This window comes from Myxococcus virescens, from assembly GCF_900101905.1.
In the GTDB taxonomy this organism is placed as follows: Bacteria; Myxococcota; Myxococcia; order Myxococcales; family Myxococcaceae; genus Myxococcus; species Myxococcus virescens.
This window is the reverse complement of the sequence record NZ_FNAJ01000001.1, coordinates 968,356-1,082,473: the sequence shown is the minus strand read 5'-3', so window position 1 is coordinate 1,082,473 and position 114,118 is coordinate 968,356. Positions and strand designations below refer to the sequence as shown.

The window sequence follows — 114,118 nt, the reverse complement described above, 5'->3', positions numbered from 1 at the left end:
AGGGGCACGTCCGCGGTGAAGCGCGCCAGCAGCTCGCCGGAGTGCCGCCGCTCGAAGAACGCGGGCGGCTGGCCGAGCAGCCGTCCGTAGAGGAACCCGCGCAGGTCCGCCATCACGCGCTGCCCCAGCCGCTGCATCAGCCCGCCCTGGAGGAACTGCGCGGTGGCCTTCACGATGGCCACGGCCACGACGAGCAGGGGCAGCCGCTTGAGCAGGGCGTCTCCCGGCAGGGATACCCCGGCGACGGTGACGGGCTCGTGGGTGAGCAGCGCGCGCAGCAGGGGGCCCACCACCCAGGCATAGGCGGACGTGGCGATGGCCGCGGCCACGGACGCGCCGACACCCGCGGCGAGCAGCAGCCGGTACGGGCGGAGGTAGCCGAGGAGCCGACGATAGACGTGAGGAGAAGGACGGGGAGCCACTGTTCGGCGGCGGACTCTGTCACTGAGTCGCCAGAAGGTCCAAGGCTACCGGGTTTCGGGGGCTGGTGCCCTGTCGGCTGCCCTGCCACCGGGCGCTTGCAGCGCCCGGGCCAGTTCCATTGCCCACCTTCAACCCTGCGGACAGGTTCAGGGGAGCCATGGAAACCAATAACGAAAAAGAGGCCCTGTTCAATCCGGGCTGTGAGCCGGTGGTGGAGGACGAGGAGCGCCGGCGGCTCCTGTGGCTGATGGCCGAGTACTTCCGCACCATCGGTTACACGGACATCAAGGCGCGCCTCCCCGGGTTCATGCCTCCTCCCATCCTGTCGGGGACCATCGAGGACCATCGCCCCGACTTCACCTGTCGGCAGTCGGATTCGGCTCGCACGCCCATCATCCTGGAAATCGTCACCCCGCACATGGTGGACGAGCCCACGGCGGAGAACCGCTGGAGCCTCCTGGCCAGCGCCGCGAAGCTGTACAACGCGGAGCTCCACTTCGTGGTGCCCAAGTGGGCCGCGACGGGCGCGGTGGACCCCGGACTCAAGCGCAGGCTGGCCCGGATGGAGCTGACGGCCAACCGCGTGTGGACCGTCTGACGGCTTCCTCTCTTCCCGCCACGCCACCCGCCCGGATGCCCGCCCGGCACCGGGTGGGCGCGGGCGGCGCGTGTCCCCGCTGGATTGCCGGTGCGTTTCGCTGCGTTATAGTGACTCAAGATTTTACGCAGCGCAAAAAAGCACAGCAAATTCCAGGGGTTGTAATCAATGTCAGCGGCGGCGGGTCAGAAACGCGACTACTACGAGGTCCTGGGCGTCCAGAAATCTGTCTCCGCGCAGGAGCTCAAGAGCGCGTTCCGCAAGGTGGCGCTGCAGTACCACCCGGATCGCAATCCGGGGAACTCGGACGCCGAGGAGAAGTTCAAGGAGGCCTCGGAAGCCTATGAGGTGCTGAGCGACCCTGAACGGCGGGCGAAGTACGACCGCTTCGGGCACGCGGGCAACCCCTTCGAGGGCTTTGGTGGCGCCGGGGGCGGGTTCCAGGGCGTCAACATCAACGACATCTTCGGCGAGATTTTCGGCGACATCTTCGGCGGTGGCCGGGGTGGGCGGCGGACGAGCTCGCGTGGCGCGGACCTGCGCTACAACCTGGAAATCACCTTCGAGGAAGCGGCCTTCGGCTGCCGGCCCAAGGTGACCATTCCCCGGCCGAAGAAGTGCGACACCTGCTCCGGCTCTGGCAGCAAGAGCAACACCGGGCCCCGGCCCTGCTCGGCGTGCGGCGGCAGCGGCGAGCTGCGCTACACCCAGGGCTTCTTCGCGGTGTCCCGGCCCTGCGGTGACTGCGGCGGCACGGGCGCGGTGGTGCCGGACCCGTGCACGCGCTGCAAGGGCTCGGGCAAGGTGCCCTCCGAGGAGGTCATCGAGGTGGCCATCCCGGGCGGCGTGGACAACGGCACGCGCGTGCGGCTGTCCGGCATGGGCGAGCCTGGAGACCGGGGCGGTCCGCCGGGTGACCTCTACGTCACCGTCATCGTGAAGGAGCACCCGCTCTTCCAGCGCGAGGAGTACGAGGTCTTCTGCGAGGTGCCCATCTCCTTCACTCAGGCGGCGCTGGGCGCGAAAATCGACGTCCCCACGCTGGACGGCAAGGTGAAGATGACCGTCCCCAACGGCACCCAGTCCGGTAAGGTGTTCCGGCTCAAGGGCAAGGGCATCCCCCACCTGCACAGCCAGCAGCGGGGAGATCAGCACGTGCGCGTCGTGGTGGAGACGCCCACCGAGCTGTCGTCGAAGCAGCGCGAGCTGCTGGAGAAGTTCGCGGAGGCCTCCGGCGAGGAGTCGCACCCGCAGTCGAAGAGCTTCATCGCCAAGGTGAAGGAGCTGTTCGGCTGACGACGGTTGCGGGCGCGGGGCCGCGAAAGCGCGGCTTCCGTGCCGCGCCTGGTGGGCAGGCGGGCGCCGCGGCGCGGCAGGCCGCCGTGGGCACGGGCACTGCAAAACAGCGGATCCTGGCAGTGGAATCTTCCCCCCGCTCGGGTGTCGACGGGGGCGCACCCCACTGCTATGCACGGCCCTGCCATGGATGTCCTGCCCACCCTGCGCCGCTCGCTCGTCATCGCCCTGGCCCTGCTGCTGACGGCCTGCCCCCGGTCCACCCGCACGCCCTCCGGAGGTGACACCGGCGGGGACCTGCCTTCGGGAGACCCGTTCCCCACGCGTCCTTCGGTGGAGGCGAAGAAGGACCCCACCGCCGACGCGGCGCTGGCGCAGGCGTCCCAGACGGCCAGCGCCACCCCGGACAAGAAGAAGGCCGCGGAGGCCTACCTGTCGGTGCGCAAGGCGTATCCCGCCACCACCGCGGGCCAGGACGCGCTCTATCAGGCCGGTGTCCTCTTCTTCGAGTCCAGGGACTTCGTCAACGCGCGCAAGAGCTTCAACGAGCTGCTCTTCGAGAACCCGCTCCATTCGCGGGCGGATGACGCCAAGCACAAGCTGGCCATCTCCGCGATGGAGGTGGGCGCCTACCGCGACGCGTACCAGACGCTCTCCAGCCTCGCCGAGCGCGCCAGTGGCGCCGAGCGTACCCAGCTGCTCAACGAGGCCGCTCGCGCCGCGGAGGGCGCCGGCCTCTACGGGCAGGCGCTGCAGATGGCGGTGGACGAGGCGGGCCAGGCCCAGGGCGCGCAGGCGCAGGCCGCCGCGGTGGCCAAGGTGGAGGCGCTGGTGGAGGGCCGCGCGGCCTTCGTGGACATCGCCCGCGTGGCGGAGGGCCTGTCGCCGTCCAACCCGGCGTGGCCCGTCATCACCTTCAAGCTGGCGCGCGTCTACTACCACCTGCGGGACTGGACGCGGCTGGAGGAGACGCTGAACCGTTTCCTCGCCCAGGCGCCCGGCCACGCCTTCGCGCCGCAGGCCCGCGAGCTGCTGGCCCGCGCCACGCGCCGGGTGGAGGCCCGCCCCCGCACGGTGGGCGTGCTGCTGCCCATGACGGGCCGCTACCAGCCCATTGGCGAGGCGGTGCTGCGCGGCATCCAACTGGGGCTGGAAGGCAGCGGCGTGGAGCTGGTGGTGAAGGACACGCAGGGCGACGTCAACAAGACGGGTCAGGCCATGGAGCAGCTGGCCTTCGACGACGGCGCCATCGCCGTGCTGGGGCCCCTGCTGGCGGATGACTCGAAGCGCGCGGCGCTGGTGGCCGAGGAGCTTCAGGTGCCGCTGCTGACCATGAGCCGGCAGGACGGCATCACCGAGTTGGGCAGCTACGTCTTCCGCAACATGCTCACCAACGCGGCGCAGGCGGAGGCCATCGCCGACTACGCGATGAACGTGAAGGGCTACAAGCGCTTCGCGCTGCTGTACCCGAACATCCCCTACGGCGTGGAGCTGGCGGATGCCTTCTGGGATCAGGTGGTGGCGCGGGGCGGCGGCGTGCGCGGGGCGGAGCGCTATTCGCACGACCAGACGACCTTCACCACCGAGGCCAAGAAGCTGGTGGGCCGCTACTACCTGGATGACCGCGGCGACTACATCGAGGGCGTGCGCGACGTGCAGGGGGAGAACCTGGACGCCTTCCGCCGCCGCAAGGCGATGGAGAAGGTGAAGAGCGGCGTGGAGCCCATCATCGACTTCGACGCCATCTTCATGCCGGATGACTGGCGCCGCGTCAGCTTGGTGGCGCCCGCGCTGGCGGTGGAAGACATCGTCACCAACGCGTGCGACCCGCGTGATTTGGAGCGCATCCGCAAGACGACGGGCAAGAAGGAGCTGAAGACGGTGACGCTCTTCGGCGCCAACCAGTGGAGCAGCCCCAAGGGCCGCTCGGGGCTGCCGGAGCTGGTGGAGCGCGGCGGCAAGTTCGTCACCTGCTCGGTGTTCGTGGACGGCTTCTTCGTGGACTCGCAGCGCCCGGCCACTCGCCGCTTCGTGGAGCAGTACCGCGAGGCCTACCGGGCGGAGACGGGGCGGGACCCGGGTCTGCTGGAGGCCATTGGCTACGACTCCGGTCGGATGTTGCGGCAGCTCATGGAGCAGAAGGATGCACCGCGCACGCGCGCGCAGATGCGTGACGCGATGGCCAACCTGAAGAACTTCGACGGGGCCACCGGGCGCACGTCCTTCAACGAGAAGCGCGAGGCGGTGAAGCAGCTGTTCCTGTTGTCCATCGACAACAAGGGCGTCACGGAAATCAACGTCGAGAAGGAGCGGCAGAAGGCCGCCTCGGCGTCAGGAGGCTCAGGGACATGAAGTTCGCGAGGGGGGCGTTCGCACTGCTGGCGGGCGGGGTGGTGGCGGTGGGCGGTGGTGGCTGTGCACACGCGCCTCCTCGGGTGTCCCCGGAGCTGAGCGCCCGGCTGGCGTCGGAGCCGGGCACCTGGGTGTCCGGTAGCGCCTCGGGCCTTGGGCGCAAGGCCGTCCTCAACAACAAGGACTTCATCTGGGGCCTGGCCTTCGCGCCCCGAGGCGCCCGGGTGGCGTACTCGCGCCTGGGCAGCAAGTCCTACTTCCTCTCCGTCTGGGAGCTGGGCTCCGCCGAGCCGACGATGCTGGCGGACCCGGCCATCAACCCCTACGAGTTCGACGTGGAGGGCGTGGCCTTCTCCCCGGATGGCACGCGCGTGGCCACCGCGGGCAAGGACAGCGTGGTGCGCCTCTTCGACGCGGCCACCGGCGTGCTCGTGGCGGAGCGCCGCACCGAGGAGCCGCTGTCCGTGGTGGCCTTCCACCCGGAAGGGCAGTGGCTGGTGGTGGGCAGCTACAAGGGCCTGATGACGGTGCTGTCGGCGCCCGCGCTGGAGTACGGCTCCGAGGAGCGCGGACACCTGGGGCCGGTGACGGCGCTGGCCTTCGCGCCGGACGGGACGCTGTATTCGGGCGGCTGGGACAAGCACGTGCGGGCCTGGCGCACCTCCGTGGAGGGGCTGCGGCCGGGACAGGCGCGCATGCGCTTCGAGCGGCGCGCCGGCTCCGTGGTGCTGGGCGGCACGGTGAATGACAAGGCGCCGCTGTCCTTCGCGCTGGATGCGCGCGCGCCCGCGCTGGTGCTCACCAGCGAGGCGGCCGCCGCGGCGGGCATCGACGTGCCCTTCCTGAAGGAGACGGTCAACGTGCCGGGGCCGCTGGGCACCATCGCCGCGCGGCTGGCGCCGGCCCAGTCCCTGCGCTTCAAGTCCATGCGGGTGGAGGGCGTGGACGTCGCCATCTGCGACGCGTGCGTGCCGCAGGGCACCCAGGGCGTGCTGGGCGCGCCCTTCTCCGAACGGGTGGACGTGGCCTTCGACGAAGTCACGCAGGAGGCCGTGCTGTCGCTGAAGGGCGGCCCGCCCGAGGGCGCGGTGACGGTGGACGCGCTGGTGCTCGCGCGTCGCTCGGAGTTTCCCTTCCCGGCCTACGTGAGCGACGTCACCGTGGACGCGCGCGGCCAGCGGCTGGGGGTGGGCCTGTCGGAGCAGAAGCCGGAGCGCGACCGCGGCGTGTACGAGCGCGAGCGCAAGGGCGTGGAGGAGCCGCAGGGCCCCTTCAACGCGGGCGCGCTGGTGGACGCGCAGTCCGGCCAGGTGCTGGCGAAGTGGCCGGTGCACCGGGGCGTGGTGGCCACCGCGGCCATCTCCCCGGACGGGCGCTCGCTGGCCAGCGGCGGCTGGGACAAGCGCGTGTACCTGTTCACCGAAGGTGACGCGGACGCGCGCGGCGAGCACCGCTTCGACTGGTCCGTGCGGCGCGTGCGCTTCAGCCCGGATGGGCGCTGGCTGGGCGTGGCCGCGTGGACGCCCCAGGTGGCCAGCCGCGACGGGGACAGCGACCCGGCGGCGGTGCTGCTGGACGTGGGCTATGAATCGCCCACCGTGCAGGGGCCGGGCACGGCCGGCGCGTCCGTCGCTCCGTAGTTCTCACGCCACCGCTCAGAAGTTGAGGTGGATGTCACCCGCGGGCATGCCGCGGGCCTGGAGCGTCGTCATCACGCCCCGCACCATCTCCTTCTGCCCGCAGAGGAAGGCCACCGCGGCCTGCACGGGCCCTTCGCCCAGGTGGGCCTGCACATAGCCCGTGAGGCCCTGCCAGCCGCTGGCGCCGGGCTGGCTGACGGTGCGCACCACGCGCACCCCGCCGGCTTCCCACTCGTGGAGTTCGTCCGTGTAGGCGAAGGCGCCCGGTGTGCGCGCGCCGAAGTAGAGCGTCACCTGGCGGTAGGCGCCGCGCTCCAACTGGATGCTGGTGATGACGGAGCGGATGGCGGAGATGCCGGAGCCGGTGGCGAACAGGAGCACGTCCTGGCCACGGGCGCGCTCCAGCGGGAAGCCTCGTCCCTCTGGCCGTGACACGTCGACGTGGGCGCCCCGGGGCAGGTGGATGAGGGCGTCGGACAGTGGGCTGCCCACCTTGAGGAGGAACTCCCACTGCGTCCCCGGGCGGCCGGGCGGGGAGGCGATGGCAAAGAGCCCCTGTCCCACACCAGGCAGGCGCAGGTGGACGTATTGGCCGGGCCGCTCATGGGTTCCGGCCAGGGGCGTGCCCTGTACGTCCAGCACGAGGTCGGTGAGGCCATCTGCGGCGGGTGCACTGTCAGTGACGGTGGCCGGGTGCCAGTCGGGCATGTCGGGGTTTTAACCTACGCGCCCGGCGCGTGCCGCCCCCTGGTAGCCTGAGGGGGTGAAGAGTCTGCTCTGGACAATCTTGTTCATGCTGGGCCTGGCCGGCGTGGTGATTCCGCTGACGTACCTCTACACGGCGAGCAAGCTGCCGCCGCTGGAGAGCGAATTCGACGTGGAGAAGCAGCTCAAGCACAGCATCGAAGGCGAGCGGATGAGCCTCCGGGCGGGGCAGTCCCAGCGCAACCCGCGCCCCATCACCTTCGTGCGGCCGGACTTCTCCAAGCTGCCCAAGGACCTGGTGGCCCTGTACATCCGCCACCTGGAGTGCCCCCGGTACTTCCAGACGCCACGCGAGGACGGGCCCGCGTGGGCCTGGCGTCTGTTCCTGGGCGCCACCGTGGGCACGTCGCCGCCGGGAGACGGGGCGTGTGAGCGCGTCCTGGCCATGCGCATCGCCGCCGCGCTGGGCATCGAGGGCACGCGTGAGCGGTCGGTGGCCGCGCACCGCATCCACACCTTCATGCAGAAGGACCAGCTCATCGCGTACGACCTGTCCATCATCTACTTCGAGCGCGGCATCGTCGGCGTGGAGGACGCGGCCCTGGCGCTCTTTGGCCGTGAGCTGAGCGAGTTGAAGCTGGAGGAACTCGCCGAGCTGCAACTCGCGCTGCCCCCGTACTCCGATTACTACGGCATCAAGATTTGCAAGAACCCCACGGTGCTCCGGCAGGACCGCAATCGGTTGCTGGAGGACCTGGCGGCGTGGCGGTTGGTGAGCGAGGACCGCGCGCGCAACGCCATGGCCCAGCCGCTGGCCTGCGCGCGCTGAGTCAGGCGCGGGTCAGCGAATCATCCCCGCCACGCCCGTCACCTTCTTGAGCAGGTCGATGCGGGCGGGGGCGCTGGTGTCGGCCCGCGCGTCGTCGCGGTACTTCGCCAGCAGGTTGCGCGCGGCGTTGGCCTTGGGGGCGTCAATCTTCCCGCTCGTCTCCAGCCGGTCCACCCGGCGCTCCAGCCGGTTGATGCTCTGGAGGATGTCCTCCAGCGTGGGGGCGGAGGCCTTCAGGGGGCGAGGCGGCGCGACGCGGGTGTTCTCGGCGCGCGGGGCCGGCGGCGGACGCTCCACGCCGTCCGGCGGAGCCGGCGCGACGGCGGCGACGACCAGGGGCTGAAGCGGCACTTCCTCCACGGGCGCTTGCGCTGGCTCGGCGGGAGGCGGGGGCGTCGCAGCGGCCTGCTCCGCCGCCGCGGCTTGCTGTGGCGTGACCGCAGCGGCCTGCTCCGGCGCCGCGGCTTGCTGCGGCGTGATGGACGGCGGCACGAGCGCGGGGGCCTTCGCGCCGCGGATGACGACCGCGGCGGCGCCCGCGAGCAGCAGCACGGCGAAGCCCACGGCACCCACCAGCGGCAGGTGCTTGCGCAGCGGACTGCGGACGCCCGCGGCGTGCAGCTCCTGCGAGGTCAGCTCGGTGTTCAGCTCCGGGGGCACCGGCACCGGCGTGGTGGGACGGCGCGAGTCGACTTCCGCCACCGCAGCGGCCTTCTCGAAGCCGGGCGCGAGCGCGCTGGGGTTGGAGCGCGTGGAGGCCCGCAGGGTGCGGCGCAGCTTGTGGAGCTGCTGCCGCAGCGCGTCCGCGGAGTTGGGGCGCGTCTCCGGGTCCTTGGTGAGCATCTGCAAGATGAAGGCGTCCAGCGCGGGCGGCAAATCGGAGACGAACTCCGACGGGCGAGGCGGCCGCGCCTCCACATGCTTCATCAGCAGGTCCACTGGCGAGCTGCCCACGAAGGGCAGGCGGCCGGTGACGATTTCAAAGGTGACGACACCCAGGGCGTAGAGGTCCGTCATCGGACCCACTTCCTGGCCGCGCGCCTGCTCCGGCGCCATGTACTCCGGCGTGCCCACCACCATGTCCGTGCGCGTCTGCGCGGTGCGGCCGGTGGGGCCCTGGCCTCGCTTGGCGAGCCCGAAGTCCAGCACCTTCACGTAGCGCGAGCCGTCCGGCTGCTGCACCAGGAAGATGTTGCTCGGCTTGAGGTCGCGGTGCACCACGCCCGCGCCGTGCGCGGCGGCCAGCGCGGCCAGGACCTCGTCGAGCAGCGCCAGCGCCTCCTGCACCGGAAGCCGGTTCTTCTCCGTCAGCACCGCGTCGAGCGCCTGGCCCTCCAGGTACTCCATGACGATGTACTGCCGGCCGTCCGGCACCTGGCCGAAGCCGAAGATGTCGATGATGCCCCGGTGACGGATGGCGTTGACGGCGCGGGCCTCCGCCAGCAGCCGCTCCACCTGCTCGGTGGAGTGGGCCAGCTCCGGACGCAGCACCTTCACCGCCACGCGCTTGCCGATGAGCGGCTGGATGCCTTCGTACACCAGCCCCATGCCGCCCACGCCGATGCGCGAGCGCAGCTCGTACTCGCCCAGCTTCAAGCCGATGAGCGGGTCCCGCTGCACGGCCGCGGGCGGCTCTGAGGCCTGCACCACCACGTTCGGCTCCTCGCGCGGGGGCACGTCGAACGACGACAGCACCACCGTCCCATCGCGTGGGCACACGGTGGTGTCGGCAGGTACGGCCAGGCCGCAGGTATCGCAGATCAACTCGGAAGCCATCTCAAACCGGGAAGCAGCGTAGCAGGAGGACCCGGGTGGGGCGATGTGCTCCAGCCCGGAGTGCCTGGCCGGCGGTCAGGCGCAGCACGCAAGCGCCCTCCGGGCAGGCACCCCAACGTCGGACAACGGACGCTACGGGTTGGCACTGACGCAGTTGAAGTCCGGCATTCGTTCGCCCGTGCTCCCTTCGAGCCCGGGGCCGGCGCCGCCCGGACCGCCCGGCCCGACCTGGAAGGTGACGCCGCCATCCGTGTAGCGGACCGTCGCGCCCGGGCCACACCACACGCCCACCGAGGGCCCACCGCCACCGCCCCCCCCTCCGCCGCCCGCGCCGCCCGCGCCGCCGGGACCGCCCGCTCCGCCCGCTCCGCCGGTCGTCCGGTGGATGATGACGCCTCCGTCGACGACGCCTCCGTCCCGTACGACCTCGCCGCCGTTGCCGCCGTGCCCGCCTTCACCTCCGGGACCTCCGGTACCGCCTTCGCCCCCCTCGCCACCCGGGCCTCCACCGAGCGTGCGAAGGACGCTGCCTTCCTCCATGGCCGCCTGGGAACCGATGAGCAGCAGGGAGATGGACGCGCCGCCACCGCCACCGCCACCGCCACCCGCACCACCACAGCCGCCCGTTCCGCCCGCGCCGCTGCCGCCGCCGCCAGCGACGCTCACGTTGTCGATTCTGCAGCTTCCACCCGACCCGCCGCCACCACCGCCGGAGCCCGCCGTGCCGCCGCTGCCGGGCTCGCCTTGCTGGTCGGCGATCCATGTCCCGTCGCGCAGCACCCCCATGCCCGTGCCGCCGTCACCCGGTGTACCGGGGCCTCCGTCCGTGCCGCCCTGACCCTTCTCGCCCTCGGAGGGGTTGCAGACGCACTCACGCCCGGAGCACGCGGCGTCTGGCGCATCCCCCCCCGCGCCACCCGCGCCGCCCGTCTCGCCGGGCCCGCCCGTGCCACCATCCCGTCCAGGAGAGCCGTTGCCGCTGCCAATCACACCCACGCCGCCCGTGGGTTCGATGCCATCTGGGCAGGTGATGGCGACAGGCGTCCCACCCATGCCCGTATCGGAGTTGCCGACGCCTCCACTCTGCCCTTCGCCTCCGTCGGGGCCGCCCAGGCCCGTGTCCCCTGCCTCGCCGGGGGCGCCCTGGCCCCCCGCGCCCGCGGCCAGGGTGACGTGACGCAGACGGACCCCGGAGGAGTCCACCATGCGCACGGCGATGGAGGGCTCACCGGGGCCGGTCGCGGTGGCGGCGCTGACCTGCACGTACTCCATCAGCACACCGGCGTCCTGGAGTCCCTGCACCGTCAACCCCAGCGTGCCGGCGTCGAACATGGCCACGCGGTTCGCGGCGCGACGCCAACCGCCACTGCGTCCGGCATAGCCGCCGTGCAGCGAGACGGGGACGTCCAGCACCAGGCCCGCCTCGTCGTAGGCGCCGCCCGCGAGGAACAGGTGGCGCGGGCCGCCATCCAGTTCGCGCAGCATCGCCAGCGCGCGGCCCACGGTGCGCAGCGGTGCCAGCCGGGTGCCCACGCCCGCGTCGTCATCCCCGTCCATGGGGTCGATGAAGAGCCCCGCGTCCGCCTGGCCATCCACGCCGTCACAGTCGGTATCGGCGAAGGCGTCGTCGGGAAGGTCCTCGCCGGGGACGGGCGTACAGGCGGCGACGTTGGGCTCGCAGCGCCCCTCGTCGCTGCAGCGCTGCCGTGCACCATCGAAGTCGTAGCAAGCGCCCGCACCGAGCGCCGCCACGAGCGCCGTGCCCGTGGCGCCGAGCATCCTGGTCTTCCGCATGACTCTCCTCGAATTCAAGGCAACGTCCCGGACAGGCCCACCATGCCCCCACCGGGGACCACGGCGGCGGAGGGCTGTACCTTCGCGGGCAGCTCACCGGGCAGCAGGAACATCACCGCGCCCGTCACGAGCCCCGCCGCGCCCAGCCCAAAGGCCACCCGGCTCAGGGTCTGCGCCCGGCGGCCCGACGACGCGAGTCCATCCGCGTTGTCCAGCGGAGCGTCCGGCGTGCCGTCCTTGTCGAGCCGCGAGTACTTGTCGCCCGCCTGCAGGTAGAAGACGGTGCCCACGCCGGCCAGGGCGACACCGCCCGCGGCGGGCAGCCACGCCCAGCGGCGCAGCGGGCGGATGGGCTCGGGCTCCAGCTCCGGGGCCAGCGGCTTCGCCTCCACCACGGCCACGGGCGGCGGGGGCGGCTCGGCCTGGGGCGGCGCCGGCGGCGGGCCGCGCAAGGCCGTCTGCGCCACGGGCACCACCGCGTCGATCGACTGGGTGAGCGAGTCCAGCAACTGGTCCTCGCTCACGCCGGGGATGAGGTGCTCGGTGACGAGCGCGCCGTCGTTGGCGGTGTAGATGCGCGCGCCCGTGCGATAGCCGCTGAGCAACTGGCCCAGCTCCGTCACCAGGACGAGCTCCGTCTTCCCCGCGGCGCCCAACGCGCGGATGCAGGAGGGCGCCGTGCGGTTGCAGCGCAGCAGCGGGCGGCGCTTGGACGCGGACAGCTTGCGGGTGATGTCCTCGATACGGACCACCACCAGCCCACGGGCCCGGAGCTGCTCGGCCACGTGCTCCTGCGCGAACTCGACGACGTGGGAGGGAGCTCCCGCCGCGTCAGGCGGTGCGACCAGGACGGACAGGGGCGGCGGGGGAGCCGCGGCGGGTGCCTGGGTGGCCAGGGTGAGCGCGGCGAGGAGGGAGATCCACACCCAATCACTTTCCCCCCGACCGGACCTCCTCGCAAGGTCGGGAATCACCGCCCGTGCTTCGGGTGAAACCCGCCGGGGCGGAGCGCGTGTGGTGGGAGGCCGCCCCACCGGCCCGGGGTCGTTTCCGACGCGCCGGGCCGGGTCATGGCTTCAGCGCCGGGGCCGCTCCGACGGGGCCGGGCGAATCTGGGTCTTCTCGGAGCCGCCATTCGAGCCCTGGGTGCTGTCGTCGTCTTCATCGGGCTCTGGCGCGGGGCGGGACGGCGGGGGGCGGCGCGCGCCCAGGGCTGGCCGTGCGCCGGTGGCCAGGTTGGGCGAGGGTGCCCGCGAAGGCGGGGTGAAGGGCGGCGGCCGGCGCGGGGGCACCGTGCTGGGGCCGTCATCGTCCGCGAGCAGGTCCTCGGAGACCTCGACCTTGGCCTCGGTGGGGATGGCGGTGCGCGTCTCCTCGGGGGCCTCCGCGAAGGGGTTGCGCGTGGGCGGCGGCGTCGCGTCGTCGTCCATGGCGGGCGGCGGGCGCGGCGGCGCGGCGGCGGGCCGGGCCACGGGCGTTGCGGGCTTCACGGCCGGCGGAGGCTCCGGCGGCCGGGCGCGCGCCGAGGGCGGCGGGGTGGGGTGACTCGCGGGCACCTGCACCTGCACGGCCGGCGCGGGAGGCGGAGGCGGCGCGGCGGCGGCCTTGCCGGCCTTCGCGTCGCGGGCGTCCTGCTTGAGGCGCTGCTCGAAGGCGGCCCACTCCTGCTTGAAGTGGGCGGGGTCCGGACGTCCCTCCTCGCGGTGCTTGAGCGACGGGGCCCAGCGCACGGTGTACGACTCACCCGCGTGGAAGGTGGGCGGCGGCGGCAGGCCGTAGGTGGCCGGGTCGAAGAAGGACTCGTCCAGGTCGTGGAAGCCGTACGCGCGCGCCTTGCTGACGAAGTTGGGGATGATGCCGGTGGGCGCGTGGTAGCCCAGGATGTGGTCGTCCTCGTCCTTGGTGACGGGCGTGAAGACGAAGATGTCCTGGGTGCGGTAGTCGCCCTTCTCGTTGAGGGGCAGCACCTCCGACAGGGCAATCGTCTTGCGGCTGCCGTCGTGGAGGCGCTCGCAGCAGATGATGAAGTTGATGGCGCTGGCCACCTGGGCGCGCACAGCCACCATGGGCAGGTCCACGCCGGACATGAGGCACAGCGACTCGATGCGGCGCAGCGTGTCCGTGGGCGTGTTGGCGTGCGTGGTGGCCAGCGAGCCGCCGTGGCCGGTGTTCATGGCCTGCATGAGGTGGAAGGCCTCGCCGCCGCGCACCTCACCGACGACGATGCGGTCGGGGCGCAGACGCAGCGCGGAGTGGAGCAAATCGCCCATGTCCACCGCGCCCTTGCCGAACTTGTCGGGCGGCCGGCTTTCGAAGGGCACGACGTGGGACTGGTTGAGCTGGAGCTCGGCCGAGTCCTCGATGGTGAGGATGCGCTCCTCATCCGGGATGAGCGACGACACGATGTTGAGCAGCGTCGTCTTGCCGGAGCCCGTGCCGCCGGCCACCAGCATGTTGAGCTTGGTGGCGATGCCGGCCTCGATGAGGCGTGCCATCTGCGGCGTGAGCGACCCGAACTTCATCAAGGATTGGACCGTCAGCTTCTCCTTGAAGAACTTGCGGATGGAGATGGTGGTGCCCTTGCGCGCGATGGGCGGAATCACCACGTGGATGCGGCTGCCATCCGGAAGGCGCGCGTCCAGACGGGGGCGCTCCTCGTTGAGCATGCGGCCGACGAACTGGGCCATGTTGCGCGCGGCGCCGAGCAGGCCTTCGTCGGTGAACGATGCATCCACTTTCGTGAGCCGGCCCTTGCGCTCAATCCAGATGTCGGTCGGGCCGTTGATCATGATTTCCGACACGGCCTCGTCATCCATGTAGGGCAGGACGGGCTTGAGGAACGCGCGGAGTGACTCGGTGTACATCGTCATGGCGCCACCCAGGCTAGCGCGCTCTGGCCCCAGGGCCCAAGAACCCGCCCCGCCTGCCCGGCTGCTTTTTGGGGCAGGGGCCGCCCACCGCCGGTTTCCCACGCAGGTGGGCGGAAAAGCAGTGGGCGCTCCCGAAGGCCGGTGTTTCAATGCCGCCGCCGCTGGAATGGGAGGCGTGAGTGCTCGCGGAAGGGTTGCCGGAAGACTGGAAGCAGGAGCTGAGCGCGGCGCTGGCGTCGCCGTCGTTCCAGGAACTGGAGCGCTTCGTCGAAGCGGAGCGGCGGGAGGCCACCGTCTTTCCGTCGGAGGAGGACCTCTTCTCCGCCTTCCGGCTCACGCCCTATGAAGACGTGCGGGTGTTGCTGCTGGGCCAGGACCCCTACCACGGGCCGGGACAGGCGCATGGGCTGGCCTTCTCGGTGAAGCCGGGGGTGGCGCCGCCGCCCTCGCTGGTGAACATGTTCAAGGAGCTGGAGAGCGACGTGGGCGTGCCCCGCCCGAAGGACGGCTCTCTGATTCCCTGGGCCCGGCAGGGTGTGCTGCTGCTCAACGCGGTGCTGACGGTGCGGCAGGCGAAGCCCAACAGCCACGCGGGGCACGGCTGGGAGGACTTCACGGACGCCGTCATCCGCGCGGTGAGCGCCAAGGACGACCCGGTGGTGTTCCTGCTGTGGGGCCGCTACGCGCAGAAGAAGAAGAAGCTCATCGACTCGAAGCGGCACGTCGTCATCGAGGGCACACACCCCTCGCCGCTGTCGGCCAGCAATGGCTTCTTCGGCAGCCGTCCCTTCAGCGCCGTGAATGAGGCGCTGGAGTGCCACGGACGTCCGCCCATCGACTGGCGCCTGCCCGCTTGAAGAGGCGGCGAGCCCCGTGAGACTCGGGCCGGACACACCGGGTCCGCGTTGATACGCTGCGGCGCGACATGACCGCTGCCTTCCTCGCCGCCACCACCCCCGAGCCGCTCTCTCCCAACCGCTACGGCATCCGCTTCACCGCGCCCTGGTACCAGGGCAAGGGTGCCTATGGCGGCATCGTGGCGGGGGCGACGCTGCGCGCGTTGGAGCACACCCTGGCGCAGGCCCAGCAGCCGGGCCGTCCCGTGCGCACGCTCACCGTGCACTTCTGCGCGCCCGCGGTGGAGGGGGGGGCGGAAATCCAGACGCGCATCGAAAGGACGGGGAGGCTCGTCACGCACGCGACGGCGCGCATCGAGAGCGCCGCGGGTGTGCTGTGCGTGGCCACCGCCACGTTCGGCACCTCGCGCGGCGGCGCGACGGAGTACTTCGACGTGAAGCGCCCGGTGGTGCCGCCGCCGGAAGACGTCCCCGTGGTGCCGGACGACGTGCCCATGCCCACCTTCTGCAGCTTCTTCGAGTACCGCTTCTGCGTGGGCTCGGCGCCGTACTCCGGCGCGGACGTGGCGGAGACGGGCGGTTGGCTTCGCCCGCGTGAGCCCATGGTGCTGGACGCGCCGCTGTGCGTGGGGTTGATGGACGCCTATCCGCCGTCGGTGCTCTCGCGCGTGGATGGGTTCCACGCGGCGGCCAGCGTGGACTTCACCGTGCACTTCTTCCACGACCTGCCGCGCCCGGGCCTGCGCGAGGACGCCCACTTCCTGCGCACGGGGCGCTCACGGCAGGCGGCGGAGGGGTACTCGGAGGACTTCCAGCAGCTGTGGACCCAGGAGGGCGAGCTGCTGGCTCAGTGCCGCCAGTTGGTGGCGGTGCTGGGGTAGCACTCAGGCCGCGGAGGCGAGCTGCTTCACTAGCAGCCGCACCAACTCCACGGGCTGGATGGGCTTGGGCAGCAGCTCCGCGCCGTAGCGGATGGCCACGGACACGAGGTCATCCAGCTCCTCGTGTCCGGTGAGGAAGATGAACGGCACCCGGCAATCCTTCATCTCACGCATCACCGTGAGCACGTCGGAGCCGTTCATGTCCGGCATGTTGTAGTCGCAGAGGATGGCGGAGACGCTGGACAGGTCCAGGTTGAACGCCTCGGCGGGTGACTGCACCGTCACGACCCCGTAGCCCGCGCTCTGGAGGATGTCCCTCACCACCGAGAGCACGAAGGCGTCGTCGTCAATCACCAGCACGTTCTGCATCGGGCCCTCTCCGCGAGCGGTTCAGCGCATCCTACTCAAGCTTCTCCCACGAGCTTGTCATGTGAGACTTGTCTCACGGCACGGGGCGGGAAGGACCCGGGGAGGGGATGAGCACCAAATCCTCCTGGGGTGGGATGAGGTATTCCGCACCCGTCTCGGTGACGACGGCCATCTCCTCCACGGCGATGATGCGCTGCTCGCCCTCGCCGCCGTCCGGCCACGCGAAGAACCCGTCGAAGGCGAAGACCTGCCCGGGCCGGACGATGCGCGCCGCCTGTCCCGCCGCGGGCTTGCCCTGCTGCGCGCCGGAGAGCGCCGGGCCCACGTCATGCGCCCAGTAGCCCACTGGGTGCCCCGTTCCCCACATGACGGGCGCCGAGCCGGCCTCGCGCATCCAGTCACGCTGGGCCTTGTCCACGTCCCAGCCGCGCACGCCGGGTTTCAGGGTGGCCAATGCAATCCGGCTGCCTTTCTTGCCCTTCTCCCACTTCTCCAGGGCCTCCTTGGGCGGCTGCGTCTCGCCCGGCGCCAGCACGTAGGCGAAGCGCTGGATGTCCGTCACCCACATGCCGCCCACGCGGATGCCGAAGTCCGTCTGGATGAAGTCACCCGGCTGGATGACGCGCTCGGTGGCGTGGGAGTGCCCGCGCGTGGGGCCGCTCTGGACGTTGGGGTTCTGGTCCGGCGCCCAGGCGTCGCCCACGCCCAGCTCCATCATGCGCTGGCGGAGGAAGCGGGCCACATCGACGTCGCGCGTCTTGCCCGGCACCACCGCGCGGTAGGCCTCTATCTCCATCTGGGACGTCAGCGCGGCGGCCTTGCGGAGGATGTCCACCTCCTCGGGCAGCTTCACGGAGAGCCACTCGGAGACGAGGTCCTCGGAGGACACCAGCTTCTTGCGCAGCGCGGGCGTCAGGGCCTTCTCCAGCGCGGCGCGCTGCGTGGCGGACAGGCCATCCGCCACCGCTATCGACGTGGACGAATTGACGGCGATGCGCTTCGGCTTCGCCGCCGCCAGCCGCGAGGCCACCTGCGCGTAGAGATTCGTTCCGCGCGGCAGCGGCACCACCTCATCGAGCGGCCCCACGTCGCGGAGCGCGGTGGCCTCGCCTTCCGGTGACAGGGCCACGCCGCGCACGGCCGCGTCCTGCTTGAGGAACAGGAAGGCAGCGGTGCCTCCGGCGTTCTCACAACCGACGTGGATGGCCAGCGGGTCGTTGTCGTTCTCCCGGCAGATGACCACCCACGCGTCCACATTGGCGCGGGCCATGGCCTGGGGCAGCAACTTCTGGATGCGCTCCTTGCGGATGCGGGGCCAGGCGTCCTGGGACGCGATGGGGTCGGCGGGCGCGGCGCTGGCGATGGGGGCGGCGAGGAGCAGGGCGGAGAGCAGGGCGTGCCGGACGCGAGTCATGCGGGGAGCAGTCCTTTCGGGAAGGAGCGCCATCATCCCCGAGCGCCCGGTGGGAAGGGACGCGCGCGGCGTGAAGTCGTGTGGCGTGCGTGCGAAGAACCGTGCGAAGCCCACCATCGGGCGGCACCATGCAAGCGTTGTCGCCGTGGCTCGTTTAAGGTGTGTCCATGGCCAAGAGCACGTCCCAGAAGCGTCCGTCGAAGGCGAAGAAGCCCGCCGCGTCGAAGGCGAAGGCGAAGAAGGCCGCTGCCCCGAAGAAGGCCGCCTCGAGGACCCGCGCCGCGCCCCGTCGCGCCAGCGCGCCGGTGTCCGAGCCCGCCGTCGAAACCCCTCGGGCCCCCGTACTGGAAGCCGAGCCCGTGCTCGCCGACGAACCCACCCCTGGGCGCCCGGGTCCCAAGGCGCTCCCGTCCGGCGAGACCGCGGGCCGCGTGTTGCCCTTCGAAATCGACCCCAAGCGCATGGAAGAAGGGCTGCGCAAGCTCCAGGGGGAGATGGTCCACTGGGCCAACAAGGGCCGCTACACGCGGGTGCGCTTCAAGTTCCGGGGCAAGCAGCTGCTTCCGGACCTGCCGCTGGCCGCCGTGGTGGCCGCGGAGGGGCTCACGTTCTACTGGGGCGGCATCCTGCGCGTGCTTGTCGCCAACGTGGTGGGCGGCAGCGTGTTCCAGGTGGAGCTCGTGAATGACGCGGAGAAGCGCGTCCAGGCCGGCAAGGAGGCCTTGCTGTCGGGCGACGTGGACCAGGCGCTGGTGCTCTTCCGGGAAGCCGTGGCCATGGACCGTGACTTTCCCTCCGCGCACCTCAACGTGGGCGTGGCCTTGAAGCTGAAGGGCGACCGGGAAGGGGCCCTGGCCGCGTTCGAAAAAGCAAAGGAAAGGGACCCGGAAGGACCGGTGGGAACCGAAGCCGAGCGCCTGGCTGCTCCCCTGCGTCCGCAGGGCTGAAAAAGGCCCGCTCAAGCGTTCAAAAAAGAGTCTCTTTCAGGCATCCCGCCGTTCGAGGCGAGAGCCCCTTGTTTCCCCTGTTGACGCAGGGAAATCCAGGGGTTACGAACGCTCACTCACTGGATGGCGGCCCTGATTCGCGGGCCCCTCCGCAGACTTCCAGAGCTCATGGCTGACGACACGACTGACAAGCCGGCATCGCCCTCCGCGCCTCCTCCCCCGGACAGCGCTGGAGAGCTCATTCCCGTCAACATCGAAGACGAGATGCGCCGTTCGTATCTCGACTACTCCATGTCCGTCATCGTGGGGCGCGCGCTGCCCGACGTACGTGACGGACTCAAGCCCGTGCATCGCCGCGTGCTGTACGCGATGAATGACCTGGGCAACCTCCACAACCGGGCCTACAAGAAGTCCGCCCGCGTGGTGGGTGACGTCATCGGTAAGTACCACCCGCACGGTGACTCGTCGGTGTACGACGCCATGGTGCGCCTGGCGCAGGAGTGGAGTCTTCGCTACCTGCTGGTGGACGGCCAGGGCAACTTCGGCTCGGTGGACGGCGACTCGCCAGCGGCCATGCGTTACACGGAAGTGCGCATGGAGCGGCTGGCGGAGGACCTGCTGGCGGACATCGACAAGGAGACGGTGGACTTCGGTCCCAACTACGACGACTCGCTGGAAGAGCCGCTCGTCCTCCCGTCGAAGTTCCCCAACCTCCTGGTCAACGGCAGCAGCGGCATCGCGGTGGGCATGACCACCAACATCCCGCCGCACAACATGACCGAGGTCATCAGTGGCACGCTGCACCTCATCGACAACCCGGGCTGCACGGTCCGGGACCTGATGGAGTTCATCACCGGTCCGGACTTCCCCACCGGCGCCATCATCACCGGGCGCGAGGGCATCGTCCGCGCCTACGAGACGGGCCGTGGCCAGGTCACCATCCGGGCGCGCTCGGACATCGAGACCTCCAAGCGGGGTGACCGCGAGGCCATCATCTTCTCGGAGATTCCGTACCAGGTGAACAAGGCGCGGCTCATCGAGAAGATCGCCGAGCTGGTGCGCGAGAAGAAGCTGGAGGGCATCAGCGACATCCGCGACGAGAGCGACCGCCAGGGCATGCGCATCGTCATCGAGCTCAAGCGCGATGCGATTGCGCAGGTGGTGCTCAACAACCTGTACGCGATGACGTCGCTGGAGACGACCTTCGGCGCGGTGATGCTGGCCATCGACGGCGGCCAGCCGCGCACGCTCAACCTGAAGGAGATGCTGGACCGGTTCATCGCGCACCGCCGTGACGTGGTGACGCGCCGCACGCGCTACGAGCTGCGCAAGGCGCTGGCGCGCATGCACATCGTCGAAGGTCTGCTCGTCGCGCAGGACCTCATCGACCTGGTGGTCAGCCTCATCCGCGCGTCCAAGGACCCGGACGAGGCGCGCTGGGGCCTGATGAACATCCTGTCGCCCGCGCTGTACGAGCACGAGCGCTTCGCGACCCTCCAGCGCATCGACTACGACAAGGCGAAGGCGCAGATGGAGCTGCTCGTCTCTCGCGCGCGCAACGAGGAGCCCAGCTACGCGGGCCTGGCGCACAAGTACGAGGGCGCGGGCTTCAGCGAGGGCCAGGCGCAGAACATCCTGGAGATGCGCCTGCAGCGGCTCACCGGCCTGCAGCGCGAGGAGCTGTTCCGCGAGCTCATCGGCCTGGTGCGCGACATCGCGCGCCTGCAGGACATCCTGGCCAACGAGCGCAGCCTGCTCAACGTCATCAAGACGGAGCTCGTGGAGATTCGCGAGCGCTACGGCGACAAGCGCCGCACGGAAATCACCGGCGCCGTGGATGAGATGACCAGCGAGGACCTCATCGCCGAAGAGACGATGGTGGTCACGCTGTCGCACACGGGCTACATCAAGCGCTCGCCGCTGACCGAGTACCGGGCGCAGAAGCGCGGTGGGCGCGGGAAGACGGGCGCTGCGACGAAGGAAGACGATTTCGTCAGCAAGCTGTTCGTGGCCAGCACGCACGCGTACCTGATGCCCATCACCACGAAGGGCAAGCTGTACTCGCTGAAGGTGCACCAGGTTCCGCAGGCCAGCCGCACGTCGCGCGGCAAGGCCATGGTGAACCTGGTGCAGTTCGGCGAGGGCGAGCGGCTGGCGCAGGTGCTGGTGACGCGTGACTTCCCGGAGAACCGCTACGTCTTCTTCGTGACGAAGCGGGGCGTGGTGAAGCGCACGGACCTGAGCGCGTTCGAGAACGTTCGCTCCAGCGGCATCATCGCGCTGGGTATCGACGACGGTGACGAGCTGGTGGCGGTGATGATTACCGACGGCAGCAAGGACATCCTGCTGTCGACGGCGTCGGGCATGAGCATCCGCTTCCCGGAGACGGAGGTCCGCTCCATGGGCCGCCAGGCCTACGGCGTGAAGGGAATCACGCTGGAGGACGGCGACGAGGTGGTGGGCGCCGACGTGGTGGAGACGGACGCGGCCATCCTCACGGTGACGGAGAACGGCTACGGCAAGCGGACGCAGGAGGCCGAGTACCGGCAGCAGGGCCGTGGCGGCAAGGGCATCATCGACATCAAGACCACCGAGCGGAACGGCAAGGTGGTGGGTCTGCTCCAGGTGAAGGAGTCGGACGAGGTGATGATTGTCACCAACGGCGGCATGCTCATCCGCATGCGGGTGAAGGAGATCTCCGTCATCGGTCGCAACACGCAGGGCGTGCGGCTGATTGCCCTGGAGAACGAGCAGGAGAAGGTCATGGCCATCTCCAAGCTGCCCGAGAGCGACGAGTCCGAGGAGAACGGCGAGGCGGTGGCGCCGGCCGAGGGCGTGGTGCCCACGGCGGAGGCTAGCGCTCCGGAGGCGACCGACGCCGCTGCGCCTGCGGACGCCACGGCTGAGGCCGCAGCGCCAGCGGAAGCCGCTGTCGAGTCGCCCCCGGCGTCCGAGGAGGGTGGCACCCCGGGTGGCGAGGAGCCCACGCAGGGCTGAGTTGTTCGCAGTGGGGAGCGGGGGCCCACGGGCTCCCGCTCCTGTGTCACCCGTGGGGCACTGTCTCAGGGCCTCACGGGCGTTGAATCGCCAGGATTCGGTGTTTCGCCACCTCGACGGCGTAGGTGGAGCCCATGTCCGCGACGGGGCCGTCCTTGTCACAGGCGCCGTCCTTGACGGTGAACCGGACGAAGACCACGCCCTCCGGCCCTGGGGCCACTGTCACGTCAAACGACTCTCGTTGATAGAGGCACACCTCGTCGGGTGTGGCGCCTCGGTGAGGCTTCACACCCCGCGGGCGGAAGTCGTCCATCGCCAGCGAGATGGCCGCCGCCAGGTCCGCAGGAATCCGCATGCGCCCATCGGCTGGGAGGTCGATGGGGAACGTGAACCGGGCCGCCTCATCCGCGGGCGCACGCTCCGGTTTCAGGGGCCGAACGTACGACTGGCCACCGCATCCAAGTGCCAGGACTAGCAATACGAGTCGACTGTTCCTCATGGTCCCCCCAGAGGCACTTCGTCAGCGTAACGCGGGAGGATGGTAGCTCAGCGCAGCTCCGCCGGAAGCCGGCTGACATCCAGCTTCGGCACACCCACCTGCGTCACCGCCTGCGCCCCGAACCAGTTCGCCAGCGCGGCGCAGCGCTCCAGCGGCAGTCCTCGCAGCAGTCCCAGCGTGAAGCCCGCGAGGAAGCAGTCGCCCGCGCCCGTGGCATCCACTTCCTCCACCGCAACCGTGGGCACGTCGATGCGCGCATCCGCCGTGAACACCGTGCAGCCCCGCGCCCCACGCGTCACCACCAGGCACGTCTGCTGACGCACCCGCTCGATGTCCATTGCCCGGGCCTCCTCCTCGCTGGCCTTCAGCACCCGAAGCCGCTCGAGCAGCCCCGCGAAAGGTGTGTCTTCCAGGCGGAGATTGAGCACCCGTCCGTCATCATCGAATGCCCGAATCAACCCCTGCGCATCCGCCAGCACATGCCGCGCCCGCTCAGAGACATGGAGCAGCGTCTCCGGTAGCACCTCACCCGCCACACCGCACGCCAGCGCCACGCGCGCGTCCACGGTGATGTCCTCCGGCAGGATGGGCTCCGCCTTCGCGCTCACGCGAAGCGTCCGGTCCTCCCCGTCGAAGTCCGCGATGAACTGCGTGGTGCGCGTCCCCGGAACGGTGCGCGGCGGATACCGGACCTGGCCCGCGTAACGGAAGTCCTCGCCGGCCACCGCGGCCACCGCGTACTCCAGCCCCATCGCATCCAGGACGGACGCGATGTACGCCGCCGACCCGCCGAGCGCATGTGTTTCCCGCCCGGGGCCATGCCGGAGCAGGTCGTGGCAGTAGCTCCCCACCACCAGCACATCGCGCAGGGACGCGTCACCCATGACGCGCGTTCTACTTCCGGGTGAAGTCCTTCGGCACGGGAACCCCCGCGGCCTTGTCGTCCGTCCAGGCGATGTTGAGAATCCACCAGCGCCGCCCATCGAAGACGAGCTGCAAGCTGTTGACGCCCGTGGTCATCACCGGCCCGTCCACGGTTTCACGCGTCTCATACGCGCTCAGCACCTGGACCATGTCGCCATAGCCAGACGTCTGTCGGCGCGTCTCCTTCTCGAAGAACCCCCGCTTGTCGAAGGCCACCGAGGCGGAGGTGGCATAGTCATCCGGTGTGAAGGGCGTGGCCGCGGGTCCCTTGCCGTCCTTGGACCGACGGATGGGAATCATCTGCGCGCCCGGGTGGAAGAGGGCGCGGAAGCGCTGCCAGTCGCGCGTCTGGCCCGCCGGGCCGCTGATGACGTCGTACAGCGCGGCGATGAGGGAATCGATGGAGCGCACGTCCTCGGGGCGGGGCGCGGGTGCGAGCTGGAGCGCGCTCCGGGTTCGCTCGGCGGCGTCCTTCATCGGGTTGGGTGTGGAGACGGGTGGTTTCGGGGACGCAGGCGCCTGCGCGAGGGCGGAGGGCGCGGCGAGCAGGGCGGCGGCACAGGCGGCGACGACGAGCGGGCGCGGCATGGTGTCTCCACGGTGGCGGGAGGTTGCGGCCCATGAGGCTACTCCGGGCCGCGAAGGAGCGCGGTCGTCACCTGTTTCGCGCTTCACCGGGCGTCCGCGCGCAATCGGTGGAAGCGGGGGAGGCCGTCCGTTAGGGTGCCGGCCCATGGTACGACTCCTCCTGGCCTCCCTGGTCCTGACCCTGGCCTCCCCCGCGCTCGCGGCGGAGACGCTCACCATCTACTCCGGCCGCAACGAGAAGCTCGTGGGCCCGCTCCTCAAGAAGTTCACCGAGAAGACGGGAGTCGAGGTGAAGGTGCGCTACGGCGAGACGCCGCAGCTCGCCGCCACGTTGCTGGAGGAGGGGGCGAAGACGCCCGCCGACGTGTTCTTCGCGCAGGACGCGGGGGCGCTCGGCGCGCTGGCGAAGGCGGGTCAGCTGCAAGTGCTGCCCAAGGAGACGCTGGACAAGGTGGATGCGCGCTTCCGCTCGCCGCAGGGCGTGTGGGTGGGCACCAGCGGCCGGGCGCGCGTGGTGGCCTACAACACGAAGAAGGTGAAGGCGGACACGCTGCCCAAGAGCATCCTTGGCTTCACGGATGCGAAGTGGAAGGGCCGCCTCGGCTGGGCGCCCACCAACGCCTCGTTCCAGTCCTTCGTCACCGCGCTGCGGCTGCTCAAGGGCGACGAGGCCGCGACGCAGTGGCTCAAGGGCATCCAGGCCAACGCGCCGCGCGTCTACAAGAACAACTCCGCCATCATCGAGGCGCTGGGGCGCGGTGAAATCGACGCGGGCTTCGTGAACCACTACTACCTGTACTCCGCGAAGAAGAACAAAGCGGACCTGCCCGTGGCCAACTACTTCGTCGCGGCGGGTGACCCGGGCGCGCTGGTGAACGTGGCGGGCGTGGCCATCCTCAAGGGCTCGAAGAACACGGACGCGGCGAAGAAGCTGGCCGCGTACCTGCTGGACGCCGAGGCGCAGACGTACTTCGCGCAGGAGACGTCCGAGTTCCCGCTGGTGTCTGGCGTGAAGCTGGCCGAGGGCCTGCCGGCGCTCGACAAGGTGGGCTCGCCCGACCTGGACCTGTCCAAGCTGGATGACCTGCGCGGCACCGTGAAGCTGCTCCAGGATACTGGCGTCCTCTGATGCTTCGTCGTGCCCCGGTGGGATTATGGGTGGCTGGCGTGGCCATGGCCGCGCTGGCGCTGGTGCCCGCGATTTACCTGTGCGTGCGCGCCGCGGAAGCGGATGCGGACGCATGGGGCCTGCTGCTGCGAGACAAGACGTGGGGCCTGCTGGGCCGCACGTTGGGGCTCGCGGCGGCGGTGACCGGCTGCGCGGCGCTGCTGTCGCTGCCGCTGGCCTGGCTCACCGCGCGCACGGACCTGCCGGGGCGCCGTCTGTGGACGGTGTTGTTGTGTGTGCCGTTGGCGGTGCCCACGTTCGTCAGCGGCTACGTGCTGCTGGCGGCGTTCGGCGTGGGCGGCGCGCTGGAGGAGCCCCTGATGCGCTGGGGACTTCCGGTGCCGCCCGTGTATGGCTTCCCCGGAGCGCTGCTGGCGCTGACGGTGTCGACGTATCCGTACTTCTTCCTCGCGCTGCGTGCCGGGCTGCAGTCCCAGGACCCGGCGTGGCTGGAGGGGGCGATGAGCCTGGGACTCACGCCCGCCCGGGCCTTCTTCCGCATCACCGTGCCCCTGCTGCGTCCTGCCTTCGCGTCGGGCGCGCTGCTGGTGGGACTCTACGTCCTCTCCGACTTCGGCGCGGTGGCGCTGGTGCAGTACGACGCCTTCTCGCGCGCCATCTACGTGCAGTACGAGGGCGCGTATGACCGCAGCTACGCGGCGCTGCTCGGGCTGGCGCTGGTGTCCGTGACCGTGGGCGTGCTGGCCTTGGAGCTGTGGCTGCGCGGCCGTGCGGGCTACCACCGCAGCGCGAAGGGCGCCGCCCGGGCGTCCTCGCTCGTACAGTTGGGCCGCTGGCGCGTGCCGGCGCTGCTCTTGTGCGGCGCGGTGGTGGCGGTGGGCGTGGGGTTGCCGGTGGGCGTGCTCGTCTATTGGGGCGTGCAAGGGCTGTCGGTGGATTCGGGGCCGATGATGGGGCCCGCGTGGAACTCGGTGAGTGCCTCCATGCTGGGCGCGGTGGCGGCGGTGGTGGGCGCGCTGCCGCTGGCCTTCCTCGCGGTGCGCTACCCGAGCCGCCTCACGGTGGCGCTGGAGCGCGTGTCCTACGCGGGTTATGCGCTGCCGCCCATCGTGCTGGCGCTGTCGCTCGTCTTCCTGGGCGTGCAGGCGGTGCCCTTCCTCTACGGCACCCTGGTCATGCTGGTGCTGGCCTACGTGGTGCGCTTCCTGCCGCAGGCGGTGGGGGTGGTGCGGGCGTCGTTGCTTCAGCTCAACCCGCACCTGCCGGAGGCCGCGGCGTCGCTGGGCCAGCCTCCGTCCGGCGTGCTGCGCCGGGTGACGGCGCCGCTGCTACGGCCCGGGCTGCTGGCGGGCGCGGCGCTCGTCTTCCTCACGGCGATGAAGGAGCTCCCGGCCACGTTGCTGCTGGCGCCCATCGGCTTCGAGACGCTCGCCACGCGCATCTGGGGCGCCACCGCCGAGGGCCGCTTCGCCGAGGCCGCGCTGCCGGCGCTGGTGCTGATGGCCGTCTCCACGCTGGGTGTGGGACTGTTGGTGTCGCAAGAGGGCGGCTCGACCCCGAGTTAAGCCAATGCGCCCGGGCTCGCGGGAACGCGGTAGGGTGCGCCGCCCGCCATGCCCCTGCTTTCGCTCGACGACGTCACCCTTCGTTATTCCTCCAGCGGTACCGCCGCGGTGGACCGCCTGTCCCTGGCGGTGGAGCCCGGTGAAGTGTTGGCGCTGCTGGGCCCGTCGGGGTGCGGCAAGACGACGACGCTGCGGCTGGTGGCGGGCTTCGAGCGCCCCAACAGCGGCACCGTCACGTTGGAAGGCCGCACCCTGGCCAGCCCAGGCGCCTTCGTGCCCCCCGAGCAGCGCAGCGTGGGCATGGTGTTCCAGGACTACGCGCTCTTTCCGCACCTGTCCGTTGTGGAGAACGTGGCCTTCGGCCTCACCGCGATGCCGCGCCAGGAAGCCCGCGCCCGCGCGAGCAACATGCTGAAGCTCTTCGGCCTGGAGGGCTTCGAGTCGCGCATGCCGCACGCGCTCTCGGGTGGGCAGCAGCAGCGCGTGGCGCTGGCCCGCGCGCTGGCTCCCGGGCCGCGGGTGCTGCTGTTGGATGAGCCCTTCTCCAGCCTGGACAGCGCGCTGCGGGCCTCCACGCGAATGGAGGTGCGGCGGGTGCTGAAGTCGCTGGGGGCCACGGTGATGCTCGTCACGCATGACCAGCAGGAGGCCATGGCCTTCGCGGACCGGCTGGCGGTGATGCGGGCGGGCCAGGTGGAGCAGGTGGGCACGCCGGAGGCCGTCTACGCCACGCCGCGCACGGCCTTCGTGGCGTACTTCCTGGGCGGCACCAACCTGCTGCCGGGCGTGGGCTTCGGCAATGGCGCCCGGACGCTGCTCGGCATCCTTCCGGTGACGGGCGCGCCAGCGAAGGGCAACGTGCTGCTGTCGCTGCGGCCAGAGGCGATGCGACTGGTGCCGGACACGGACGGCGTCGCACTGGGCGGCGGGCTGCGAGCGGAGGTGCTGGCGCGCGAGTTCCAGGGCCCCTCCGCCGAGTTCACCGTGGCGTGCAACGGCCTGGAGCTCACCGTGCGCGGCGCGCCGGACCTGCCGCTGCGCGCGGGTGACCGGGCGAGGCTGGAGGTGGTGGGCCGCGCGATGGTGCTGGAGGACACTCCGGACTGAGCCTGGCTGTCCCCCGGGCGGCCGGACGGCGTACGCTGGGGGTGGGCCGAGGCCGCAATCACCCGGGTCCCTCGTGCGTAGAGGTAGGCATGAACATCGCAGGCCTTCGTGGAATGGGGAGCCGTTTCTTCCGGTACGTGCGCGACCCGCACGTAGCGCTCTGGCGGAAGCTCGCCGGCGTGATGGCGGTGGTCTACTTCCTGTCGCCCGTGGACGCGCTGCCGGACGTCATCCCGGTGCTCGGCTGGCTGGATGACCTGGGCGTGTTGTCCGCCGCCGCCTTCTTCATGGTGCGCGAGGTGCAGCGCCACCAGGTCGTCATCGCGGGGGAGGATGCGCAGCCGGGTGTCACCTCCCCGGCGCGCAGCAAGACGGTCTGAGTCGCCGGGTACCCCGTGACGCGGGGTGAGAGGCTCTTGCCGGGCCCCGGGCCCTCGTGGTTTGTGCGCCAGGAAGACTGTTGCACGGAGCCTGGATGTCCGGTTCACAGGGAAGTGTCGTTCTCATCACCGGTGCGTCGTCCGGCATCGGCAAGGCGTGCGCGGAGCTGCTGAGCGCGCGTGGCTACATCGTCTACGGCACCAGCCGCCGTCCCGCGGAGGCCGCGCCGCCGGGCTACCGGATGCTGGCGCTGGACGTCACCCAGGACGACTCCGTGCAGCGAGCCGTGGAGACGGTGCTGTCGCGTGAGGGCCGCATCGACGTGGTGGTGAACAACGCGGGCTACGCGCTCGCGGGCGCCGCCGAGGACACCTCCATTGAGGAAGCTCGCGCGCAGTTGGACGTCAACCTCCTGGGCGCGCTGCGCGTGTGCAAGGCGGTGCTGCCGTCGATGCGTGAGCGGCGCTCCGGCCGCATCATCCAGGTCAGCTCCCTGGGCGGGCAGGTGGGGTTGCCCTTCCAGTCGCTCTACAGCGCCAGCAAGTTCGCCCTGGAGGGCTTCACCGAGGCGCTGCGCCAGGAGGTGGCGGAGTTCGGCATCGAGGCGACGCTGGTGCAGCCCGGCGACGTGCGGACGCAGCTCACCCAGAACCGCGTGTGTGTCGCGAAGGCGGGCGCGGGCTCCGTGTACCAGGAGCGCTTCGAGGCCGTGCTGAAGGCCATCGAGTCCGGCGAGCGCGGTGGCCTCGTCGCCGAGGACGTGGCGAAGAAGGTGCTGGAGGTGATGGAGCGCGGAGCGCCTCACGTGCGCTACCCGGTGGCCCAACTGGCGCAGCGCGTGGCGGTGGTGGCGAAGACCGTGCTGCCCTCGCGCACCTTCGAGCAGATCCTCATGTCCATCTACGGCCTGCGCCGCCGCTGACGGAGGCTAGAACCGGCCCACCATCGACAGGCCCGTGCCCCCGCGCGGCGTGGTGAGCGGTGCCAGCGTCACCTGGGGCGCGTCCGGCGCGTCGAAGTCCCGGGTGAGGTACGTGGTGAGGGCCAGACCGCCCAGCACGCCGACGCCGCTGCCCACGAGGATGGCGTCTCCCGCGTCATTGCCCGCGGTGAGGTAGACGGCGCTCGCGCCCACCAGTCCGCCGAGGATGCCGCCCGCGTCGATGATGAGCATTCGGCCTCGGGACACCGTCACGTACTTCGACAGGATGGCCATCGACAGGATGCCCGCGGCCGTGGCGCCCAGCTCGGCGGCGAAGAAGCCCTTCGTGTCATAGTTGTCCGAAGTCGCCAGGAACAGCGCAGTCACTGTGCCCGCCCAGAGGCCACCCGAGTTGGCCAGTGACACCTGTCCCGAGGTGGGGTTCACCAGGTGCGCCAGCAGGACGCCCACGCCGGTGAAGCCCGCTCCGCCGAGGATGGCGGCGCCCAAGGCATTGTCACCATCCAGGTCGAAGGCGAGCAGTGTCGCGACGCCGAACCAGAAACCCCACACGGTGCCGGAGTTGATGACGGCAGCTTGTCCGTCCGTCACACCGCCCCGGGTGAGCAGCAGCGAGCTGGCGGCGCCCGCTCCGGCGCCCAGCAGTGACACCGCGGCGTAACCCTGGCCGCTGCAATCTCCGATGGCGCACAGGAGGACGCCTTGTGCGACCCCGTGCAGCGTCTGCACCACGACGAGAGAGGCACGCGCGGCGTTGGAGCGAGGCTCTCGCCCCACCTCGCTCGCTGCGGCAGTGGCCAGCCGCCCCCCGGGCGCGAGCCGTGTCCGGGAGAGCCGGGCCAGCTCGGTGGCATAGGGGTGCTGTGGACAGGCCGCGAGCACTCGCTCGAACAGCTCCAGCGCCTTCGCGTCGTTGCCGCTCACGAGCGCATCGAAGCCCGCCGAGTAATCCGCCTCGGAGCTCGCTGCACAGGCATCGGGCGTGGACACCAGGGGCGGCGCGGTGACGGTCTCCGGTGCCGTGGCCTCGGAAGAGGGCGGAGCCTCCGGGGGCTGAGCGGAGAGCGTGGCAAGCAGGATGAGCGTGGCGAGCGTCATGGCGCCCGTCACTCTATGCGAAGCGCGGCGGCGGCATGTATCAGCCATGCCGCCGCCTTTTCGCGGTGCGTCAGCGCGCGGCCAGCGTGTCGACGTGCTCGCGCAGGGCCACCTCGTTGCCCAGCCGGCCGTTGAGCCCGGCGAGCGGCTTCGCGGCCTGCTCGATGCGGCCCCGGGTGCGCGGTCCCGCCGCGGCCAGCCACGCCACGCCCAGCGCCAGCTCCGCCACCTGTGCATCGCCGCTCAGGCTGGCGGCCAGGGAGAGCAGGGCCTCCACCGCCTTCTTCACCTGCGCACCATGCAGCGGATGGCTGCTGGTGATGCCCTCGCGCAGCAGCGACAGCAGGGCCAGCGCCGTGGCGCGCGCCTGTCGCACGGGATCGGAACCCTCGCCGGTGCCGTCCCAGAGCCCGTTGGCGAGCTGCCGGGACAGCAGGCCCTCCGCGCCCGTGTCGATACCCCCCTCGGCCGCCAGGGACTCACCGAGGGACGCGTCGGATTCCTCGAACTCCTCATCCATCATCGGCTCTGGAGGCTGACCGCCGCCGAAGAAGTTGGAGAGGATTCCTCCCTTCTGGCGCTTCTTCTTCATGGCGTCGGCCTTGCCCTGCTCACGCCGCTCGCTCCTCATGATCATCCAGTCCGTGGTGCCGTCATCGGCATCCATCGGGGGCGCGCTCTGCGCGGGCGCGCGCCCGGGCGGGGTGATGCGCCGCACTTGAATCATCGGACGAGGAGCCCCAGGGGCGGGCGCGGCGGCCGACGGGGGCGGCATGGCGCCACGCGCGGCCATCCGCCCGCGACGGGGAGCGGCGCCACCGAGCGCGGCCTCCTCCTCCTTCTGCGCGCCGAACATGGCCCAGCCCGCGGGGGCGTCCACGGGGATGACGCGCGTCTTCGCCTGTCCTGAGTTCCGCCGGTCGCCCTTGCGCTCCTCCACCACCACGAACGAGGTGTACCGGGTGACAATCTGGTGCGCGACGGCCAGTTCGACGATGCGCTGTTTCATGGACTCCGCGCGGCGTCCGATGAGCTGGGCGGCCTCCCAGCCCCGGATGCGCTCGGCGGCCCACAACTTCTCCACCGCCGGCCGGTCCGACACCGCGGGCAGGTCCACGCTGACGGTGAGCGAGAAGGGCTCCTGTCCCGAGCGCCCCCGCAGCGTCACCGTGCCCGTCCCGGGCGAGGCGTAGCGGCCCAGCAGCGTCCAAGGCACGCCATCCACCAGGGGCGGTAGCTCGGCGGGCGCCAGCTCCACACAGTCCACGCCGTCGAAGCGGACCTCCAGCTCGGTGACACGCGGCGCCAGCGCACGGGAGAACTGCGCCACCACCTTGTCGTCGATTCGCTCGCCCGGGTGGATGAACTCCACGTCACCGCCCGTCTGCTTCGCCATGTCCCGCAGCAGCACGTCGCTGACGTTGGTGCCGATGCCGAACGAGTACACCCGCGCCGTCTTCCGCGTCTCGAGCACGGCGCGCAGAATCTCCGCTTCGTTCCCCACCTGTCCGTCCGTGAGCAACACGATGACGCCGTCGGGCGCCGCCTGCACCGCGGCGCGCATGGGCGCGAGCAGCTCCGTGCCGCCATCCGCGTTCAGCGCGGCCACCCAGCGGTCCGCCTCTTCGAGCGTGCGCTGCGTGAAGGGCACGGACTCCGGCTGAAACGACTGGAAGCGATTCTCGAACGCGATGACATTGAACCGGTCGCCCTCGCGCAGGTGGCGCAGGCACAGCCGGAGCGCGGCCTGGGCCTGGGGCAGGCTCTCACCGGCCATGGAGCCGGAGACGTCCACGACGAACACCACCTCCTGCTTGGGCGGCGCGGAGGCCAGGGCTAGCAGGTCCGGCACCACGGTGAGCGCGAAGGTGCCCGGGCCTCCCTCGCCCTTGCGGTGCGTGACGAGCGGCGTGAACACCGCGCTGCTGTCCGGGCTGCGCAGGCTCAGCACCAGGTCGCGGTCCAGGGACACCTCGCCGCGCGAGAAGCCGACGCGCACGCGGGTGCCTTCCTCCCGGGTGGTGGTGATGGCGTGGGACGGGCTCTCCACCACCACCTCGCGGCCCAGGTCCACGAGCAGGTCCATGCGCAGGCCGTAGTGCACGTTGCCCACGGGCGGGGTGATGCGGTCCGCGTCCGGCACCTGGGCCGTGGGCTCTTCACTGCCGTGGCCGGTGCGGTCGCCCGTGGTCGCGCCGGGGATGTAGCGGGGGGCCACCAGCGTGGGGAGCATCCAGCGCACGCTGCCTTCCTCGGCGGTGACGGCCTGGAGGAACTCCACCTCCACCACGGTCTCCTCATAGGGCAACAGGTTGCCCACCTGGGCGGTGAAGACGTTGCGGCGCTCCTCGTCGAGCAGCGCGGCGCCATGGCCGGCCGTGACGGCGTCGTCGTAGGTGCGGAAGGCCTCTTCACGCTCACGCACCACACCTTCGATGCGCCGCCCGGCGCACGTCATGGAGAAGGCGGACAGCGTGGCATCGGAGGGAAGGGGGAAGGTGTAGATGGTCTCGACCGGCTGGTACTCCTCGTTGCGGTAGCGCTGGCGAACGCGGACGCGCGCGTGGCCGCCGAGGAGCTCGCCCGTGACTTCGACACCTTGCAGGGGGACCTGCGTGCCGTTGCGCGTGTACAGCCCTGCCTTTTCGATGGTCATGGCTTCTCCCTTTCCTGGAACTCCGCGATGAGGGCGCGAACGCGTTCCGCGAGCGCCCGGGTCTTCGTGTCCGCTGCTTCCGAGACGTGCAGCTCCAGCCCCGGGATCAGCTCCCAGCGCTCGTAACGATTCAGGCCCGTGGCCGGTCTTCGAGGCGCGTGCGGTGGCGCCATCGGGGCCGGTCCCGGTAGCGGCTGCGCGTGCACCGGGGGCGTGGGTGTCGCGTCCGAGTCGGCGAGCTGGCGCAGCTCATCGAGGCTCGAGCGCTGCAACTCCGCCTGGATGGCATCCAGGGGAAGGAACCGCGCCTGCAGGACGCGGATGGCCTTGAGCCGCACCAGGTGCTCTTCCCCGTACACGGTGTCGGGGCCCCGGAAGGGGGGCGCGGGAAGCAGGCCGCGTTGGACGTAGTAGCGCACCGTCCGCGGCGAGACGCCCACCGCCTCGGCCAGCTCCGTCAGCTTCCATTCGCTCTGTGTCTTCGGCGTGCTCACGGTTCAGACAGTAGGGCCTGACATTTGTAGTGTCAAGTTGTCACTGTCGAATTGGCGGCGGCAGTGGCCAGAGCGCTAGGGACCTCGGCTCAGCAGTATCTCGACAGTGCTGCTGCCGAGTCCTGACACCCGGCGCGCGGTGCTGCGCCAGGAGGTCGCCATCCTGGACCGGCGGCACGCCACCCTCGCCCGGGCGATTGCCTTCACCTACACGGCGCTGCTGGCCTTCGTGATGACGTCGCTGCTGTACCTGACGAAGCGGCAGACGCAGCGGCCCGAGGCCCTGCCGGTGGTGTCCTTCTCGGTGGGCGTGTTGCTGCTGGGCGCGACGGCGCTGCTCGTGCTGGCGTCGCTGCGGCTGAGCCGGCGGGCCATCAAGCTGGAGCGGCAGGAACTCTTCGACTAGCGGCTGTCAGGACAGGCCGCCCGCGGGAGGGCCCTCTTCCTCATCCTCGGTGTATCGCCGGTCTTCATATCCATCGTCGGCCTGCTCCATGCGGGCCTTCACGCCGCTGAGCGTGCGCAGCAGGTCGAGCGGGATGGGCAGGATGGTGTGATTGCCACCGGTGGTGATTTCCACCAGCGTCTGGAGGTAGCGGAGCTGGAGGGTGGCCGGGTAGCGGCCGAGGACCTTGGCGGCCATGGAGAGCTTCTCGGCGGCCTGGTGTTCGCCCTCGGCGGCGATGATTTTCGCGCGGCGCTCGCGCTCGGCCTCGGCCTGCCGCGCGATGGCCCGCTGCATCTCCGCGGGCAGGTCGATGTGCTTCACCTCCACGTTGGACACCTTGACGCCCCACGGGTCGGTGCGTGCATCGAGCACCTGTTGAATCTCGTGGTTGATGCGCTCCCGCTCGGAGAGGAGCTGGTCCAGCTCCACCTGGCCCAGGATGGAGCGCAGCGTCGTCTGGGCGAGCTGGCTGGTGGCATAGAGGTAGTCCTCCACCTGGAGCACGGCCTTGTCGGCGTGGATGACGCGGAAGTAGACGACGGCGTTGACCTTCACGCTGACATTGTCCCGGGTGATGACGTCCTGTGGCGGCACGTCGCGGGCCACGGTGCGCAGGTCGATGATGACCATGCGCTCGACGAAGGGGATGAGCCAGCGGAAGCCCGCGCGTTTGAGGCCCACGAAGCGCCCGAGCCGGAACACCACGCCGTTCTGGTACTCGTTGACGATGCGCACCCCCGACAGGAAGAGCAGGAACAGGATGGCGACGGGGATGAGCACTCCGAACAGTCCGGTCAGTTGCATCAGGTCGGTACCTCGTCAACGAAGAGGGTGAGTCCTTCCATGCCCCGCACCACGACGTGTGCGCCGGAGCGGATGGGCGCGGTGGACGTGGCGCGCCAGCGCTCTCCATGGACGAACACCTCGCCGCTCTCCGGTGTCACCGGGGCCAGGGCGGTGCCTCGCTCGCCCACGAGCCCCAGGTCGCCACCTCGCTGGGGGAGCCGCCGCGTCTGCGCGCTCCGGTAGACGACGTAGGCCGCCGCACCTCCCAGCGCCACGGTGGTGGGCACCAGCCACGTCCACGACACCTGGAAGGAGCGGTCCACGAACCACTCCGGATTGAAACGGTCCACGAGGAACAGTCCGCCCAGGCCCAGCAGCACCACGCCCACGGCGCCGAGCAGCCCGCTGGTGACGAACAGCTCCGCGACGATGAGGGCCACGCCCGCGAGCATCAGCAGCACCGCGCCCGCGCGAACCGGCAGCGCGGAGGACGCCACCAACGCCAGGACCAGCGCCACCACGCCGATGAGCCCCGGGGCGATGGCGCCTGGATGTGACAGCTCCACCACCAGCCCCAGCGCGGCCACCAGGAACAGCAGGTAGACGATGGCGGGATTGGCGAGTGCGTGCACGGCGCGCTGGGACAGCGTGGGCTCCAGCGTGACGATGTGCGCATCCCGGGTGGAGAGCCGCACGGACTCGCCACCCGCCACCGTCACCTGCCGTCCGTCCGCCTGCGCGAGGAAGTCCGCCTCGGTGGGCGTCACGTATTCCACCACGCGCAGTGCCCGCGCGTCGTCCGCGGACACGCTGACGCTGTCACGCACGGCGGAGGCGGCCCACTGCACATTGCGGCCCCGCTGCTGGGCGATGCTCTCCGCGAAAGCGACGGCGTCGTTCTCCACCTTGCGAGCCATTTGCTCTCCGCCCACGGCTTCCGGGGACTGGCCGGAGGGGCCCACCACCGGATGCGCGGCCCCGATGTTGGTGCCCGGCGCCATGGCCGCGACGTTGGATGCCAGCGCGATGAAGACGCCCGCGCTGCCCGCGTGTGCACCGGAGGGGCCGACCCAGACGAGCACCGGGACAGGTGACGCGAGGAAGGCCCGGACGATGTGGCGCGTGGCCTCCAGCGAGCCGCCGGGGGTGTCCAAGCGCACGAGCAACGCGTCATGTCCCGCGGCCGTGGCGCGTGCCACGCAGTCGGACAGGTAGGCGCCGGTGCCGGCATCGACCACGCCCTCCAGGTCACAGCGAGCCACGGTGGGCTGGCCGTTCCTCGTGGGGGCATCGGCCGCGGACGCGAGCAGCCCCGCCATGAGGACGCACAGGAGTGCGGGGGCCGCGAGTCGCCAGCGTGCCCGTTGGTGCATCTCACACCCCCTGGAGGCTGGCGGGGTTGAAGGAAACGGGGACGATGCCGCGCGGCGGCAGGGGGCGCACGGCCGCCAGGTGCTTGAGCAGCCGCACGTGGTCCATGAGCAGCCGGGGCATGAGGAAGTGCTGGCGCACGTGCTCGTGTCCACGCGCGCCCAACAGGTGGGCCTCGTCGGGGCGGCGCAGCAGGTGGAGCATGGCCTCGGCGCATTCCTCCACGGTGTCCACGAGGGCGCCGCCAGTGCCCTCTGGCAGTTGCATGGGAATGCCGCCCACGCGGCCACCGACGACGGGCGTGCTCTTCCACAGCGTCTCCGCGACGACGAGCCCGAAGCCCTCGCGCAGGGACTTCTGGACGACGACGTCGGAGACGGCCTGAAGCGCGTTGACCTCGATGTTCCCCACGCCCACCAGGTTGGTGAGGATGTGGATGAGGCTGTCGCCCGCGGTGGCGGCGCGGAGCTCCTCATAGACCTCCCAGCCCTCCGGGTCGTCCAGGGCGAGTGAGCCCGCGAGCGCGAGCTGGAGGTCGGGGACGTGGGGACGCACGCGCTGGTAGGCGCGGACGACGCCGAGCGGGTCCTTCCAGCGGTCGAAGCGGCTGACCTGGGTGATGAGCGGCCGGTGGGTGCGGATGCCAATCCACTCCAACACGTCGCGCGCGAGGGCCTCCGGCAGGGGGTGGTTCTTGGGACTGAGCGGGTCGATGGCGGGCGGGTAGATGCGGACGTCGGAGATGGGGAGTTGTGGTGGAATGAACTCCCGCATCGTGAAGATGGCGGCGTCGTAGGCGTGCAGGTAGGGCGACAGGAAGTCCCAGAAGGCCGGGTTGGGGTGCGAGGTGTCGATGTGGCAGCGCCATATCCAGCGCGCATCGAGATGAGGACTCAGCGCCGCGAGCACGGCGGGCTGCGGGTCGTGGACGAAGACGAAGTCGTAGTTCTCCGAATCCGTGACCAGCCGGTGGGCATTGAGCTGGGCGTTGGCCAGGTAGGTGGCCTTCTCGCGCTCTGTGAGCTCGCCGGGAGCGCCTTGCAGGCCGTTGTGGATGCGCTTGGTGACCTGGAAGAAGGTGTCGTCGCCGTGAATGAGCTTCCAGTCCGTGACGATGCCCAGGTCGTTGTAGAGCGGGACCAGGGAGCGGAGGATTTCGGAGACGCCGCCGCCGTAGGGCGTGGCGCTCAGGTGCATGCACCGAGCACCGCGCAAGTCCTCGGAGAGCCAGTGCAGTTCGTCGAGGATTTCGTCGGGCGCAATCCCGCGATAGGTGGCAAGCGAACGCTTGCCGATGTCCACGACGTCCAGCATCGCCTCGGCCTCCCGGGTGAGCGCTCCAGCGCAACGGTGCGCATGGGAAGCGGCGTCATCCGCGCCGCGTGGCTGCCGGGCTGCTCTCCGGCACCGAGAGCAGGCGCCTGAAGGTGTGCCCGGGCATCCGCTGGTGGGCGTTCGCTGTCGTCGACAGATTGTCGGTGGAGGGCACGCTCCCTCGGGGCCGTCCGCAACTCGACAAGGAGGCTACATGCGCCGTGCCGTTCTCATTGCCCTGGGCGTGGCAGTTGCTGCGCCCGCTTGCAAGACCACGCAGCCCGAAGGAACGGAGGACCGTCAGCCCCTGATGGGCCCGGACCAGATTCGCGAGCCCGTGCAGACCGTGCCGGATACTCCCGCGGGCCCCGCGACGCCCCTACCGGAGACCGACGCGGGCACGCCGGAGACGCAGGAGACGCCGGCGGAGTAGCTAGCGACAGGGCCGGGTCGGGCTTATTTCTGTGAATCCTGGTATTTGGCGCTCCGAACGCCCGTGACTTGAGCGGGCGTTTGAGGCGGGGGCGCCATGCCACTTCGTAGGTTGATGGTTTTCGTCGCGCTCCTGGCGTGCGCTTCGGGTGACGAGTACACCCGACGAGGCGCCGACACGCTGTTCGGGCGTCGAGGCGCCCATGTCTGGGTTCGGGGTCCCTGGCTCGAAGTAGAACCTTCTCGCGACGTGGACCAGGTCATCGACCAGTTGTGTCCCGCCATCATGAAGCTCCCGAGGGCGACAGCGGGGCATTATGGCCAGGAGTACTGCGGCGCCATCTACACCTTGGGAGACGGCGTCTACTACGCGAGTCACGGGTCGCCTTTGGGGAAGACAACGGGCGTCATTGGCGCGGAGAAGCGCAAGTCCTGCATCCCGCCGAGCAGTGTCGTTGATTCGCGCGGCCGAACCGTGACCCTGGCGGACTATCACAGTCATCCCTGGTCTCCTTCTCCGATGTCCGTGTTCGACTTCCAGAACCGGACTCAGGTCTGGCTCATCCGCATCCAGTTCGACGTGGCCTGCACCGTCATGAAGTACGTTCCGCACAAGAACACCCCACGGCCGGGAGAGGTCTACGTGCGGCGAGAGCGACATTGGCGATTGGTGGGGTTGCTTGAGAGCGAGCGAGACAAGGAACTGGGAATCGTTACGCCCGTGGAAGGCGGCACTTAGGTGTCGGTGCCTGGAGTCATCATGCGCCGCGTGGTTCTTCTGCTGTCGTGTGTGTCGCTATCGGCGTGCTCGCTGTTTCATCGCCCATTCCGCCCTGAGCACGCACCGCCCGAAGAGTCGGCGAGGTTCGTGTTTCCCTTGGGCTTTCCTCCGGGGGAGCACACCTTCATTCCAGCCACCATTTCCGCCGCGGTCGGGCTGGCGATGGACGACTTCTTGCCCAGGGGCGCGAAGCCGCCCAGGGAAGCGACACCCGATGAGGTGTGCCTCGCGCAGCGCAGTTCCTACGACGTGTTGGCGAAGGCGCTGTCCGACAGCGTTGTGTTGGTCTCGTTTTCGCCCAGGGCGGGGGCCTGTGTTCAGGAAGGGATTGCCCTGGATGTGGGCGCGACGTACGCGGTCGATGTAGACGGCTGGCGCATCCTGGCCGTTCAGCGATGAGGCACGCGGAAGGAGTCACGGTGCAGGCGACAGTCTACCTGGCGGAGCGGGTCTGGACGTTGGATGCGGCGCGGCCACGGGCCCAGGCGCTGGCGGTGCGGGATGGGCGGCTGCTGGCCGTGGGGACTCGCGAAGAAGCGGAGGCTGCCGCGGGCCCGACTGCGCGCCGGGTGGACCTGGGTGCCGCCACCGTGGTGCCGGGCTTGGTGGACGCGCACGCGCACATCCACGGACTGGGCAGGAGCCTGACGACGGTCCGGTTGGAGAAGGCGGGCTCGGTGGATGAGGCCATCCGCCGACTGACCGAGGCGCCCGCCTCCAGCTTCCAGGGAGATTGGTTGCTGGGAAGAGGGTGGGACCAGAACGAGTGGCCCGGTGGCGCCTTCCCGGGCCGCAAGGAGCTGGACGCGCGCTTCCCCTCGACGCCCGTGTTCCTTACCCGGGTGGACCACCACGCGGCCTGGGTGAATGGTGAGGCCCTGCGGCGCGCTGGAATCACCCGCGACACGCCGGACCCGGAGGGAGGCCGCATCCTCAAGGACGCGCACGGCGAGCCCACGGGCGTGCTGGTGGACAACGCCATGGACGTGGTCGCCGCCGCGATGCCTCCGCCTTCCAGGGCGCAGTTGGAGACTCGGCTGCGGGCAGCGCTGACCCGTTGCGCGCAGGTGGGGCTGACTGGCGTGCACGATGCGGGCATGGAGTGGGATGCCTTTCGCGTGCTCCAGGCATGGGACGCCGCGGGCACGTTGCCTCTGCGCGTCTATGCGATGGCGGCGGGCCAGGGGGACGCGCGACACGCGTACCTCGAGCAGGGGCCGTGGCAGGGGCGGATGCTGGCGATGCGCTCGGTGAAGTTCCTGGCCGACGGTGCGCTGGGGAGCCGGGGCGCGGCGCTGCACGACGACTACTGCGATGAGCCAGGGCAACAAGGCTTGCTGTTGCTGCCCCCCGAGGAACTCGCCTCTCGCGCCCAGGCCTTCATGTCCCGGGGCTTCCAGGTATGCATCCACGCCATTGGAGACCGTGCCAATACCTTGGTGCTGGACGTGCTGCTGCGCGGCGCCGAGGCGACGGGCACGCAGTCGCTGCGGCACCGCGTGGAGCACGCGCAGATTCTCCGGCGCGAAGACATCCTCCGCCTGGGAGCCTCCGGGCTGGTGGCGAGCGTACAGCCCACCCATGCGACCAGCGACATGCCGTGGGCGGAGTCCCGGCTGGGTCGCGAGCGGCTCAAGGGCGCCTATGCCTGGCGCAGCCTGCGCGACGCGGGAGCGCACCTGGCGCTGGGCAGTGACTTCCCCATCGAGAATCCGGACGTGCTGGCGGGGTTGTACGCGGCGCGCACGCGGCAGGACGCGGCCGGCTGGCCCGAGGCCGGCTGGATGCCGGAAGAGCGGCTGACGGCGCGCGAGGCGCTGGAGGGCTTCACCACCGGGCCCGCCTGGGCGTCCTTCGACGACGCCCGGCGCGGCAGGCTGGCTCTAGGGATGGACGCCGACTTCGTGGCCCTGTCGGAGGATCCGCTGGAGGGGCCCGCCTCCGCGTTGGTGAAGGCGCAGGTCCTCGCCACCGTGGTCGCGGGCGCGGAGGTGTACCGCGCGCCATCTCTGGCCTGAGCGCGGCGTCTTGGGGCTTACTCGCCGAAGATGTGCGAGCGCGCCGCCTCGGCGATGGTGACGACAGCGGGGTGGCGAATCTTCCGCTCGACAGTGATGGCGTAGAAGCAGGTCTCGATTTCGTCGGTGCGCCCGATGACGGAGCAGTTGAACTGACGCTCCACCTCGGCCTCGATGGCGCTGGGCATGGCGAAGACCCCGTGCCCGCGCTGGCCGAAGGCCTGGAGCAGCGCGCTGTCATCGAAGTCACCCGCGATGACGGGGCGCAGGCCCTTGCGCTCGAACCACAGGTCCATGGAGCGGCGCGCGGAGGACTCGACTGACGGTAGCAGCACGGGCGCGCCATCCAGCGACTGAGGGAAGTTCTCCCTGAGTTCGACCAGCCTCCCCGCCGCGAAGAAGGACACGCCGCACTTGCCGAGCAAGTGATTGAACGAGCGCACGCTCACCGGCTCCGAGCTGGGCGCATCCGCGAGCACCACGTCCAGCTCATGCAGGGCCAGCGAGGCGAGCAGCTGCGGCAAGGGCCCTTCGCGGCAGATGATGCGCAGCGACGGGCCTGCTTCGAGCGCGGGCTTGAGGAGCTGTTCGGCCACCAGCTTGGGGATGACGTCGAGCACGCCGACGTTGAGCCGCAGTTGCTGCCCGGGCGGCAGGCCGGAGACGACGTTCTTCAGCTCGTTCCCCAGGCGGAAGATCTCGTCCGCATAGCGCATCACCGTGCGGCCCACGTCGGTGAGCACCAGCTTGCGGCCCTGGCGCTCGAACAGCTTGTGGCCCAGCGACTCCTCCAGGAGCTTGAGCTGGCTGCTGATGGTGGGCTGCGCCAGGTGCAGCTCCTCGCCTGCCTTGGCGATGCTGCCCGCCCTCGCAACCGTCCAGAAGTACAGGAGGTGATGATAGTTGAGCCAGCTCATAACCATAGAGATAGTCGAAGTGTTGCCGTTAAACTACCTAATTTTCTTATAGAGCCCCAGCCCTTAATTTCCTCTGCGTCGCGCCGCCGTGTGGGCGCGCCCAACCGGAGGAGGGCCATGGAAGCCATCAACCTGAACGTGTCCTTTGAATCCCCTGAGCTCGTGGTTCCGGCTGAGGTCGCTGAAGCGCGCGTCCGTGAGCACCTGAAGTTGGTGCGGCGGTTGGCGTGGAAGTACCGGTGGACCGGCCTGTCGATGGAAGAGCTGGTGGCGGAAGGCAACGTTGGGTTGATGGAAGCCGCGGGACGTTTCGAGGAACGCGGGGTGCCGTTCGCGGCCTATGCCAGCCAGTGGATTCGTGCGCGCATCCGCGCCTACGTGGGCCGCAACTGGAGCATGGCGGGCGGCCGGGCGCCGTGGGTGGTGTTCCAGCTCCGGAGGGAGCGGTCGCGGCTGGAGGCCCGGTGGGGGGAGGGCCACCCGGAGGTGGAGAAGCGTCTGGCCGAGGCCTTGGGGAAGCGGGAGGACGAGGTGGCCCTCGCCATGGAGGCGCTGTCGCGGGACGTGTCGCTGGACGCGCCGGTGTCTCCGGACTCGGAGGCCACGCGGCTGGAGGGGCTGATGGCGGATGCCGACTCGCAGGAGGACCAGGTGGACCGGGCGAAGTGGGCGCGGCGGCTCCGGGCGAGCGTGGACGCGGCCTGGCCGGAGCTGGATGCCCGGGAGCGCGCGCTGGTGGAGGAGCGGATGCTGGCGGAGGACGGAGTGAGCGCGGAGCTGCTGGCGCGCCGTTTCGGGGTGACGGCGGTGCGTATCCGGCAGATCGAACAGGGTCTGCGGGTGAAGCTGCGCCACAGGCTGACGGCCGGTCTCACGTCCTGGGACGGGGAGGCGATGTCCCTGGCTGCCTGACGCCTGCCTGCCCGGGTGGCGGAGAATGCTGTTGACGGAGGAGGGAGGGGCTCGCTATGAAGGCGCCGTTCCGCGCGGTGCCCCATACGCCCAGGTAGCTCAGTCGGTAGAGCAGGGGATTGAAAATCCCCGTGTCGGTGGTTCGATTCCGCCCCTGGGCACTTAGCGGAGATGAAGGCCTCTGGACTCCAAGTCCAGAGGCCTTTGTCGTTTGGGGCGCCGTGCATCGCGGTTCCAGGGTGGCGCTCAGCTCGCGGCCCGGGAATCGCTGGCGCGGGTGGTTCGGCCCTTCCTGTGCGTGACGGAGCGCGCCCTCGGCGGCCCCCCGCGCCTGGACGGAGGCTCACCCGGACCTGGGGGACTCCAGGGCCCACCGGTCTTCATCGTCTCGCCAGACAGCGGCGCCCTGGTAGGTCCAGCCACCGGATGCGGTCTCTTGTGTGAACACGAAGGCTGTTTCACTGGGGTGGTGGTCTGGGACGCGCAGCGCCAGGCGGCCGGGTGAGGTGAAGGCTTGCGCGTCCTTGATGAACAGGAACAGGTGGCCTTCATGGCGCCCCGTTCTGGGTGCCGTGCTCAATCCGAAGTGGGAGCTGAGCTGCTCCTCCGTGAGCGTCGTGCCCCGAGGAGGTGCCAGCCGTTCGGGTGGAATGACCTCGACGACCAGGGCGACGGGAGAGGCCGCTTCACCAGCCTGGAAGGACTCACGCAGGGGATTGTCGGAGCGGAGCAGCCAGTGCCCGTCTTGTCGGACGAGCCGCTTCACCTGGTAGCGGAAGCCTGTGATTGGGTCGGGGACCTGGACGAGGGCCACCCTCCCATCCAGGGGCCCCGCCCCCACGGCTTTCGCGTCGCGCATCACCAGCCAGTCACCATCGCGGATGGGGTGCGGGCCTCCGTCCATGGAATCACCAGACGCGCGCACCGCGAACAGTCCTTCGCCTTGCGCTCGGCTCGGAAGGCGGACCCTCGCCGCTTCCGGGGCCTGGTCGATTGAGATGGGGTGCTCCACGGCGCCCGCAGCCGCGCGCAGGCTGGGAAATGCGACCAGTGTCCCCCAGGGCGCGAGGGGGCTCGGCTCGGCCCGAGCCGGGACCGCGCTCCACCCGTCAGGGCCGAGCGTGAACCGGACGCGAAAGGCCGTGCCCGGCATTCCCGCGGTGGGGCCAAACCATTGGCGCAAGAGGTCCGGCAGTTGATTCTGTTTCGCGCCATCGGGTCGCGCGACGTTGACGGCAATCTTCACGAAGTCGAAATGCCAGCGCGCTCCATCGTCGAGCCGGACCGCGGTCGTTCCCAAGGGCAGGTCCGAGCGCGCACTCCGCTCCGGGAGCTTGAGGATGGGGCCCCGGCTGTTCGAGATGACCCTCGCATCAAAGGCGGAGTCCTGCGCCTGCGCCTGTTGGCGGCGCCGATACTGTGCGAGCCGGTAGTCCACCAGCTCGCGAGTCATGGCCTCGAAGGACTTCTGGGCCGATGGAGCCATGGGAAGGCGAGGAATGAACCGCTCTTCCTCGACGCGGAACCACTTCCCGCCCTTCGTCCACGCCTCAATGGGGTTCGACTTCCAGTACGTGAAGAACCGGGCGGGATTCGGGAGCCGTGGGTCGCCCAGGGCCTTGACCGTTTCGAGGTCCCGGAGCAACTCGGGGGAGCGTTGGAGAATGGCCAGGCATCGCTGGGCAAGCTCAGGCAGCGGCAGCCCCTGTTCCAGGGCATCGGCTTCGAGCAGTGCTTCCAGTACGACCATCTTGAAGCACTGGCTCATGTTCGTGAGCTCGAGCTCCTTGAACCAGTCGCGGCCTTTGTCGAGGGCCCGAGCCTCGTCGTCCGTCAGGTCGCCCTCTGACTTGACGAAATCAAACCACCCCGGGTGCGCCTTGCGCAGCGTCGCGGGTGAGTACCCACGACGGTAGAGCTCTCCGATGGTAGGCCGCAGTCCCCGGGCATCGCGCAGCTCGCGGTAGACACGCTCGACCTCCTGCCCCCCTCCGGAGAGGAAGTGCCGGAGCATCTCCTTGGCTTCGAGCTCCACTTCCACGGTGCAGCCAGCAGGCAGCGCGGGTTGTCGGTCCGAGGTGAGAAAGTCACGCAGGGAGACCGGAGGCTTGCCCACGGCCAGCAGGGTTCGGAGCCGGTCGAGAAACAGCCGGTGATTCCCGACGAAGTCGATGAGGATGACCCGCTCTTTTCCCTCGGCCTTTCGCAGCCCTCGCCCGAGCTGCTGGAGGAACACCACGGGGGATTCCGTGGGGCGCAGCATCACCACGCGGTCGATGCTCGGGACGTCGACGCCTTCGTTGAACAGGTCCACTGCGCAGATGGCATCCAGCGTGCCATTCGCGAGCTGGCGCAGCGACTGGGCACGGTCCGCTGAGCCTGCCCCGGCGTGGACGGCCACGGCGCGAATCCCCTGGCCTCCCAGCCATTGCCGGACGAAGTGGGCATGGGAGATGGAGCAGCAGAACACGAGCGTGCGGCAGGCGGGATGCTTCTGCCACGCACGCCACAGTGTCTGCATGCGTGCTTCGGTCTCAACCGCCTGGGTCAACAGCGCCACGTCGAAGCGGCGGCTCTTCCAGGGGATGTTCTCGTAAGGCACCGTGTCCTTGAGTCCGAAGTATTCGAACGGTGCGAGCAGTCCCTCCTGGATGCCTTCTCCAAGGTCCGAGCGCCAGGCGAGGTGGTCATCGAAGAGGCCGAGCACATCGCCCTCGTCAGCGCGCTCCGGTGTCGCCGTGAGCCCGAGCATGAACGCGGGCTCCACGCAGGCGAGGATGGACCGGTAGCTTGCCGCCGTGGCGTGGTGGACTTCGTCCACGATGACGTAGTCGAACGCGGCCGCGAGGCGGAGCGCCTGAAGGTCTTCTGGCCGCGAGAGCTTCTGCACCGACGCGAAGACCACGTCGCCCGCGAGCTGCGCGCGTTGACCCACGTACCAGCCGAAGCGGAGGTGGTGCTGCTGGCGACGGAACGTCTCCGCTGCCTGGACGAGGAGCTCTTCCCGGTGCGCGAGGAACAGCACGCGGCTCGCTCGCCCCCGCTCCTGGCTGAACTGTTCCACGTCGAGCGCCGCGAGCAGGGTCTTCCCCAGGCCCGTCGCGAGGACGACCAGTGCGCGTTGCCGTCCCTCGCGCCGGCCACGCGCGAGCGCATCGAGCGCCTGACGCTGGAGGCTGTGTGGCTCGCGACGGGGCAAGGGGGCGTCTGGCTCCGTCTCACCTGCTGGGAGATGGAGTCGGGCCGTCGGTGCGCGGCGAGCGTATTGCTCGACCCAGTTCGCGTCCAAGGGGGAGGCCCGGCCCCACCAGCCCTCGAATGCATCCACCACCTCGTTCCAGGCCTGCGGGTCCCGGTCCCGCTCGACGCGCAGGTTCCATTCGACGCCCGTCTTCAGGGCGGCGCGCGAGATGTTGCTCGAGCCGACGTAGGCCACAGCGAGCCCGGTGCCAAGGAAGCGCCAGGACTTCGGGTGGAATGACGTGAGTTGGAGCTTCTCCACCTCCACGACGCGCGCTTCAAAACGGCCACGGCCTGGCTCCGCCTGGAGCGCGGCGTCCTCTTCCATCCAGTCGAGCAGCCGTCGAAGTGCATCCGCCTGGGTGATGGCCAGATAGTCACCTGTGAGGATGCGAACCGTCGCCCCCCGGGTGAGCGCGGCTTCCACGGACTCGCGCAGCAGCTCCAGTCCGCTGTCTTGCACGAAGGCCGCCAGGACCGAAATCTCCACCGCATCCGCGAACAGCGGCTCCAGGTGGTGCAGGAACGGGTCGTCGACGCCTCCCGTGGCCAGGGGCTTGTTTCGCCCGGCGAGGTAGTTGCCCTTGCCTGGAATGACGTGCCGGACTCCGCCGCGAGGGTCGTCCATGTCGCCCTGGAAGCGAGGGATGACGTGCACATGCAGGTGGAGCACCGTCTGGCCGGCCGCCGCGCCCACGTTGATGCCGATGTTGTACCCGTCTGGATGCAGCTCGCCATCCAGCTCGCGTTTCACCTCGTCCACCAGCTCGAAGATGGCGCGCTGTTCCTCGGTCGTGGCATCGAACCAGGTCGCGACCTGCCGCCGGGGAATCACCAGCGTGTGTCCCGGGCTCACCGGGAAGCCATCCCGGATGGCGAAAGCGAACGTGTTGGCCGTGACCCACTGCGATTCAGGGACCGACAGGAACGGGGAGGTCATCGTCACGGGGCGCTGAAGCTACCTGAGCATTCCGTAGCACTTACGGCACAGGGGCTTGTTCTTGCTGGCGGCGAAGTCCATGCCGCAATGGTGGCAATGGTTGTCTTCGTAGGTGGGGTCGCTGTATCGGCGCCAGACGTTGAAGTCGCTGTCGCAGTAGGGCCTCTCCGGGTTGAAGCCGATTGCGTCGCGGCAGCGGATGCAGAATCCCTGCGTGGCGTGCCGGGGGACGGGCGTGGCGCTCCTGCGTCGCGGCTCGGTGGCCGGCTTGAAGGGGACTTCCTTTCGGTGTGGGGTGATTTCGCTCTCGATGAACTCGCTGATTCTCACGTACTCGGCGCGACCGGCTGAGATGCAGATGCCGACTTCAATGCTGTTGTTGAAGGAAGACTCAATGAGGTTGAGCGACGTGATGAGTGCGTGGCGTTCGGAGCAGTAGAGCTTGGCGTGCAGGTCCCTGACGACGAACAGGCGCATGCCCGCTTGCATGAGGCTGACTAGGAGTTCCACGCCTTGCTGTGAGGGGCCCCGTGTGCTCTCGTCACCCTCGCGGATGACCAGGGTCACGGCCACCTCCCGTTCGAGGGCTTGACGAATCTTGCGCTCAATGTCTCGCAGTTTCTCGATGCTGACGTAGGGACTGATCAGCGTGACGTGCTCTTGGGCTTCATCGATGAGGCCGTGAAGTCGGCGGACCGTGTCGACTTTTCCCAAGACCTCAAGCGCATCGGCATCGCGTGAGCGAAAGAAGTTCTCGAACATGGGTGGGCAGGGAATCAGGGGTAACGCACAGCGGCTGGAGACCCGTGGCCGCAGATGCTCTTGGAGTTCCTTGGCATACCAGTAATTCCAGGGCGCGAGAAAGGCGCCCTCGTTTCTCCTCCTTCGCGACGTTGCCCCACGATGCCGGGTGCACGGGCTGCCCGGAGCAGGGTAGAGAGGGAGCCGGAGGAACGAATCACGATGGACGCGAACGCAGTGGCGGAGCTCGAGAAGGCGGGCGTGAAGGTGGACCAGCCCGAGCGCCTGTACGTGGCGGTGGAGTGGGACGCGGACGGCAAGCACGTGCGTCCGGTGGGGGAGCGCGTCCAGATTCGCGCGGGCGAGCAGCTGGCCCATGTGACGCTCAAGCCCATCTCCCAGCTCTTCGTGGGCGACGTGAAGCCCCCCAGCTTCGCCAAGGCGCCGCCGCCGGAGTACCAGCCCTTCTTCCTCCTCATCGAGGCCACCGCCGCCGGCTACTGCCGCGCCGTGCGCAACACCGAGACGGACCAGGAATTCGAGCGGCTCTACCGCCACCTCCTGCGCCGCCCCGACGGCACCGACCGCAACCCGCTCTTCTCGCACCTCCAGGGCGCCGTCCGCCTCTACATGTCCCTGCGCGACGTCAGCCAGGCGGAGTTCGAGGCCGTCATCCAGCGCCTCCACCAGTCCGCCAGGCACTTCCAGACGCACACGGGCAGTATCAACTACTTCCAGGAAGTGCTCCGCGAAGTGCTCGGCGCCTGAGCCGCCGCGTCATCCACCCCTCCTGGTCAACCCAGGAGGGTGGCAACTGGAATATCGTGCGCCGCTGCCCGTTTCCGGGCGCTCTTCCGACAGGAGCACGGATGTTCCGTCAGTCGTTACTCTGGACCTCGTGTCTGGCCCTGCTCGCCGGCCCCGTGGCCTGTGCGCAGACGCAGGGCGGCAAGCCGGTGGCGAAGTCCGCTGTGTCCGCCGCGCCCAGGCTCGGCGCCGGCATCGAGTCCCGCACCCTCAAGAACGGGCTCAAGGTCATCGTCTGGCCCGACCACGACATTCCCAATGTCGTCCTCTACAACTGGTTCCGCGTTGGCAGCCGGAACGAGTACCCCGGTATCACCGGCCTGTCCCACTTCTTCGAGCACATGATGTTCAACGGCGCGAAGAAGTATGGCCCCGGTGAGTTCGACCGCGTCATGGAGGCCAACGGCGGCGCCAACAACGCCTTCACCTCCGAGGACGTCACCGTCTACATGGACTGGTTCCCGCGCTCCGCGCTCGACGTCATCTTCGACCTCGAGGCCGACCGGCTCCAGCACCTGGCCATCGACCCCAAGGTCACCGAGTCCGAGCGCGGCGTCGTGTACTCGGAGCGCCGCTCCGCCATCGACAACGACAACATGGGCGCCCTGATGGAGCAGGTGCAGGCCACCGCCTTCGTGGCGCACCCGTACCAGTTCCCCGTCATCGGGTGGCCGTCCGACATCGAGTCGTGGCGCATCGAGGACCTCCAGCGCTACTACAAGACGTACTACGCGCCCAACAACGCCACGCTCATCTTCACCGGCGCCGTGACGCCCGCGGAAATCTTCGCGCTCGCGGAGAAGTACCTGGAGCCCATCCCCTCCCAGCCCGCGCCGGAGCCCGTCCGCACCAAGGAGCCCGAGCAGCAGGGAGAGCGCCGCATCGTCGTGAAGAAGCAGGCCCAGGCCCCGCTCATCCAACTGGCCTACCACGGCATCTCCGGCAAGGACGCGGACGTGGAAGCGCTCACGCTGCTCCTGAGCATCCTCACCAACGGCGACTCCTCGCGGCTGCACCGCCGCCTCGTCGAGGAGGAGCGCGCCGCCCTCCGCGTCAACACCCACTTCAGCCCGGGCTTCGACCCATCGCTCGTCTGGGTCTACGCGGACTTGCCGCCCGGTGCTGACGTCGCCAAGGTGGAAGGCCTGCTCACCGAGGAGCTGGCCCGCATCGTCAAGGACGGCGTCAGCGACGCCGAGCTCAAGAAGGCGCGCAACATCACCCTGTCCCAGTTCTGGCGCAGCCTGGAGACCAACAACGGCCGAGGCCGCGCGTTGGGCGCCGCGGAGACGTTCCGCGGTGACTACCGCCAGCTCTTCGAAGCGCCCGGCCGCTATGAGCGCGTGACGCGTGACGACGTCCGCAAGGTCGCCGCGCGCATCTTCAACTCGCAGCGCCGCACCGTTGGCTGGCTCGTGCCCGCCGACGCGCAGGCAGCCACCCCCGACTCCCGCAAGGAGGCCTCGCGATGAGCGCCCCCCTCTCCTGGAAGGCCGCGTTCACCACGCTGCTGCTGTCCTCCGTCCCCGCCGCGGCCCAGGGCTCCGCCGCTGCTCCAAAGGCCGCCGCGGCGGCTCCGGCGCAGCAGGGCGTGACGCTCCCCAAGGCCACCACCGTCACGCTGAAGAACGGCGCGAAGCTCCAGCTCGTGGAGCGCAAGGAGCTGCCGCTCGTCTCGTTCAGCGCGTGGGTGCGCGGCGGCGCCCTGGGCGACCCCGCTGGCAAGGAAGGCCTGGCCGCGCTCACCGGCGAGCTGTTGCAGAAGGGGGCCGGCGGCCGTGACGCGCGTCAGTTCGCCGAGGCCGTGGACGGCGTGGGTGGCGAGCTTCAGGTGGCCGCCAACCTGGAGGCCCTGGTCATCAGCGGCCAGTTCATGTCGCGCGACACCGGGCTGATGGTGGAGCTGCTCACCGACATGCTCACGCGCCCGCGCTTCGACGCGAAGGAGCTGGAGAAGGTCCGCGCGCGCAAGGCCTCCGAAATCGCCGCCGCGAAGGATGGCGACCCGCGCATGCTGATTGGCGCGTACTTCCAGGCCTTCCACTTCGCCGGACACCCGTATGGCACGCCCGTCAACGGCAGCGAGGCGTCCCTGCCCGGCCTGTCCCGCGAGGACGTGCTCGCGTACGCTAAGAACCACCTGGGCGCGGACCGGCTCATCCTGTCCGTGGTGGGTGACTTCGACGCGAAGGCGCTCGCGAAGAAGCTGGAGTCCTCGCTCGGCGGCTGGGCGCGCGCCGCCACGCCCGCGCCCACCGTTCCCGCCACCGCCGCCTCCAAGGGCCGGCGCGTGCTGCTGGTGGACAAGCCGGACGCCACCCAGACGTACTTCTGGATTGGCAACACCGGTATCTCCCGCGATGACCCGGACCGGGCCTCGGTGCGGGTCGCGGAGACGGTGTTCGGTGGACGCTTCACCTCGCTGCTCAACACGGAGCTGCGCGTGAAGTCCGGCCTCAGCTACGGCGCCAACTCCGTGTTCATCCGTCATACGCGTCCGGGGCCCGTCATCATCGCCTCGTACACGAAGACGGAGTCCACCGGCCGCGCCATCGACCTGGCGCTGGAGACGCTCGCGGGCTATCGGAAGTCCGGCATGGATGACGCCATGCTCGCCTCCGCGAAGTCGTACGTGCTGGGGCAGTTCCCGCCCACGCTGGAGACCGGGACGCATGTGGCCGGCAAGCTGTCGGAGCTGGCCTTCTACGGCCTGGATGCCAGCGACGTGGATGGTTTCGCCAGCGCCGTCTCCGCGACGACCCGCGAGGGCGTGCACGGCATCATCCAGCGCAAGCTCCCCGCGCCGGAGGACCTCACCTTCGTCCTCATCGGCAAGGCGTCGGACATCCGGGAGGCGGCTCGCAAGTATGGCACCGTCACGGAGATGAAGATTTCCGACAAGCACTTCGCGCCGCCCGCGAAGCGCTGAGACTCGCCGCGCACCGCCGGACCTGGAGGTTGTCGGGCCGGCGGTGCCTTCGGGGCGGAATCCTCTGTCCCGAACGCAGCCCGTCTGGCCGCCCCGCAGGAGATGTCAGAGGCCCTCGGTAGGGTGCTCGGCGCTTCATCCTCCATGGGGGTCATATGCGTTTGCGTCACTGGTCGCTGCTGCTGGTGCCCACCTGTGCTGCCTGGCTTGGCTGTGCGGGTGGCGAACCGGGTTCCGCTTCGGACTTCGGCGACGGACAGTCGCCCGTGAGTACGGACCGTCCCTCGGGCGAGGGAACGGGCACGGACGAGCCGCGGTCCGACGTCAGTGAGCCCGGTGATTCCGACGACGTGGTGTTGGTGACACAGACCACGCGCTTCCACACGGCGGTGGGGGTCGCGGAGCGCCAGGAAGACCTCTCCGCGAATCCTCCTGAAATCTACGTTCCCTCTGGGAACACGTTCAGCGTCGTGTCGGGCTCGGCGTCTCCGGAAGGCTGGCGTTTCACGGGCATCCCGTCCGGTGCGTACTACCTGCGAACGGGCAACAGCTTCGTCGTCACGTCCGCGCGCGCCGTCGACATTGGCAACAACCGGCTGGGCCGTCCGGATACGGTCTACAGTGATTTGTTCTGGTCGCCCGTCCAGGTGAACCTCGTCAACCTGGCGCCATGGGTGCCCTACGGCGGCGTGACGCAGCCGGGCTCGAGCCTGCAGGTCGCGTCCGCACAGGTGGACCTCTACGGGGGCGTGAACGTCTTCGACGAGGTGCTTGAAGGACAGACGCACCTGCTCAGCAACAACGCGGAGGTGTTGGTGAGCAGCGGCTATTCGCTGCCTGTCTTCGAGGCTGGCCGGGGAGACCGTCTGTACGTGAGCCAGCACGGCCAGCTCGACGCGGGGACGCTGCCGGACGGGACCCCGCTGGCATATTCGGCCCTGGTGCGCAGCGTGGAGATGGGGGCGTTCGACTTCGTCCCGGATGGCGTCACCCCCATGCCGCTGACGGGCGTCATGCGCTCCGTTCCGATGACGGAGTTCCCCATCGAGTGGCGCCTGCCGGACTTCACCCGGTACGCGCACGCGGTGCACCCGCTCGCCACGGCCAACTACCCCTCCTTCTTCGTCATGCCCGCGGCCCACGGCCTGAGCGACGGCTGGGTGGGGTACTCGGGGGAGGCGCTGTCCCTGATGTTTCCGCGGGGCACTTCGTTCAACTTCACCCGGCGCTTGTCGTACGGCAACCCGTTCCCATCCTCGTGGGAGATGGTGGGCGGAGCGCAGTACTCATTCCGCGTCCAGGCAGAGGTGCCGGGGGGCTCCGGGCTCTGGGCCTACCTGTCCGGCAACATGTATACCTACGAGCGACTGGATAGCCTCGTCGCAGGGCCCATCCTGCCGCGCGTGTCTCCGCCGCGTGAGCTGACCATTGACGGTCTGCCCGCCAGTGATTCCCGTGAGGTGGGCTCCGCGAGTCCCGTCATCGCGTGGCTGCCTCCCGTGGTGGGTTCACCCGCCGCCTACCGGATTGCCATCTACCGGTTCCGGGAGGATATCCGCACCAGCGTGCTGCATGGCAGTGTGACCGTGCCCGGCTCGCTCACCCAGGTGCGGCTGCCGCCCGGGACGCTGGCGCCAGAGGGCATCTACTACCTGCGTGTCTCGGCCGTGGAGGCTCCGTACTACGAGATGGAGCGCTTCCCGTTCAGCACCGTGGACCGGTTGCCCCAGGCGCGCGCGGACACTCTCAGCTCGTTCTTCACCACGCCGTGAGGCGTGGTCGCTGAACCCGGGGCCCGCTACTTCGCCGTCAGCGCGCGGTAGCGGGTCATGCACTTCTGGAAGCGCTGGTCCACCGAGCGCGCGAACCACGCGGTGGTCAGCTCGCGCTTCAGCTTCGGGCTCTGGAGCGTCACCCGGGGAAGCTGGGCGTAGGACGGCGATTCGCCCGTTTCCCGCTGGTAGACACGTTTCACCGCGCGGAACGTGTCGGTGGACTCGAAGTCCGGCTCCTTCTCCTTGCGCACGTCGCGGCGCACCTGTCGCTCGCTGAGCTCCTCCGGGGCGAAGCGCTGACGGAAGGCGAGCAGCGCCAGCAGCGACTTGCTGTCCTCGCTGCGCGGCTGCCCCTGCTTGTCGTAGAGCTGGAGGTCTCCGTCGGGCGCCAGGGGGTGGCCGGTGAGACGGCTCACCTGTGACTGGAGCGCGGCGTTGCGGGAGGCATAGACGCCCGCGTTGTAGTCCGCGAAGCGGAAGAGGGGCTCGGGGTATGCGGCCTCGTAACCCAGCAGCCGCGCGGTGCCGTAGCGCACGCCGCCGGCGCGGGTGTACATCGACTCGCGCACCTCGGCAGGGTCCGCGTCCTCGCCCGCCTTCTGCATCGCGTAGCGCACGCTCACCTGCATGGAGCCGGCGGTCGTGACGGGGTTGAACTCGTGCAGGTTCCCCGAAGCGAAGACGCCGCTGGCGAAGTCCACGACCTTGAAGGTGCTCGGGAATTCGTTCTCGTAGTACGCGAGCATGTCGCGGAAGAGTCGGTCCAGGTCGCGCTCGGTGCGCAGCGCGCGCAGCCGTTCGTCGAACGTCTTCTTGCTGCCCTTCGCCCGGCCTTCCAGCACCGACGCCAGGACCTTGCGGCCCAGGGGGCCCAGCTTGTTCGCGTGCTCCTCCAGGCGCGCGCGGACCATCTTTGGAAGCCCCGCGACAGCCGGGTCGACCTTGTAGCCGGACTCCTGTTCGATGACGGCCAGCACCGAGCACACCGCGGGCGGTGACGGAGCAAGCTCCTCCACCTCCAGCGCGGCCAGCACGTCGCGCGCCCAACCCTCGCGGTCCTGGAGCTGCGGCGGCATCAGCTTCGCGACCTGTGACGCGGAGAGCCGGGGCGGTGGTGGAATGGACGGCTGGGCCGAGCCTGCTCCGCGCGGCGCGCATGCGGTCATCGAGCCCAGTGCCACCAGCATGCCCAGCCAGGCGCGGCCACGGGGCGGGGACCCCGCCGGGTGCGGTCGCGCATCGGTTGTTTCGTGGGCACCGGGGCCCGAGTCGCGGCGGGGCGCCTGCGTCCAGGTGGGCTTCGCAGTGAGTGTCACCCATAGGCCGCGCCACGCACGGCGCCAGCCGGACGTGTGGGACCGCGGTGGAATGGGCTCCTGCATGCGCTCGCCTCCGAGGCTTGGGCCCCGATATCTCAGGAGGCGCGCGGCGCTGGCGAAAGCCATGGGCTCTTGCGCTTGCCCGGTGCGCGGACGAGCGAACGGGCTTCAGGCGGTGATGACGCCGGGCAGGGCCTCCCTGTTGGCAGGCCCTACCACGGCGCGGCTGGTCTCAGCGGCGGATCTGCACGTCGCGCGCGACGGTGCGGCCACCCATGAGGACGAACTGCGCACGCACAGGCGTGCCTTCCCGCAGCTGACGCAGCGGCACCTTCCGCCCCTGCCGCAGGCCACGGCTGCGCGGGTCCAGCTCCAACTCGTAGACGCCACCCTCCCGGTCCTTCACGATGAGGGTGTTCTGCTTCACCCGCGTGACGCGCCCGTTCACGGAGCTGGAGGCGATGATGACGTCCTCCAGGGGCGCATTGCCCGAGCCGCCCTGGCCCGTCTCCACCGTCGCGTCTTGCGCCGCGCGCGCCGCGCCCAGGTACCAATCCTCATCCTCCCGGGCCTGGACCGCCTCGGAGCCAATCATCACCCGGCTCGCGGTCGCCTGCGGCTGCGTCCGCGGCGCGGAGGACTCCGCCACTGGAGCCGGAGCGCGCACGGGTGCGCCCTCCAGTGGAGCCACGGACGTGTCGCTCAGGGCCGTGGGCGCTCGCGCCGGGGTGTTCATCCGGGGCGCTTGTTCCTGTACCGCCATCGCGGGCTGGAGCGCCGCGGGCTCTGTCGAGCCCTTCACCGCCATCACGGGCTCGCGTTCAATGGCCCTGGCCGTCATGTCCGCTTCCACGCCGCTGGGCGCGACCGCCGCCGCCCGAGGCTCCCGCTCACGGCAGCCCGTCGTCAACGCGAAGAGTCCCAGCATTCCCACCCACGCCCATCCTCTTCCCATCCTGTGCCCCTCGAGTTCCCACGCGTTCCGTTTCGCGGCTTCCAATGCAAGCTGTGTGCGCCGGCCCCTCAGTGGGAGCCGTGCGTTGGAAATCCGCGATGACGATTGGACACTCGTCACGCCGCCAGCGCGCGGGCCACGGCCTTCACGTGTGAGCGCACCAGTTCGCGCGCGCCCATCAGCTCCGTGGCGTCCTTCGGCGCATAGCCCAGGCACAGCACCACGTCGTCTTCCGGCGACGCGCGCACGCCCAGCTTCACGTAGTCCACGGTGCGCGGCACGGGCTCGCCATCGGCGTCCCGGTTGAAGCGGCCGAACACCGTGGCGTTCGTGCCCCGTCGCGGCGCCGTCTCCTTCAGGGCGAACATCCGCCGTATCGCGGCGAGCGCCTCCGGCTGCTCCATCAGCACTTCCGGACGCGCGGGCCCGGCCAGCTCCCACTCCAACAGGCGCAGGCAGCCGCGGACGAACTCCACGTCGGTGATGACCAGCCCGTAGAGGTACCAGTCCGCGCAGGCCACCTGCACCAGCCTCGCCTGGGCGTCCGTCAGCCAACCGAACGAGGGACAGGTGAACGTCTCACAGACGGACGAGCGGTACACGCCGCAGTCCCGCAGGTCCGTCCCGCCCGTCACCAGGGGGTGGGCCAGGCAGCCTACCTGCTTGCGCTCGTTGTCCAGGAAGCCCAGCAGCGGACATACCCGCACGGCGGAGAACATGGGCTCGGCGCGCCGGGCCGCCAGCAGCTCACGGGCGGCTTCCTGCCACGCAGAGGCTTCCCAGGGCACGCGGCGCAGGCGCTCCGTCTGCATGGAGAGCTGCTCCGCCACGGCCAGGCGGGAATGGTCCCGGAAGTTGTAGAGGCCGCAGCAGGCTCCGCACGACGCGCCTCCACCGGGCTGGCACAGGTGGAAAGAAACAGTCACGCTTTACATCTTACGAGCTCCAACGATTCATGCAGGAGAATCGTCGGAGGCGTCGTCTCAGAACCATTCCGGGCGCATGCGCGCGTAGGAGTCCTCTCCTGTCCGGCACAGCCGGGCGAGCAGTGGCGCTCGGGGCAGCTCCACCGCGAACCAGTACTGCGCCGCGGCCAGCTTGCCCTCGTAGAAGTCGGCGTCCGGGGCGCCGCGCCCCAGCGCCTCCTTCGCCGCCGCGGCCTGGGCCAGCCAGCGCCAGGCCACCGCGAGCACGCTGAACAGCTCCAGGAAGTCCGCGCTGTGCCGCAGCATCAACTCCACCTCGCCGGACATGCCCCGCGCGCCCAGCTCCGTCACCACGGTGGTGGTCTCCGCAAGGGCCTGTTCGAGCGCTTCGCCCCACTCCGGCGTCACGCCCGCCGCGCGTGCTCGCGCCACCGTGGTGCCCACTTCCTCCGCGAAGGACTGGAGCGCCGCGCCGCCTCCGGCCACCACCTTGCGCCCCAGCAAATCCAGGCCCTGGATGCCGGTGGTGCCCTCGTGGATGCTGTTGAGCTTCTGGTCTCTCAACCAGGCCTCGGGCAGGTACTCGCTGGAGTAGCCGTAGCCGCCATGCACCTGCACCGCGAGCGCATTGGCCTCGAAGCCGCGCTCGGCGGGGAACGACTTGGCCACGGGCGTCAGCAGGTCCACCAGCAGGCCCGCGCGCTGGCGCGTGGCTTCGTCCTGGCCATGTCCCGCGAGGTCCGCCTGGTACGACGCGGCGAGCAGCAACGACAGGCCCCCTTCGACGATGGCCTTCTGCCGCAGCAGCATCCGCCGCACATCCGCGTGTTCGATGATGGGCGTCTGAGGCCGCGTGGCGTCGCGCACGCCAGCGGGCCGGCCCTGGGGGCGCTCACGCGCGTAGGCCACGGCCTCGTGGTACGCCACCGTCGCGGTGGCCACCCCGTTCATGCCCACCATGATGCGCGCCTCGTTCATCATCTGGAACATGCACGCCAGACCCCGGCCGGGAGGCCCCACCAGCCAGCCGTGGCAGTCGCCCGACTCGCCATAGTTGAGGGCCAGGCTGGGGATGCCCTTCCAGCCAATCTTGTGGATGACGCCCGCCACGCGAACGTCGTTGTCCACCAGCGTTCCGCCCTCCGGCCGCCGCGAGGGCACCGCGAAGAGGGAGATGCCCCGCGTGCCGCCCTCCGCGCCTTCGATGCGCGCCAGCGTCAGGTGCACCACGTTCTCGCTGAAGTCCTGGTCCGCGCCGCTGATGAAGATTTTCGAACCCTGGATGCGCCAGCTGCCGTCCGGCGCGGGCGTCGCGCGGGTCCGCACGTCCGCGAGGCTGCTGCCCGCCTGCGGCTCGGTGAGGGCCATGGTGCCCGTCCATTCGCCCCGGTACATCGGTTCCATGAACGTCGCCTTCACCTCCGGCGTGCCGAACACCTCCAGCAGGTGCGCCGCGCCCAGCGTCAGGCCCAGCCAGGCGTAGACGCTCAGGTTGGCCGCCATGAGATAGGCGGTGGACACCGCGTGCACGGTGAGCGGCAGCTGCTGGCCGCCGACGTCGGGTGGGCGTGTGGCGGTGAGCAGGCCCAGCTCCACCAGACGCGGGTACAGCTCGCGCATCAGCGGGTGGACGTGGACGCGCCCGTCGCGGAAGGACGGGGGCTGGGCGTCCATGTCGCGGTAGGTGGGGTAGAGCACCTCGCGCGCGAAGCGACGCGTGCTGTCCAGCAGCAGGGTGAAGGTGTCGCGGGAGTGCTCCGCGAACGTGGGCAGGGCACACAGCGACGTGGCATCCAGCACCTCGTAGAGCTGGAAGTCCACGTCGCGGTCCGACAGCAGCGGATTGGGGCGGGGCGCGGTCGTCATGCCCCGGTGTTAACAGGCGCGTCAGTAGGACGCGAAGGCAGACTCGAAATCGAGGTCGTCGTCCGGAGCGTCGTCCCGGAGGTCGCGCACCGCGTCGGGCCGGGCGGTCCACTCGTCCGGTGGACTGTCGTCACCCACCAGCGGCAGGACGGACACGCCGAGCAGCGCCATGGTCAGGGCCGTCTCCATGGACTCCATCAGCGGCTCCTGGGAGCGGTGCCACCAGCGATGGTGCCCCCGCTTCCGCCGACGCAGCCGCTCCAGACAGGAAGGGCCCAGCACCTGGATGCCGGCGCCGCCCAATGCGGTGAGCGACAGCCCACAGGCCATGGAGGACACGCCATGCGGCCGTCCCCGATAGGGGCGCAGCGGTGCATGTGTGTCCAGGGGACGGGACGTCGCCGGCGGGGCCGCCAGGGGCCGCGCGGATGCACGCGTGCCCCCCCGCACGCGCCACGGCGCGGGACGAACTCGACGGGGAGATGGGCTCCACATGGGGGTGTCACGCTCCTCACGCGGCCTATCCCTCTCAGGCGATATCCGCTTGCGGAAGGTGGTGTCCCTCCCCCGAACCCGCCATGTGGGAGTTGCTCGTTCCCTGGCCGGAGGGTGGCAGTGCGGCAAAGACAAAGAGGGCCCGCCTGCCCGCCTGCTGATTCCCAGCCGCTCCGCGTACAGCGGGCGGACGCCGATGCCAACGTCCTCCATCGTCTCTTATCGCGTCGAGGTGACAGGCTTTGGCGGCTGTGTGCCATGGCTCCCTCGTTTGATGTCTTTGTATGGGAGGATTCTGGAGCTGTTTGCCATGGCGGGCGATGGGTCTGTCTGATTTGTCCGTGTCATGACAGGCATCTACGACCGTGGGGCATTGACACGGGCCGCTGAGGTGCCCGCCTCCCTGGCCGCCCGGCGTGGGACTCACCCCGCCCGGGGACTGTCGGCTGTTGAAAAGCCGTCTCCCGCCAGGAGGGTGGGGCCCGTGCGGGCTGTTAAGGTCGGGTGCCTTCCATGACGCACCCCCTCCGTAGTCCTCCGGCTGCGGCCCCGGAATCCCAGCGCCCGGTGCCGGCGCTTCCTGGCGTAGACGCCTTGCAGTTGCTCTTCGAGAGCATCCCCCAGCTCATCTGGGTCACCCGCGCGGACGGCCACCCCGAGTACTACAACGCCCGTTGGTACGCCTACACGGGGCTCACCCCCGAGCAGTCACTGGGGGCGGGCTGGCGGTTGGCGTTCCACCCCGATGACCTGGAGGTGGCGGGCCGGCGCTGGGCGGATTCCCTGCGCACCGGTGAACCCTATGAGGTGGAGTACCGCTGCCGCCGGCATGACGGCGTGTGGCGCTGGCACCTGGGACGGGCGCACCCGGTGCGCGACGACAGCGGACGCATCGTCAAGTGGTTCGGCACCTGCACGGACATCGAGGAGCAGAAGCGCGCCGCGGAGTCCCTGCGCGTGCTGGCCGAGGCGGGCGCGCTGCTGTCGTCGTCCTCGCTGGATTACGAGGCCACGCTCGCGGCGCTGACGCGGCTGGTGGTGCCGTCGCTGGCGGATTGGTGCGCCATCGAAATCGCCTACGAGGATGGCTCCACGCGCCAGGTGAGCGTGGCCCACGTGGACCCGGAGAAGGTGCGCTACGCGGAGGAGCTGCGCGTGCGCTACCCGCCGCGCCATGAAGACCCCTCCGGCGTGTTGTCCGTCATCCGCACGGGGACGCCGATGGTGCTCAATGATGTCCCGGACGCGCTGCTGGTGGCCGGGGCCCGTGACGCGGAGCACCTGCGCATCTTGCGGCAGCTGGGGCTGCGCTCCGCCATGATGGTGCCGCTGACCGCGCGAGGCCGCACCATTGGCGCGCTGTCGCTGGTGCACGCGGAGTCAGGCCGGCGCTTCGCCCAGGCGGACCTCCTGCTCGCCACGCAGTTGGCCGAGCGCGCTGCGGTGGCGCTGGACAACGCCCGGCTCATCAAGGACGCGCGGCGGATGGAGCTGCGCTTCCGCTCGCTGGTCACCGCCTCCACCCAGGCCGTCTGGGTGACGCGCCCCGACGGCGACATCGAGGAGGACAGCCCTTCCTGGCGCGCCTTCACCGGACGGACGTATGCGCAGTGGCGGGGACTCGAGTGGCTTTCGGCCGTGCACCCGGAGGACCGGGACAGGGCGGCGCGGAGCTGGTTCGCCGCGGTGGAGCAGCGCCGCCCCTATGACACGGAGTACCGCCTGTCCCGTCCGGACGGGCACTACACCCCCGTGCGCGTGCGCGCGGTGCCGGTGCTCAATCCGGACGGCGGCGTGCGCGAATGGGTGGGCACCACCACGGACATCTCCGCCCAGCGCCAGGTGGAGGACGCCGCCCGCCGTCTGGAACGTGAGGCGGCCGCACGCAGGCTGGAAGCGCTGCGCGCGGAGGTGAGCCTCGCCCTGGCTCGCGAGGACGCCTTGCCGGAGATTCTCCAGGACTGCGCTGACGCCCTGGTGACGCACCTGGAGGCGCAGACGGCGCGGCTGTGGCTGTACTCGCGCGACAGCCACACCTTGGAGCTGGCGGGAAACGCGGGCCCCACCGCGCCGCCGCGCGACAAGTGGATGCGGGTCCGGGTGGACGGCCCCAGCATGGTGAGCGAGGTGGCCCGCCTGCGCACCCAGCTCCGCGTGGACGACCTGACCCACGACACGCGCGTCCTGGACCGCGCCTGGTTGGAGGAGGCGGGCGTGCGCGCGTTCTCGGGCATGCCGCTGATGGTGCGTGGGCAACTGGTGGGGGTGCTCGGCGTCTATTGCAGGGAGCCGCTGGGCGAGGACGCGGCGGCCGCGCTGGCGGCGGTGTCGGATGCCATCGCCCAGGGCGTGGAGCGCCGCCGCGCCGAGGAGGGGTCGCAGCAGCGCGCCCAGGAGCTGGCGCGCTCCAACGAAGAGCTCCAGCAGTTCGCCTACGTGGCCTCGCACGACTTGCAGGAGCCGCTGCGCATGGTGGCCAGCTACACCCAACTGCTGGGCCGGCGCTACAAGGGCAAGCTGGACGCGGACGCGGACGAGTTCATCCACTACGCGGTGGATGGCGTGAACCGCATGCAGCGGCTCATCCAGGACCTGCTGACCTATTCGCGGGTGGGCACGCAGGGCCGGGGCATCCGCCCATGCGACGCGGGACGGGCGCTGGAGCGGGCGACCGCGAACCTGCAGGCGGCCATCCAGGAGACACATGCTTCGGTGGAGCACGGCCCGCTGCCGGCGGTGCTCGCGGACGAGACGCAGCTCACGCAGCTGTTCCAGAACCTGGTGGGCAACGCGCTCAAGTTCCACGGCGCCGCGCCGCCCCGGGTGCGAGTGCGCGCCGAGCCGCGGGGAGAAGAGGTCCGCTTCACCGTGCGCGACTGGGGCATTGGCATCGCCCCCGAGTACTTCGAGCGCATCTTCGTCATCTTCCAGCGGCTCCACGGCAAGGCGGAGTACCCGGGCACGGGGATTGGCCTGGCCATCTGCAAGAAAATCGTCGAGCGCCATGGTGGCCGCATCGGCGTGGAGTCCCAGCCAGGTGAAGGCACGGCCTTCTGGTTCACGCTGCCCGCCGCACCGTCCCATCCGGAGTCTTGAGACATGCGTCCCGACGTGACTGGCAGCCCGATTGAAATCCTCCTGGTGGAGGACAACCCCGGCGACGTGCGGTTGACCATTGAGGCCCTCAAGGAGGGGAAGGTGCGCAACCGCCTGTCGGTGGCGCGCGACGGCGTGGAGGCGCTGGCCTTCCTGCGACGCCAGGGCGCGTATGCGGACGCCGCCCAGCCCGACCTCATCCTGCTGGACCTCAACCTGCCCCGGAAGGATGGGCGCGAGGTGCTGGCGGAAATCAAGGTCGACCCGGCCTTGCGCCGCATCCCAGTGGTGGTGCTCACCACGTCGAAGGCGGAAGAGGACATCCTGCGCACCTACGACCTGCACGCGAACTGCTACATCGCCAAGCCGGTGGACCTGGAGCAGTTCATTTCCGTCGTGCGCTCCATTGACGACTTCTGGTTGTCCGTCGTCCGGCTGCCCCCCAGACCCGAGGCGCCATGAGCGACTGGAGCATGGATGGGCGCCCCCTGCGCCTGTTGCTGGTGGAGGACAACGCGGGCGACGCGCGGCTGCTCCAGGAGGAGCTGAAGGAGATTGCCACCGCGCGCTTCGACGTCCTCCACGTGGAGCGGCTGGCGGACGCGGTGCGCGTGCTGGGCGGCGCGGGCGTGGACGCGGTGCTGTTGGACTTGTCGCTGCCGGACGGGCAGGGGCTGGCCAACATCCCCCTGCTGCTCAACGCCGCGCCGTCGGTGCCGCTGGTGGTGCTCACCGGCACGGACGACGAGCAGCTCGCGGTGCAGGCGGTGCACGAGGGCGCGCAGGACTACCTGGTGAAGGGGCAGGTGACGGGGCCGCTGCTGGTGCGGGCGCTGCGCTACGCCATCGAGCGCAAGCGGGTGGAGGAGGGGCTCAAGCGCGAGGAAGCGGCGCGGCAGACGGCGGTGTTCCGCGAGCAGTTCCTGGGCGTCCTCGGGCATGACCTGCGCAACCCGTTGCAGGCCATCTCCGGCAACGCGGCCCTGCTGCTGCGCTACGGCGGGCTGGCGGAGCCGCAGCGCAAGGCCGTCAACCGCATCTCCATCTCCGCGGACCGGATGGCGCGGATGATCAACGACTTGCTGGACTTCACGCGCACCCGGCTGGGCGGCGGCTACCCGCTGACGCGCGCCCGGGTGAACCTGCACGAAGTGTTGCGGCAGGTGGTGGAGGAGCTGGAGGTGGCGCACCCCATGCGCCGCTTCGAGCTGGCCCTGTCCGGAAATGGCTGGGGCGAATGGGACGCGGACCGCATCGCCCAGGCGGCCTCCAACCTGGTGGGCAACGCCGTGCAGTATTCGCCCGAGGACACGTCCGTCAGCGTGTCCGTGCGCGATGTGGAGGGCGGCGTCCGGATGGAGGTGCACAACTGGGGGTTGCCCATTCCCCAGGAGCGGCTGCCTCACATCTTCGACCCCTTCGTGCGCGCGCAGGACATGCGCAGCGCGCAGCGCAACGGGCTGGGGTTGGGGCTCTACATCACCCACGAAATCGTGCGGGCCCACGGCGGCCTGGTGCAGGTGACGTCCACGCCGGAAGAGGGCACGCGCTTCTGGCTGTGTCTGCCTCGCTTCGAGAAGCCAGACATGCTTCCGCGTTAGCCGCCTGTCTGCTGGGCGGGCGGACGTCCCTGCCTGGGACGTCCGGGGAAGCAGCGCCGTGAACGGCGGGACGACACATCTTTTCAGGGTGAAGGCAACGTGGCCGTGCTCGCCTCCGTGGCGCGCGGCCCCAGCAAGCGAGGGTCAGCTCATGGAAATCCTTGGCGCCACCATCCTGGGAGTCGTCATCTTCTCCGTCCTCATCATGGGCGTGATTCTGGGCGGAGCCATGGGGAACAAGCAGGAGCGCAACCTGCGCGAGATTACCGAGCGACAGCAGGCCGCTGGCATCACGGGCGACGTCACGATGAACGACAACGCCTTTGCTTGCCCATCGGACCGGACCGTTCACGCGTAGGGTGGGCGGCCGCGCGCGTGCCGTCCAGCTCAGGCCATGCCGTCCACCGGGAAGTGGGCGGCCACCAGGACCTCGAGCTGGCCGCGCACGGCCGGCGCCAGGCGCATGTGTCCCAACCAGCGCAGGTGTTCGGGCCGCAGCCGCGCGAGCATCCGGGCCACCTGACGGCGGCGGTGCTCGGGCGGGGCCTCGCGGAACCAGGCGGAGGCCTCCCGGCAGAAGAACGACAGCGCGTCCGCGGTGTCCAGCAGGGACACGTCCCGCGCGTTGGCGGTGCGCGCGTCGCGCGTCAGCAACTCCCGCACGCGCCGGCAGGTGGCGTCATCCGCGCCGACTTCCTCCAACACCTGCACCGCGCGGTCGGCGCGAACCGGCGTCGTGGGTTGCTCCCCTTCATGGAAGAAGGCCGCGGCCTGCGGCGGAAGGTCCACATCTGGCCGCAGCCGGAGCGTCCATTGCCAGGCATCCACCGCGCGGTGGAACTCCGCGCGCACCCGGGGCTGCTCCAAATCATGCAGCGAGCGGTACCGCGCCAGCAGCCGGCTGAAGAGTGGTGTGGCCGAGGCCGCGTTGCGGCGCCGCACCAGACATTGGTAGCGGGTGAGGATTTCCAGCGCGGCCACGACGAGCGCCTCACAGCTCGCGCCGTCCAGATGCAAGGACAGCCATTCGGTGCTCTCCGCCGCTTCGAAGACGCGAGCGTCCCAGGCGATGGGGTCGAAGGCTGGCGCGTTCCATTCGGAGGCGTCCAGGTGGAGCACGCGTCCCCCGCGCCCGGCGGCCAGGGGCGCGAGCTGCACGGTGGGAAACGTGTGCTGCACCAGCGGCCAGCCATGTCCGGCGGTGGGGCCCTCGGAACGGAAGTCGGAGAGCAGGAGCTGGCGCAGCATGGGGGCCTCTCCCTTCAGGCGGAGGAGTCGCCCGTGCAGGTTGGGCCCAAGCTGGCGTCAGGAGCCCCGCATGCCTACTCCCTCCAGGAGTCCCGGCTTCGCGTGGGCTGGTCAACAGAGGCTCCGGCGGTGGGGCGCTCCCTCGTCCCATGGAAGCGCGCACCGCCGGGGCCTGTCCGCGAATGACGGCTAGGGCCGGCCCGGATCCGCGGGCTGGTTGAAGGCGTACGCGCTGGCGCCCGGGGCCTGGTCCTCGTGGAACAGCGGGCACTTGGCGCAGGTGAAGCTATCCCAATCCTTCTTCACCGCGACGTCGATGCAGCCGCCGTAGAAGCGGCAGTGCACGTTGCGGTGCTCGTCGATGGAGAAGGACTCGGCCCGCAGCGGAAGGCGGAACTCGGTGGGTCGTGGCTGTGGACAGGACATGGTGCCTCTCTTGCCCCCCTCGTGGGACGTGTCATTCCTCTACCTGTCATTGCGCCGCGTCATTCCCGGCGCGTCCGGGGCCACCCGCGCCGTGCGGTCGCACGGACTTCATGGGGGCCAACAGGAAGGGGCTGCATTCACTAACGGGGAGGGGCCCTGGCGCGCATCCACCCGGGCGCGTCCGAGGCGGGGTGGGGCGCGCCGCCCGGCTGGCGGGCGGGCGCTCATCCACCTGGGGGCGGCTCACACCTGAAGCGACTTCTCGACCTCGGACAGCTTGTAGCGGGCCATGGCCAGGTTGGCGCTGGCGCGGTGCAGGGCCACGTACAGGAACAGGCCCTCCTTGCCCGACAGCGGGCGGATGAGGTGGTACTGCTCGCCGAGCGTGATGAGGATGTCCTCGATGCGGTCCTTGATGCCCAGCAGGCTCATGGCCTTCATCTTGGCGCGCACGACCTCGGTGTTGGCCGCCGCCGCCGTCTCGATGTTGAAGGCCGGGCTGCCGCCAACGCTGCCCAGGCACATGCCGCTCTTCGAGTCCGCCAGACAGGCCGCGAAGGCCCCTTCGATTTTCAGCGTCTCTTCCAGGGACTGCTTCACGTTCGCCATGACATCGCTTTCTACCAGCGGGTGGGTGGGTGGCTTCGGGACAGTGGAAATCAGCTCATCCAGGCCATACGTCAGTTGGCTGGAGTAGGTGCGCGGCTGCGGAACGAACATGGCCTGGGCGTCCGTCAGCGACAGCAAGGCCTCCAACTGCTCCGACATGTGGCGGCGCAGCAGGTCTCGCATGGTGTCCCGGGGAACCAGGCCCCACGTCACCAGCGTCTCGCAGAAGTTGCCCCCGCTCTGCCGGCACTCCGCCACCACCTGCTCGACGTCCTCGCGGCTGACCACCCGCTCCCGGATGAGCACCGAAGAGAAGTTGAGCGCACCCGGCCCGTTGAGGACCGCCCAGGCCACCTTCCGCGCCACCACGAAGATCCGTCCGGACACGGAGGTGGACCGGACCACGACCTCCCCACCGAGTTTGCTCTCCAGGGCCTCATGAAGCACGGTCCGTACGACCTGGCGAGGCGCTGAAGTCTGGGAGCGGGCGACAGATTCCATGGGGGAGGGTCCAGAGTGCTCCGGTTGGGAATGCGGCGGGAGGGCGATGAATGAGTCCATATATACAGCCAGGGCAAATCATCGCAACCGCACTGTAAATTCTGGCGGAATTTACCAGGGGTGGGGCGTTTGAGACTCATTCTGGGGTAGAGCAGCCCGCAGCGCAAGAATTCAAGGCCGTTGAAAAGCAGACATACATTGTCGCCGCGACGGCGGGTGAGGGCTCTTGGCGGGAGCGTGGGGGGGGTTGGCAATGGCAGACCTCCGGGGGAGGGGGGCTTGCCGGGATGGGGGACGGCCAAGAGGACGTCCGGAGTCTTCACCCGATGGGGGCTTTCCTCGAAGATGCAGGTGTGAACGCGTCTGCCCGAAGCCCCCGCCCCCCTCCTTCTTCGTCCCACCCCTGGTTGGGGGCCCTGGCCCTGGCCCTGGTGCTCGCGCTGTCCGGCTGTTCCGCCTTCTCCCGTGCGGTGAAGGAGGGAGACGCCGCCAGCCAGGAGCAGAAGTGGGCGGAGGCGGAGGCGGCCTATCTGCGCGCGCTGGCGGCGGACCCGGAGGCCTCCGAGGTCAAGGTGAAGCTGGGCAAGGTGCGTCAGGCCTGGAGCGAGGTGGTGCTGGCGGATGCGCGCGCCGTGCATGCCTCCGGGGACCTGGATGGCGCGATGAAGCGCCTGGTGCGCGCGCTGGAGCTCAACGCGGACAACGCTTCGGCGCGAGAGCTGCTTGGCGCCACCCTGGATGCGCGTGTGGCGGCGGGCAACGTGGCGTTGAAGGCGGAGCGGTTGCAGGACGCGCGCACGGAGTTCGACGCGGTGCTGTCGGTGGCGCCGGACCACGCGGCCGCCAAGCGGGGCGTGGACGGCGTGCAGGTGGCCTGGGCGCGGCGCTGGTTCGGCACGGGTGAGGGCCTGGAGAAGGCCGGCAAGCTGGGCAACGCGCTGGTGGCCTACGTCCGCGCGGACCAGGAGCGCGTGGGCGCCACCGCGGCGCGGGAGCGGGCCGAGGCCGTGCGCCAGAAGCTGCGCGACGAGGTGGCCTTCCTGGTGGTGGCCTCGCCGGTGGAGGACCGGGCCGGAGCGCCGGACGTGGCGCAGCGGCTGGCGGCCGGCCGGCTGGCGGCGATGCTGCCCACGCAACTGCCCCTGCGCGTGGTGACGGAGGCCCCGGCGGGCCGCGAAGGCGTGGCGCTGGATTTGTCACTGGAGCGGGTGCTGCCGCTCCAGGTGGTGGAGGAGTCGCAGCGCACGCAGCGCTACCTCGCCGGAAATCGCTCCGTGCCCAACCCGCGCCGCAGCGGCTTCGAGACCCAGCTCCTGAAGGCCGAGCGCACCCTGGAGGATGTGGAGCGCAAGCAGGCCGCCGCGCTGCGGGAGTACCTGCGCATGCAGGCGGAGCTGTCCATGGTGCGCGTGGCCGCGGAGCGCTGCCGCGAGCGGGAGCGCCGCCAGTGCCGCGAGGCCCTGCAGGATTGCGGCGAGGCCGCGCGCGAGGTCAGCGGCCCGGGGCAGTTCCCCAGCGAGTGCAACCCCTCTCGCTGCGACAACAAGGCGTGCGTCGCCGAGGAGGTGCTGCTGGTGGCCAAGGCCGCCGCGTCCCTGCAGAAGGAGAAGGCGCTGGAGGAGGCGCTGGACAAGTCCGAGGGCCAGCGCACGCAGGTGCAGCGCCACCGCGACGCCACCTTCCGTGAGCCCATCACCGTGGAGGAGCCCATGTATTCGGACTTCGTGTTCGACGTGCAGCTCCACCGGCTCACCGTGACGGCCTCCGTCACCGCGGTGATGCGGGACCTCATCAAGGAGCAGCAGGTGCCCGCGCCCAACACGCAGGACTACGCGGTGATGCACGAGGACACGGCGCACAAGGGGTACGATCGGTACGGCGTGCTCGCGGACCCGGTGCAGTTGCGCAACGAATTGGAGCTGCGCGTGGAGGTGGGCGACAAGGCGGTGTCGGACGTTGCCCGCCGTGTGAAGGAGCGCTTCGACGCCTACCGCGGCAAGCGCGTGGAGGATGCCCGCCGCGGCATGGTCCGCCCCGGTGCCGAGGACGTGGTGGAGACCGCCGTGCGCGCGCTCTTGCTCACCGCGGACGCGCCGCCGCAGGACATCCTCCAGCCGCTGGGCCGCGCGCGCGGCCTGAAGCGTCCGGAGAGCCTGGTGGGGCTGTAGGGCTTCCGCTGGCATCGTCTTTTTTTGGGACAAGAGAATGTGGACCGCCGGCGAAGGGTGTCTTGTTTCAGGACGGTCTGTCTGAATTTCAGTCGGCCATTCTTCTATGGGCAAACCCTTAGAAGCACTGTCGTTTCAGGCCGAAGCGTAAAGCCTATTTACGAATGGCCGAGGGGTCTTGGAGTCCCGGTACACCTCGTTGAACAGGGAGCCATCAGAAATCCTGAATGACGGCGATGGCTTGGATGCTGGCATGGCGGCTGCTTAATCGGCTGCGAACCACTCATCCCAACAAGGATGTCCATGTCACAGTCCAAGTTCGTCGGCGCCCTCACGGGCCTGGCGCTGCTCGCCGGTTGCGGCGGTAGCGATGGCACCACCCCCGCCTCCGAGGAGACGCTCGGTCAGGGGATGTCGTGGGAGGAGTTCCTCTCCCAGGTGTATCAGGAGCCGGAGACGGGCATCTTCATCGCGGACGGTGATACGCCGTTCGCGACCGAGAAGCACCTGCGCGAGTTCTACGACAACAACGTCAAGAACGGGCAGCTCATCGTCCACCGCGTGGGCGGGGCGGACGCGAAGTGGAGCGACACGCAGAAGCTGAACCTCACCTACTGCGTGAGCACCACCTTCGGTAGCAACTACAACCGCATGGTCCAGGCGATGGCCTCGGCGACGGCGACGTGGGAAGCCGCTGGCTACGTGAAGTTCGTTCACGTGAGCGCGCAGGACACCAACTGCAACGCCAGCAACAACAACGTGCTGTTCGACGTGAGCCCCATCAACGCGGGTGGCCAGTACCTGGCGCGCGCGTTCTTCCCGGGCGACGCGCGCGCCCAGCGCAACGTCGTGTTCGACCCCAGCTCCTTCCAGCCCCTGGGCGTCTGGACGCTGGAGGGCATCACCCGCCACGAGCTGGGCCACGTGCTCGGCTTCCGTCACGAGCACACCCGCCCCGAGTCCGGCGCGTGCTTCGAGGACAGCAACTGGCGTGCGCTGACCACCTACGACGGCTCCTCCGTCATGCACTACCCGCAGTGCAACGGCACCCAGAACGGCGACCTGGTGCTGACCGCGAAGGACATCCAGGGCATCCAGGCGCTCTACGGCACGCCGAACGGTGAGCCGCCCCCGCCGCCCCCGCCGCCCCCGGAAGGTGTGCCCACCACGGAGACCCGCACGGGCTCGGTCGGTGCGAACGCGAACGTCCACTACGGTCCCTTCACCGTCGTTCCCCGCTCGACCTTCAAGGTCGTGATGACGGGGACGGGCTCGGGTGACCCGGACCTCTACGTCCGCTTTGGCGCGGCGCCCACCACGACCGCGTACACCTGCCGTCCGTACCTCGCCGGCGCCAACGAGACCTGCGAGCTCGAGGTTCCGGAAGGCGTGACCAGCGCGTACATCATGGTGCGTGGCTACTCGGCCGCCAGCTTCAGCCTGACCATCAACTACCTCGCGCCCCTGGGCGGTGGTAGCGGCACGCCCACGAGCGAGACGCGCTCTGGCTCCGTGACCTCGGGTGGCAGCCAGAACTACGGCCCCTTCAGCGTGAAGGCCGGCACCAACTTCAAGGTCGTGATGACGGGCTCGGGTGACCCGGACCTCTACGTCCGCTTTGGCGCGGCCCCCACCACGAGCGCGTACAACTGCCGTCCGTACCTCAGCGGCGCTTCCGAGACGTGCGACATCGCCGTGCCCGCGGGCCAGACCACCGCGTACATCATGGTGCGTGGCTACACGTCCGGTACGTTCAACCTGGCCATCAACTACACCAAGCCGTAGTCCAGGCTTCGGCGTGAAGTGAACGACGGGCGGTCTTCCCCCACGGGAAGGCCGCCCGTTTCTTTTTCCGCATGTCGCTGGAGTCCGACGCGGCGGGCTGAGACGCTGCGCCCGCCATGGGGAACGTCATCGGGCTGTTGGGGGCGTGTATGGTGCTGGGCGTCCTGGCCCGGCACAGTGGGAAGTTCCCGGAGGGCTCCGCCGGGGCGTTCAACACCTTCGTGCTGTACGTGGCGCTGCCCGCGCTGGTGCTGCGGGCCATGCACCAGTTGGTGTTCGTGCCGGAGCTCCTGGTCGCCGCCTCGGTGCCGTGGCTCTACTACCTGGGCGCGGGGCCGTTCTTCCGGCTGCTGGGGCCCCGGATGGGGCTGTCGAAGCCGTCCATCATGGCGTTGGTGCTGACGGCGGGGCTGGGCAACACCGCCTTCGTGGGGCTGCCCATGGCGGAGGCGCTGCTGGGTGCCAGGGGCCTGCCGGTGGCGGTGGTTGTGGATCAGCTCGGCTCCTTCCTGGTGCTGTCCTCGCTGGCCACGGTGGCGGCGGCCCGGGCGGGCGCGGACACGCCGCTGTCCCTGCGCCAACTCGCGCGCAAGGTGGCCACCTTCCCCGCGTTCCTGGCGCTGGTGGTGGCGTTGGTGACGCGGCCCTGGGCCTATCCCGTCTGGCTGGACGGCGTGCTGGAGCGGCTGGGCGCGCTGCTGACGCCGCTGGCGCTGTTCGCCGTTGGCCTGCAACTGCGCCTGTCGGGCATCCGGCCCCGGCTGCCCGCGGTGGCCCTGGGGCTGTCGTACAAGCTGCTGCTGGTGCCGGCGCTGACGGCCGCGGGCCTGCTGGCCTTGCCAGGACTGGCGCCCACGGTGGTGCAGGCCACGCTGCTGCAGTCGGCCATGGGCCCCATGGTGAGCGCGGCCATCCTCGCGGCCGAGCATGACCTGGACCCGGACCTGGCGGTGTTGATGGTGGGAGTGGGCGTTCCGCTGTCCTTCGCGACGGCGCCGCTGATGTTGATGCTGGCGCGCTGACGCATGCCCGGCTGCCCTGCGGCCTGCCACGCGGCCGGACTGCTGTCATCCCGGCATCGCGCTCCTATTTTTGGCGCATGGCTGAGCAACCACCGAAGGCCTCGGGCGCGCCCGGGGGAGACCCACGGCGGATGGAGGTTCGGCGGCCGGTCGCCGAGCTGGGCGCACGGGCCTATGCCATCCAATTGTTGTCTGACGCGCGAATCCCATTCCTCGTCGGCGGCGCCTACGCGTTCGCTCACTACACGGGCATCTATCGCGACACGAAGGACCTGGACCTGTTCATCCGCAAGGACGACGCGGACCGCGCATTGGAAGTGCTCGCGCGCCATGGCTGGAGCACGCAGCGCAACGTCCACGGCTGGCTGCACAAGGCCTTCTGGGACGACTTCCTCGTGGACCTCATCTTCGCGTCCGGCAACGGCATCACCGTCGTCGACGATGGCTGGTTCGAGCACGCGGTCCGCGCCCGGCTGCTGAACTGCGCGTGCAACGTGCCTCCGGCGGAGGAAATCTATTGGAGCAAGGCCTTCGTCCTGGAGCGGGAGCGCTTCGACGGGCACGAACTCACGCACCTGCTCCTGAAGACGGGGCGCACGTTCGACTGGCCGCGGCTGCTGGCGCGCTTCGACCGGTACTGGGAGGTGCTGCTCGCGCACCTGATGTTCTTCCGCTTCGCGTACCCCGCGGACCGCGAAATCGTCCCGGAGTGGGTGATGCGCGAGCTGCTCTCCCGCGCCAACAGCTCGCTGGCGGAGGGCAACTGGGACTCGCAGCTGTGCCGGGGCCGGCTGCTGTCGCAGGTCAGCTACCAGGTGGACGTCGACGAGTGGGGCTACGAGGACGGCCGCGCCTGGGATGAGTTCGAGCGCAGGCGCGAGTGCGAGCCCGAAGTGGTGCCCGCCGCGAGCGGTACGTACGGCGGCCACTGAGCCACGGACCTCGCGCTCGCTTCCCGGGACCTTTCGAGTCCCGGCGTGAGCGCGCCAGGTCCACGGCCCCTGCCACGGCTTCGGCGGAGCCTCACCTTCGGGCAGAGGACCCGCCGAAAGCAGGTGTCATGTGTCGCGGAGCGAAACAGGGACACGAGGTGTCATCGGAATCCTGGGCGCGTTGTGTCTGGCGCTCGCGCCCTCCTCGCGGGCACAGGTCGCCGTCACCGGACAGGGAGGGCCGCTGCGGCTCGAAGCGGGCTCGCAGTCGGTGGCGCTGTCCCTGGAGGAGGGCGGTGTCGTGCGGGGGCCCGGCGTGGAGCTGCGTCAGCGCGGCGCCGCGCTGGTGGGACAGGTGCGTGGCAGTGACGTGGATGTCGGCTGGGCCCACGGAAACCTGCTCGGACGCGTGGGGGAGGGCACCGTCAACCTCCGCGTCCTCGAAAGGACGCCAGAGCCGGGCCTGCGCCTGGAGGGAAACTTCGCCAGCCAGCCGTCGAGCCTCGTCATCGCGCCCTTCGCCATCGCTGGCGCCATGGGCGGATGCAACTACACGCTGTCCGTGACGGGAGAAGGGTATTCGGGCTGGCGCACCTGCCAGCCTGGGACGACGCTCCAGCCGGGGCCCGTCTCCCTGTCCCTGCCCGAGGAAGTGCTGCGCCTCGGGCAGGGCGAGAGGGCGGCCCTGCTGGCGCTGTTGCTGTCGGAGACGATGTTGCCGCCGTGAGGCGGCGCGTGCTCAGGCGAGCACGGTGGTGGCGAAGGACAGCTCCACGCCGTTGTCGCGCACGCGCATGCTGGGCTTGGACAGCCAGTGGCACCGCGGGCAATAGCTGTGCGCACCCGCCTGAGAGGCACGCACAGTCACCTCTCCACCGCAGAGCACGCAGCCGTCGGGGAGGACGAATTCGGCGAACCGCTCGCCGGTGTTGCTCTCGAATTGAGTCATGCTTCTGAGTTAACGCAGGAATCGCGGGGCACAAGGCGACCTGAGGTGTCCCCCGGTCGGGCATGGCCCTGCGGGCAGGCGGGCAGCCGAGCCCTCCTGCATTCCTTACGGGCCCGCCGCGCTTTGGTGGATGGCCGACACCGCAACCCGGTGATGTCGCGTGTGCGCCCTGGCACGGGGATTTCAAGGGCCCGGGGCATGGATGCACAGGGTGAGGATGGTGGCATGGGTGGGGTGCTGCGGGTGGAGCTCCTCCATGACCGGCGAGGCTGGGGTGTGGAGGTGGAGACGTGGGCCGGGGCGGTGCGCCGATACCGGTATGGCAGCGAGGCCCAGGCCCGCTTCTTCGCCGCGGTGTTCGAGATGGGCCCCCGCGTGCTGCCGCCGGTGAGCACCGGGCGCCGCAAGCGGACCCGCCGGGCGGCCTGAGGCTCCGCGTCTTCCCTCTACCCTCGCGGGCTGCTTTCGGAGAGGCTACGGGCCATGAGTGACGCACCCAAGCCCTTCCTTCACCGTCCCAACCGCCAGCTCATCACCAAGGAGCCGGACCCCGCGGGCCGTTGGTCCAAGCAGTTCCCGGACATGATTGGCTACGCCAGCCAGGGCGGCGGCAAGGTGCCAGCCGACTTCGGCTGGAACACCAACCCCAAGCAGTGGCAGGAGGAGATGACGCCGGAGACGCTGGCCGCGCGCTACGACGAGCTGCGCATCCTCCCGCCGAAGCCCGAGTCGCCCGCGCTGCCCGAGGGCGCGAAGGCCGAAGGCACCAGGCCGTAATCCCGCTTCAACGGAAGGGCAGGGCCGCGAGCCGCTCCCGGAACCGGCCGAGCAGCTCCCGCGCCCCTGCCTCCTCCAGCCCGTCGCCCGCCTCCTGCCTCGCCTTGCGCAGGAAGGCGTCGAAGGGCGCCGAGCGACCCTGGCGCGCGCCCGCCGCCTCCACCGCCTCCGCCAGCACGCGCTCCGCGCCCCGTGAGCCCACCTGGTGGGCGTAGCCGGGGACCACCTCTTCGCGGCGCACGTCGGCGAAGGCCGAGGCGGTGAGATACACGAGGTCGCCGATGCGCACGCGGAAGTCGGCGCGGAAGGCCTGCAGCTCGGCCATCAGCGTCCAGCGGTCGGTCACCACCTCCGGGCGGCACATCTGCTGTCCCAGCCCCGCCACACGCCGGGCCAGCCGGTCCGCGATGGCGTGCAGCACCGCCTCCACCTCCTGCGCCAGCCGCTCATCCGAGCTGGCCGGCGGCGGGGCCCAGCCACCGTCGCCGAGCCCGGCCGGGCGTGAGGGGGGCGGGAACTCCTGGTGGACGACGCTGACGAGCTGGTTGACGCCCACCAGCGTGTCGCCAATGGCGGGCGCCATCGTCTCCCACAGCGACAGGTCCGCGCCGCCGTCCGCTTCCACCGACGTGGGCTCGTACTTCGCGATGCTCAGGTGCCCCAGCCGGTCGATGGCCACCGTCGCCGCGCGGTGCACGCGCTCCATCCGGTCCGCGAGGTGCCGGTCGGTCAAGGCTTCCAGGAGCGATTCCAGGCGCGCGGGAAGCGCATCCTGGGGCAGGCGGGATTGGGGCTTGGGCGCTGGCAAGGAGCGGCGACCCTGGCGCACCGTCTCGAGCCACGCGAAGAACGGGGGGACTCGTCAGGGCCCCTGCCTCCCGGCATAGAGTGGAGGGAAGGGGAGAACCGATGACAATCCGCTTCCGGCGCCGCCGGCTGCTGGGGGGAGGACTGGCTGCGTTGCTCGTGGGGGGCGCGATAGCCTTTGCCTCCTGGGACGTCTGCCTTTCCGCCTGGGTCCTGCGAGGAGTGAAGGTGCCGAGCTGTCCGGACGGACAGTTCCGCCAGGTGGTGGAGGTCCATGGCTCCGGCCTGGCGCGTGGCGACACGGGCCAGGTGGTGGTCATGACGCATGCGCTGGCGCCGCACCCGGAATCCGGCCAGATGATGAAGGCTCCGGTGACGAAGGGCACGGCCGCCGTGTTCCTGGTGGACGGGGAAGGGAAGGAGACGCCGCTTCCGCTGTCGAAGGGGACGGAGTGGATGCCCACCCTGGACGACCGGGGGCTGGCGGCCCGCGTGGCGCTGCCGGAGGTACCGGACGGTGACTACCAGCTTCGGGCCCGCGTCACCTCGCCGCTGGGCACGGACACCGTGGACGCGCCGCTGCCGCTGTATGCCAATGCCCTGGCGCATGTGTTGACGGATCGGCCCCTGTACGAGCCGGGCCACGAGGTCCTCTTCCGCGCGGTGGTGCTGAGGGCCAAGGACCTGGCGCCGTTGGATGGGCGGCCGGGGACGTGGGTGGTGCGGGATTCCACCGGCGAAGTGGTGCTGGAGGAGCGCGCGCCGGCCGGGCCCTGGGGTGTGGTGGCCGGGCGCTTCCCGCTGGACCGGGGCGCGCCGCAAGGAAGCTGGACGGTGAGCTGGGTGAGCGGCGGAGCGCAGGCCTCGGCGTCCTTCGAGGTGAAGCCCTTCACCCTGCCGCGCTTCCGCGTGGAGGCGCGCAGCGCCCGGCCCTTCTGGCGCGCGGACGAGGTGCCGGTGGTGGATGGGCAGGTGACGTATGCCTCGGGCGCGCCAGTGGCCGACGTGGAGGTGGGCCTGACGTGGAACATCCACGGTGACTGGCCCGCGCCCACGGAGTGGCAGGCGGGAGGCCTGCCGGACCGCGCGCGCACCGACGCCGCGGGGCGCTTCCGCCTGTCGCTGCCGCGCGTGCCCATGGACCTGCGCGGACAGGCCCAGTTGGTGGCGCGTCTGGTGGCGCGGGACGCGGCGGGAGACCGCATCGAAGGCGGCGTGTCGCTGCTGCTATCCGAGGACGCGCTGCAGGTGTCGGCGGTGACGGAGGTGGAGGGCGGACTGGCGCCGGGCTTCAACAACCGCGTCTACGTGCGCGCGACGACGGCCGCGGGGCAGGTGCTGCCGGGTACGGAGCTGACGGTGAAGCGCGCCTGGGACCCGCGCGACGAAGGCGTGCGCGCGATGACGGACGAGGACGGCGTGGCCGTCTTCCAGCTCGACCCCGGGCCTCCCGTCAACGTCGTGGTGCCGCCCATGCCCGTGCGCCCGCCGCCGCCCAAGCCCACGGTGAGGCTGGGCCAGACGCGCAACCTGCTGGCGCCGGAGACGGAGGCCTCGCTCGAGGACCTGCTCGCGCTGGAGAAGGCGTTGCCCGCGCTCGAACCCTGTGCGCGCTTCGTGACGCGTGAGGATGGAGAGGTGGAAGTCGCGCTCGGCCTGCGCGTGAGCGCCGCGGGCGCGGTGGTGGACGTGGTCTCTGGAGAGGGCGCACTGCCCGCCTGCGTGGCCTCGGCGTTGCGCACCCGCGTGCTTCCCGCCGGGCGTGAGCGGGTCTTCCAGGTGCGCCTGGGCATCATGGACCCAGGCCTGCCGGAGTTGGCAGTGGAGGTGGAGGCGGCCATTGGCGCCCCTGAGACGCTGGTGGCCGCGCTGGACGACGCGGCTCTCGATGCGCGCGCGTGTCTGCCTCGGGACCTGAGCATGGACGCTCCGCTGCCCGCGGCGTTGAGCTGGCGGCTGGGGAAGCGGGGCCTGGAGTCGCTGACGTGGGTGATGCTGCCGAAGCAGTCGAACGCGTTGGCCGCGTCCGTCCTGCCCTGCATCCAGGAGCGCTTCACGCGTATCCGGATGTCCGAGCCCGAGTATCCGCACAACGCCCTGGGCGTGGCGCACCTCACCGCCCGTCTGTCGGGTGAGAAGGGGCGCCAGGCCGTTTCCCAGGCCACCACCTTCCTGGGCTACGAGCTGAAGGTGAGCGGCACGCAGGGGGGAGAGGCCGTGGGCGAAACGAAGCTGGTGCTGCGTCCGGCGGAGGTACCACCCACGCGCCTGCGCGCCACGCCCGTGCTGGCGCGCGGCGGCGAGGAGGTCCGCATCGAGCTGATGCGCGGCCCCCAGTTCGAGGGCCCGCTGCCCGAGACCCTGGTGCTCCAGGCGGGCAACCAACGAATGGAAGAGAAGGTGGACAAGGCGACGCGCTCGGTCCGCTTCAAGCTGCCCGAGGACTTCGAGGGCTGGGCGATGACGTACTGGGAGGGCGCGCAGGGCCGGGTGTACGTGGCGCCGCGCGCGCAGCTCTCCGTGGAGGTGACGCCGGACAAGCAGCGCTACGCTCCCGGAGAGCTGGCCCGGCTCCAATTGCAGACGCGGGTGGATGGCCAGGACGGTCCGGCGGCGGTGGGCCTCTTCGGCGTGGATGAGACGTTGGCGCAGCTGGCGCCGCTGCCAGGGCCGGACGCGCTGGGGCAGCTGCGGCCGGTGCCCACGGTGGCCTCGCCGGCCTTCGGTGTCCTGGACGGTCAGGCGCTGGCCATGGGCCGCATCCGCGGGGCCAACGCGGCGTCGGCGGCGGTGCTGCGGGTGAGCGATGTGCCTCGGCGCGAGCACACGGAGCCCCGCGTGACGGTGAACGCGGTGACGGCCTTCGAGCCGGAGTCGGAGCTGACCGAACCCTTCTACGCGGTGCTGGCGGAGCTGCACGCGCAGGTGCGCGCCTGGGAGGAGAAGGCGCCGCAGGGGCAGACGCTGGACCCGGCGGGCATGGCCCGGCTGTGGGAGGGCGCGCTGGCGGCGTGTGAGAAGCGAGGTGACAAGGTGACGGATGCCTTTGGCCGCCGGTTGAAGCTGTCGCGGCTGCCCGTGGACCTGCTGGCGCTCACCGACCCGCGGGCGGTGGTGTCCAGCGGCACGCGGCTGCCGGAGGACGTGGAGAACTGGAACGCTTGGGTTGCCCGGGAGGCGCCATGAATCGCTCGTTCTTCGCCGGGGTGGGGTGCTCCCTGGCGAGCCTGGTGGGACTGGTCATGTTCGTGGCGCTCTTCGGTGACAACGTGCGGCGCCTGTTCGGCGCATCCGCTGAGGCACTGGCGGGGGCGCCCGAGCCCCAGGCGTCGAAGAGCCTCCGCACCTTTGGTGGACAGAACTCCGAGTTCGACGAGGTGCAAGCGGTGCTGGCCCCCCCGCCGGTCATGGCGGAGGCGGAGATGGCGTTCGGGGGGATAGAGGGGGGGCTCGGATTCGCGAACGAGCCCCGCAGTGCCCGCGCCGTCGTGGTCAAGGATGATGCACGCAAGGGCGGGGGCGGCGCGGAGGCGGACGCCACGCCCAGCCGTGCCTGGTTCCCGGAGACGTTCCTCTTCGAGCCCCTGGTGGTGACGGACGCGTCCGGCGCGGCGACGGTGCCGGTGCGCGTGCCGGACCGCCTCACGCAGTGGCGGGTGCTGGCGCTGGCGCACTCGCGTTCGGGCGCGCAGTCCGGCGCGGTGACGTCCTTCACGGGCACGCTGCCCACGTACGTGGACCCGGTGCTGCCGGCCTTCCTGCGCGCGGGCGACGCCGTGCGGATGCCGGTGCAGGTGATGAACACCACGGACGCGGCGGTGGAGGCGCCCTTGAAGGTGGAGGTGCCAGGCGCGCTGGTGGAGGGCGGCAGCCGCACCGTGCGCGTTCCGGCGCGCGGCAGCGTGGTGGAGTACGTGACGGTGCGGGTGGCCACGCCAGGGCAGGTGGCGGTGCGCGCGACGCTGGGCGCCACCGACGCGGTGGTGCGGGACTTCCCCGTGTGGTCCACGGGGCGGCCGGTGGTGGAGGCGCGCGGTGGCACGCTGGCGGCGCCGCGCTCGCTGTCGCTCACCGGGCCTGCGGACGCGCAGCCGGGGAGCGAGCGCGTCCGGGTGCGGGTGTTCCCCGGCGGGCTGGGCGTGCTGCGCTCGGAGTTGCTGAACGCGAGCGCGCGCGAGGACGCGGCCGGCGTGGGCTATTCGCTGCTGCTGGCAGGCCGTGCGCCGGAGCTCCTGAGCGCGCTGGGCGAGACGCGGTCCGCGGAGGCGCTGAAGGCGCTGAGCACGCCCGGGCAGCGGCTGACGGCGCCCGTGCCTCCGGAGCCCGGTGAAGTCGACGTGGAGTCGGTACGGGCGGGGCTGATGCGGGCGACCCAGCGCGCGCTGCGGTGGGGCCGGGCGCCGGACGTGGCCACGGCGGCGCTGCTGGCGGAGGGTGCGCTGGCGCATCCGGACAACCCCGTGCTGGCCCGCCTGGGCGAGCGGCTGGCCGCGCAGGTGGCGGCGGCGCAGCTCCCGGACGGCACCTGCCAGGGCGGCAACGGCTGGACGCTCCAGCGGCTGCTGGTGGCCACCGCGGATTGCACGCGCGCGGTGAACGCAGCGGCGGTGACGCCGGAGGGCAAGCGCCGCGCGGCCTTCTTCACCGCGCGGGCCTCGGGTGCGCTGGAGCGCAACCGGGCGCACGTCAAGGATGGCTACACCGCGGCGGCGCTGCTGGCGAGCGGCGCGGTGACGGGCTCGTTGCGAGACTCGCTGCGCGAGCAGGTGCGGGGCGCCGTGCAGCGGCGCGACGAGGGCGCCGCGTTCCTGCCCGTGGAGGAGGGCGTGGTGGACGCCGCGGGCGGCACGCCGACGGAGGCCGAGGCCACCGCGCTGGCCGTGCTGGCCCTGGAGGGCGACGCGAAGGCGCCCGTGGCGGACCTGGGCGCCGCGTTGCTCGCCAGCTACGAGCCGGTGAATGGCTGGGGCAACGGGCGCGCCAACCGCCTGGCGTTGCAGGCCGTGGTGTCCCTCTTCCGCGAGCCGCTGCCCTCTCAGGTGCGGGTGGTGCTGGAGCGGGACGGCCAGGTCATCACCGAGGGCACCTTCGACGCCAAGGCCCTGCGCGAGGTGATGTCGCTGGAGGCGGCGGCGCCGGGCTCCGGCGGCGCGCATACCTGGACGGTGCGCGCGGAGCCCGCGGTGCCCGGGTTGGGCTTCGCGCTGGCGTTGAGCGCCGCGGTGCCGTGGACGCAGCAGGCACAGGCCGGGCTGGAGTTGTCCGTGCAGGTGCCCTCGGACGCGAAGGTGGGGCAGCCGTCGGAGGTGACGCTCCAGGCCTCCACGCCGTCGGGCCTGCCGCTGGTGATTCGCCACGGGCTGCCCGCGGGCGTGCAGGTGGACACCGCCAGCCTGGAGGCGCTCGTGCGCGAAGGGAAGGTGGCGTCCTGGCAGAGCGAGGATGGCGCGGTGACGCTGCGGCTTCATCCCCGAGGGCCGGGCGAGCCCTTCCAGGCGCGCTTCCGCGTCATCCCGACGCTGGCGGGCACACTCCAGGGAGGCGCGTCGTCGCTGATGACCCTGTCGCGCCCTGACCTGGTGTCCTACGTACCCCCCGCTACGTGGGCCGTACGCTGAGGAGAAGTCGCTGGCACTTCCTGCCCCCCGGGCCACTGCCCCGGCGCTGGGGGGCGCGTTATGTGTCGACTCGTGGTGACTTCACGGGCCTCCAAGAAATGTAGTCCGCGCTCCCAACTGGGCACCCACGCAGGGGATGCACAGATTTCCCAGCAGCAACACGGAGTCGCAACCGCTCCCAGGGTTGTTTCGTCGTGGGTGGCAAGCATGGAGCTCGACGGCGCGGAGAGGGACGAGCTACAGCGGGCGCTGACGAGCGCGTTTGCCTCGGTGGAGCACCTTCGCCGGGTCGTGGCCGCCACCTGCCGCAGGGATTTGGAAGCGCTGGGCGTCTCCGGTGGGCTGCGGGAGCGCGTCTTCGCGCTCATCCACATGGCGGAGGCGGAGGGCTGGCTGCGCGAGCTGATTCGCGGCGCCTACCAGGCCCTGCCCCGACACCCTCGCCTCCAACGCTTCGTGCAGGTGTACCTCGCGTCCGTCCAGCGCAGCATCCCCCGTGTCGGACTGGAGCGCATCTTCGGCAGCGGCCGGGCGGACGCCGAGCGTGAGCACTGGCGCAAGCGCCTGAGCTCCATCGAGCGGCAGGTGTGCCGCGTGGAGCCGGAGGTGGGCGCGGCGCTGGGCACCGGCTTCCTGGTGTCCCCCAGCGTCGTGCTCACCAATTTCCACGTCATCGAGAACAGGCTGCTGGAGTCTCTACGGGTGCGCTTCGGCCGCAAGGTCCTCCAGGACGGGACGCTGCTACATCCAGGGACGGTGTACCGCGTGACGCGCTGTCTGGCGCGCAGTCCTTACAGCCCCGCGGACCTGATGCACCCGCGTCCGCGCGATGCCACGTCGGGCGAGCTGGACTACGCCTTCCTCGAGGTGGCGGGTGTCCCCGGCGAGGACCTGGTCGACGGGGAGCCCCGAGGCTGGCTGGAGCCGCCCGATTCACGGGAGTCCTTCACGCCCGGCAGCCTGGTGCTCATCGTCCAACACCCGGCGGGCCAGCCGATGAGCGTCGCGCTCGATGAGTTCCTGGGCGTCAATCCGGGCCGCACACGCGTGGCGTACCGCGCGTGCACGGGGCCGGGCTCCTCGGGGGCACCCTGCTTCACCCAGGACCTGCGGCTGGCCGCGCTGCATCACAGCGGTGGGCCCCGCGTCCCGTCCGTGTCGGTGGGACACAACGAGGGCATCCCCATCGACACCATCCGCGGCAGCCTGTCCGGGAGCATGTTGAGTCAGTTGGGGTGGGGGTAGGGCGCGAAGTGGAGGCATGGGGGGCGCCTGATACAGTCAGTGAATGCGTTCCGCTGGCACCCGTCCCGCCGTCACCCACTCCGCGTGGGGGCTCGTGCGTCTTCCGGCCCTGCTCCTGTTGCTCGTCCTTCCCTGGAGGGCCGGCGCTGAGCCCTCGCTGCGCGTGGCGGGCGCCTCCGCCAGCAACGAGGTGAAGCTGCGGACCGCGTCGGAGGACTTCCGGCACGTGCTGCGCGTGGATTTGCTGAGCGCGCCGGAGGTGGTCGGCGACGTGGCCGTGGCCGGCGGCGTGGCGAGAGGTGTGGACGGCGAGCTGCCCGGCGGCGTGACGGTGCTGGTGGATCCGCTCCAGTCCCAGGACGGCGTGCAGGTGCCGCTGCAGGCCGTGGTGAAGGAAGCAGAGGCCGGGGGCGCCACGGTGCCCATCTCCACGCGGCGCCCCATCCACGTCGAGCTGTCCGGGCGCCTGCCCGTCACGGGGGACTACACGGGCCACGTGGTGCTGGTGCACGCGCAAGGGCGGGAGACCACCGCGCTCATCGTCACGCGCGTGCAGGCGGTGCCCGCGGTGCAGTTCATCGCCACGTCGCCAGCGGTGACGTCCGCGGGCTGGGGCTGGAGCTCCATCGACGCCACCGTGCGGCTGCCGTTCAAGGAGACGGCGGGCGTGGGCGGGGTCGTGTCGGTGCCCCAGTTGCTGCAATTGCAGCGCAAGGCGCCGGACATGGACTCGGCCCTCGTCCAGCCGCGCTTCCAGAGCGTGCGCTTCGCCCTGGAGGGCGGGAAGCCGGATGGCGGCAACCTGGATGTCACGTCGGCGGACGGCGGCATTCCCGTGAGCGCGCATGGGAGCGGCGCGCTGCTCTTGAACCTGCGGGGCCTGGAAGGTCCGGGCGAGTACACCGGCACCGTGCGCCTGTCCGTGCGCTCGGGCATGCCGGTGGAGCAGCCCTTCACCTTGTGGGTGAGCTCGCCCTGGTTGTGGGGCGCGTTGCTCATCGCGGCGGGGGCCGTGTCGTCGTTCGGTGTGCGCCTGTACTCGCAGCGCATCCGGCCCCGGACGCTGCGCTTGCAGCGGGTCATGGAGTTGCACCGCCGGCTCCAGGCCGTGGTGAGCGGGCAGGGGGCCCGGGCGCGGGAGGTGGGGCAGGTGATGCTGGGCCAGGTGGACGGGCTCGCGTCGGAGATTCGCCGGCCGGTGCGAGGCATCCGCGTGCGCGACGGGGACCTGACCGCGCTGGAGCCTCGTCTACGGCTGTATGGCGCGTGGTGTGACGCGTCACGCAAGCTGGACGCGCTCCCGGCCGAGCTGCGTCCGGAGCAGGCGAGCCAGTTGCTGGCGGAAGTGGAAGGCGCGCTGCGCGCAGAGGACACCGCTACCGAGCAACTGGACCGCCTCGCCGCCAAGGTGCGGGAGCTGGACGTGGACGGACTGGCGCGCGCCGGGCTGGAGGCGCGGTTGCAGGACATCGACCGTCAGGCGCGGACGCTGGTGGAGCAGCACGGTGAGGATTCGCTAGGCTTCCGGCTCAAGTACGAACTGCTGTCCCTGCTGTCGACCGTGCGGGAGGAGCTGGCGCGGGGCGCGCTGGACGCCGCCCGGCGCCAGTTGGAGTTCGCTCGCCGCTCGTACTTCGACATCCTCTGCGAGGAGCTGTCCGCGGCCCTGGCGTCCCGCACGCCGCCGCGAGGCTTCACGGAGGAGGAGTGGGAGGCCCTCACCCGGCAGGTGAACACACTGCTGGAGAGAGCCCGCGAGCGTGCGAACACCAGCGTGGATGATGCCGTCCGCATGTACCAGGGCGCGCATGCCGCCTATGTGCGCCAGCTCATCGTGGAGCTGCGCGGCGCGGTGGACGAGGCGCGGCAGGTCAGTGAGTCCGAGGCGCAGACGCAGGCGCTCGATGAGGTGGAGGTGCTCCTGCGCGAAGCCATGGGTCTTCTGGTGGCGGAGTCGTCGCACGAGGCCGCGGGGAAGTACGGCGAGGCGCGCGTCCGGTTTGTCTCCGCCAGCCAGTCCCAGCGGATGGCGAAGAGCTTCCACCTGGAATCGCTCGCGTCGGACGACGGGGGCGACGGTGCGCCCTCCGTGCCTCCTCCCACCGCGCCCAGCGGTGGAAGCATCCTCGCGCTGCCGGAGGCGCCCGCCGGAGGGGCGCCCGCGTTGGGCGACTTCGAGGGAATGCCGCTGCCGTCGCCGCGTCACATGTGGCTGGTGGAGCTGGGCGTGCTGGCGCTGCTCACCACGGTGGCGGTGGCGCTGGGGCTTCAGTTGCTCAATGTCTTCTCGCCCACATGGGGCGGTTTCGGCGCGGGCATGACGGCCTTCCTCTGGGGCTTCGGCCTGCACCAGGTGGGCAACGCCTCCTTCGAGGGAATCTCCGGCCTGCTGACGCGCGTGGAGCGGCCGGCCACGCCTCCGCCGGCCACCTGAGCCGCGCGAATCAGCGCTGCCGGTCCTGGATGGTCTTCGCGGCGATGCGGTCCACCACGCCTGGGGCCACCAGCTTGAGGAACTGGGCGACGCGGGCCTTGGTGGTCATCACCACCTCGCGCTCGCGGCGCTCCATGGCGCGCAGGATGATGGCCACGCAGGTGTCCACGTCCATGTTGCCCGCGCTCTCGTCGTGCTTGCTCTGCCGCACGGGCTGGCCGTCCGCGCCCAGCGCGCTGTCGCGGATGTTGGTGGCGACGAAGCCGGGGCACACCACCGTCACGTCCACGCCGGTGCCGCGCAGCTCGATGCGCAGCGAATCGAAGAAGCCGTGCATGGCGTGCTTGCTGGCCGCGTAGCCGCTGCGGTTGGGCACGCCCGTCTTGCCCGTGAGGGACGACACGGCCACCACCCGTCCGCGCCGGGCCTTGAGGTGGGGCAGGGCGTGGTGGGTGCAGTACACCGCGCCCAGGTAGTTGATGCGCATCAGCCGGTCGAAGAGGGACAGGTCCTTCACCTCGTCCACGCGCGCGTCCATCGTCACGCCCGCGTTGTTGACCAGCACGTCGACGCCGCCGAACGCCTCCACCGCCCGCTCCACCAGGTGGCGGCAGGCCTCCGCGTCACCTACATCGGTGGGCACCACCACCGCGCGCCCGCCGGCCGACTCGCACCGGGCCTTCACCCGCTGGAGCGCTTCCTCGTTTCGCGCCGCCAGCACCAGGTTGGCGCCGCGTCCGGCCAGCACTACCGCCAGCGCCTCGCCAATGCCCGCCGAGGCGCCCGTGACGACCACCGTTTTTCCTCGCATGGCGCGCATTCTGACCCCTCGCCGTCAGAGGGGCCCGGAAAAAATCCGACCACCCGGTGACACTTCAATTCGGGCCCGGTGTTCCGGTCGCGCCAACGTGTTTCGCGAGGGGAAAGACACCATGCCGTCCATCGCCGTTTTCGCCCAGGCCCACCCGGAGCAACTGGGGTGGCTCAGCAGCAAGCTGCTGGGGGTGACGCTCACTTCCGCGGAGTGGGTGCTGTGGGTGCTGGTGTGCCTGTCGGTGCTCTCCATCGCCATCATGCTGGAGCGCACGGTGTACTTCGCCCGTCACCGGCTGCCGGACTCGGAGGCGCTGGCGGTGCGGCTGTCGCGCGGTGAGCTGGACGCGGTGAAGGCCGCCATCCAGGGGCGTCAGGGCATGGAGGCCGCCATCCTGCGCGAAGGGCTGGCGTGCGCTGACCAGGGCGCGGACACGGTGGAGCAGGTGATTGCCTCCACCCTGTCGCGCGAGCGCCCGCGCTACGAGCGCTTCCTGTCGTACCTGGGCACGCTGGGCAACAACGCGCCGTTCATCGGTCTGTTCGGCACGGTGCTGGGCATCATCAAGGCCTTCAATGACCTGGGGAAGATGAACGCCCAGGGCGGCGGCGGGGCCATGCAGCAGACCGTCATGGCCGGCATCTCCGAGGCGCTGGTCGCCACGGCCGTGGGTCTGGCGGTGGCGATTCCGGCGGTGGTGGCCTTCAACGTCTTCAGCCGCCAGCTCAAGACGCTCACCAGCCGCGCCAACGCTTTGGGCCACGCGCTGGTGGGCAGTCTCCGCTCGGAGGCCCGTTAGGCCATGGCGGGCGGCGCGCAGGACAACGACGACGAAATCACAGGCATCAACGTCACCCCGCTGGTGGACGTGGTGCTGGTGCTGCTCATCATCTTCATGGTGACGGCCAACTTCATCGTCCGCGAGACGGTGGAGGTGGACCTGCCCCGCGCCGCCAACGGCGGTGAGACGGTGCAGGGCCTGGTCAACGTGGTGCTGGACAAGGAGGGCAAGTTCTTCTTCGACGGCACCGAGATGACCGAGAAGGAGCTGGAGGCGCGGGTTGCGGAGGCGGTGGCCAAGGACAAGGAGACGCGCGCCATCATCAGCGCGGACCAGTCGCTTCCCTATGGCCGCGTCATGCGGCTCATCGACGTGGTGAAGGGCCAGGGCATCGCCAAGTTCGCGCTCAACATCGAGAAGGACGTGGCCCCCGCGGCCACGGTTCCCGCGCCCTGAAGCGAGGCATCAACGCATGAGCCAGGCGGTCCTCGACAACAGTCCCACGACGCCCTCACACGACCGCTCGCTGGCCGTGGTGGGCGCCTTCCTGCTCGTGTCGCTGGGGATTCACGTCGGCGGCTTCTGGGCGCTGGGTGAGGGTGACTCGCGCTTGCGCCCCGTGCCCAAGCGCCCCGTGGAGATGGTGATGGTGGAGGTGGTGAAGCCGCCTCCGCCGCCCCCCGAGGCGCCGAAGCCGGAGGAGCCGCCCAAGCCGCCGCCTCCCAAGCCCAAGGTGGTGAAGCCGCCGCCGGTGAAGGTGGCCGTGGCGCCCAATCCGCTGCCGCCGCCGCCCGTGGACGCGCCGCCGCCGCCCAACGACACCCCGCCCCCCTCCGCGAAGCCCGCGCCCCTGGTGGTGGGCCTGTCGATGTCCTCCACCACCAGCGCTGGAGGTTTCGCGGCGCCCGTGGGCAACACGCTCTACGGAAGGACGGGCCCCACGGCGAAGGCGCCCCAGGAGGTGAAGGCGTACAGCGCGCCGAAGTACGCGCCCATCTACCAGGTGGACTCCGAGCCCACGGTGGCCTCCGAGGTGAAGATTCCCTATCCGGAGGAAGCGCGCCGCGCGGGCGTGGAGGGCACCGTCACGCTCTCCATCACCATCGACCACGAGGGCAAGGTGGTGGCGGTGAAGATTCTCAAGGGGCCCGGCTACGGCCTCAACGAGGCGGCGCGGGATGCCATCCGCCGCTTCCGCTTCAAGCCCGCCATCAAGGGCGGCGAGCCTGTCTCCACGGAGATGAAATACTCGTACACCTTCCTGCTCGATTGATGTCGCCACTCCCGCTGGGAGAGCGGCGGAGCACGGGCGTGCCCGGCATGTCAGGGGTACCCATCCCCACAGGCATTGCCGGGATTCCACCTCGCCATCGCTCCGTCTCTCTTTCAGCGGGAGCGGCAACCCCCTCACCCGTATGCTTGGACACGCCATGTCCTCCACCCTGAAAGCCCGAGGCGCGCTCGTCGCGGCCTCGCTCCTGCTGGCGACGCCCGTGCTCGCGCAGGCACCCCAGGCCGGCGCGCCTCCCACGGACGCGGCCACGCCACCCGCGGCGCAGGCCCAGCCCACCATCACCAAGCCTCCCGAACTGGTGCAGCAGGTGGAGGCGCAGTATCCGCCCGAGGCGCTCGCGCAGGGGCTCACCGCGTCCGTGCGGCTCATCATCACCATCGCGGATGACGGGTCCGTCGCTGAGGTGCTGCCCACCGAGCCGGTGGGCAACGGCTTCGACGAGGCGGCCATCGCGGCGGTGCGCCAGTTCCGCTTCTCGCCCGCCGAGGTCGACGGCGTGCCCGCGCCGGTGCAGGTGGAGTACGTCTATCACTTCACCCTCACCGCGCCGGAGCCGGAGGCGGGCGCCGAGGCCGTGGAGGCCGAGCAGCCCAAGGCCACGCTCACCGGCCAGCTCATCTCCCGCGGCAGCCGTTCGCGCGTGCCCAACGCCACCGTGCGCTGCGGCGACGACGCGGACGCGCCCGAGGTGATGTCCGACGAGGACGGCCGCTTCACGCTCGAGGTGCCCGCGGGCACCTGCGAGGTGCGCGTGGTGGCCACGGGCTTCCAGCTCTACCAGACGAAGGAGGAGCTGAAGGCGAACGAGACGACGGAGGTGAACTTCTACCTCGCGCCCTCGGGCGGCGGCCTGGAGACGGTGGTGCGCTCCGACCGGCCGAAGAAGGAGGTGGTGCGCCGCACCATCACCCGCGAGGAGGCGCAGAAGACGCCGGGCTCCTTCGGTGACCCCATTCGCGTCATCCAGTCGCTGCCGGGCGTGGCGCGCGCGCCCTTCATCTCCGGTGAGCTGCTGGTGCGTGGCTCGAACCCGGGCCAGACGTCGACGATGATGGACGGGGTCGAAATCCCCCTCCTGTTCCACCTGCTCGGTGGGCCGTCGGTGGTCAACGCCGAGTTCATCGACCAGCTCGACTTCTTCCCGGGCGGTTACGGCAGCCAGTACGGCCGCGCGGTGGGCGGCATCGTCGAGGTGGGCACGCGCAAGGGCGCATCGGACACGCTGCACGGCTCGGTGAAGGTGGACCTGCTGGACGCGGGCTTCTTCCTGGAGAGCCCGATTACGGACGGCATCAGCGTGGCCGCCGCCGCGCGCCGTTCGTACATCGACGCGATTCTGCCCGCCGTCCTGCCGGAGACGGAGGGGGGCACGCTCTCCGTGGTGCCGCGTTATTGGGACTACCAGCTGCGCGTGGACTTCGGCGCGAAGCGCGGGACGCCCAACGACGACACGACCGTGACGGCGGGGGGCGCACGCAGCTCCGGCTACATCATGGCCTTCGGCAGTGATGACCAGCTCCGCGTGGTGTCCACCGGCCCCGAGACGGAGCGGGACCTGGAGCTGGACACGCGCATGAACTTCCACCGGGTGAAGGGCGACTGGACCTACCGCAAGGGCGCGATGTGGTCCGTCTTCACGCCCTTCGTCGGCATGGACCGCAACAACATCGACTTCGGGCTCGCGCGGCAGGAGGGCAAGACGTACACGCTGGGCGCCCGCGAGGTGCTGGGCATCGAGCTGTCCTCCGCGCTCACCCTCCGCACGGGTCTGGACCTCGTCTTCGAGCACGAGCGCTACGACGTGTCCTTCCCCGCGCCGGGCGGCATCGAGTACGTGCCCTTCCCCGGGGCCGAGCCGGTGGGCCAGCAACTGGAGGAGCAGATTGCCCTGAGCGCCTTCGACGGCGCGCTCTTCCTGGAAGCGGACCTGCTGGTGGGGCGCTTCACCTTCACGCCGGGCGTGCGCGGCAACCTCCAGACGGTGGGCAACACGCGGAACCTGGCGCTGGACCCGCGGCTCTGGGTCCGCTACGCGGCGACCTCACGCACCAACCTCAAGGGCTCGCTGGGCCTCTACAGCCAGCCGCCAGAGACGTTCCGCTTCATCACCGCGCCCTACGGCAACCCGGACCTCGCCTACCAGCGCGCGTTCCAGAGCAGCCTGGGCGTGGAGCACCGCATCACCGACGTGCTCAACGTGGACGTCACCGGCTTCTTCAACCGCCGCTTCAACAACATCGTGTCGCCCGGCCAGCTCGTCGCCAACGAGGGCGGCGGCGTCTTCACGCTGCCGTACTCCAACGACGGCATCGGCCGCGCGTATGGCGTGGAGGTGATGCTGAAGAAGGAGCGCGCCTCCGCGACGGACAAGTGGTCCGGCTGGCTCTCGTACACCTTCAGCCGCTCGGAGGACGGGCGCGCGGGGCCGCCGCCCCAGGGCGGAGGGGCCTTCGGTGGCGGCAGCGTGCCGGACGACTCTACCTATGGCCTCAGCCCCTGGGACCAGACGCACATCCTCACGATGGTGGCGGGCTATGTGCTGGGCAACGGCTGGGAGCTGGGTGGCCGCTTCCGCTACACCAGCGGCCGGCCCATGACGCCGCTGGCGGGCGGCCATGACGTCTACGACGCGGACCGCAACCGCTACAACGCGACGTTCGGTCCCTACTTCTCCGACCGCACGGGCGGCTTCCACCAACTGGACGTGCGCGTGGACAAGAGCTGGCGGTTCCAGAGCTGGACGCTCACGGCCTACCTGGACGTGCAGAACCTCTACAACGCGAAGAACGTCGAGTTCGTCTTCAACGACTACCGGTTCCGTCGGGAGTACGAGGTGCCGGGCATCCCCATCCTCCCCGTGGTGGGTGTGAAAGGAAGCTTCTGAGATGAAGACCCTGCTCGAGTATGGCGGCCTGTTGCTGCTGCTGGGGGCCACCGCGTGTGTCGACGTCGAGGACCAGCCTTCGCGCGTCCACGACTTCCGTGTGCTCGGCCTCGCCACGGAGCCGCCGGAGTTCATGGCGTCTGCTTGTGAGCTCAACCCGGCGACGCTGGATGAACTCTCCGAGCCCGTGACATACCGCGCGCTGCTGGTGGACCCGGCGGGCGAGGGCCGTCCCATCCAATACACGTTGTGGGCGTGCGCGGACCCCGAGGACCGGACGTGCGCGAACGAGTCCAACCGCGTGCTGCTCGCGGAGGGCGCCACCGCGCCCGGTGAGCTGACGCTCAGCATCCAACCGGGCGCGGCCACGCTGGCGGATGACACGCCGCTGCTGGCGCGGGTGCAGGCGCTGGACCCCTACCGGGGGCTGGGCGGCCTGCGCATGCCGCTGGTCCTCTTCACGCAGGCGGGGGAGGAGCGGGTGTATGCGCAGAAGCTGATGGTCTTCTGGTGCCCGGCCGTGGAGGGGATGCGGGCCAACGTGCAGCCGGTGATTCCGGGCCTGCGCGTGGACGACGTGGCCTGGGCCGCGGAGGCGCCGCTGGAGCTGCGGGGCGCCGGGCCCTTCGTGGTGACGTCCGAGGACGTGGTGGCCTTGCAGGAGACGTACGTGGTGCCCGGGCTGCGGCTGGAGGCGGTGACGCTGCGGGAGAGCTGGGAGATTTCGTGGCACGCGACGCTGGGCGAGTTCTCGCCGCAGGAGACGGGTGGCTCGTCCTTCGGCGGGCAGGAAGGCCGGCACCGCACGGAGTGGGAGCCGCCAGAGGGCGCGCAGGCGCAAGAGGTGACGTTCTGGGCGGTGGTGCGGGATGGCCGGGGCGGCAGTTCCTGGTTGGTGCGGCGGGCGCTCTGGAGCCCGTGAGCCGGGCTCGCTCGCCGGCCTCCAGTCGAGATATGCCGAGGGGACTCGCTTGAGGCCGGGCCGGGCCTGACGCGTGGGGTGGAACGCGGATGATGAGACGCACCACTGCTGGGGAATGGGGCCGCCGGTGCGGTCTGCTGGCCGCCGCCTGCCTGGGCGTGTGGGCCACGGTGTCCGCCGCGGCCACGCCGCCCCCGGCGGAGGAGCCCCCGGTGACGCTGCGCCGCTTCGCGCTGCTCGTGGGCTCCAGCGAGGGCGGTGAGGGACGCGAGCGGCTGCGCTACGCGGGCTCGGATGCGCTGGCCATGTCCCGCGTGCTGGGGGAATTGGGCGGCGTGGCGGTGGCGGACCGCGTGCTGCTGCTGGAGGCGGACCGGAAGGGCCTGCTGGGCGCGCTGGAGCGGATGCGGGTGCTGGTGGAGGCCGCCGCCGCCGACGGCGTTCGCAGCGAGCTGGTGCTCTATTACTCGGGCCACTCGGACGCGGAGGGGCTGCTGCCGCGCGGTGAGCGGCTGACCTACGCGGCGCTGAAGCAGGGGCTGGGCGCGGTGCCCGTGGACGTGCGCATCGCGATTCTGGACTCGTGCGGCTCCGGCGCGGTGACGCGCTTCAAGGGTGGGGTGCACCGGCCGGGCTTCCTCATGGACGCGGCGTCGCAGGTGCGGGGCCACGCGTACCTCGCCTCCAGCTCCGCGGATGAAGTGGCGCAGGAGTCGGACACCATTGGCGCGTCCTTCTTCACGCACTTCCTGGTGACGGGCCTGCGCGGCGCGGCGGACGCCAGCGGTGACGGCCGCGTCACCCTGCACGAGGCCTACCAGTTCGCCTTCCATGAAACGCTGGCGCGCACGGAGCGCTCGCAGGGCGGTCCGCAGCACGCGGCCTATGACATCCAGCTGGCGGGCAGCGGCGACCTGGTGCTGACGGACCTGCGCACCTCGCGCGTGCGGCTCACGGTGGCGGAGGACGTGCAGGGCCGCCTCTTCGTGCGCGACTGGGGCAACCAGCTGGTCGCGGAGCTTCAGAAGCCCGCGGGCCGGCGCCTGGCGCTGGGGCTGGAGGCGGGGCGCTATCAGGTCGTGCTGGAGCGTCCCTCGCAGCGGTTCGAGGCGGAGTTGACGGTGTCGCCGAAGGGGGGCTCGGAGCTGCGCGCCGAGCACTTCGTTCCCATGACACTCACGCGCACGGCGGCGCGAGGCGGGACGGACATGCGGGCCGAGGCCCTGTCCACCGGCGAGCCGGTCGTCCTCGGCGACATGCCCTCCGTGCCCTTCAACCTGTCGCTGGTGCCGCCGCTGGCCACCACCTCGCTGTGGGGAGGCGGCGGGCGCAACCACCTGTCGGTGGGCGTGCTGGGCGTGCGCTCGATGCAGCTTCAGGGGGTGGGCGTGTCCGCCGGCGTGGGGTGGGTGGACGGGACGGTGGAGGGGTTCCAGGTGTCGGGCGTGGCGAACGTGGCGGGCGGGGAGATTTTCGGTCTCCAGACGGCGTTCGGCGGCAACCTCGCCTTCGGTGGCGGGACGGGCGGGCAGGTGTCTGCCGTCTTCAACATGGTCGAGCGGGACTTCACGGGCTTCCAGGTGAGCACCACGGCGAACCGCGCGGCGGCGCGCCTCCGTGGCGTGCAGGCGGCCGTCGGCATCAACCTGGCGGAGCAACTTGCCGGCGCGCAGGTGGGCCTCATCAACATCTCCGGGGATGTCGCGGGCGCGCAGGTGGGCCTCATCAACGTGGCGGCCGAGGTGCGCGGCGTGCAGCTGGGGTTCATCAACATCGCGGATGACGTGTCGGTGCCCATCGGCTTCTTGAGCATCGTGCGCAAGGGGCGCTTCGTGCTGGAGCTCTCCGCCGACGACGTCATGCCCCTGTCGGTGGGCATCAAGTATGGGAGCCGGACCGTCTATGTGCTGGCCACCACGGGCGTGGGGATTGGCGAGGACTCGCTGCGGACCTTCCTCAACATGGGCCTGGGCGTGCACGTCCCGCTGGATGCGGCGGACCGCTATTCGCTGGACGTGGACCTGTCGTACGGCAGCTGGCAGCCGAACTTCTATGGTTCGGGGCCCAAGAACACGCTGTTCCGGATGCGCGCCACGCTGGGGTGGGAGCTCAAGCGGCGCTTCGCGCTCTTCGGCGGTGTGTCCCTCAACGCGTACGACCCGTCGTCCCAGGACGAGGACCGCGACGTGAGCTGGCTGCCGCAGTGGAAGCTGGGCCGTGGCCCCGGCGGCGTCCGGATGTGGCCCGGCCTGCTGCTGGGGGTGCGCATCTGAGGCGCATCCTCCAGGTTCAGCAGTCGCTCAGCGCAGCCACGCCAACACCGCCTGCGGCGCGTCCACGTGGACGAAGTGCCCGGCCTCCGGCAGCGTCTCCACCGGGCATCCCGCGGCCACCAGGCGCTCCACGTCCGCGTCGCTCACGTACTTCGAGCGGCCACCCCGAAGGCATCGCATCGGCGGCCCGTCCTTGCGCTCCACCGCTGTCCACAGGTCCGTGTCATTCACGCGCGAGTGCAGGCCCGCCAGTGCCTGCCGGTCGAAGCGCCAGCGCACGCCGTTCTCCACCGTCACCAGGTTCATCAGCAGCCAGTCCGCCAGTGGCTCCGACAAGCCACGGCCCGTGAGCTCCGCGCGCATCGCCCGGCGGTTCTCCGCCTGGGCCGGAGCCTGGAGCAGGATGCCCAGCACCTTGCCACTCTCCGACAAGTCGCCCGGGACAGGCCCCGGTGCGATGTCCAGGAGGGCCACGCTCCGGACGGCCTCCGGGACATTGAGGCTCGCCGCGAGCGTCACCCTCCCTCCCAGCGAATGCCCCACCCAGTCGAACGGACCCTGGAAGCCCTGTGCACGCGCCGTGTCCACCACGTCCCGGGCCATGCTGTAGAGGTCCGAGTTCGCCGGCAGGGCAGGGGACGTCCCGTGCCCGGTGAGGTCCGGCAGGAGGATGCGCCGGCTCGGGTCCGCCGCGCTCCACGCCGCCGCCAGCGAGCGCAGATTGCGCCCCGTGCCCAGGAAGCCGTGCAGCATCACCGTGGGCACATCGCCCTCACCCACCAGGAAACTCTCGAGGACCATGCGATTCGTGCCTTTCTCGCCGCCCCGTTCGCCTTGACGCGGGGTGGGCCGTGCCGCTTCATACCTTGAACGCCCCGCCTGACGAGGTCTTCCGCGTGCCTACCGTTTCCTTGCTCCTCTTCGTGCTCGCCTCTACTCCCGCGAACACGGCCCCCGCCGACCCGAAGGCAGCCATCACCGCCGTCCTGGATGATTGGCACCAGGCCGCCGCCGCCGCGGACGAGGCGCGTTACTTCGGCCACTTCACCGACGACGCGGTGTACCTGGGCACCGACGCGACCGAGCGTTGGACCCGTGACGAATTCCGCGCCTGGGCGAAGCCGTACTTCTCCAAGGGCAAGGCCTGGAGCTTCAAGGCGACGTCACGCCACATCTTCCTCTCGAAGGATGGCGCGGTGGCCTGGTTCGACGAGGCGTTGGACACGCCCAACCTGGGCCCCAGCCGCGGCAGCGGCGTGCTGGTGAAGGACGCCGGCACCTGGAAGATTGCCCAGTACAACCTTTCCATCCCCATCCCCAACGACGTGCTGCCGGAGGTGAAGCGGCGCATCGAGCGGCACCTGGCCCGGGGCCAGAAGACGCCCGGGAAGTCCTCCACCTGGAAGGCGCCGCCGGCGAAGGTGCCCTCGCCGCAGACGCCGCCCATCAAGGAGCGGGCGCCCGCTCAGGCGAACTAGCCTCCTCACAACCCGAAGGGATACGTGTCGGGCGCGTCCTCCTCCCCGTGCCCGGCATCCGAGTCCAACGGGCGCAATGCCCGCGTCTCGTCGTAGTGCAGCACCGCGTCGAACTGCGCGGGCAGGTTCGCGTGGAAGTAGTGGCTCCACCGCTCGGTGCGCGGCGCGTACACCACGCCGATGGCGCGCTCCAGGCGGCGCTCGTGCAGGCCGCCCGCCGCTTCGCCCAGCTCGGCCATGCGCAGCAGGAACGCGGGCATGCCCACGTCGTGGAACAGGCGCTCGTAGCTGCCGGACATGGCGGGCTGGATGCGGCGTCGCAGGCCGGGCTCGTCCCATTCATGCGCGGCGATGACCACGCCCGTGTATGTGGTGAAGCCCACGTTGTAGGTGGCCGCGCCGTGCCGTTCGCGCAGGAGCTGGCCCACGTTGAGCTCCCCCTGGTCACCCAGCTGCGTGGCGCGGGCATCACCCAGGTGGGAGTTGTGCGCCCAGATGACCAACCGGGCCGGTGGACCGCTGCGCGACAGGTGCGCCGCGAGCGCGTCCACCGTGTCCGCCATGTGCGTGTCACGCAGGTTCCAGCCTTCGTGCCGGCCCGCATACACGGCGCGGTAGTACGCCTCCGCGTTGGCGACGAGCCGGGCGTTCTGCTCGGCGTGGAAGCGGGCGTCCGCGTCCTCGGGCCCTCGAGTCCTCCGCCGCTGCAACTCCACGAACTGGGCCCAGACCTGCTCCTCGCACGAGTCCGCCTGCCCCGACGTGGTGGACTGGCCATAGACGTGGGGTTCGGGGCCGAAGTGGTCGAAGCAGGCGTAGCGCTCGCGGGCCCGCTGCGCGGCATCCGGGTCCACCGTGTCCAGCCAGGCCACCACCTCCCGCATGGAGTCGTGAAGGCTGTACAGGTCCATGCCGTAGAAGCCCGCACGCTGCTCCGGCGGCACCGTGGCGTTGTGGGCGCGCATCCAGGTGACCAGCTCCTCCATCTCCCGGTTGCGCCACATCCACCGCGGGAATCGCTGGAAGTTGCCCAGGGCGCCAGCGGCCGTCGTGTCCTGCCCGTTTCCCCGCACGAACGCGTCGGCACGGAGGGCGGCCGGCCAGTCGGCCTCCACCACCAGCGCGCGGAAGCCCTGCTCGGCGATGAGGCGGCGGGTAAGGGTTGCGCGTGCCTGGTAGAACTCGTGTGTCCCGTGTGTGGCCTCGCCCAGCAGGACGAACCGCGCATCACCGATGCTCTCGATGAGCGGGTCCAGGTCCGAAGCGCGGCCCGACACGGGGAGCGCGGCGGCTCGGATGCCCTCCAGCAGGGCGGCCGACACCTCCGGGGCGTCCTCCTCCATTGAACCCATGCCTCACAAAGTGGGGCGGTCCTGGCGGAGTGCCCATCGTGCCTTTCCCTCAGCCCGGGCGGCGGACGGGTAGGCACCCCCTCCATTGCATCCACGTGGCCGCGTGCCAGCGCCCCATCGGGCCCCCAGCCCCAGGCAGGCATCGCAGTCCAGGGCCGGACCGAAGGCGATGGCTCGGGCACCGGTGTCCCTGGAGCCCAGCCCGTGGTGGCGAAGGCGGGTCGCGACGACCCCGACAAGAAGACCCTCAAGGTGGAGACGGGCGTCACCCCGGGGCCGTTGGGCGTCTCGGTGCGCCACCACATCGAAGTCAGCGTGCGCCGCTGGACCTGGGCATCCCGCCCGGGCGCTGAGCGCAGCCGCCGCTCCGTGAGCGATCAGACCTCGCTCGCGAGCGAACCGCGCCGCGTCTCCAATCCGTTCCGCGTGAATTCCTCGTGGCTTCGTCGGGGATGCGTTGCGCGACTGCATCGCCCCGTGCACAAGGCGCGCGGCGACCCGTTCCGGGCCGCCGTTCTCCGGAGGGGAAATGTCCCGCACGTGGAGCATGGTATCGGCCGTATGGCTCGTGGCCTGTAGCGCGCAGGTTTCCGACGTGGATGAAGCGCAGGACGGGTTGCCGCCACACGAAACGGTGAGCCGCCAGGAGTCATGGGAGGGGGAACTGGAGGTCGTGGTGGTGGACCCGCCCTCGCCCGCCGCGTCGTGGGAAGAGTACTTCGTGAAGCAGGGGAACCAGCACCGCCAGGTGCGCTTCGAACACGGCGCGCCGCCGGGACTTCGCAGCGGGCTCCAGGTGAAGGTGCGTGGGCGCGAGCAGGGCGGCCAGCTCATCGCCCAGGGCGTGGACGTGGACACCCATGCCGCGTCCTCGCTGAGCACGGCGAGCGCGTGTGGCGTCAGCGGCGTGCAGCGCAGCCTGGTCATCATGACGGAGTTCCCCGGCATGGCCCGGCCCGGCCTCACCCCGCAGGCGGTCCACGACGTGTTCTTCTCCACGACGCGCCGTTCCCTGGCGGATTACTGGAGCGAGGTGTCCGAGGGCCGCACCACCACCGCGGGCGACGTGGTGAGCGGGTACACGCTGGACCGCGCCTATTCGTGCAGTGAAGGCGCGGCCATGCGTGAGGCCGCGGTGCGGGCGGCGGACGCGGACGTGGACTTCACGCAGTACGACCGCATCTTCATCGTCCACCCACGCCCGGAGGCGGGCTGTTCCTACGCCGGTCAGGCAACGGTGTCCTGTGGGCAGGTGCAGACGGCGGACGGTACCGTGACGGCCTCCACGTCGTGGCTCGTGGCGGAGTCCATGATGGTCCATGACAGTGCCGTGGAGTTGGTGACGCACGAGGCGGGGCACAACCTCACGTTGGGCCATGCGAGCTCGCGCGACTTCGGCGCGGAGGCCCTGGGCCTGCCGGGGGCGACGGGAGTCATCGACGAGTACGGGGATGTCTTCTCGACGATGGGCCGGTGGAACCTGGGCCACTACGCGGCGCCGCAGAAGGCACGCATCGGCTGGCTGGATGCGTCCGCCGTGGCCGAAGTGGACGGCGTGGACGGCACCTTCACCCTCGCGCCCGTGGTCGCGTCGGGCGGGCTGAAGGCGCTCAAGGTGCGGCGGCGGCCTGGGAGCAATGACTGGCTGTGGTTGGAGTACCGCCAGCCCGTGGGGGGCTATGAGGCGACGCTGGCGCCGCAGGTGTTCGGCGGCGCGCTCGTGCACTACGCGGATGCGACGACGCAGGGTGGCTCGCACCTGCTCGACTTCACGCCGCAGACGGCGTCGTGGACGGACCCGGCCCTGCTTCCGGGCACGACGTGGGACGACCCCTACAGCACCCTCTCCGTGACCGTGAACGCGGCGACGTCCGCGGGCCTCGTCGTGAGCATCGCGCACCGTCAATCCGCGTGCGTCCGCGCACCCCACGAGGTGCAGGTGACGTCCTTCGCCCCCACGTCCTGGCCCGGAGGCCGGCCGGAGTTCGAGGTCGTTCTCGTCAACCACGACTCGCCTACGTGTTCGCCGTCCACCTTCCAGGTCTCCGCCCTGCTTCCGCAGGGGTGGGGCTCCGACCGGCTGCCCGCGCAAGTCACTGTCGCCGCGTCCGCCTCGTTGTCATTGAGCCTCCAGGCGTACACGCCCTACAGCGCGGCGCCCGGCACGTACGCCGTGGGCCTGGCAGCCACGCGAGACGGCCACACGGTGCAGGGCACGGCGGACATCGACATCGTCGAGCGTTGTGTCACCGCGTCGCCTACCGTCACGCTGTCACCGCAGACGGTGACGGCAGCGCCGGGAACGGATGTCACCTGGACGGTGAACGTCACCAACAATGACTCCGCGTCGTGTGATTGGGTCTGGTACGACTTCTATTCCAACCTGCCGTCGGCCTGGGACACCGCCTTTTCCGACTGGGGTGTGAACCTGCCGCCGGGGGGCGCCTTCACTTTCACGATGACGAAGTCCATTCCACAGGAGGCGAGCGGCGGCAGCCACACGGTGGACCTGGACATCTACAAGGACGAGTACGGCCTCGTGTGGCACGGCACCACCACCGTGAATGTGGCCGAGCCGCTGACGCGCTCAAGGTGATGTTGCGAGTCCGCTCGCGGCGGTTCATCACCATCGCGAGCGGATGTGTGGCTTCAGGACTTCAGGATGCCCGGGCGCCAGTGCGCTGCCGCCACGCGCCGAGGATGCGCTCGGCCACTGCGTCCACGCCCCAGTCGGGGCCGGAGCACGACGCCAGGGACGTGGGCTCCCCTCGGCCATGCGGCCAGGACGATTGTCGTGAAAATATAGGTCAAGTGACCTAATAAAGCTCCAGGCAGCGTGGATGGCCCACGCCGGGCGGGTGGAGCGCGCAATGGTGGCTGAGGACAGTGTCGTTCTGGTGGGGGGCTACGGCGTGGTGGGGACGTGGCTCGCGCAGTTGCTGCGGGAGCGGCATCCGGACCTTCCGCTCGTCATTGCTGGCCGCCGTCGCGAGCCCGCGGAGGCGTTGGCCCGGCGGCTGGGGAACGCGGAGGCAGCGGTGCTGGATGTGACGGCGCCCGACCCGCTGGCGTGCCTGTCCGGACGGCCCAGGGCCGTGGTGTCGCTGGTCAATGACCCGGACGATGCGGTGCTGCGCTCGGCGGTCCGGGACGGCGTGGCGGTGCTCGACATCACCCGCTGGACGTCGCGTGTGAAGTCGGCGGTGCTGCGGCTGTCGGGGACGCCCCCACGGGCACCCGTCCTGCTCAGCTCCGCGTGGATGGCGGGACTGGTGCCCAGGCTCGTCGCGGGCGCGTCGGAGCGGGTGGGAGGCGTCGAGCGCGTCGACGTGGGCATCCGCTTCGCCCTGGCGGACCAGGCGGGGCCGGACTCGGTGGAGTACATGGACCGGCTGGGGATGGCCTTCGACATCACGGAGGGAGGGAAGGAGCGGCAGGTGTTGCCGCTGACGGACGGCCGCCGGGTGATGTTCCCGGATGGGCGGCCCACGCGCGTCTTCCGGCTCGACACGCCCGAGCAGGCCACGCTGCCGCTGGTGCTGGGCGCGCGCACGGTGTCGACGCGGCTGGGATTCGATTCGGGCACCGTCACCTGGATGCTCGCGGCGCTCCAGCAAGTGGGGCTGCTCCGGCTGCTCCAGCATCCCCGCCTGACGTCCGTGCGGCGTGCGCTGATGGCCAGCAGCGGCACGGGCGGTGAGGCGGCGTGGGTGGCGGACGTGGAAGGCCCTCGCGGGGCGCTGCGCATCGAGGTGGTGGACCCGAAGGGACAGGCCCACCTCACGGCCGTGGGCGCGGTGCTGGGGACGGAGCGATTGCTGGGATGGGATGGCGCGCCGCCTCCCGCCGCGGGCGTGTGGTTCCCGGAGCACGACGCGCGTCCGGAGCAGGCCCTGGCCGCCCTGCGCGGGTGCGGCGTCCAGGTCCGGTTCGACGAACAACCGCGCCGGGAGGCGGCCTGATGCCACGCGCCACGCGGGGGAAGCTGCCGTCGTCGAAGCCTCGCGAGGGGACCGCCGTCCACGCCAAGGGGACCGAGCGCGTGGCGTCCATCCTCGATGCGGCCACCGACACACTGGTGGAGGAGGGCCATTCGGGGCTCACGCTGCGCCGGGTGGCTCAGCGGGCGGGGCTCAGCGTGGGCAACCTCCAGTACTACTTCCCCGCGAAGCAGGACGTGGTGCGGGCGCTGCTCGCGCGCTACCTGGAAGCCGCCAGCCAACGGGTGCATGCGCGGGTGGAGGAAGGCGGCCGTGCGCCGGTGGAGCGGCTTCGTCGCGCGGTGGAGGCCTTGATGGAGGACCAGGAGTCACCGCGCCATTACCAGCTCTTCGCGGAGCTGTGGGCGCTCGCCGCACGGGATGAGATGGTCGCGGACGCGCTCGCCGTCTTCTACGCGGGCTTCCGGGCGGGCGTCGTGGCGTTGCTGCGTGAACTGGCGCCCGGGCTCAGCCCGTCACGCCTGGAGCGTCGCGCGGCGCTGGTGGTCGCATTCCTGGAGGGGCTGTCACTCTTCAGAGGCGGCGGCGCGCTCCGGAGGGCCTCGGTGCCAGGGTTGGAGCAGGAGCTGCGGGCCGTGTTGGAGGAAGCCCTGGCGGGCGTCCCCGCCGCCGGAAAGCTATGAGTCGGCCGGGCCGCCCTCGTCATCCACGACGAGCACCGACTTGAGCTTGTCCATGGCCAGCGGCGGTACGTCCGTGAAGGCCAAGCCGACTTCAAAGCGCGCCACCGCGTCCTTGGGAAGCTTGCGCGTCCAGGCCACACGCGCTTTGCACTCCAGCGAAGTGCCGTCGCGCAGGAACAGGTCCAGCTCCAACTCGGAGTCCTGGGTGTACTGCTCGTCGGAGTAGATGCGGACGCCCCCCAGGCTGGCGTCCAGCACCTGCTGCTTGTCCACGCGCCTCAGTCGCGCGGGCCGGGCATAGAGCGGCGCCTCGAGCCGAGGAAAGCGACGACGATCCGTGGGGGATTCATTCACGCTGGCGCTGTTCATGTTCCAGCCTCCTCCGGGGGGAAGTCCGGCCGGGCTCCCGGGCGACGGTGACGAAGCATAGGGGATATGGTGGGTGGGTACGAAATCTCAGGACCCAGCCAGCCCGCAGTGCACACACCCGAAAGGGGTCTCGTTCGACCCGTGCCCCGGGCTTCATGAAGCCGCATGAATGGCGCTCCATGGCTGCCTGGGGTGTAACAGGGCTCGCCACAGGCGCCGGGTTTCTGTGACGCCGCGCGCTACGTCAGGTGCTCGCGAGCGGGGTGGCCGGTGCGCCCTCACCGAGCGACGGCGCCGTCCGCCACGCGCTGGCGCGCTGGGTGCAGACGCGGCTTCCGGGTCTTCACCGGAGACCCGGCAGTCGTCATCCCCCAACGAGAGGTTTTTCATCCATGAGCATCAAGCTGACGGGCCGCCTGATGGCGGCAGCACTCCTGAGTCTGACGGCCGCGGGTTGCCAGGGCGAGGAGTCGCAGCCTGCCGAGGCTGACGCGCTTTCGGCCCAGGAAGCCCCTGTGAAGCAGCAGTGCGTTGAGACCTCCGCCGGCATCACGAACTGCGCCACGGGCAACGCGAAGCTCGAGCGCACGGAGAAGGGCCTCAATGTCACCGGCCTGGAGAAGGCCGCCAGCGACGGCGTCTCCAGCAACTTCGCCGCCGCGACGCAGTGGGAGCAGAAGGCCGTCTTCGAGGACGTCGCCAAGGCCGGACAGGGCTTCGCCCTGGCGGCGCGTGATGGCGAGCAGGTGGTCAGCACCATCCAGGTCGGCATCGGCCGTGAGCCGGGCCAGGTGACGTTCCATCCGCAGTTCACCGGCACGCCGGGCGGTTCGACCTATAGCGTGTACGTGTACAACGGCGGTCAGTTCCAGGGCCGGCACATCAACCGCGGCCTCTGGTTCCCGATGGACGCGTCCTGGTACGACATCCACATCCGCTTCACGCCCATCCACATCGGCTTCCGCAACCACATGACCTTCGGGTTCAATGACCCCATCCCCACGGGCGCCTGCGTGTGGTCCTTCCGCAGCGCGACGCCGGGAGCCTTCACGTTCAACTTCGACGGCCGCGAGGTCAGCGGCGACCATGTCGAGTTCGTCGAGGAGCTGGGGGATGGCCACTACCCATACACCAGCTTCTCGGCCATCGACCTGACGGCCGCCGCGAGCGCGCTGACCATCCACAGCGAGTCCGTCATCCGCGGCAAGTAGTCCGCGGTCCGAAGCACCCTCGCCGGGCGGGAGCCTCTCCCGTCCGGCGTGTCGTTTCCGCCGCGTCATGCCGCCAGCACGTCCTCGAAGGCGAGGAGGCGGCGGAAGTCCGACGCCCGCCAGAAGGTGTTCCCCTGGGCGTGGAAGCGGCGCAGCTCCTCCCGTTCCGGCCAGGAGCGGTAGGGATATCGCGCCCGGCTCACGTCGATGGGGCGCGCGTCCGGCGTCTCACCGCGCTCCAGCGTCTCCAGGTGCCGCTCGAGCAGGGCAATGCCCGCGGCGGTCGCCTTCGCCGTCAGCGCCAGGTGGGAATCGGCGGCCGAGCGGGTGAACGCGCTCTGGGCCAGCACGTCGCCCGCATCGATGCGCGCGGTGGTGCGGTGGAGGGTCGTGCCAATCTCAGACACGCCGTTCAGCATGGCCTGGAAGACGGAGTCCACGCCGCGGAACTCCGGCAGCAGTGATGGATGGATGTTCAAACAGCCATGGCGCGGCAGGCTGAGCAGCGGCTCCCGGATGATTTGGTCGCACATGCTGGTGAGGAACAGCTCCACCCCGTGCCGCTCGAGCTCGCTCACCGTGGCCGCTCCGGAGAAGTCATCACTGATGACCAGCGGAATGCCATATGCCTGGGAGAGCGCCTGGAAGCGCATCAACCCCGAGGCGGGAATGCTGAAGGGCAGCGAGCCACTCAGCCCGGCGAGCACGTTGTAGCCGGTGAAGCGCGGGCCAAACTGCTTCAGGAAGACAGGCAGCACCTGGGCCGGGGTGTAGCGCTTCTTCTGGAAGCGGAGGCCCCCCGCGGACAGGAGGATGCACGCGGGCTTCAGCCCTGCTCGCCGCACCAGGGTGTTGGCGAAGTACAGGGACATGACGGAGGGAATGCAGCCGTAGGCGAAGCGGAGCATGGTCAGGCGGCCTGGTCAGTGGGGGGGCTGCGAGTCGTCGTCGAAGGTGGAGACGCGGAACTTCCGCCGCTCCTGCGGCTGCTTCTCGCTCAGCAGCGCGGGCAGCAGGGGATTGAGCAGGGGCCGCAGCCACGCGGACTGGATGCGGGCGGCCATCGTCATGCCCTCCAGCTCCGCGCCCACCGTCTGCTTCACGAAGTAGCTGGTGAGGCCCAGGTCCACCACGCGGCATCCCGTGTGGGCCGCGTGCTCGATTTCCTTCCACATCATCAGGTAGTAGGCCGGCGTGCCTTCCGTCCGGGCGTAGTCCATGCCGATGCAGAAGGGGTTGTTGATGCCGCCCCCGGTGCCCGTGAGGATGAAGGCAATCAGGTGCCCGGCCGAGTCGCGCAGCGTGAGGAAGCTGCTGGTGGTGGGCATCCGCTCCGCGATGGTCTCGAAGAAGGCCCGAGGGAAGGGGTTGCGCTTGAACTCCGACGCGCCCTCGTGGACCTGGAGGTAGAGCGGGTAGCACTCGTCGATGAGGGGGCGGAAGTCCCGCACCCGCTCCACCTGGAAGCCCAGCGCCTCCGCGTCCTTCAGCTTCTTGCGCAGGTTCTGCCGCGACTTCTTCTTCAGCCGCTGGAAGTGGGCCTCGCTGCTCAGCCCGTCCAGCGTCACCATGGCCATGGGGTGGTTGGCCACCTGCTTGAAGCCCCGCTGGAGGAACCACGACTCCAGGCGCACGTCCTCGGGCAGGGCCTCCATGAAGTCGCGCACCAGCAGCAGCGCGGCGTTGCCACACACCTCGTCGCACGCGGCGAGCAGCGCCCGCGCGAAGTCATGCTCGGAAACGCGCTGCGCGTCGTACCACCAGTGCCGCTCCGCCGTTTCGAAGGTGCCCACCATGCCCAGGCCCAGCGACAGGAAGCCGGGCAGCACCTTGCGCACGCCCTGGGCCAGCGTGCCCACCTGCTCCGGCAGCAGCAGGCTCAAGTCCAGGCGCTCCTCGGTGATGACCGCCAGTCCGACGACGTCCGCGCCTTGCGACACGATGAGGTAGCCGAACTTCCGCTCCGGGAACGAGTCCTCCAGGCAGGAGAGGAACGCGGCGCTCTTGAAGGGGTGGCCCCGCGCCACCTTGTCGTCCCACAGCGCCTGGGGCACGTCCCGGATGCGAGCGACGACCTTCGTGGTGATGCCCGCCTTCGCCGTCATTCGTCACCCTCCGCGTCCAGCCGCTCGAAGTGGATGCCATGGCGGGCCAGGCCGTCGTCGTTCTCCTTCATGTCCCGGAACACGCGCTGCGAGCGAGGCAGGGGCGTGGGCGGGAAGAGCTCCGCGCCGAAGCGCTTCAGCAACGTGTCCAGCACCGGGTGGGTGTGGTGCACGGCCAGGTACAGCCGGTCCACCACCGCGCCGATGCTGGCCTTCACCGCGTAGCTCGTCTGTCCCAGCTGCACCACCGACTTGCCCTGGGACTCCAGCACCTCCACGATTTTGTAGATGCTGTTGAAGTACAGCGCGCCCTCGTCGCGGAGGCTGTAGTCCAGGCCCAGGTAGATGGGGTGGACCCACTCCGCGTCCTTGAGGAACAGCTCGAAGGACACCAGCTGTTCGCCCTTGAAGCACAGGAGCGCGAAGACGCGGTCGCCCAGGCGCTGGGGCAGCTGGGCGAAGAAGTCCACGCTGAGCGTCTCGAAGCGAATCTTCGAGCGGTTGAGGACCTGCAGGTACAGCGGGTGCATCTGCGCGGCGTAGCGTGAGAAGTCGGAGACGGTCTCCCAGCGCATGCCCGCCTCCTGGACGCGGGCCATGCGGTTGTTCATCAGGGAGCGGTACTTCTTTCGCAGCCGGTCCTTGAAGGTGCTCTTCCCCGGCTCGCCCAGGTACAGGTAGGTGGTGGCCGCGCTCTCCACGAAGTGGAAGCGCGGGGACAGCACGTCCTTCACCTCGGGCAGCTTCTGGGAGGTGAACTCCTTCATGAAGACCAGGCCCAGCTTCAGGTGCCGGGCGCGGGCAATCACCTCGCGGGAGATGGCGCGCAGTACGTCGTCACGCCGCGCCTTCGGCAGGTCCGTGCGGATGCCCAGCAAGTCCTTGCAGATGGCGATGGGCGTGCCGATGACGAACGCATTCAGGAAGAGGAAGTCCGGGAACGCGCGGCGGACCTGGGACACCACCTTGTTGACGTTCTCCGGGGCGATGACCGTCAGCGACATCCGGAAGCGGAAGCAGGGGACGATGGCCACCACCGCGCCCTCGTTCCGGAGGACCAGGTAGTGGAACCGCACGTCCTCGATGCTGGCGGCCTCGGTGGCCTGGTGCAGCTCGAAGGACTGCATCACGTCGGTGGGTGGGAAGCAGGTGTGCCAGTCCTCCCGGCCGATGTCGTTGATGGAGCCGACCCAACGCACGTCGAGGGGGCGCGGGAAGGTGTGGAAGGCGGGAGCGCTTCCGGTGACGGGTGCGGACGCGGTCATGTCTTTCGGGTGGGTTGGGGACGTCGAAACAGGGGGCGGGGCTTTCAGGCGGCCAGGGCGCCAGAGCCTCGCGTGGAGGTGTCAGCGCCTTCGTGGAACGCGGCGCGGAAGCGCAGCAGCCACGCGGCGCTGAGGACGGGGTGGAGCAGGATGGGGAGCGCGCTGACCAGCGGCACGCCCTCCATCAGCGCCAGGGCGGGACCCAGCAGCGCGATACCCGCCAGCCGCGCGAACTCCTGCCGCCACGCGAAGGCGCGCGAGTCCATCAGCGCGCCCAGGCTCCAGGTACCGAAGAGGACCAGCCCCAGCGTCACGGCGCGGGCCACGAGGCTGAGCGTGTCCAGGTACCACGCCAGCAGCAGGATGCTGGCCGCCAGGCTGAAGAACTGTGTCACGCAGTAGGCGGTGACGGGCAGGGGCAGGCGAGGGTCGTACTTCTTGAAGGTGGCGGACGGACCGCCATCCGGGGGACCGGTGAAGCGCTCCTGGCGCAGCGACGGCGGGTGCCAGTCCGGCCCCTTGATGAAGCACAGCGCCTTGTCGGCCAGCCGCGCGCAGGCGGTGGACTTCTGGAACAGCTCCACGAAGTAGTGGAAGTGCGCGGTGAGGGGGTTCCACGAGCGCAGGCTGCTGCGCAGGCCGTAGACGGGAGGCTGGTCCTTCAGCTCCGGCTGGTAGGTGCGGAACAGCAAATCCCAGACGACGAGGATGTTGCCGTAGTTCTTGTCGATGTACGGCGTGTTGCGGCTGTGGTGGACGCGGTGCTGGGAGGGCGTGACGAGCACGTACTCCAGCCAGCCCAGCGGCGGCACGTAGGTGTTGTGGATGGCGTACTGGAAGAGGAGCTGGATGCCGGTGATGCCCAGGAACACCTCCGGCGCGATGCCCAGCAGCGCCATGGGCACGAAGAAGGGCCACGTGGTCAGCTCACCCAGCGCGCTCTGCCGCACCGCGAGGCCAAAGTTCATGTCCTCGCCGGAGTGGTGGGCGACGTGGACGCCCCACATCCACGCCATGGTGTGGTGCATCCGGTGCGCCCAGTAATAGAAGAAGTCGTAGGCGAAGAAGGCCACCACCCACGTCCACGCGGAGTCCTTCGCCAGGCTGAAGAGGGCGTGGTGCTTGTAGACGTAGCCGTAGAAGACGAAGGTGGCGCCCGCGATGACCACGCTGCCCAGGACGGTGAGCAGGCTCATCGTCACGTTGGTGAGCAGGTCATTGAGCCGGTAGGCCGGCTTGCGCCGCACGAGCCCCACCACCAGCTCGATGAGGATGGGAGCGAGGAACACGGGCAGGCCGTAGAGGAGCTGTTCCTTGAGGTCCATGGCGGGTCTTCCAGTGGCGTGGGTGGCGTGGGGCGCCGGCTCAGGAGCCGGTCTGCTGGAGCGGCGGCGCGTCCTGGAGGTTGAGTTTGCGGCTGCATCGGTCCAGCGCGTCCAGGAAGCGGTCCAGGTCCGCCTGGGTGAGGTTGGCGCTGACGTTGATGCGCAGGCGCGTGCGGTTCTTGCTCACGGCGGGGTAGCCCACCGGGTTGACGTAGATGCCCTCCAGGTGGAGCAGCCGCGTCAGCTCGAACGTCTTCTCGTAGGCGGGCATCAGGATGGGGATGATGGGGGACTCGCTGTTCATGCAGTCCAGGCCCATGGCGCGGATGCCGGCGCGCAGGTGGTTCTCGTTGTGGTGCAGCCGCTCCTGGAGCTCGGGCTGCTCCTGGAGGATGCGGATGCCCTCCAGCAGGCCCGCGGCGATGGGCGGCGGCAGCGAGGCGGAGAAGATGTAGCCGTTGGAGCCGAAGCGCAGCAGGTCGATGGTGGCCTTGGAACCGGCGGCGAACCCGCCGATGCCCGGCAGGCCCTTGCTGAGGCTGCCGGTGAGCACGTCCACCTGTGATTGAAGCCCGAAGTAGGCCGGGGTGCCACGGCCGTTGGGACCCATGGCGGCGGTGGCGTGCGCGTCATCCACGAGGATGAAGGCGTTGTAGCTCTCCGCCAGCGCGACGATGCCCGGCAGGTCCGCCACGTCGCCGTCCATGCTGAAGACGCCGTCGGTGATGATGAACTTGCGCTGCTCGTACGGCAGCTTCTTCAGCGTGGACTCGATGCTGCGCAGGCTCTTGTGCCGGTAGGTGCGGATGTCCGCGCCGGACAGCTTCAGCCCGTCGATGATGGACTGGTGGTTGAGCATGTCCGACAGCACCACATCGCCCTCGCCACACAGCGCGGACAGCACGGACAGGTTGGCCGCGTAGCCGCTGCTGTAGGTGACGCAGTCCTCGAAGCCCAGGAACTCCGCCAGCGCGCGCTCCAGCTCCAGGTGCAGCTCACACGTCCCGTTGAGCAGACGCACGCCGCTGACCGTCGTCCCGTAGCGGCGCAGCGCCGCCTCCGCCGCGGCCACCACGCGTGGGTGTCCGTTCAGCCCGGAGTAGTTGTAGGAGCCGAAGTGGAGGACGTCCCGAGGCCCCTCCGCGTTCAGCCTCACATCCCGGCGCGTCGGGCTGAAGCTGACGCGTGCCTCCCGGCCTGGCATCCCGTGAAACACCCGCCCAATGACGTCACAGTGATGGTTGTCCACGTAGTAATGGACCGCCTTCTGGACTTCCTGGAGCCGGGCGGAGCCCACGGCGAGATTGCGGTTCTTCTCGGGAAAGGCATTGCGGGTTGGGTCCATGACGGTGGCTTCCTGGTGCGCGTCTGGCGGGCACTTCCGTCCGCCGGACAGACGCGTCCCACCCTCCGCGCCACTCGAGCCGCGGATACGAGCGTACGAATCCTGACCGGCGGCCCGGAAGGAGGGGGCCGCTGTTCGTGGAGAGGTCTCCAGCGCAGTTGTGACGATGTGTGGGTTCTGGGCAGCCACGCCGCTGAGCATTCCTGAGGATGCTCGATACGGTCCCCCATTCGTGGCGAATTACAAATATCGAGCAATGGACAGCGTGTCAACGGATAGCCAGATTTTTACGCAAATAGCGGATTCACTACCTGAGCCATCCTTCAACTTCCTTCGGCGCGCTCAACCCATGGCGTGTGCCGGGAGCGTCTGGCGCGAAGAAAGGAGGAGCGGGCGCGTCGGGCGTGCCCGTTCCTGGGACTTCCATGCGTCAGTCAGGCCTCGGGAGGGGCTACGGGTCTTCGACGGGGATGGTGCACATCCACTGGCCGTTGTGCATGCACTGGCAGTTGCCGGTGGGCATGTCTTCGATGCAGCACTTCCGCGTGGAGCCGCTGGGGGCGCATGCGAGGCCGAGGACGTTCACGCACGCCTCTCGCGACAGGCTGCAGTCGAGCGGCGGCGGGGGCGTGGTGGGGCAGTACTGGTAGTTGCCGTCACACTGGACGTAGTGGTTGTTGGACGCGGAGCAGGTCGTTCCCCAACAGGAGAGCGACGGGCCCGTCGTACATTCCGTCGAGCAGGAGACGAGGGCGCTCGACTCCTGGCCCAGCTCCTCCTGCGGCTCCACGGCTTCAATGCCGCCACAGGCCACCAGGGTCGATACGGCGAGCGCCGCCAGGACAGCAAAGGTCTGCTTCATGGGGTGTTTCTCCTTGGGTGAGAGCTACGGGTTGCAACGGATGGAGTGAGCGCCGCCCAGGTCCGCGCGGAGGTTGAGAGGAATTGAAACATGTTGCGTTACAGCTGCGCCATGGCATGGCGAATGATTCGCGGGTGCCGTGCGGCTTTGCCGCATCATTGCGTCGCGACGGTTGAGGGGTGGGGCGCAGTGGCCCCAGTCGGTGTAGAGAAGACGCATGCATCCCCCGCTGGAGAATGGTGCCCGCCGAGGGGCGCAGGTCCGCTGCCCGGCCTGCACGCGCTTCCACGAGCCGGGGCTCCTGTGCCCTCGGTGCGACTGCGGCCCGGTTCCTCCGGAGCGGTATGGCGCCGCGCGGATGCTCGTGCACGCGGGGGTGGACCGGTATGCGCTGGCGGACCGGGTGTCGCTCCTCCCCACCTCCATGGCGGAGCGGTTGGAGTCGCGCTACGCGAGGATGTGGGCCCATGTGCGGCGCCTGCTCGTCGGCGTGCGGCGCTACGAGCAGGCGTTGTTTCTTCAGGGCTTCGAGGAGGACGTCGAGGACCGGTGGGCCCAGCGGCTTCCCTGGCATGTGCCCGAGGAGGAGCCCGCCGTCGAGCTGGAGGAGGGGCTGCATACCGCCGTTCCCGCCCTGGAGCCGCGGTGGCTCGCCGCATTGGTGGACGTCCACGAAGGCACGCCTTCGCACGCGGCGCTCGACACGGTGCTGACGTGTCTGGAGGATGACGGCCGCTTCGGCTGCGAGGCGGCGCTGGCGCTCACCCGGTGGCGAGTGTGGCCACACGCGCACGGGTCCCGGGTGGCCACCGAGCGCATCGCGCGGCTCGCTCGCGCCGCCTTCGCCCGGTTTCCGGAGCAGGGGGCGCGCGCCGCCGTGGCGTGGGCGCGGGCCACCGGGCAGGCGCCGGACGTGGACCTGCTGCTCGCATTGCGTGAGGGCCTGCACCATCCGGACGCGGACCTGCGCTTCGAATGCGCGCTCTGCTTGCAGGACGAGGACGGCCTCCTCGCGGCCGTGGAGTCCACGGACCTGGCGCGGGCCGCGGAGGCGCGTCGAGCGTTGGCGTCGCGGGGCTCCGTGAGGTTGCTGGAGCGGATGGCGTCGCGGGGAGACGCGGACTTCGCGCTCGATGTGTTGCGGCGGTTGCCCGCGCAGGCGCCTCCGGGGGCGCTGAGTGCGTTGCTCGCCGTGTCGGACCGGGTGGAGGGTGGACTGGCGGAGGCGCTGCATGGCTGGGCCCGTGGCCGGCCTTTCGCGGAGTTGCCGCCGGAGGAACGGGCGCTGTGGGTGGATTGGGCGCTCGCGCGGCTGGCGCGGCTCTCCGCGGCGGATGCGCTTCGTTTCCTCGAGTGGGCCGCCGCCGCGCGGGACGCGGACCGCATGGAGGAGACGCGCGCCTTCGTCTCCGCGGTGTCCGAGTCCCTGGCGCGAGAGCCACCATCGCTTCGCGCCAGTCGCTTCCAGGACGCGGCCTTCTCCCGGTTCCTCACGCTCGCTGGCGAGGAGGATGCGCTCCGGTTGCACGCGTGGAGTCGTGAGGCGCCGTGCACGGAGCCGTTGCTGGAGGCGGTGTTGTCATTGCCCTCACGGCTGCGGTGGGGCGATACGCTCGCTCCCGGCCAGGGCGCGCGTTTGTTGATGGCGCTCTGGACGGGGGAGGGCCGCGAACGCCTGCTGGCGCCGCTGGCGAAGGTGGTGCGCGGGTGGAATGGCGACAGCCAGCAGGCCGTGTTCATCGACGCCGTGTGGCGGCGCTTCCAGCTGCACCCGGACGAGCGCACAGACTTGTTGGCCACCTTCACGCCGTGGAGGGCGGCACTCTGGGAACGGCAGCAGGCGGCGGAGCCCGACGCGGTGGTGTGCTTCCAGACGTGGTGGCCGGTGGAGGACCCGGAGCAGCTGCCGGAGCGTGTGGATGCGCTGGTCCGTGAGTCGCCTCCGGAGGACCTGTCGCGCCGCCTCGAACCGGTGTGGAAGGCGGCGGAGCTCCGGGTGGATGCGTTGCCGCGTGCCACCTCGCTCGCGGTGTCATACGCGGCGGCGGTGTTGTCGGGGACTGTGAGGCGAGACGTCGACGCGCTCGTCCCGGACGCGGAGCGCTTCCTGGCCTGGTTCCCCAGCTTCCGGGAGCGTGTCGTCGCCGCGTCACCTGCGTCGAGCGAGCGGAGCCACTCTCGCGATTTCCTGAAGGACATCGAGGCCGATGTCCGGTTGATTCGGGAGCACCTCGAGCGGAAGCGGCAGCGGGAGGACCAGGCGCGCGAGGCGGAGCTCCGGCGCATGGTGGAGGCGTCCCGCCAGCGGGACCTGGCGCGCCAGCGGGAGTTGATGGCACGTCAGGTGGATGCGTCACCGCTCACGCACGGCGTGGAGGTTGCGCCGCTGCTCACGCCGCTGGTGCTGCTGAATCCGCGCGGGCCGGTGCAGCCGCTCGACCTGGAGGTGTGCTTCCCGGAGGCCCGGCTGCGCACGCTGCTGGACTACACGCGGCTGTTGAAGGTCATGAGCGTGAACAACGACGTGATGGCGGTGTTCGAGGCGCACGGCCTATCGGTAGCCACCTGGACGTCGGAGGCCACCGCGTGGGGGAAGCTGCTGGTGCGGCGCCCGGAGCTGACCCTGCGCTTCGGGGAGTTGTTCCAGGGGCCTTGGGGCTGACGGAGCGGCGTCGCTCAGCGCCTCAGAGTGGGCCGTTGGGCGTGAGGAGCACCTTGCCGGCGCGCCCACCTTCCATGGCGCGCGTCAGCGCCTCCTGGATGGACTCCAGGGGGAAGGTTCCCTCCACCGGAACGTGGAGCGTGCCCTCCGCCACCTGCTTCGCGAGCCGGGCGAAGAGGGCGCCCTGCTCCTCGCGCGGCGCCTTCTTCATCCACGACACCAGCCAGAAGCCGCGCAGGGTGATGTCCTTGAAGATGGTGGCGGCGGCTGACAACCGAGGGCCCTTTCCGCTCATCACGCCATAGTTCACCACCACGCCGCCGCGCGCGAGCGCGTCACCCAGGCGCCGGGTGGACTCGCCGCCGACGGCGTCGATGGCCAGCCGGACCTTGGCGCCGCCCGTCACCTCGCGCACGCGCTCCGGCAGTTCATCCGAGTCCAGCAGCACGGCATCCGCGCCCAGCGCGGTGAGCTCCGGCGCCAGTTCTTCACGCCGCACGACGTTCAGCGTCTTGAAGCCTGCCTGCTTCGCCAGGGTGATGATGGAGCGGCCCACCGCCGAGTTGGCGGCGTTCTGTATCACCCACTCGCCGGGCTGCAGCGCGACGAAGTCCCGCAGCAGCAGGTCCGCGGTTGGAGGATTGATGAACAGCATGGCGGCCTGCCGCAGGTCGGTTCCCGGCGGCACCCGCAGGAGCGAGTCCGCGGGAGCGACCAATTGGGTGCACCAGGTGCCCGCGCCCAGCGGGAGGAATACGACGTCACCCGTCTTTACGGCGCTGGAGTCCTGGACCTCGACGACGCGGCCGACACCTTCGTTGCCGGGCACGGCGGGGAGCTTCGGGAGCTGTCCGTACTGGCCGCTGAGCGTGAGGATGTCGGAGGGATTGATGGGCGTAGCCAGCACTTCAACCCGGGCCTCGCCCGGCTTCAGCGCCACGTCCGGCTGCTCCACGACTTCCACCACCTTCAGTGGCTGTCCGAAGGCTGAGAACCGCACTGCTTTCATGGGACGCTCCATGCTTCGTGTAGGCGTGTGGGGCGCACCCTAGCGGCCTTCGAGGGGCGCGCCGAGCATCCAAGCAGTCGCCGTGCCCCACCGCCTTGTCTTCCGGGGGCGCACGCCTGTCCACCGCTGGACGCGGGCTCCGCGTGGGCGGGGACAGGCGGACAGACGGGGCTCGCCAGTCGCGTCCACGCTGCCCATCTTCCGCGTTTCGGAAATCAGCTGAACGTGGTTTGGGTCGATAGGCTCCTGTGTTGAGCAGTCGGGCGTTGTGGTGCCGGTTCATCTTCGCTACGCCCGCAGCAGGCGCAACGGTGCCGCGACACGACAGCATTCACTGCTCACGCAAGTTGCGGACGGTGGCCGTCAGAGCTCCTGGGCGCCACCCTCCGCGGAGAGTCGCTCACCCGTCGCTTACGCCTGCTATCATCCACATCTGCCCCGCTGCTTCGTTACTTGGATGAGAGGCCGTGTTCATGCGGTTTCGCGCGTGCATCGCACTCCTGGCTTTCTTTGCGGCCTGTGCCACGTCGCCTCCGCCTCGGGGCGCACACAGAGGCCGGGGTCAGAGAGTGGCCAATCTCCAGCGGGCGGCGGCGTTGCCCTGGAGGGACGGTGGGCGGTGCGTCGTCCGCGAGGCTTCTCACCCTTGGCCCGTGCTGGTTGAGAGGTGCTATGGGGCCCTCGACCATGACCGGCTCGAGTTCCACGACACCACGGGAAGATGCGCGGTCGCCTCGGCGGGCGCCGCTGCCGTGGGAGTCGGGCTGTGCGTGCTGGCGGCGCCTGAGATTGCCGTGGGAGCCGTCATTGTCCTTGGCGTGGTGGTGGTGGCTGTCGCCATCAAGGAGGCGTTGGACGCGTATGCGCTTCGACACGGTTCTCCCGAGGAAGCAGGAGCCGCGCGAGGAGCGAGGGTGGCGACCCGGAAAGGAGAAACGAAGCGGAAGCCCGAACTGGAACCAGTGCCAGCGGGGCAGGACTGGCAGCCCCCGATGCCGCCTGGACCCGTGGGCCGGACACGCCGCGCCAGTTGTGAGCCTGTTCCGGTGCCACACCTCGGCGGAGACGACAGACACAACGAGTGCGCCGACAGGTTCCCTCCCAACCGTTATCCTGGGATGGACGTGCTTGTTGGGGGTGTCCGCTTCGATGCGCTGCAAGTCGGTGTGCGCGTCCTGTGGGAAATCAAGACCCATCGATTTGACACATACAACGACTTTATCCAGGAACAGGAGATGGAGAAGGAATTGAATCAGATAGACAACGAGCGAAGTGCCGCTGCGGCCTGCGGATATGGCTTCGTCGTTGGGGTGAGCACCGATGCGCACAAAGAGGCGCTGGAGGCACGGGACCCAACACTTGATGTCGTCGTCACAGGGTGCACACGATGAGCAGGCGCAGAGCCCTCACCCTTGTCGTCTACGCGCCTGCGCTCGTTAGGAGCGACCGCCGCGCTCTCGCTATCGTCCACGGGATGGAACAGGCGCTCCCAGGCTTGCGCCTGGAGTGGGAAGTAGGCGAAGGAGGGCGCCCCGTCGCATTGCCGCAGCGCGATGCGTGGCTCGCAGAAAGGACCGAGGAGGACGGATTCCCCCTGATGTGCAATGGGGATGAGCGTTACCCCGTGATGGTTTCGGGAAGGGGAAGATCCGGACTCTTCAGCCCGGGCGGTCAGCCCCAGTTTGAAGTGCATGCAAAACTGCCATTGGATGAGCCCGTGTTCGCGGCAGCGGCGGCTCTGCTTGAGGGGGTAGCGGAAGGGGCGCGCTCGTTCTGGGGGCATGCGTCGCCATACGGCTACGGTTCTGAGGTCGCGCAGCAGTTTCGCCGCTCGCCGCATGGACCGGAACACTCACCCCGTGGGCTTCCCATGCTGAACCTTCCGGAGAAGCTCCCCACCCCCGAGATTCCCAGTTTTCTTGGGTGGCTGAACTACTGGTCGACAGCCGCCGCACGGGCCATCGGCTTCCCGGATCCTGCTCGCGACGCCGAGTTGCTCACGCGGGCGCGGTGCACGGCGTCGGGCGGGTGGGTCGTGCGCCTTACAGACGCGCCGCTCGACTACAACAACCCCGCGCATCTGGAAGCGCTCAAACGGGCCTACGAGCGCTTTCCGGAGATTGGCGGACGCTCATCGCATTGACTCCGATTCAGGCGCTTGGGCCGCGTCGTTGGCTGTGGGAAAGAGCCCCCTGTGTGAGCGTTCGCGATGGTAGCGCCC

Annotated in this window: 95 protein-coding genes and 1 tRNA gene (1 of these 96 cut by a window edge); 55 read left to right on the top strand and 41 right to left on the bottom strand. The window is 70.1% G+C overall.

Going from position 1 to position 114,118, the window contains the following annotated elements:
* Positions 1-422, bottom strand: the 5' end (the start) of a protein-coding gene (locus BLU09_RS04405) for an ABC transporter ATP-binding protein (RefSeq protein WP_090485840.1). It extends 1,342 nt beyond the left edge of the window; the window shows 422 of its 1,764 coding nt (coding positions 1-422); the start codon lies at positions 420-422; the stop codon falls past the left edge of the window.
* Positions 423-580: 158 nt separating this feature from the next.
* Between BLU09_RS04405 and BLU09_RS04400 the strand changes: the two genes are divergently transcribed.
* The 4 genes from BLU09_RS04400 to BLU09_RS04385 all read left to right on the top strand — a co-directional run bounded on the left by BLU09_RS04400 (position 581) and on the right by BLU09_RS04385 (position 6,309).
* Positions 581-1,021 (top strand): hypothetical protein, encoded by a 441-nt coding sequence (locus BLU09_RS04400; RefSeq protein WP_026114310.1) that lies wholly within the window; start codon positions 581-583, stop codon positions 1,019-1,021.
* A 168-nt stretch (positions 1,022-1,189) separates the two neighbouring features.
* Positions 1,190-2,317 carry a molecular chaperone DnaJ gene (dnaJ, locus tag BLU09_RS04395; protein WP_090485837.1) on the top strand — a complete coding sequence of 376 codons (1,128 nt, stop codon included), beginning with the start codon at positions 1,190-1,192 and terminating at the stop codon, positions 2,315-2,317.
* Between the two features lie 186 nt (positions 2,318-2,503).
* Positions 2,504-4,669, top strand: coding sequence for a penicillin-binding protein activator (locus tag BLU09_RS04390; protein WP_186817906.1), 2,166 nt, complete (start codon positions 2,504-2,506; stop codon positions 4,667-4,669).
* Positions 4,666-6,309, top strand: a complete 1,644-nt coding sequence (locus BLU09_RS04385) for a WD40 repeat domain-containing protein (RefSeq protein ID WP_090485829.1) — start codon at positions 4,666-4,668, stop codon at positions 6,307-6,309. Before BLU09_RS04390 ends, BLU09_RS04385 begins: the two co-directional genes overlap by 4 nt.
* 15 nt (positions 6,310-6,324) lie before the next feature.
* Here the strand turns inward: BLU09_RS04385 and BLU09_RS04380 are convergent, their stop codons facing one another.
* Positions 6,325-7,017 carry a ferredoxin reductase domain-containing protein gene (locus BLU09_RS04380; RefSeq protein ID WP_090485827.1) on the bottom strand — a complete coding sequence of 231 codons (693 nt, stop codon included), beginning with the start codon at positions 7,015-7,017 and terminating at the stop codon, positions 6,325-6,327.
* A gap of 85 nt (positions 7,018-7,102) precedes the next feature.
* Here BLU09_RS04380 and BLU09_RS04375 point away from each other — a divergent pair, with 85 nt between their 5' ends.
* A complete protein-coding gene (locus BLU09_RS04375) occupies positions 7,103-7,843 on the top strand; it encodes a transglycosylase domain-containing protein (RefSeq protein ID WP_171445103.1) in 741 nt (246 codons plus the stop codon).
* A 12-nt stretch (positions 7,844-7,855) separates the two neighbouring features.
* Here BLU09_RS04375 and BLU09_RS04370 read toward each other — a convergent pair whose 3' ends face one another.
* The 4 genes from BLU09_RS04370 to BLU09_RS04355 all read right to left on the bottom strand — a co-directional run bounded on the left by BLU09_RS04370 (position 7,856) and on the right by BLU09_RS04355 (position 14,283).
* Positions 7,856-9,619 (bottom strand): serine/threonine-protein kinase, encoded by a 1,764-nt coding sequence (locus tag BLU09_RS04370; protein ID WP_167371021.1) that lies wholly within the window; start codon positions 9,617-9,619, stop codon positions 7,856-7,858.
* A 132-nt stretch (positions 9,620-9,751) separates the two neighbouring features.
* Entirely contained in the window at positions 9,752-11,413 is a 1,662-nt protein-coding gene (locus tag BLU09_RS39815; RefSeq protein ID WP_261770938.1) for a hypothetical protein, read from the bottom strand.
* 14 nt (positions 11,414-11,427) lie between these two features.
* Positions 11,428-12,447 carry a hypothetical protein gene (locus BLU09_RS04360; RefSeq protein ID WP_090485818.1) on the bottom strand — a complete coding sequence of 340 codons (1,020 nt, stop codon included), beginning with the start codon at positions 12,445-12,447 and terminating at the stop codon, positions 11,428-11,430.
* A gap of 42 nt (positions 12,448-12,489) precedes the next feature.
* Positions 12,490-14,283 (bottom strand): TadA family conjugal transfer-associated ATPase, encoded by a 1,794-nt coding sequence (locus BLU09_RS04355; RefSeq protein ID WP_090485816.1) that lies wholly within the window; start codon positions 14,281-14,283, stop codon positions 12,490-12,492.
* A gap of 179 nt (positions 14,284-14,462) precedes the next feature.
* On the opposite strand from BLU09_RS04355, the gene ung reads away from it, so the two are divergent.
* Complete coding sequence (gene ung / locus BLU09_RS04350) at positions 14,463-15,140, top strand: uracil-DNA glycosylase (RefSeq protein ID WP_090485813.1); 678 nt, start codon at positions 14,463-14,465, stop codon at positions 15,138-15,140.
* A gap of 68 nt (positions 15,141-15,208) precedes the next feature.
* Positions 15,209-16,021 carry an acyl-CoA thioesterase gene (locus BLU09_RS04345; protein WP_090485810.1) on the top strand — a complete coding sequence of 271 codons (813 nt, stop codon included), beginning with the start codon at positions 15,209-15,211 and terminating at the stop codon, positions 16,019-16,021.
* A 3-nt stretch (positions 16,022-16,024) separates the two neighbouring features.
* Here BLU09_RS04345 and BLU09_RS04340 read toward each other — a convergent pair whose 3' ends face one another.
* The gene (locus BLU09_RS04340) at positions 16,025-16,390 is read right to left on the bottom strand and encodes a response regulator (RefSeq protein WP_090485807.1); all 366 of its coding nucleotides are present in this window, start codon (positions 16,388-16,390) and stop codon (positions 16,025-16,027) included.
* 73 nt (positions 16,391-16,463) lie between these two features.
* Positions 16,464-17,804 (bottom strand): M24 family metallopeptidase, encoded by a 1,341-nt coding sequence (locus tag BLU09_RS04335; protein WP_186817905.1) that lies wholly within the window; start codon positions 17,802-17,804, stop codon positions 16,464-16,466.
* A gap of 167 nt (positions 17,805-17,971) precedes the next feature.
* Here BLU09_RS04335 and BLU09_RS04330 point away from each other — a divergent pair, with 167 nt between their 5' ends.
* Together BLU09_RS04330 and gyrA are read left to right on the top strand one after the other, a co-directional pair.
* Positions 17,972-18,751 carry a tetratricopeptide repeat protein gene (locus BLU09_RS04330; protein WP_090485801.1) on the top strand — a complete coding sequence of 260 codons (780 nt, stop codon included), beginning with the start codon at positions 17,972-17,974 and terminating at the stop codon, positions 18,749-18,751.
* Between the two features lie 168 nt (positions 18,752-18,919).
* Positions 18,920-21,748: a DNA gyrase subunit A gene (gene gyrA, locus BLU09_RS04325; RefSeq protein ID WP_186817904.1), complete on the top strand. Its 2,829-nt coding sequence runs from the start codon at positions 18,920-18,922 to the stop codon at positions 21,746-21,748.
* A gap of 73 nt (positions 21,749-21,821) precedes the next feature.
* On the opposite strand, the gene BLU09_RS04320 is transcribed toward gyrA, so the two are convergent.
* The 3 genes from BLU09_RS04320 to BLU09_RS04310 all read right to left on the bottom strand — a co-directional run bounded on the left by BLU09_RS04320 (position 21,822) and on the right by BLU09_RS04310 (position 23,759).
* Positions 21,822-22,103 carry a hypothetical protein gene (locus BLU09_RS04320; RefSeq protein WP_244171402.1) on the bottom strand — a complete coding sequence of 94 codons (282 nt, stop codon included), beginning with the start codon at positions 22,101-22,103 and terminating at the stop codon, positions 21,822-21,824.
* 191 nt (positions 22,104-22,294) lie between these two features.
* Positions 22,295-23,131, bottom strand: a complete 837-nt coding sequence (locus BLU09_RS04315; protein WP_090485795.1) for a PfkB family carbohydrate kinase — start codon at positions 23,129-23,131, stop codon at positions 22,295-22,297.
* Between the two features lie 10 nt (positions 23,132-23,141).
* A complete protein-coding gene (locus BLU09_RS04310; protein ID WP_090485792.1) occupies positions 23,142-23,759 on the bottom strand; it encodes a hypothetical protein in 618 nt (205 codons plus the stop codon).
* 145 nt (positions 23,760-23,904) lie between these two features.
* Between BLU09_RS04310 and BLU09_RS04305 the strand changes: the two genes are divergently transcribed.
* The 5 genes from BLU09_RS04305 to BLU09_RS04285 all read left to right on the top strand — a co-directional run bounded on the left by BLU09_RS04305 (position 23,905) and on the right by BLU09_RS04285 (position 28,863).
* Positions 23,905-24,888 carry an iron ABC transporter substrate-binding protein gene (locus tag BLU09_RS04305; protein WP_090485789.1) on the top strand — a complete coding sequence of 328 codons (984 nt, stop codon included), beginning with the start codon at positions 23,905-23,907 and terminating at the stop codon, positions 24,886-24,888.
* The gene (locus BLU09_RS04300; protein ID WP_090485785.1) at positions 24,888-26,453 is read left to right on the top strand and encodes an ABC transporter permease; all 1,566 of its coding nucleotides are present in this window, start codon (positions 24,888-24,890) and stop codon (positions 26,451-26,453) included. The genes BLU09_RS04305 and BLU09_RS04300 overlap by 1 nt, the downstream gene beginning before the upstream one ends.
* 48 nt (positions 26,454-26,501) lie before the next feature.
* A complete protein-coding gene (locus BLU09_RS04295; RefSeq protein ID WP_090485767.1) occupies positions 26,502-27,560 on the top strand; it encodes an ABC transporter ATP-binding protein in 1,059 nt (352 codons plus the stop codon).
* Positions 27,561-27,649: 89 nt separating this feature from the next.
* Positions 27,650-27,940, top strand: a complete 291-nt coding sequence (locus BLU09_RS04290; RefSeq protein WP_373284038.1) for a YkvA family protein — start codon at positions 27,650-27,652, stop codon at positions 27,938-27,940.
* Positions 27,941-28,035: 95 nt separating this feature from the next.
* Complete coding sequence (locus BLU09_RS04285) at positions 28,036-28,863, top strand: SDR family oxidoreductase (RefSeq protein WP_090485758.1); 828 nt, start codon at positions 28,036-28,038, stop codon at positions 28,861-28,863.
* A gap of 6 nt (positions 28,864-28,869) precedes the next feature.
* Here the strand turns inward: BLU09_RS04285 and BLU09_RS04280 are convergent, their stop codons facing one another.
* The 3 genes from BLU09_RS04280 to BLU09_RS04270 form a co-directional block, all read right to left on the bottom strand.
* Positions 28,870-29,982, bottom strand: a complete 1,113-nt coding sequence (locus tag BLU09_RS04280; protein ID WP_244171401.1) for a hypothetical protein — start codon at positions 29,980-29,982, stop codon at positions 28,870-28,872.
* A 70-nt stretch (positions 29,983-30,052) separates the two neighbouring features.
* Entirely contained in the window at positions 30,053-32,638 is a 2,586-nt protein-coding gene (locus tag BLU09_RS04275; protein WP_090485752.1) for a VIT domain-containing protein, read from the bottom strand.
* Positions 32,635-33,132, bottom strand: a complete 498-nt coding sequence (locus BLU09_RS04270) for a MerR family transcriptional regulator (protein WP_090485750.1) — start codon at positions 33,130-33,132, stop codon at positions 32,635-32,637. The genes BLU09_RS04275 and BLU09_RS04270 overlap by 4 nt, the downstream gene beginning before the upstream one ends.
* Before the next feature lie 106 nt (positions 33,133-33,238).
* On the opposite strand from BLU09_RS04270, the gene BLU09_RS04265 reads away from it, so the two are divergent.
* On the top strand, positions 33,239-33,538 hold the full coding sequence (locus tag BLU09_RS04265) for a DUF2721 domain-containing protein (protein ID WP_244171400.1): 300 nt from the start codon (positions 33,239-33,241) through the stop codon (positions 33,536-33,538).
* Positions 33,539-33,544: 6 nt separating this feature from the next.
* On the opposite strand, the gene BLU09_RS04260 is transcribed toward BLU09_RS04265, so the two are convergent.
* Genes BLU09_RS04260 through BLU09_RS04250 form a run of 3 tightly spaced genes read right to left on the bottom strand, consistent with a single transcriptional unit; the run spans position 33,545 to position 37,051 of the window.
* Positions 33,545-34,384: a slipin family protein gene (locus BLU09_RS04260; protein ID WP_090485747.1), complete on the bottom strand. Its 840-nt coding sequence runs from the start codon at positions 34,382-34,384 to the stop codon at positions 33,545-33,547.
* The gene (locus BLU09_RS04255) at positions 34,384-35,739 is read right to left on the bottom strand and encodes an NfeD family protein (protein ID WP_090485744.1); all 1,356 of its coding nucleotides are present in this window, start codon (positions 35,737-35,739) and stop codon (positions 34,384-34,386) included. The genes BLU09_RS04260 and BLU09_RS04255 overlap by 1 nt, the downstream gene beginning before the upstream one ends.
* Position 35,740: 1 nt before the next feature.
* Positions 35,741-37,051 (bottom strand): glycosyltransferase, encoded by a 1,311-nt coding sequence (locus BLU09_RS04250; RefSeq protein WP_090485741.1) that lies wholly within the window; start codon positions 37,049-37,051, stop codon positions 35,741-35,743.
* A gap of 214 nt (positions 37,052-37,265) precedes the next feature.
* On the opposite strand from BLU09_RS04250, the gene BLU09_RS04245 reads away from it, so the two are divergent.
* From BLU09_RS04245 to BLU09_RS04230, 4 genes are all read left to right on the top strand, one after another.
* Positions 37,266-37,484: a hypothetical protein gene (locus BLU09_RS04245; protein WP_090485738.1), complete on the top strand. Its 219-nt coding sequence runs from the start codon at positions 37,266-37,268 to the stop codon at positions 37,482-37,484.
* Positions 37,485-37,580: 96 nt separating this feature from the next.
* Complete coding sequence (locus tag BLU09_RS04240; RefSeq protein WP_244171399.1) at positions 37,581-38,222, top strand: hypothetical protein; 642 nt, start codon at positions 37,581-37,583, stop codon at positions 38,220-38,222.
* 21 nt (positions 38,223-38,243) lie between these two features.
* Positions 38,244-38,663: a hypothetical protein gene (locus BLU09_RS04235; protein ID WP_090487010.1), complete on the top strand. Its 420-nt coding sequence runs from the start codon at positions 38,244-38,246 to the stop codon at positions 38,661-38,663.
* Positions 38,664-38,683: 20 nt separating this feature from the next.
* Complete coding sequence (locus BLU09_RS04230) at positions 38,684-40,282, top strand: amidohydrolase (RefSeq protein ID WP_373284037.1); 1,599 nt, start codon at positions 38,684-38,686, stop codon at positions 40,280-40,282.
* Between the two features lie 17 nt (positions 40,283-40,299).
* Here the strand turns inward: BLU09_RS04230 and nhaR are convergent, their stop codons facing one another.
* A complete protein-coding gene (nhaR, locus tag BLU09_RS04225; RefSeq protein WP_090485731.1) occupies positions 40,300-41,199 on the bottom strand; it encodes a transcriptional activator NhaR in 900 nt (299 codons plus the stop codon).
* A 117-nt stretch (positions 41,200-41,316) separates the two neighbouring features.
* Between nhaR and BLU09_RS04220 the strand changes: the two genes are divergently transcribed.
* On the top strand, positions 41,317-42,111 hold the full coding sequence (locus BLU09_RS04220; RefSeq protein WP_026113872.1) for a sigma-70 family RNA polymerase sigma factor: 795 nt from the start codon (positions 41,317-41,319) through the stop codon (positions 42,109-42,111).
* Positions 42,112-42,199: 88 nt separating this feature from the next.
* Positions 42,200-42,272: transfer RNA gene (locus tag BLU09_RS04215), tRNA-Phe, on the top strand.
* Positions 42,273-42,454: 182 nt separating this feature from the next.
* Here the strand turns inward: BLU09_RS04215 and BLU09_RS04210 are convergent.
* Together BLU09_RS04210 and BLU09_RS04205 are read right to left on the bottom strand one after the other, a co-directional pair.
* A complete protein-coding gene (locus BLU09_RS04210) occupies positions 42,455-46,291 on the bottom strand; it encodes a DEAD/DEAH box helicase family protein (protein ID WP_244171468.1) in 3,837 nt (1,278 codons plus the stop codon).
* A gap of 18 nt (positions 46,292-46,309) precedes the next feature.
* On the bottom strand, positions 46,310-47,053 hold the full coding sequence (locus tag BLU09_RS04205; protein ID WP_090485722.1) for a phospholipase D family protein: 744 nt from the start codon (positions 47,051-47,053) through the stop codon (positions 46,310-46,312).
* 201 nt (positions 47,054-47,254) lie between these two features.
* Here BLU09_RS04205 and BLU09_RS04200 point away from each other — a divergent pair, with 201 nt between their 5' ends.
* The 4 genes from BLU09_RS04200 to BLU09_RS04185 all read left to right on the top strand — a co-directional run bounded on the left by BLU09_RS04200 (position 47,255) and on the right by BLU09_RS04185 (position 52,540).
* The gene (locus tag BLU09_RS04200; protein ID WP_186817903.1) at positions 47,255-47,800 is read left to right on the top strand and encodes a hypothetical protein; all 546 of its coding nucleotides are present in this window, start codon (positions 47,255-47,257) and stop codon (positions 47,798-47,800) included.
* A gap of 101 nt (positions 47,801-47,901) precedes the next feature.
* Entirely contained in the window at positions 47,902-49,311 is a 1,410-nt protein-coding gene (locus tag BLU09_RS04195; protein ID WP_186817902.1) for a M16 family metallopeptidase, read from the top strand.
* Entirely contained in the window at positions 49,308-50,768 is a 1,461-nt protein-coding gene (locus BLU09_RS04190; RefSeq protein WP_090485712.1) for a M16 family metallopeptidase, read from the top strand. Before BLU09_RS04195 ends, BLU09_RS04190 begins: the two co-directional genes overlap by 4 nt.
* A gap of 155 nt (positions 50,769-50,923) precedes the next feature.
* Complete coding sequence (locus tag BLU09_RS04185) at positions 50,924-52,540, top strand: hypothetical protein (RefSeq protein WP_090485709.1); 1,617 nt, start codon at positions 50,924-50,926, stop codon at positions 52,538-52,540.
* Positions 52,541-52,566: 26 nt separating this feature from the next.
* On the opposite strand, the gene BLU09_RS04180 is transcribed toward BLU09_RS04185, so the two are convergent.
* From BLU09_RS04180 to BLU09_RS04160, 5 genes are all read right to left on the bottom strand, one after another.
* Positions 52,567-53,709, bottom strand: coding sequence for a DUF1615 family protein (locus BLU09_RS04180; RefSeq protein ID WP_373284036.1), 1,143 nt, complete (start codon positions 53,707-53,709; stop codon positions 52,567-52,569).
* A 385-nt stretch (positions 53,710-54,094) separates the two neighbouring features.
* On the bottom strand, positions 54,095-54,790 hold the full coding sequence (locus BLU09_RS04175; protein WP_244171398.1) for a hypothetical protein: 696 nt from the start codon (positions 54,788-54,790) through the stop codon (positions 54,095-54,097).
* Positions 54,791-54,933: 143 nt separating this feature from the next.
* Entirely contained in the window at positions 54,934-55,743 is an 810-nt protein-coding gene (locus tag BLU09_RS04170) for a hypothetical protein (protein ID WP_090485701.1), read from the bottom strand.
* A 57-nt stretch (positions 55,744-55,800) separates the two neighbouring features.
* A complete protein-coding gene (locus BLU09_RS04165; RefSeq protein WP_090485698.1) occupies positions 55,801-57,609 on the bottom strand; it encodes an acyl-CoA dehydrogenase in 1,809 nt (602 codons plus the stop codon).
* A 21-nt stretch (positions 57,610-57,630) separates the two neighbouring features.
* Positions 57,631-57,939 carry a hypothetical protein gene (locus tag BLU09_RS04160; protein ID WP_090485694.1) on the bottom strand — a complete coding sequence of 103 codons (309 nt, stop codon included), beginning with the start codon at positions 57,937-57,939 and terminating at the stop codon, positions 57,631-57,633.
* A 732-nt stretch (positions 57,940-58,671) separates the two neighbouring features.
* Here BLU09_RS04160 and BLU09_RS04155 point away from each other — a divergent pair.
* The 4 genes from BLU09_RS04155 (at position 58,672) to BLU09_RS04140 (ending at position 63,159) form a co-directional block, all read left to right on the top strand.
* Entirely contained in the window at positions 58,672-61,200 is a 2,529-nt protein-coding gene (locus BLU09_RS04155; protein WP_244171397.1) for a PAS domain-containing protein, read from the top strand.
* 3 nt (positions 61,201-61,203) lie between these two features.
* The gene (locus BLU09_RS04150; protein ID WP_090485691.1) at positions 61,204-61,662 is read left to right on the top strand and encodes a response regulator; all 459 of its coding nucleotides are present in this window, start codon (positions 61,204-61,206) and stop codon (positions 61,660-61,662) included.
* An 11-nt stretch (positions 61,663-61,673) separates the two neighbouring features.
* Positions 61,674-62,801 carry a hybrid sensor histidine kinase/response regulator gene (locus BLU09_RS04145; protein ID WP_090487005.1) on the top strand — a complete coding sequence of 376 codons (1,128 nt, stop codon included), beginning with the start codon at positions 61,674-61,676 and terminating at the stop codon, positions 62,799-62,801.
* Positions 62,802-62,952: 151 nt separating this feature from the next.
* A complete protein-coding gene (locus tag BLU09_RS04140; protein ID WP_090485688.1) occupies positions 62,953-63,159 on the top strand; it encodes a hypothetical protein in 207 nt (68 codons plus the stop codon).
* Positions 63,160-63,188: 29 nt separating this feature from the next.
* Here the strand turns inward: BLU09_RS04140 and BLU09_RS04135 are convergent, their stop codons facing one another.
* The 3 genes from BLU09_RS04135 to BLU09_RS39220 all read right to left on the bottom strand — a co-directional run bounded on the left by BLU09_RS04135 (position 63,189) and on the right by BLU09_RS39220 (position 65,489).
* On the bottom strand, positions 63,189-64,049 hold the full coding sequence (locus tag BLU09_RS04135; RefSeq protein WP_090485685.1) for a DUF4202 domain-containing protein: 861 nt from the start codon (positions 64,047-64,049) through the stop codon (positions 63,189-63,191).
* A gap of 189 nt (positions 64,050-64,238) precedes the next feature.
* Positions 64,239-64,475, bottom strand: a complete 237-nt coding sequence (locus BLU09_RS04130) for a hypothetical protein (protein ID WP_011550925.1) — start codon at positions 64,473-64,475, stop codon at positions 64,239-64,241.
* A gap of 243 nt (positions 64,476-64,718) precedes the next feature.
* Positions 64,719-65,489, bottom strand: coding sequence for a hypothetical protein (locus BLU09_RS39220; RefSeq protein ID WP_244171396.1), 771 nt, complete (start codon positions 65,487-65,489; stop codon positions 64,719-64,721).
* 422 nt (positions 65,490-65,911) lie between these two features.
* On the opposite strand from BLU09_RS39220, the gene traC reads away from it, so the two are divergent.
* The 5 genes from traC (at position 65,912) to BLU09_RS04100 (ending at position 72,219) form a co-directional block, all read left to right on the top strand.
* Complete coding sequence (gene traC / locus BLU09_RS04120) at positions 65,912-67,753, top strand: outer membrane exchange accessory lipoprotein TraC (RefSeq protein ID WP_186817901.1); 1,842 nt, start codon at positions 65,912-65,914, stop codon at positions 67,751-67,753.
* Positions 67,754-68,050: 297 nt separating this feature from the next.
* A complete protein-coding gene (locus tag BLU09_RS04115; protein WP_090485679.1) occupies positions 68,051-69,538 on the top strand; it encodes a M57 family metalloprotease in 1,488 nt (495 codons plus the stop codon).
* A 116-nt stretch (positions 69,539-69,654) separates the two neighbouring features.
* Positions 69,655-70,560 carry an AEC family transporter gene (locus BLU09_RS04110; protein WP_090485676.1) on the top strand — a complete coding sequence of 302 codons (906 nt, stop codon included), beginning with the start codon at positions 69,655-69,657 and terminating at the stop codon, positions 70,558-70,560.
* Positions 70,561-70,637: 77 nt separating this feature from the next.
* Positions 70,638-71,492 (top strand): nucleotidyltransferase family protein, encoded by an 855-nt coding sequence (locus tag BLU09_RS04105; protein WP_090485673.1) that lies wholly within the window; start codon positions 70,638-70,640, stop codon positions 71,490-71,492.
* 130 nt (positions 71,493-71,622) lie between these two features.
* Entirely contained in the window at positions 71,623-72,219 is a 597-nt protein-coding gene (locus BLU09_RS04100) for a hypothetical protein (protein ID WP_090485667.1), read from the top strand.
* A 12-nt stretch (positions 72,220-72,231) separates the two neighbouring features.
* Here BLU09_RS04100 and BLU09_RS04095 read toward each other — a convergent pair whose 3' ends face one another.
* Positions 72,232-72,441 carry a hypothetical protein gene (locus BLU09_RS04095; RefSeq protein ID WP_011550932.1) on the bottom strand — a complete coding sequence of 70 codons (210 nt, stop codon included), beginning with the start codon at positions 72,439-72,441 and terminating at the stop codon, positions 72,232-72,234.
* Between the two features lie 198 nt (positions 72,442-72,639).
* On the opposite strand from BLU09_RS04095, the gene BLU09_RS04090 reads away from it, so the two are divergent.
* Together BLU09_RS04090 and BLU09_RS04085 are read left to right on the top strand one after the other, a co-directional pair.
* The gene (locus BLU09_RS04090; protein WP_090485664.1) at positions 72,640-72,870 is read left to right on the top strand and encodes a hypothetical protein; all 231 of its coding nucleotides are present in this window, start codon (positions 72,640-72,642) and stop codon (positions 72,868-72,870) included.
* A gap of 54 nt (positions 72,871-72,924) precedes the next feature.
* Entirely contained in the window at positions 72,925-73,218 is a 294-nt protein-coding gene (locus BLU09_RS04085) for a hypothetical protein (protein ID WP_090485661.1), read from the top strand.
* 7 nt (positions 73,219-73,225) lie between these two features.
* Here the strand turns inward: BLU09_RS04085 and BLU09_RS04080 are convergent, their stop codons facing one another.
* Positions 73,226-73,951: a hypothetical protein gene (locus BLU09_RS04080; RefSeq protein WP_244171395.1), complete on the bottom strand. Its 726-nt coding sequence runs from the start codon at positions 73,949-73,951 to the stop codon at positions 73,226-73,228.
* 176 nt (positions 73,952-74,127) lie between these two features.
* Between BLU09_RS04080 and BLU09_RS04075 the strand changes: the two genes are divergently transcribed.
* From BLU09_RS04075 to BLU09_RS04060, 4 genes are all read left to right on the top strand, one after another.
* Positions 74,128-77,211 carry an MG2 domain-containing protein gene (locus BLU09_RS04075; protein WP_186817899.1) on the top strand — a complete coding sequence of 1,028 codons (3,084 nt, stop codon included), beginning with the start codon at positions 74,128-74,130 and terminating at the stop codon, positions 77,209-77,211.
* Positions 77,208-79,643, top strand: coding sequence for an alpha-2-macroglobulin family protein (locus tag BLU09_RS04070; protein WP_244171394.1), 2,436 nt, complete (start codon positions 77,208-77,210; stop codon positions 79,641-79,643). The genes BLU09_RS04075 and BLU09_RS04070 overlap by 4 nt, the downstream gene beginning before the upstream one ends.
* Before the next feature lie 207 nt (positions 79,644-79,850).
* On the top strand, positions 79,851-80,888 hold the full coding sequence (locus tag BLU09_RS04065; RefSeq protein WP_090485653.1) for an effector-associated domain EAD1-containing protein: 1,038 nt from the start codon (positions 79,851-79,853) through the stop codon (positions 80,886-80,888).
* 43 nt (positions 80,889-80,931) lie between these two features.
* The gene (locus tag BLU09_RS04060) at positions 80,932-83,322 is read left to right on the top strand and encodes a hypothetical protein (protein ID WP_090485650.1); all 2,391 of its coding nucleotides are present in this window, start codon (positions 80,932-80,934) and stop codon (positions 83,320-83,322) included.
* A 10-nt stretch (positions 83,323-83,332) separates the two neighbouring features.
* Here BLU09_RS04060 and BLU09_RS04055 read toward each other — a convergent pair whose 3' ends face one another.
* A complete protein-coding gene (locus BLU09_RS04055; protein WP_090485647.1) occupies positions 83,333-84,142 on the bottom strand; it encodes an SDR family oxidoreductase in 810 nt (269 codons plus the stop codon).
* Positions 84,143-84,254: 112 nt separating this feature from the next.
* Here BLU09_RS04055 and BLU09_RS04050 point away from each other — a divergent pair, with 112 nt between their 5' ends.
* The 6 genes from BLU09_RS04050 to BLU09_RS04025 all read left to right on the top strand — a co-directional run bounded on the left by BLU09_RS04050 (position 84,255) and on the right by BLU09_RS04025 (position 92,290).
* Positions 84,255-84,935 (top strand): MotA/TolQ/ExbB proton channel family protein, encoded by a 681-nt coding sequence (locus tag BLU09_RS04050; protein WP_011550941.1) that lies wholly within the window; start codon positions 84,255-84,257, stop codon positions 84,933-84,935.
* A gap of 3 nt (positions 84,936-84,938) precedes the next feature.
* The gene (locus BLU09_RS04045; RefSeq protein WP_090485644.1) at positions 84,939-85,373 is read left to right on the top strand and encodes an ExbD/TolR family protein; all 435 of its coding nucleotides are present in this window, start codon (positions 84,939-84,941) and stop codon (positions 85,371-85,373) included.
* A 16-nt stretch (positions 85,374-85,389) separates the two neighbouring features.
* Positions 85,390-86,190, top strand: a complete 801-nt coding sequence (locus BLU09_RS04040) for an energy transducer TonB (RefSeq protein WP_090485642.1) — start codon at positions 85,390-85,392, stop codon at positions 86,188-86,190.
* Positions 86,191-86,332: 142 nt separating this feature from the next.
* Complete coding sequence (locus tag BLU09_RS04035) at positions 86,333-89,095, top strand: TonB family protein (protein WP_090485639.1); 2,763 nt, start codon at positions 86,333-86,335, stop codon at positions 89,093-89,095.
* A gap of 1 nt (position 89,096) precedes the next feature.
* Positions 89,097-90,017, top strand: coding sequence for a hypothetical protein (locus BLU09_RS04030; RefSeq protein ID WP_090485636.1), 921 nt, complete (start codon positions 89,097-89,099; stop codon positions 90,015-90,017).
* Between the two features lie 89 nt (positions 90,018-90,106).
* The gene (locus tag BLU09_RS04025) at positions 90,107-92,290 is read left to right on the top strand and encodes a caspase family protein (protein WP_090485633.1); all 2,184 of its coding nucleotides are present in this window, start codon (positions 90,107-90,109) and stop codon (positions 92,288-92,290) included.
* Positions 92,291-92,317: 27 nt separating this feature from the next.
* Here BLU09_RS04025 and BLU09_RS04020 read toward each other — a convergent pair whose 3' ends face one another.
* Positions 92,318-93,091 (bottom strand): alpha/beta fold hydrolase, encoded by a 774-nt coding sequence (locus BLU09_RS04020; protein WP_090485630.1) that lies wholly within the window; start codon positions 93,089-93,091, stop codon positions 92,318-92,320.
* Between the two features lie 95 nt (positions 93,092-93,186).
* Here BLU09_RS04020 and BLU09_RS04015 point away from each other — a divergent pair, with 95 nt between their 5' ends.
* Entirely contained in the window at positions 93,187-93,768 is a 582-nt protein-coding gene (locus BLU09_RS04015) for a nuclear transport factor 2 family protein (protein WP_373284080.1), read from the top strand.
* A 5-nt stretch (positions 93,769-93,773) separates the two neighbouring features.
* Here BLU09_RS04015 and BLU09_RS04010 read toward each other — a convergent pair whose 3' ends face one another.
* Entirely contained in the window at positions 93,774-95,120 is a 1,347-nt protein-coding gene (locus BLU09_RS04010; RefSeq protein WP_090485625.1) for an erythromycin esterase family protein, read from the bottom strand.
* 204 nt (positions 95,121-95,324) lie between these two features.
* Here BLU09_RS04010 and BLU09_RS38645 point away from each other — a divergent pair, with 204 nt between their 5' ends.
* The 4 genes from BLU09_RS38645 to BLU09_RS03995 all read left to right on the top strand — a co-directional run bounded on the left by BLU09_RS38645 (position 95,325) and on the right by BLU09_RS03995 (position 99,744).
* Positions 95,325-95,699 carry a hypothetical protein gene (locus BLU09_RS38645; RefSeq protein WP_147093048.1) on the top strand — a complete coding sequence of 125 codons (375 nt, stop codon included), beginning with the start codon at positions 95,325-95,327 and terminating at the stop codon, positions 95,697-95,699.
* Positions 95,700-95,715: 16 nt separating this feature from the next.
* Positions 95,716-97,716: a M6 family metalloprotease domain-containing protein gene (locus BLU09_RS04005; RefSeq protein WP_244171393.1), complete on the top strand. Its 2,001-nt coding sequence runs from the start codon at positions 95,716-95,718 to the stop codon at positions 97,714-97,716.
* 274 nt (positions 97,717-97,990) lie between these two features.
* Positions 97,991-99,082 (top strand): saccharopine dehydrogenase NADP-binding domain-containing protein, encoded by a 1,092-nt coding sequence (locus tag BLU09_RS04000; RefSeq protein WP_090485620.1) that lies wholly within the window; start codon positions 97,991-97,993, stop codon positions 99,080-99,082.
* The gene (locus tag BLU09_RS03995; protein ID WP_090485617.1) at positions 99,082-99,744 is read left to right on the top strand and encodes a TetR/AcrR family transcriptional regulator; all 663 of its coding nucleotides are present in this window, start codon (positions 99,082-99,084) and stop codon (positions 99,742-99,744) included. Before BLU09_RS04000 ends, BLU09_RS03995 begins: the two co-directional genes overlap by 1 nt.
* On the opposite strand, the gene BLU09_RS03990 is transcribed toward BLU09_RS03995, so the two are convergent.
* Positions 99,739-100,113, bottom strand: a complete 375-nt coding sequence (locus tag BLU09_RS03990; protein ID WP_244171392.1) for a PilZ domain-containing protein — start codon at positions 100,111-100,113, stop codon at positions 99,739-99,741. The two genes, BLU09_RS03995 and BLU09_RS03990, sit on opposite strands and share 6 nt — an antisense overlap.
* A gap of 392 nt (positions 100,114-100,505) precedes the next feature.
* Here BLU09_RS03990 and BLU09_RS03985 point away from each other — a divergent pair, with 392 nt between their 5' ends.
* Positions 100,506-101,324, top strand: a complete 819-nt coding sequence (locus BLU09_RS03985; protein ID WP_090485614.1) for a hypothetical protein — start codon at positions 100,506-100,508, stop codon at positions 101,322-101,324.
* Between the two features lie 65 nt (positions 101,325-101,389).
* On the opposite strand, the gene BLU09_RS03980 is transcribed toward BLU09_RS03985, so the two are convergent.
* The 6 genes from BLU09_RS03980 to BLU09_RS03955 form a co-directional block, all read right to left on the bottom strand.
* Positions 101,390-102,232 carry a formyl transferase gene (locus BLU09_RS03980; RefSeq protein ID WP_090485611.1) on the bottom strand — a complete coding sequence of 281 codons (843 nt, stop codon included), beginning with the start codon at positions 102,230-102,232 and terminating at the stop codon, positions 101,390-101,392.
* 15 nt (positions 102,233-102,247) lie between these two features.
* The gene (locus BLU09_RS03975) at positions 102,248-103,429 is read right to left on the bottom strand and encodes a GNAT family N-acetyltransferase (RefSeq protein ID WP_244171391.1); all 1,182 of its coding nucleotides are present in this window, start codon (positions 103,427-103,429) and stop codon (positions 102,248-102,250) included.
* The gene (locus tag BLU09_RS03970) at positions 103,426-104,694 is read right to left on the bottom strand and encodes a GNAT family N-acetyltransferase (protein WP_090485608.1); all 1,269 of its coding nucleotides are present in this window, start codon (positions 104,692-104,694) and stop codon (positions 103,426-103,428) included. The genes BLU09_RS03975 and BLU09_RS03970 overlap by 4 nt, the downstream gene beginning before the upstream one ends.
* 44 nt (positions 104,695-104,738) lie before the next feature.
* A complete protein-coding gene (locus BLU09_RS03965) occupies positions 104,739-106,019 on the bottom strand; it encodes a sterol desaturase family protein (RefSeq protein ID WP_090485605.1) in 1,281 nt (426 codons plus the stop codon).
* Positions 106,020-106,059: 40 nt separating this feature from the next.
* Positions 106,060-107,364, bottom strand: a complete 1,305-nt coding sequence (locus tag BLU09_RS03960) for an aminotransferase class I/II-fold pyridoxal phosphate-dependent enzyme (protein WP_090485603.1) — start codon at positions 107,362-107,364, stop codon at positions 106,060-106,062.
* A 451-nt stretch (positions 107,365-107,815) separates the two neighbouring features.
* Positions 107,816-108,226 (bottom strand): hypothetical protein, encoded by a 411-nt coding sequence (locus BLU09_RS03955; RefSeq protein WP_090485600.1) that lies wholly within the window; start codon positions 108,224-108,226, stop codon positions 107,816-107,818.
* Positions 108,227-108,443: 217 nt separating this feature from the next.
* On the opposite strand from BLU09_RS03955, the gene BLU09_RS03950 reads away from it, so the two are divergent.
* Entirely contained in the window at positions 108,444-110,888 is a 2,445-nt protein-coding gene (locus tag BLU09_RS03950) for a hypothetical protein (RefSeq protein ID WP_090485597.1), read from the top strand.
* A 22-nt stretch (positions 110,889-110,910) separates the two neighbouring features.
* On the opposite strand, the gene BLU09_RS03945 is transcribed toward BLU09_RS03950, so the two are convergent.
* Positions 110,911-111,897 carry a zinc-dependent alcohol dehydrogenase family protein gene (locus tag BLU09_RS03945; RefSeq protein WP_090485594.1) on the bottom strand — a complete coding sequence of 329 codons (987 nt, stop codon included), beginning with the start codon at positions 111,895-111,897 and terminating at the stop codon, positions 110,911-110,913.
* A gap of 473 nt (positions 111,898-112,370) precedes the next feature.
* On the opposite strand from BLU09_RS03945, the gene BLU09_RS03940 reads away from it, so the two are divergent.
* Positions 112,371-113,288 (top strand): DUF6310 domain-containing protein, encoded by a 918-nt coding sequence (locus BLU09_RS03940; protein WP_090486995.1) that lies wholly within the window; start codon positions 112,371-112,373, stop codon positions 113,286-113,288.
* Entirely contained in the window at positions 113,285-114,040 is a 756-nt protein-coding gene (locus BLU09_RS03935; RefSeq protein ID WP_090486993.1) for a DUF5953 family protein, read from the top strand. Before BLU09_RS03940 ends, BLU09_RS03935 begins: the two co-directional genes overlap by 4 nt.
* Positions 114,041-114,118 lie beyond the last annotated feature (78 nt).

Coding starts and splice junctions, on each gene's coding strand:
- BLU09_RS04400 (WP_026114310.1), top strand. CDS start 581: ATGGAAACCAATAACGAAAAAGAGGCCCTGTTCAATCCGGGCTGTGAG.
- dnaJ (WP_090485837.1), top strand. CDS start 1,190: ATGTCAGCGGCGGCGGGTCAGAAACGCGACTACTACGAGGTCCTGGGC.
- BLU09_RS04390 (WP_186817906.1), top strand. CDS start 2,504: ATGGATGTCCTGCCCACCCTGCGCCGCTCGCTCGTCATCGCCCTGGCC.
- BLU09_RS04385 (WP_090485829.1), top strand. CDS start 4,666: ATGAAGTTCGCGAGGGGGGCGTTCGCACTGCTGGCGGGCGGGGTGGTG.
- BLU09_RS04380 (WP_090485827.1), bottom strand. CDS start 7,017: ATGCCCGACTGGCACCCGGCCACCGTCACTGACAGTGCACCCGCCGCA.
- BLU09_RS04375 (WP_171445103.1), top strand. CDS start 7,103: ATGCTGGGCCTGGCCGGCGTGGTGATTCCGCTGACGTACCTCTACACG.
- BLU09_RS04370 (WP_167371021.1), bottom strand. CDS start 9,619: ATGGCTTCCGAGTTGATCTGCGATACCTGCGGCCTGGCCGTACCTGCC.
- BLU09_RS39815 (WP_261770938.1), bottom strand. CDS start 11,413: ATGCGGAAGACCAGGATGCTCGGCGCCACGGGCACGGCGCTCGTGGCG.
- BLU09_RS04355 (WP_090485816.1), bottom strand. CDS start 14,283: ATGACGATGTACACCGAGTCACTCCGCGCGTTCCTCAAGCCCGTCCTG.
- BLU09_RS04345 (WP_090485810.1), top strand. CDS start 15,209: ATGACCGCTGCCTTCCTCGCCGCCACCACCCCCGAGCCGCTCTCTCCC.
- BLU09_RS04340 (WP_090485807.1), bottom strand. CDS start 16,390: ATGCAGAACGTGCTGGTGATTGACGACGACGCCTTCGTGCTCTCGGTG.
- BLU09_RS04335 (WP_186817905.1), bottom strand. CDS start 17,804: ATGACTCGCGTCCGGCACGCCCTGCTCTCCGCCCTGCTCCTCGCCGCC.
- BLU09_RS04330 (WP_090485801.1), top strand. CDS start 17,972: ATGGCCAAGAGCACGTCCCAGAAGCGTCCGTCGAAGGCGAAGAAGCCC.
- gyrA (WP_186817904.1), top strand. CDS start 18,920: ATGGCTGACGACACGACTGACAAGCCGGCATCGCCCTCCGCGCCTCCT.
- BLU09_RS04320 (WP_244171402.1), bottom strand. CDS start 22,103: ATGCGGATTCCTGCGGACCTGGCGGCGGCCATCTCGCTGGCGATGGAC.
- BLU09_RS04315 (WP_090485795.1), bottom strand. CDS start 23,131: ATGGGTGACGCGTCCCTGCGCGATGTGCTGGTGGTGGGGAGCTACTGC.
- BLU09_RS04310 (WP_090485792.1), bottom strand. CDS start 23,759: ATGCCGCGCCCGCTCGTCGTCGCCGCCTGTGCCGCCGCCCTGCTCGCC.
- BLU09_RS04305 (WP_090485789.1), top strand. CDS start 23,905: ATGGTACGACTCCTCCTGGCCTCCCTGGTCCTGACCCTGGCCTCCCCC.
- BLU09_RS04300 (WP_090485785.1), top strand. CDS start 24,888: ATGCTTCGTCGTGCCCCGGTGGGATTATGGGTGGCTGGCGTGGCCATG.
- BLU09_RS04295 (WP_090485767.1), top strand. CDS start 26,502: ATGCCCCTGCTTTCGCTCGACGACGTCACCCTTCGTTATTCCTCCAGC.
- BLU09_RS04290 (WP_373284038.1), top strand. CDS start 27,650: ATGAACATCGCAGGCCTTCGTGGAATGGGGAGCCGTTTCTTCCGGTAC.
- BLU09_RS04285 (WP_090485758.1), top strand. CDS start 28,036: ATGTCCGGTTCACAGGGAAGTGTCGTTCTCATCACCGGTGCGTCGTCC.
- BLU09_RS04280 (WP_244171401.1), bottom strand. CDS start 29,982: ATGACGCTCGCCACGCTCATCCTGCTTGCCACGCTCTCCGCTCAGCCC.
- BLU09_RS04275 (WP_090485752.1), bottom strand. CDS start 32,638: ATGACCATCGAAAAGGCAGGGCTGTACACGCGCAACGGCACGCAGGTC.
- BLU09_RS04260 (WP_090485747.1), bottom strand. CDS start 34,384: ATGCAACTGACCGGACTGTTCGGAGTGCTCATCCCCGTCGCCATCCTG.
- BLU09_RS04255 (WP_090485744.1), bottom strand. CDS start 35,739: ATGCACCAACGGGCACGCTGGCGACTCGCGGCCCCCGCACTCCTGTGC.
- BLU09_RS04250 (WP_090485741.1), bottom strand. CDS start 37,051: ATGCTGGACGTCGTGGACATCGGCAAGCGTTCGCTTGCCACCTATCGC.
- BLU09_RS04245 (WP_090485738.1), top strand. CDS start 37,266: ATGCGCCGTGCCGTTCTCATTGCCCTGGGCGTGGCAGTTGCTGCGCCC.
- BLU09_RS04240 (WP_244171399.1), top strand. CDS start 37,581: ATGCCACTTCGTAGGTTGATGGTTTTCGTCGCGCTCCTGGCGTGCGCT.
- BLU09_RS04235 (WP_090487010.1), top strand. CDS start 38,244: ATGCGCCGCGTGGTTCTTCTGCTGTCGTGTGTGTCGCTATCGGCGTGC.
- nhaR (WP_090485731.1), bottom strand. CDS start 41,199: ATGAGCTGGCTCAACTATCATCACCTCCTGTACTTCTGGACGGTTGCG.
- BLU09_RS04220 (WP_026113872.1), top strand. CDS start 41,317: ATGGAAGCCATCAACCTGAACGTGTCCTTTGAATCCCCTGAGCTCGTG.
- BLU09_RS04210 (WP_244171468.1), bottom strand. CDS start 46,291: ATGACCTCCCCGTTCCTGTCGGTCCCTGAATCGCAGTGGGTCACGGCC.
- BLU09_RS04205 (WP_090485722.1), bottom strand. CDS start 47,053: ATGTTCGAGAACTTCTTTCGCTCACGCGATGCCGATGCGCTTGAGGTC.
- BLU09_RS04200 (WP_186817903.1), top strand. CDS start 47,255: ATGGACGCGAACGCAGTGGCGGAGCTCGAGAAGGCGGGCGTGAAGGTG.
- BLU09_RS04195 (WP_186817902.1), top strand. CDS start 47,902: ATGTTCCGTCAGTCGTTACTCTGGACCTCGTGTCTGGCCCTGCTCGCC.
- BLU09_RS04190 (WP_090485712.1), top strand. CDS start 49,308: ATGAGCGCCCCCCTCTCCTGGAAGGCCGCGTTCACCACGCTGCTGCTG.
- BLU09_RS04185 (WP_090485709.1), top strand. CDS start 50,924: ATGCGTTTGCGTCACTGGTCGCTGCTGCTGGTGCCCACCTGTGCTGCC.
- BLU09_RS04180 (WP_373284036.1), bottom strand. CDS start 53,709: ATGACCGCATGCGCGCCGCGCGGAGCAGGCTCGGCCCAGCCGTCCATT.
- BLU09_RS04175 (WP_244171398.1), bottom strand. CDS start 54,790: ATGCTGGGACTCTTCGCGTTGACGACGGGCTGCCGTGAGCGGGAGCCT.
- BLU09_RS04165 (WP_090485698.1), bottom strand. CDS start 57,609: ATGACGACCGCGCCCCGCCCCAATCCGCTGCTGTCGGACCGCGACGTG.
- BLU09_RS04160 (WP_090485694.1), bottom strand. CDS start 57,939: ATGGCCTGTGGGCTGTCGCTCACCGCATTGGGCGGCGCCGGCATCCAG.
- BLU09_RS04150 (WP_090485691.1), top strand. CDS start 61,204: ATGCGTCCCGACGTGACTGGCAGCCCGATTGAAATCCTCCTGGTGGAG.
- BLU09_RS04145 (WP_090487005.1), top strand. CDS start 61,674: ATGGATGGGCGCCCCCTGCGCCTGTTGCTGGTGGAGGACAACGCGGGC.
- BLU09_RS04140 (WP_090485688.1), top strand. CDS start 62,953: ATGGAAATCCTTGGCGCCACCATCCTGGGAGTCGTCATCTTCTCCGTC.
- BLU09_RS04135 (WP_090485685.1), bottom strand. CDS start 64,049: ATGCTGCGCCAGCTCCTGCTCTCCGACTTCCGTTCCGAGGGCCCCACC.
- BLU09_RS04130 (WP_011550925.1), bottom strand. CDS start 64,475: ATGTCCTGTCCACAGCCACGACCCACCGAGTTCCGCCTTCCGCTGCGG.
- traC (WP_186817901.1), top strand. CDS start 65,912: ATGGGGGCTTTCCTCGAAGATGCAGGTGTGAACGCGTCTGCCCGAAGC.
- BLU09_RS04115 (WP_090485679.1), top strand. CDS start 68,051: ATGTCCATGTCACAGTCCAAGTTCGTCGGCGCCCTCACGGGCCTGGCG.
- BLU09_RS04110 (WP_090485676.1), top strand. CDS start 69,655: ATGGGGAACGTCATCGGGCTGTTGGGGGCGTGTATGGTGCTGGGCGTC.
- BLU09_RS04105 (WP_090485673.1), top strand. CDS start 70,638: ATGGCTGAGCAACCACCGAAGGCCTCGGGCGCGCCCGGGGGAGACCCA.
- BLU09_RS04095 (WP_011550932.1), bottom strand. CDS start 72,441: ATGACTCAATTCGAGAGCAACACCGGCGAGCGGTTCGCCGAATTCGTC.
- BLU09_RS04090 (WP_090485664.1), top strand. CDS start 72,640: ATGGATGCACAGGGTGAGGATGGTGGCATGGGTGGGGTGCTGCGGGTG.
- BLU09_RS04085 (WP_090485661.1), top strand. CDS start 72,925: ATGAGTGACGCACCCAAGCCCTTCCTTCACCGTCCCAACCGCCAGCTC.
- BLU09_RS04075 (WP_186817899.1), top strand. CDS start 74,128: ATGACAATCCGCTTCCGGCGCCGCCGGCTGCTGGGGGGAGGACTGGCT.
- BLU09_RS04070 (WP_244171394.1), top strand. CDS start 77,208: ATGAATCGCTCGTTCTTCGCCGGGGTGGGGTGCTCCCTGGCGAGCCTG.
- BLU09_RS04065 (WP_090485653.1), top strand. CDS start 79,851: ATGGAGCTCGACGGCGCGGAGAGGGACGAGCTACAGCGGGCGCTGACG.
- BLU09_RS04060 (WP_090485650.1), top strand. CDS start 80,932: ATGCGTTCCGCTGGCACCCGTCCCGCCGTCACCCACTCCGCGTGGGGG.
- BLU09_RS04055 (WP_090485647.1), bottom strand. CDS start 84,142: ATGCGCGCCATGCGAGGAAAAACGGTGGTCGTCACGGGCGCCTCGGCG.
- BLU09_RS04050 (WP_011550941.1), top strand. CDS start 84,255: ATGCCGTCCATCGCCGTTTTCGCCCAGGCCCACCCGGAGCAACTGGGG.
- BLU09_RS04045 (WP_090485644.1), top strand. CDS start 84,939: ATGGCGGGCGGCGCGCAGGACAACGACGACGAAATCACAGGCATCAAC.
- BLU09_RS04040 (WP_090485642.1), top strand. CDS start 85,390: ATGAGCCAGGCGGTCCTCGACAACAGTCCCACGACGCCCTCACACGAC.
- BLU09_RS04035 (WP_090485639.1), top strand. CDS start 86,333: ATGCTTGGACACGCCATGTCCTCCACCCTGAAAGCCCGAGGCGCGCTC.
- BLU09_RS04030 (WP_090485636.1), top strand. CDS start 89,097: ATGAAGACCCTGCTCGAGTATGGCGGCCTGTTGCTGCTGCTGGGGGCC.
- BLU09_RS04025 (WP_090485633.1), top strand. CDS start 90,107: ATGATGAGACGCACCACTGCTGGGGAATGGGGCCGCCGGTGCGGTCTG.
- BLU09_RS04020 (WP_090485630.1), bottom strand. CDS start 93,091: ATGGTCCTCGAGAGTTTCCTGGTGGGTGAGGGCGATGTGCCCACGGTG.
- BLU09_RS04010 (WP_090485625.1), bottom strand. CDS start 95,120: ATGGGTTCAATGGAGGAGGACGCCCCGGAGGTGTCGGCCGCCCTGCTG.
- BLU09_RS04000 (WP_090485620.1), top strand. CDS start 97,991: ATGGTGGCTGAGGACAGTGTCGTTCTGGTGGGGGGCTACGGCGTGGTG.
- BLU09_RS03995 (WP_090485617.1), top strand. CDS start 99,082: ATGCCACGCGCCACGCGGGGGAAGCTGCCGTCGTCGAAGCCTCGCGAG.
- BLU09_RS03990 (WP_244171392.1), bottom strand. CDS start 100,113: ATGAACAGCGCCAGCGTGAATGAATCCCCCACGGATCGTCGTCGCTTT.
- BLU09_RS03985 (WP_090485614.1), top strand. CDS start 100,506: ATGAGCATCAAGCTGACGGGCCGCCTGATGGCGGCAGCACTCCTGAGT.
- BLU09_RS03980 (WP_090485611.1), bottom strand. CDS start 102,232: ATGCTCCGCTTCGCCTACGGCTGCATTCCCTCCGTCATGTCCCTGTAC.
- BLU09_RS03975 (WP_244171391.1), bottom strand. CDS start 103,429: ATGACGGCGAAGGCGGGCATCACCACGAAGGTCGTCGCTCGCATCCGG.
- BLU09_RS03970 (WP_090485608.1), bottom strand. CDS start 104,694: ATGACCGCGTCCGCACCCGTCACCGGAAGCGCTCCCGCCTTCCACACC.
- BLU09_RS03965 (WP_090485605.1), bottom strand. CDS start 106,019: ATGGACCTCAAGGAACAGCTCCTCTACGGCCTGCCCGTGTTCCTCGCT.
- BLU09_RS03960 (WP_090485603.1), bottom strand. CDS start 107,364: ATGGACCCAACCCGCAATGCCTTTCCCGAGAAGAACCGCAATCTCGCC.
- BLU09_RS03955 (WP_090485600.1), bottom strand. CDS start 108,226: ATGAAGCAGACCTTTGCTGTCCTGGCGGCGCTCGCCGTATCGACCCTG.
- BLU09_RS03950 (WP_090485597.1), top strand. CDS start 108,444: ATGCATCCCCCGCTGGAGAATGGTGCCCGCCGAGGGGCGCAGGTCCGC.
- BLU09_RS03945 (WP_090485594.1), bottom strand. CDS start 111,897: ATGAAAGCAGTGCGGTTCTCAGCCTTCGGACAGCCACTGAAGGTGGTG.
- BLU09_RS03940 (WP_090486995.1), top strand. CDS start 112,371: ATGCGGTTTCGCGCGTGCATCGCACTCCTGGCTTTCTTTGCGGCCTGT.
- BLU09_RS03935 (WP_090486993.1), top strand. CDS start 113,285: ATGAGCAGGCGCAGAGCCCTCACCCTTGTCGTCTACGCGCCTGCGCTC.